The organism is Pseudomonas sp. MF6747, from assembly GCF_963890955.1.
Lineage (GTDB): Bacteria > Pseudomonadota > Gammaproteobacteria > Pseudomonadales > Pseudomonadaceae > Aquipseudomonas.
In genome coordinates this window covers 114,206-226,661 of the sequence record NZ_CAWPSZ010000001.1, presented here as the reverse complement: position 1 = coordinate 226,661, position 112,456 = coordinate 114,206, and the positions used below count along the sequence as shown (strand labels likewise).

Annotated in this window: 109 protein-coding genes and 1 riboswitch (2 of these 110 cut by a window edge); of the genes, 54 read left to right on the top strand and 55 right to left on the bottom strand. The window is 61.4% G+C overall.

The features are described 5' to 3' along the window. The 3 genes from ilvD to AACW30_RS01030 all read right to left on the bottom strand — a co-directional run. On the bottom strand, positions 1-1,693 hold the 5' portion of the coding sequence (gene ilvD, locus AACW30_RS01040) for a dihydroxy-acid dehydratase (protein ID WP_200622249.1). Its footprint begins 149 nt before the window's first position; 1,693 of the gene's 1,842 nt are visible here — the first part of the coding sequence; it begins with the start codon at positions 1,691-1,693; its stop codon lies off the left edge, out of view. Between the two features lie 259 nt (positions 1,694-1,952). Continuing rightward, on the bottom strand, positions 1,953-3,149 hold the full coding sequence (locus AACW30_RS01035; RefSeq protein WP_200622247.1) for an MFS transporter: 1,197 nt from the start codon (positions 3,147-3,149) through the stop codon (positions 1,953-1,955). A 199-nt stretch (positions 3,150-3,348) separates the two neighbouring features. Then, positions 3,349-4,545: a class I SAM-dependent rRNA methyltransferase gene (locus AACW30_RS01030; RefSeq protein ID WP_003213799.1), complete on the bottom strand. Its 1,197-nt coding sequence runs from the start codon at positions 4,543-4,545 to the stop codon at positions 3,349-3,351. A gap of 296 nt (positions 4,546-4,841) precedes the next feature. Between AACW30_RS01030 and AACW30_RS01025 the strand changes: the two genes are divergently transcribed. Beyond that, positions 4,842-5,654 carry an HDOD domain-containing protein gene (locus tag AACW30_RS01025; RefSeq protein ID WP_200622641.1) on the top strand — a complete coding sequence of 271 codons (813 nt, stop codon included), beginning with the start codon at positions 4,842-4,844 and terminating at the stop codon, positions 5,652-5,654. Between the two features lie 21 nt (positions 5,655-5,675). Next, complete coding sequence (gene mutM, locus AACW30_RS01020; RefSeq protein WP_106575702.1) at positions 5,676-6,488, top strand: bifunctional DNA-formamidopyrimidine glycosylase/DNA-(apurinic or apyrimidinic site) lyase; 813 nt, start codon at positions 5,676-5,678, stop codon at positions 6,486-6,488. A 133-nt stretch (positions 6,489-6,621) separates the two neighbouring features. On the opposite strand, the gene AACW30_RS01015 is transcribed toward mutM, so the two are convergent. The 5 genes from AACW30_RS01015 to AACW30_RS00995 form a co-directional block, all read right to left on the bottom strand. Then, on the bottom strand, positions 6,622-6,873 hold the full coding sequence (locus AACW30_RS01015) for a YfhL family 4Fe-4S dicluster ferredoxin (protein WP_003213796.1): 252 nt from the start codon (positions 6,871-6,873) through the stop codon (positions 6,622-6,624). 336 nt (positions 6,874-7,209) lie between these two features. Beyond that, the gene (gene coaD, locus AACW30_RS01010; RefSeq protein ID WP_200622245.1) at positions 7,210-7,689 is read right to left on the bottom strand and encodes a pantetheine-phosphate adenylyltransferase; all 480 of its coding nucleotides are present in this window, start codon (positions 7,687-7,689) and stop codon (positions 7,210-7,212) included. A 114-nt stretch (positions 7,690-7,803) separates the two neighbouring features. Next, positions 7,804-9,399, bottom strand: coding sequence for a GMC family oxidoreductase (locus tag AACW30_RS01005; protein WP_200622243.1), 1,596 nt, complete (start codon positions 9,397-9,399; stop codon positions 7,804-7,806). 151 nt (positions 9,400-9,550) lie between these two features. Beyond that, positions 9,551-10,096 carry a twin-arginine translocation pathway signal protein gene (locus AACW30_RS01000; protein ID WP_200622241.1) on the bottom strand — a complete coding sequence of 182 codons (546 nt, stop codon included), beginning with the start codon at positions 10,094-10,096 and terminating at the stop codon, positions 9,551-9,553. Positions 10,097-10,124: 28 nt separating this feature from the next. Further along, the gene (locus AACW30_RS00995) at positions 10,125-11,552 is read right to left on the bottom strand and encodes a coniferyl aldehyde dehydrogenase (RefSeq protein ID WP_200622239.1); all 1,428 of its coding nucleotides are present in this window, start codon (positions 11,550-11,552) and stop codon (positions 10,125-10,127) included. Positions 11,553-11,698: 146 nt separating this feature from the next. Here AACW30_RS00995 and AACW30_RS00990 point away from each other — a divergent pair, with 146 nt between their 5' ends. Then, the gene (locus AACW30_RS00990; protein ID WP_106575697.1) at positions 11,699-12,370 is read left to right on the top strand and encodes a TetR/AcrR family transcriptional regulator; all 672 of its coding nucleotides are present in this window, start codon (positions 11,699-11,701) and stop codon (positions 12,368-12,370) included. A 33-nt stretch (positions 12,371-12,403) separates the two neighbouring features. Next, the gene (locus tag AACW30_RS00985; protein ID WP_124418670.1) at positions 12,404-13,258 is read left to right on the top strand and encodes a sulfurtransferase; all 855 of its coding nucleotides are present in this window, start codon (positions 12,404-12,406) and stop codon (positions 13,256-13,258) included. A gap of 117 nt (positions 13,259-13,375) precedes the next feature. Here AACW30_RS00985 and AACW30_RS00980 read toward each other — a convergent pair whose 3' ends face one another. From AACW30_RS00980 to AACW30_RS00965, 4 genes are all read right to left on the bottom strand, one after another. Next, positions 13,376-14,371 carry a hydrolase gene (locus AACW30_RS00980; protein ID WP_119737431.1) on the bottom strand — a complete coding sequence of 332 codons (996 nt, stop codon included), beginning with the start codon at positions 14,369-14,371 and terminating at the stop codon, positions 13,376-13,378. Between the two features lie 185 nt (positions 14,372-14,556). Further along, on the bottom strand, positions 14,557-15,174 hold the full coding sequence (gene rsmD, locus AACW30_RS00975; protein WP_200622237.1) for a 16S rRNA (guanine(966)-N(2))-methyltransferase RsmD: 618 nt from the start codon (positions 15,172-15,174) through the stop codon (positions 14,557-14,559). Beyond that, positions 15,174-16,664 (bottom strand): M16 family metallopeptidase, encoded by a 1,491-nt coding sequence (locus AACW30_RS00970; RefSeq protein WP_200622226.1) that lies wholly within the window; start codon positions 16,662-16,664, stop codon positions 15,174-15,176. The genes rsmD and AACW30_RS00970 overlap by 1 nt, the downstream gene beginning before the upstream one ends. Next, on the bottom strand, positions 16,657-18,012 hold the full coding sequence (locus tag AACW30_RS00965) for a M16 family metallopeptidase (RefSeq protein ID WP_200622223.1): 1,356 nt from the start codon (positions 18,010-18,012) through the stop codon (positions 16,657-16,659). Before AACW30_RS00965 ends, AACW30_RS00970 begins: the two co-directional genes overlap by 8 nt. A 338-nt stretch (positions 18,013-18,350) precedes the next feature. Between AACW30_RS00965 and ftsY the strand changes: the two genes are divergently transcribed. From ftsY to rpoH, 4 genes are all read left to right on the top strand, one after another. After that, positions 18,351-19,781, top strand: coding sequence for a signal recognition particle-docking protein FtsY (gene ftsY, locus AACW30_RS00960; protein WP_200622221.1), 1,431 nt, complete (start codon positions 18,351-18,353; stop codon positions 19,779-19,781). After that, entirely contained in the window at positions 19,778-20,449 is a 672-nt protein-coding gene (gene ftsE / locus AACW30_RS00955) for a cell division ATP-binding protein FtsE (protein ID WP_003213784.1), read from the top strand. The genes ftsY and ftsE overlap by 4 nt, the downstream gene beginning before the upstream one ends. Further along, positions 20,446-21,468, top strand: a complete 1,023-nt coding sequence (gene ftsX / locus AACW30_RS00950) for a permease-like cell division protein FtsX (protein ID WP_106575690.1) — start codon at positions 20,446-20,448, stop codon at positions 21,466-21,468. Before ftsE ends, ftsX begins: the two co-directional genes overlap by 4 nt. Before the next feature lie 129 nt (positions 21,469-21,597). Then, positions 21,598-22,452, top strand: a complete 855-nt coding sequence (gene rpoH, locus AACW30_RS00945) for an RNA polymerase sigma factor RpoH (RefSeq protein ID WP_200622219.1) — start codon at positions 21,598-21,600, stop codon at positions 22,450-22,452. Between the two features lie 146 nt (positions 22,453-22,598). Here the strand turns inward: rpoH and mtgA are convergent, their stop codons facing one another. After that, positions 22,599-23,321 carry a monofunctional biosynthetic peptidoglycan transglycosylase gene (mtgA, locus tag AACW30_RS00940; RefSeq protein ID WP_106575689.1) on the bottom strand — a complete coding sequence of 241 codons (723 nt, stop codon included), beginning with the start codon at positions 23,319-23,321 and terminating at the stop codon, positions 22,599-22,601. A 74-nt stretch (positions 23,322-23,395) separates the two neighbouring features. Between mtgA and AACW30_RS00935 the strand changes: the two genes are divergently transcribed. The 4 genes from AACW30_RS00935 to trmB all read left to right on the top strand — a co-directional run bounded on the left by AACW30_RS00935 (position 23,396) and on the right by trmB (position 25,640). Then, positions 23,396-23,773: a DUF423 domain-containing protein gene (locus tag AACW30_RS00935; RefSeq protein ID WP_106575688.1), complete on the top strand. Its 378-nt coding sequence runs from the start codon at positions 23,396-23,398 to the stop codon at positions 23,771-23,773. A gap of 71 nt (positions 23,774-23,844) precedes the next feature. Further along, positions 23,845-24,045, top strand: coding sequence for a sulfur carrier protein ThiS (gene thiS, locus AACW30_RS00930; protein WP_015886354.1), 201 nt, complete (start codon positions 23,845-23,847; stop codon positions 24,043-24,045). Positions 24,046-24,110: 65 nt separating this feature from the next. Then, positions 24,111-24,905, top strand: coding sequence for a thiazole synthase (locus AACW30_RS00925; RefSeq protein ID WP_015886353.1), 795 nt, complete (start codon positions 24,111-24,113; stop codon positions 24,903-24,905). Positions 24,906-24,914: 9 nt separating this feature from the next. Then, positions 24,915-25,640: a tRNA (guanosine(46)-N7)-methyltransferase TrmB gene (gene trmB, locus AACW30_RS00920; protein ID WP_200622218.1), complete on the top strand. Its 726-nt coding sequence runs from the start codon at positions 24,915-24,917 to the stop codon at positions 25,638-25,640. Between the two features lie 144 nt (positions 25,641-25,784). Here trmB and AACW30_RS00915 read toward each other — a convergent pair whose 3' ends face one another. From AACW30_RS00915 to AACW30_RS00875, 9 genes are all read right to left on the bottom strand, one after another. Next, positions 25,785-26,108 carry a DUF3392 domain-containing protein gene (locus AACW30_RS00915; protein ID WP_016972961.1) on the bottom strand — a complete coding sequence of 108 codons (324 nt, stop codon included), beginning with the start codon at positions 26,106-26,108 and terminating at the stop codon, positions 25,785-25,787. Between the two features lie 17 nt (positions 26,109-26,125). Further along, a complete protein-coding gene (hemW, locus tag AACW30_RS00910; RefSeq protein WP_234452426.1) occupies positions 26,126-27,328 on the bottom strand; it encodes a radical SAM family heme chaperone HemW in 1,203 nt (400 codons plus the stop codon). Next, positions 27,325-27,921 carry an RdgB/HAM1 family non-canonical purine NTP pyrophosphatase gene (rdgB, locus tag AACW30_RS00905; RefSeq protein ID WP_119737443.1) on the bottom strand — a complete coding sequence of 199 codons (597 nt, stop codon included), beginning with the start codon at positions 27,919-27,921 and terminating at the stop codon, positions 27,325-27,327. The genes hemW and rdgB overlap by 4 nt, the downstream gene beginning before the upstream one ends. Next, a complete protein-coding gene (locus AACW30_RS00900) occupies positions 27,918-28,352 on the bottom strand; it encodes a DUF4426 domain-containing protein (RefSeq protein WP_106575685.1) in 435 nt (144 codons plus the stop codon). Before AACW30_RS00900 ends, rdgB begins: the two co-directional genes overlap by 4 nt. Before the next feature lie 21 nt (positions 28,353-28,373). Then, positions 28,374-28,994, bottom strand: a complete 621-nt coding sequence (gene metW, locus AACW30_RS00895) for a methionine biosynthesis protein MetW (RefSeq protein ID WP_003213768.1) — start codon at positions 28,992-28,994, stop codon at positions 28,374-28,376. 7 nt (positions 28,995-29,001) lie between these two features. Continuing rightward, positions 29,002-30,141, bottom strand: a complete 1,140-nt coding sequence (gene metX / locus AACW30_RS00890; protein ID WP_179676532.1) for a homoserine O-succinyltransferase MetX — start codon at positions 30,139-30,141, stop codon at positions 29,002-29,004. Between the two features lie 222 nt (positions 30,142-30,363). After that, positions 30,364-30,951, bottom strand: coding sequence for a YggT family protein (locus tag AACW30_RS00885; RefSeq protein WP_106575682.1), 588 nt, complete (start codon positions 30,949-30,951; stop codon positions 30,364-30,366). A gap of 35 nt (positions 30,952-30,986) precedes the next feature. Then, a complete protein-coding gene (proC, locus tag AACW30_RS00880) occupies positions 30,987-31,805 on the bottom strand; it encodes a pyrroline-5-carboxylate reductase (RefSeq protein WP_106575681.1) in 819 nt (272 codons plus the stop codon). 33 nt (positions 31,806-31,838) lie between these two features. Continuing rightward, a complete protein-coding gene (locus AACW30_RS00875; protein WP_119737447.1) occupies positions 31,839-32,525 on the bottom strand; it encodes a YggS family pyridoxal phosphate-dependent enzyme in 687 nt (228 codons plus the stop codon). A 57-nt stretch (positions 32,526-32,582) separates the two neighbouring features. Here AACW30_RS00875 and AACW30_RS00870 point away from each other — a divergent pair, with 57 nt between their 5' ends. Beyond that, positions 32,583-33,617 carry a type IV pilus twitching motility protein PilT gene (locus AACW30_RS00870; RefSeq protein WP_200622216.1) on the top strand — a complete coding sequence of 345 codons (1,035 nt, stop codon included), beginning with the start codon at positions 32,583-32,585 and terminating at the stop codon, positions 33,615-33,617. A 140-nt stretch (positions 33,618-33,757) separates the two neighbouring features. On the opposite strand, the gene AACW30_RS00865 is transcribed toward AACW30_RS00870, so the two are convergent. Continuing rightward, positions 33,758-34,396: a C40 family peptidase gene (locus AACW30_RS00865; RefSeq protein ID WP_106575678.1), complete on the bottom strand. Its 639-nt coding sequence runs from the start codon at positions 34,394-34,396 to the stop codon at positions 33,758-33,760. A gap of 249 nt (positions 34,397-34,645) precedes the next feature. Here AACW30_RS00865 and AACW30_RS00860 point away from each other — a divergent pair, with 249 nt between their 5' ends. After that, complete coding sequence (locus tag AACW30_RS00860; protein WP_119737451.1) at positions 34,646-35,074, top strand: NINE protein; 429 nt, start codon at positions 34,646-34,648, stop codon at positions 35,072-35,074. Between the two features lie 145 nt (positions 35,075-35,219). Here the strand turns inward: AACW30_RS00860 and AACW30_RS00855 are convergent, their stop codons facing one another. From AACW30_RS00855 to gshB, 7 genes are all read right to left on the bottom strand, one after another. Beyond that, positions 35,220-36,491 carry a dihydroorotase gene (locus AACW30_RS00855; protein ID WP_106575676.1) on the bottom strand — a complete coding sequence of 424 codons (1,272 nt, stop codon included), beginning with the start codon at positions 36,489-36,491 and terminating at the stop codon, positions 35,220-35,222. After that, positions 36,488-37,492, bottom strand: coding sequence for an aspartate carbamoyltransferase catalytic subunit (locus tag AACW30_RS00850; RefSeq protein ID WP_200622214.1), 1,005 nt, complete (start codon positions 37,490-37,492; stop codon positions 36,488-36,490). The genes AACW30_RS00855 and AACW30_RS00850 overlap by 4 nt, the downstream gene beginning before the upstream one ends. A 24-nt stretch (positions 37,493-37,516) precedes the next feature. Further along, positions 37,517-38,023: a bifunctional pyr operon transcriptional regulator/uracil phosphoribosyltransferase PyrR gene (gene pyrR, locus AACW30_RS00845; protein WP_119737455.1), complete on the bottom strand. Its 507-nt coding sequence runs from the start codon at positions 38,021-38,023 to the stop codon at positions 37,517-37,519. Positions 38,024-38,095: 72 nt separating this feature from the next. After that, the gene (gene ruvX / locus AACW30_RS00840; protein ID WP_003195067.1) at positions 38,096-38,533 is read right to left on the bottom strand and encodes a Holliday junction resolvase RuvX; all 438 of its coding nucleotides are present in this window, start codon (positions 38,531-38,533) and stop codon (positions 38,096-38,098) included. Then, positions 38,533-39,102 carry a YqgE/AlgH family protein gene (locus AACW30_RS00835; protein WP_106575672.1) on the bottom strand — a complete coding sequence of 190 codons (570 nt, stop codon included), beginning with the start codon at positions 39,100-39,102 and terminating at the stop codon, positions 38,533-38,535. The genes ruvX and AACW30_RS00835 overlap by 1 nt, the downstream gene beginning before the upstream one ends. A 294-nt stretch (positions 39,103-39,396) precedes the next feature. Further along, a complete protein-coding gene (locus AACW30_RS00830) occupies positions 39,397-40,302 on the bottom strand; it encodes an energy transducer TonB (protein ID WP_106575671.1) in 906 nt (301 codons plus the stop codon). A 77-nt stretch (positions 40,303-40,379) separates the two neighbouring features. After that, a complete protein-coding gene (gene gshB / locus AACW30_RS00825) occupies positions 40,380-41,333 on the bottom strand; it encodes a glutathione synthase (protein ID WP_106575670.1) in 954 nt (317 codons plus the stop codon). Positions 41,334-41,572: 239 nt separating this feature from the next. Between gshB and pilG the strand changes: the two genes are divergently transcribed. From pilG to madM, 20 genes are all read left to right on the top strand, one after another. Further along, positions 41,573-41,980, top strand: a complete 408-nt coding sequence (pilG, locus tag AACW30_RS00820) for a twitching motility response regulator PilG (RefSeq protein WP_200622211.1) — start codon at positions 41,573-41,575, stop codon at positions 41,978-41,980. Between the two features lie 46 nt (positions 41,981-42,026). Next, positions 42,027-42,392 carry a twitching motility response regulator PilH gene (gene pilH, locus AACW30_RS00815; RefSeq protein WP_003234583.1) on the top strand — a complete coding sequence of 122 codons (366 nt, stop codon included), beginning with the start codon at positions 42,027-42,029 and terminating at the stop codon, positions 42,390-42,392. Between the two features lie 12 nt (positions 42,393-42,404). Then, positions 42,405-42,929: a chemotaxis protein CheW gene (locus tag AACW30_RS00810; protein WP_119737459.1), complete on the top strand. Its 525-nt coding sequence runs from the start codon at positions 42,405-42,407 to the stop codon at positions 42,927-42,929. Then, entirely contained in the window at positions 42,926-44,977 is a 2,052-nt protein-coding gene (locus tag AACW30_RS00805; RefSeq protein WP_119737461.1) for a methyl-accepting chemotaxis protein, read from the top strand. The genes AACW30_RS00810 and AACW30_RS00805 overlap by 4 nt, the downstream gene beginning before the upstream one ends. A 169-nt stretch (positions 44,978-45,146) precedes the next feature. Beyond that, on the top strand, positions 45,147-50,963 hold the full coding sequence (locus AACW30_RS00800; protein ID WP_200622200.1) for a hybrid sensor histidine kinase/response regulator: 5,817 nt from the start codon (positions 45,147-45,149) through the stop codon (positions 50,961-50,963). Beyond that, complete coding sequence (locus AACW30_RS00795; RefSeq protein WP_053258465.1) at positions 50,956-51,411, top strand: chemotaxis protein CheW; 456 nt, start codon at positions 50,956-50,958, stop codon at positions 51,409-51,411. Before AACW30_RS00800 ends, AACW30_RS00795 begins: the two co-directional genes overlap by 8 nt. A gap of 413 nt (positions 51,412-51,824) precedes the next feature. Further along, positions 51,825-52,208, top strand: coding sequence for a polymorphic toxin type 44 domain-containing protein (locus tag AACW30_RS00790; RefSeq protein ID WP_200622190.1), 384 nt, complete (start codon positions 51,825-51,827; stop codon positions 52,206-52,208). Further along, entirely contained in the window at positions 52,186-52,605 is a 420-nt protein-coding gene (locus tag AACW30_RS00785) for a hypothetical protein (protein ID WP_124418656.1), read from the top strand. The genes AACW30_RS00790 and AACW30_RS00785 overlap by 23 nt, the downstream gene beginning before the upstream one ends. Before the next feature lie 326 nt (positions 52,606-52,931). Beyond that, entirely contained in the window at positions 52,932-53,171 is a 240-nt protein-coding gene (locus tag AACW30_RS00780; RefSeq protein WP_200622188.1) for a DUF6124 family protein, read from the top strand. A 286-nt stretch (positions 53,172-53,457) separates the two neighbouring features. Continuing rightward, positions 53,458-54,087, top strand: coding sequence for a nucleotidyltransferase domain-containing protein (locus AACW30_RS00775; protein WP_200622186.1), 630 nt, complete (start codon positions 53,458-53,460; stop codon positions 54,085-54,087). After that, positions 54,050-54,478, top strand: a complete 429-nt coding sequence (locus tag AACW30_RS00770; protein WP_179676539.1) for a hypothetical protein — start codon at positions 54,050-54,052, stop codon at positions 54,476-54,478. The genes AACW30_RS00775 and AACW30_RS00770 overlap by 38 nt, the downstream gene beginning before the upstream one ends. 266 nt (positions 54,479-54,744) lie before the next feature. Next, positions 54,745-56,415: a malonate decarboxylase subunit alpha gene (gene mdcA / locus AACW30_RS00765; protein ID WP_200622184.1), complete on the top strand. Its 1,671-nt coding sequence runs from the start codon at positions 54,745-54,747 to the stop codon at positions 56,413-56,415. Continuing rightward, positions 56,416-57,249 carry a triphosphoribosyl-dephospho-CoA synthase gene (locus AACW30_RS00760; protein ID WP_200622182.1) on the top strand — a complete coding sequence of 278 codons (834 nt, stop codon included), beginning with the start codon at positions 56,416-56,418 and terminating at the stop codon, positions 57,247-57,249. Then, complete coding sequence (locus AACW30_RS00755) at positions 57,249-57,548, top strand: malonate decarboxylase subunit delta (RefSeq protein WP_056857713.1); 300 nt, start codon at positions 57,249-57,251, stop codon at positions 57,546-57,548. Before AACW30_RS00760 ends, AACW30_RS00755 begins: the two co-directional genes overlap by 1 nt. Further along, positions 57,541-58,383 carry a biotin-independent malonate decarboxylase subunit beta gene (locus AACW30_RS00750; protein WP_106575658.1) on the top strand — a complete coding sequence of 281 codons (843 nt, stop codon included), beginning with the start codon at positions 57,541-57,543 and terminating at the stop codon, positions 58,381-58,383. Before AACW30_RS00755 ends, AACW30_RS00750 begins: the two co-directional genes overlap by 8 nt. Beyond that, positions 58,380-59,150 (top strand): biotin-independent malonate decarboxylase subunit gamma, encoded by a 771-nt coding sequence (gene mdcE, locus AACW30_RS00745; protein WP_200622180.1) that lies wholly within the window; start codon positions 58,380-58,382, stop codon positions 59,148-59,150. The genes AACW30_RS00750 and mdcE overlap by 4 nt, the downstream gene beginning before the upstream one ends. Continuing rightward, entirely contained in the window at positions 59,144-59,740 is a 597-nt protein-coding gene (locus tag AACW30_RS00740) for a malonate decarboxylase holo-ACP synthase (protein WP_200622178.1), read from the top strand. Before mdcE ends, AACW30_RS00740 begins: the two co-directional genes overlap by 7 nt. Then, the gene (mdcH, locus tag AACW30_RS00735; RefSeq protein ID WP_200622176.1) at positions 59,737-60,636 is read left to right on the top strand and encodes a malonate decarboxylase subunit epsilon; all 900 of its coding nucleotides are present in this window, start codon (positions 59,737-59,739) and stop codon (positions 60,634-60,636) included. Before AACW30_RS00740 ends, mdcH begins: the two co-directional genes overlap by 4 nt. Positions 60,637-60,703: 67 nt before the next feature. Next, the gene (gene madL, locus AACW30_RS00730) at positions 60,704-61,108 is read left to right on the top strand and encodes a malonate transporter subunit MadL (protein ID WP_106575654.1); all 405 of its coding nucleotides are present in this window, start codon (positions 60,704-60,706) and stop codon (positions 61,106-61,108) included. 1 nt (position 61,109) lies between these two features. Then, a complete protein-coding gene (gene madM / locus AACW30_RS00725; RefSeq protein WP_119737496.1) occupies positions 61,110-61,874 on the top strand; it encodes a malonate transporter subunit MadM in 765 nt (254 codons plus the stop codon). Between the two features lie 106 nt (positions 61,875-61,980). Here the strand turns inward: madM and AACW30_RS00720 are convergent, their stop codons facing one another. Genes AACW30_RS00720 through AACW30_RS00710 form a run of 3 tightly spaced genes read right to left on the bottom strand, consistent with a single transcriptional unit; the run spans position 61,981 to position 64,047 of the window. Further along, complete coding sequence (locus AACW30_RS00720) at positions 61,981-62,901, bottom strand: LysR family transcriptional regulator (RefSeq protein WP_119737498.1); 921 nt, start codon at positions 62,899-62,901, stop codon at positions 61,981-61,983. A gap of 37 nt (positions 62,902-62,938) precedes the next feature. Continuing rightward, positions 62,939-63,481, bottom strand: a complete 543-nt coding sequence (locus AACW30_RS00715) for a chromate transporter (protein ID WP_106575651.1) — start codon at positions 63,479-63,481, stop codon at positions 62,939-62,941. Then, on the bottom strand, positions 63,481-64,047 hold the full coding sequence (locus AACW30_RS00710) for a chromate transporter (RefSeq protein WP_106575650.1): 567 nt from the start codon (positions 64,045-64,047) through the stop codon (positions 63,481-63,483). The genes AACW30_RS00715 and AACW30_RS00710 overlap by 1 nt, the downstream gene beginning before the upstream one ends. Positions 64,048-64,284: 237 nt before the next feature. Here AACW30_RS00710 and trhA point away from each other — a divergent pair, with 237 nt between their 5' ends. Next, positions 64,285-64,902, top strand: coding sequence for a PAQR family membrane homeostasis protein TrhA (gene trhA / locus AACW30_RS00705; RefSeq protein ID WP_124418644.1), 618 nt, complete (start codon positions 64,285-64,287; stop codon positions 64,900-64,902). Between the two features lie 143 nt (positions 64,903-65,045). On the opposite strand, the gene AACW30_RS00700 is transcribed toward trhA, so the two are convergent. Next, positions 65,046-65,948, bottom strand: coding sequence for a LysR family transcriptional regulator (locus tag AACW30_RS00700; protein ID WP_106575648.1), 903 nt, complete (start codon positions 65,946-65,948; stop codon positions 65,046-65,048). Positions 65,949-66,056: 108 nt separating this feature from the next. On the opposite strand from AACW30_RS00700, the gene AACW30_RS00695 reads away from it, so the two are divergent. Both AACW30_RS00695 and AACW30_RS00690 read left to right on the top strand, forming a co-directional pair. Beyond that, entirely contained in the window at positions 66,057-67,298 is a 1,242-nt protein-coding gene (locus tag AACW30_RS00695; RefSeq protein ID WP_200622174.1) for a D-amino acid dehydrogenase, read from the top strand. Between the two features lie 28 nt (positions 67,299-67,326). Further along, positions 67,327-68,229, top strand: a complete 903-nt coding sequence (locus AACW30_RS00690; protein WP_200622172.1) for a transporter substrate-binding domain-containing protein — start codon at positions 67,327-67,329, stop codon at positions 68,227-68,229. Positions 68,230-68,359: 130 nt separating this feature from the next. Here AACW30_RS00690 and AACW30_RS00685 read toward each other — a convergent pair whose 3' ends face one another. Beyond that, on the bottom strand, positions 68,360-69,079 hold the full coding sequence (locus AACW30_RS00685; RefSeq protein WP_119737511.1) for a 16S rRNA (uracil(1498)-N(3))-methyltransferase: 720 nt from the start codon (positions 69,077-69,079) through the stop codon (positions 68,360-68,362). A 32-nt stretch (positions 69,080-69,111) separates the two neighbouring features. Continuing rightward, positions 69,112-70,518, bottom strand: coding sequence for an adenosylmethionine--8-amino-7-oxononanoate transaminase (locus AACW30_RS00680; protein ID WP_119737513.1), 1,407 nt, complete (start codon positions 70,516-70,518; stop codon positions 69,112-69,114). A gap of 273 nt (positions 70,519-70,791) precedes the next feature. On the opposite strand from AACW30_RS00680, the gene AACW30_RS00675 reads away from it, so the two are divergent. Together AACW30_RS00675 and AACW30_RS00670 are read left to right on the top strand one after the other, a co-directional pair. Then, positions 70,792-71,343, top strand: coding sequence for a cytochrome b (locus tag AACW30_RS00675; protein ID WP_106575643.1), 552 nt, complete (start codon positions 70,792-70,794; stop codon positions 71,341-71,343). A gap of 32 nt (positions 71,344-71,375) precedes the next feature. Further along, complete coding sequence (locus AACW30_RS00670) at positions 71,376-71,972, top strand: YceI family protein (RefSeq protein ID WP_106575642.1); 597 nt, start codon at positions 71,376-71,378, stop codon at positions 71,970-71,972. 68 nt (positions 71,973-72,040) lie between these two features. On the opposite strand, the gene AACW30_RS00665 is transcribed toward AACW30_RS00670, so the two are convergent. The 4 genes from AACW30_RS00665 to ahcY all read right to left on the bottom strand — a co-directional run bounded on the left by AACW30_RS00665 (position 72,041) and on the right by ahcY (position 77,503). Beyond that, the gene (locus AACW30_RS00665) at positions 72,041-73,927 is read right to left on the bottom strand and encodes a DEAD/DEAH box helicase (protein WP_106575641.1); all 1,887 of its coding nucleotides are present in this window, start codon (positions 73,925-73,927) and stop codon (positions 72,041-72,043) included. Positions 73,928-74,148: 221 nt separating this feature from the next. After that, positions 74,149-74,940 (bottom strand): substrate-binding periplasmic protein, encoded by a 792-nt coding sequence (locus tag AACW30_RS00660; protein WP_200622170.1) that lies wholly within the window; start codon positions 74,938-74,940, stop codon positions 74,149-74,151. 130 nt (positions 74,941-75,070) lie between these two features. Then, entirely contained in the window at positions 75,071-75,916 is an 846-nt protein-coding gene (gene metF / locus AACW30_RS00655) for a methylenetetrahydrofolate reductase [NAD(P)H] (RefSeq protein ID WP_200622168.1), read from the bottom strand. 177 nt (positions 75,917-76,093) lie between these two features. Next, the gene (gene ahcY, locus AACW30_RS00650; RefSeq protein ID WP_106575638.1) at positions 76,094-77,503 is read right to left on the bottom strand and encodes an adenosylhomocysteinase; all 1,410 of its coding nucleotides are present in this window, start codon (positions 77,501-77,503) and stop codon (positions 76,094-76,096) included. A gap of 21 nt (positions 77,504-77,524) precedes the next feature. Further along, positions 77,525-77,631, bottom strand: a riboswitch (S-adenosyl-L-homocysteine riboswitch). Positions 77,632-77,829: 198 nt separating this feature from the next. Here ahcY and AACW30_RS00645 point away from each other — a divergent pair. The 3 genes from AACW30_RS00645 (at position 77,830) to AACW30_RS00635 (ending at position 81,124) form a co-directional block, all read left to right on the top strand. Beyond that, complete coding sequence (locus AACW30_RS00645) at positions 77,830-78,234, top strand: acyl-CoA thioesterase (protein ID WP_064454506.1); 405 nt, start codon at positions 77,830-77,832, stop codon at positions 78,232-78,234. Positions 78,235-78,310: 76 nt separating this feature from the next. Further along, the gene (locus tag AACW30_RS00640) at positions 78,311-79,195 is read left to right on the top strand and encodes a formate/nitrite transporter family protein (protein ID WP_200622165.1); all 885 of its coding nucleotides are present in this window, start codon (positions 78,311-78,313) and stop codon (positions 79,193-79,195) included. Between the two features lie 66 nt (positions 79,196-79,261). Beyond that, entirely contained in the window at positions 79,262-81,124 is a 1,863-nt protein-coding gene (locus AACW30_RS00635; RefSeq protein ID WP_200622163.1) for a DUF3857 domain-containing transglutaminase family protein, read from the top strand. A gap of 41 nt (positions 81,125-81,165) precedes the next feature. Here AACW30_RS00635 and AACW30_RS00630 read toward each other — a convergent pair whose 3' ends face one another. Beyond that, the gene (locus AACW30_RS00630; protein WP_106575635.1) at positions 81,166-82,425 is read right to left on the bottom strand and encodes a cation:proton antiporter; all 1,260 of its coding nucleotides are present in this window, start codon (positions 82,423-82,425) and stop codon (positions 81,166-81,168) included. Between the two features lie 195 nt (positions 82,426-82,620). Here AACW30_RS00630 and AACW30_RS00625 point away from each other — a divergent pair, with 195 nt between their 5' ends. Then, positions 82,621-83,007, top strand: a complete 387-nt coding sequence (locus AACW30_RS00625; protein ID WP_106575634.1) for an MAPEG family protein — start codon at positions 82,621-82,623, stop codon at positions 83,005-83,007. A gap of 318 nt (positions 83,008-83,325) precedes the next feature. Here AACW30_RS00625 and mltA read toward each other — a convergent pair whose 3' ends face one another. Next, positions 83,326-84,510 (bottom strand): murein transglycosylase A, encoded by a 1,185-nt coding sequence (gene mltA, locus AACW30_RS00620; RefSeq protein WP_200622162.1) that lies wholly within the window; start codon positions 84,508-84,510, stop codon positions 83,326-83,328. Between the two features lie 127 nt (positions 84,511-84,637). On the opposite strand from mltA, the gene AACW30_RS00615 reads away from it, so the two are divergent. Then, the gene (locus AACW30_RS00615) at positions 84,638-85,087 is read left to right on the top strand and encodes a c-type cytochrome (RefSeq protein ID WP_200622160.1); all 450 of its coding nucleotides are present in this window, start codon (positions 84,638-84,640) and stop codon (positions 85,085-85,087) included. 6 nt (positions 85,088-85,093) lie between these two features. Here AACW30_RS00615 and AACW30_RS00610 read toward each other — a convergent pair whose 3' ends face one another. The 4 genes from AACW30_RS00610 to AACW30_RS00590 all read right to left on the bottom strand — a co-directional run bounded on the left by AACW30_RS00610 (position 85,094) and on the right by AACW30_RS00590 (position 89,861). Next, on the bottom strand, positions 85,094-85,489 hold the full coding sequence (locus tag AACW30_RS00610) for a DUF1090 domain-containing protein (RefSeq protein WP_106575630.1): 396 nt from the start codon (positions 85,487-85,489) through the stop codon (positions 85,094-85,096). Positions 85,490-85,557: 68 nt separating this feature from the next. Continuing rightward, complete coding sequence (gene ligB / locus AACW30_RS00605) at positions 85,558-87,222, bottom strand: NAD-dependent DNA ligase LigB (RefSeq protein ID WP_200622151.1); 1,665 nt, start codon at positions 87,220-87,222, stop codon at positions 85,558-85,560. 433 nt (positions 87,223-87,655) lie between these two features. After that, positions 87,656-88,846, bottom strand: a complete 1,191-nt coding sequence (gene metK, locus AACW30_RS00595; protein WP_200622149.1) for a methionine adenosyltransferase — start codon at positions 88,844-88,846, stop codon at positions 87,656-87,658. 19 nt (positions 88,847-88,865) lie between these two features. Further along, the gene (locus AACW30_RS00590) at positions 88,866-89,861 is read right to left on the bottom strand and encodes an ArsR/SmtB family transcription factor (RefSeq protein WP_200622147.1); all 996 of its coding nucleotides are present in this window, start codon (positions 89,859-89,861) and stop codon (positions 88,866-88,868) included. Between the two features lie 257 nt (positions 89,862-90,118). Here AACW30_RS00590 and tkt point away from each other — a divergent pair, with 257 nt between their 5' ends. The 6 genes from tkt (at position 90,119) to fba (ending at position 96,476) form a co-directional block, all read left to right on the top strand. Next, positions 90,119-92,116: a transketolase gene (gene tkt / locus AACW30_RS00585; protein ID WP_200622137.1), complete on the top strand. Its 1,998-nt coding sequence runs from the start codon at positions 90,119-90,121 to the stop codon at positions 92,114-92,116. Between the two features lie 138 nt (positions 92,117-92,254). Then, positions 92,255-93,310 (top strand): erythrose-4-phosphate dehydrogenase, encoded by a 1,056-nt coding sequence (gene epd, locus AACW30_RS00580; RefSeq protein WP_200622135.1) that lies wholly within the window; start codon positions 92,255-92,257, stop codon positions 93,308-93,310. Between the two features lie 17 nt (positions 93,311-93,327). Beyond that, a complete protein-coding gene (locus AACW30_RS00575) occupies positions 93,328-94,491 on the top strand; it encodes a phosphoglycerate kinase (RefSeq protein ID WP_200622133.1) in 1,164 nt (387 codons plus the stop codon). Positions 94,492-94,520: 29 nt separating this feature from the next. Further along, positions 94,521-94,748 carry a hypothetical protein gene (locus tag AACW30_RS00570; protein ID WP_179676554.1) on the top strand — a complete coding sequence of 76 codons (228 nt, stop codon included), beginning with the start codon at positions 94,521-94,523 and terminating at the stop codon, positions 94,746-94,748. Positions 94,749-94,810: 62 nt separating this feature from the next. Next, complete coding sequence (locus AACW30_RS00565; RefSeq protein WP_119737525.1) at positions 94,811-95,143, top strand: MliC family protein; 333 nt, start codon at positions 94,811-94,813, stop codon at positions 95,141-95,143. Positions 95,144-95,411: 268 nt separating this feature from the next. Beyond that, entirely contained in the window at positions 95,412-96,476 is a 1,065-nt protein-coding gene (gene fba / locus AACW30_RS00560; RefSeq protein ID WP_003177554.1) for a class II fructose-bisphosphate aldolase, read from the top strand. 285 nt (positions 96,477-96,761) lie between these two features. On the opposite strand, the gene AACW30_RS00555 is transcribed toward fba, so the two are convergent. Further along, complete coding sequence (locus AACW30_RS00555) at positions 96,762-97,427, bottom strand: polysaccharide lyase family 7 protein (RefSeq protein WP_106576070.1); 666 nt, start codon at positions 97,425-97,427, stop codon at positions 96,762-96,764. Positions 97,428-97,736: 309 nt separating this feature from the next. Between AACW30_RS00555 and AACW30_RS00550 the strand changes: the two genes are divergently transcribed. The 3 genes from AACW30_RS00550 to AACW30_RS00540 are packed head-to-tail and all read left to right on the top strand — an operon-like array spanning position 97,737 to position 100,701. Next, positions 97,737-99,842 (top strand): putative bifunctional diguanylate cyclase/phosphodiesterase, encoded by a 2,106-nt coding sequence (locus tag AACW30_RS00550; RefSeq protein WP_200622131.1) that lies wholly within the window; start codon positions 97,737-97,739, stop codon positions 99,840-99,842. A gap of 42 nt (positions 99,843-99,884) precedes the next feature. Continuing rightward, complete coding sequence (locus AACW30_RS00545; RefSeq protein ID WP_200622129.1) at positions 99,885-100,385, top strand: M48 metallopeptidase family protein; 501 nt, start codon at positions 99,885-99,887, stop codon at positions 100,383-100,385. A gap of 19 nt (positions 100,386-100,404) precedes the next feature. Then, on the top strand, positions 100,405-100,701 hold the full coding sequence (locus AACW30_RS00540) for a winged helix-turn-helix domain-containing protein (RefSeq protein ID WP_200622127.1): 297 nt from the start codon (positions 100,405-100,407) through the stop codon (positions 100,699-100,701). A gap of 113 nt (positions 100,702-100,814) precedes the next feature. Here AACW30_RS00540 and AACW30_RS00535 read toward each other — a convergent pair whose 3' ends face one another. After that, the gene (locus AACW30_RS00535; RefSeq protein WP_106575619.1) at positions 100,815-101,267 is read right to left on the bottom strand and encodes a GNAT family N-acetyltransferase; all 453 of its coding nucleotides are present in this window, start codon (positions 101,265-101,267) and stop codon (positions 100,815-100,817) included. A 198-nt stretch (positions 101,268-101,465) separates the two neighbouring features. Between AACW30_RS00535 and AACW30_RS00530 the strand changes: the two genes are divergently transcribed. After that, positions 101,466-102,203 carry a substrate-binding periplasmic protein gene (locus tag AACW30_RS00530; RefSeq protein ID WP_200622111.1) on the top strand — a complete coding sequence of 246 codons (738 nt, stop codon included), beginning with the start codon at positions 101,466-101,468 and terminating at the stop codon, positions 102,201-102,203. Positions 102,204-102,314: 111 nt separating this feature from the next. Here the strand turns inward: AACW30_RS00530 and yccS are convergent, their stop codons facing one another. The 7 genes from yccS to AACW30_RS00495 form a co-directional block, all read right to left on the bottom strand. Next, positions 102,315-104,498, bottom strand: coding sequence for a YccS family putative transporter (gene yccS / locus AACW30_RS00525; protein WP_106575617.1), 2,184 nt, complete (start codon positions 104,496-104,498; stop codon positions 102,315-102,317). Positions 104,499-104,712: 214 nt separating this feature from the next. Next, entirely contained in the window at positions 104,713-105,891 is a 1,179-nt protein-coding gene (locus AACW30_RS00520; RefSeq protein ID WP_106575616.1) for an NAD(P)/FAD-dependent oxidoreductase, read from the bottom strand. Between the two features lie 163 nt (positions 105,892-106,054). Then, positions 106,055-107,392, bottom strand: coding sequence for an ATP-dependent RNA helicase DbpA (dbpA, locus tag AACW30_RS00515; protein ID WP_234452441.1), 1,338 nt, complete (start codon positions 107,390-107,392; stop codon positions 106,055-106,057). Positions 107,393-107,590: 198 nt separating this feature from the next. Then, entirely contained in the window at positions 107,591-109,018 is a 1,428-nt protein-coding gene (mdtD, locus tag AACW30_RS00510; protein WP_119737527.1) for a multidrug transporter subunit MdtD, read from the bottom strand. Between the two features lie 36 nt (positions 109,019-109,054). Continuing rightward, the gene (locus AACW30_RS00505) at positions 109,055-109,945 is read right to left on the bottom strand and encodes an alpha/beta fold hydrolase (RefSeq protein ID WP_200622109.1); all 891 of its coding nucleotides are present in this window, start codon (positions 109,943-109,945) and stop codon (positions 109,055-109,057) included. 300 nt (positions 109,946-110,245) lie between these two features. Further along, positions 110,246-111,562, bottom strand: coding sequence for a TldD/PmbA family protein (locus tag AACW30_RS00500; RefSeq protein ID WP_200622107.1), 1,317 nt, complete (start codon positions 111,560-111,562; stop codon positions 110,246-110,248). Then, positions 111,562-112,456 carry the 3' portion of a TldD/PmbA family protein gene (locus tag AACW30_RS00495; protein ID WP_200622105.1) on the bottom strand. 548 nt of this gene lie beyond the right edge of the window, so 895 of the gene's 1,443 nt are visible here — the last part of the coding sequence; the start codon falls outside the window, past its right edge; the stop codon is at positions 111,562-111,564. The genes AACW30_RS00500 and AACW30_RS00495 overlap by 1 nt, the downstream gene beginning before the upstream one ends.

Genomic DNA, 112,456 nt, shown 5'->3' with positions numbered 1-112,456 from the left:
CGGCCAGCTCTTCGTCGCTGATCAACAGGTTGATCGAGCGGTTCGGAATGTCGATCAGCACTTTGTCACCGTCCTGCACCAGGCCAATCGCGCCGCCGGCAGCAGCTTCTGGCGAAGCGTGGCCGATGGACAGACCCGAGGTGCCGCCGGAGAAACGGCCGTCGGTGAGCAACGCACAATCTTTGCCCAGGCCTTTGGATTTCAGGTACGACGTCGGGTAGAGCATCTCTTGCATGCCCGGGCCGCCTTTCGGGCCTTCGTAGCGGATGATCACGATGTCGCCGGCTTTGACTTCGTCGGCGAGGATGCCGCGCACGGCGCTGTCCTGGCTTTCGAAGATCTTGGCGTTGCCTTCGAACACGTGGATGGATTCATCCACACCGGCGGTTTTCACCACGCAGCCATCCAGCGCGATGTTGCCGTACAGCACGGCCAGGCCGCCTTCTTGCGAGTAGGCGTGCTCGACACTGCGGATGCAGCCGTTTTCACGGTCGTCATCGAGGGTGTCCCAGCGGGTGGACTGGCTGAACGCCGTTTGCGTCGGGATGCCGGCCGGGCCTGCCTTGAAGAAGTGATGCACGGCTTCGTCGGTGGTCTGGGTGATGTCCCACTTGGCGATACCTTCGGCCATGCTCGTGCTGTGCACGGTCGGCAGGTCGGTGTGCAACAGGCCGCCACGGGCCAGCGAACCGAGGATCGAGAAGATCCCGCCGGCGCGGTGCACGTCTTCCATATGGTACTTCTGGATGTTCGGCGCGACTTTGCACAGTTGCGGCACGTGGCGGGACAGACGGTCGATGTCGCGCAGGTCGAAATCGATCTCGGCTTCCTGGGCGGCGGCCAGCAAGTGCAGGATGGTGTTGGTGGAACCGCCCATAGCGATGTCCAGGGTCATGGCGTTTTCGAACGCCTTGAAGTTGGCGATGTTGCGCGGCAGCACCGACTCATCGTTGTCGGTGTAGTAACGCTTGCACAGCTCGACGATGGTACGGCCAGCCTGCAGGAACAGCTGCTCGCGGTCGCTGTGGGTGGCCAGCGTGGAACCGTTGCCCGGCAAGGCCAGGCCCAGGGCTTCCACCAGGCAGTTCATCGAGTTGGCGGTGAACATGCCGGAGCACGAACCGCAGGTAGGGCAGGCGCTGCGCTCGTATTCCGCGACTTTCTCGTCAGACGCGCTGGAATCGGCGGCGATGACCATGGCGTCAACCAGGTCGAGGCCGTGGGAGGCGAGTTTGGTCTTGCCGGCTTCCATCGGCCCGCCGGAGACGAAGATCACCGGGATGTTCAGGCGCAGGGAGGCCATCAGCATGCCGGGGGTGATCTTGTCGCAGTTGGAGATGCACACGATGGCGTCGGCGCAGTGGGCGTTGACCATGTATTCCACGGAGTCGGCGATGATCTCGCGGCTCGGCAGCGAATACAGCATGCCGTCATGGCCCATGGCGATGCCGTCATCCACGGCGATGGTGTTGAATTCTTTCGCCACGCCGCCGGCGCGTTCGATCTCGCGGGCGACCAGTTGGCCCAGGTCCTTGAGGTGGACGTGGCCGGGTACGAACTGGGTGAACGAGTTGGCAATCGCGATGATCGGCTTTTTGAAGTCGTCATCTTTCATCCCCGTGGCACGCCACAGTGCGCGCGCGCCGGCCATGTTGCGGCCGTGGGTGGATGTTTTCGAGCGGTAATCAGGCATGAAGCACTCCGGGCGGCTAATCAAGTACTAAAGGGAAGTGAGCCTCTATTGGCGTCTGGAACACTCAGAAAATGGCTGTGTGTCCAAACGTTGCCACTCGCGTCGCGGGATCGCCGCGTGCTTGGGCCTCGAGCTCATAAACCCGCCGGGGGATGACTGGCGATGAATAGGGTCGATTCTACACCGCTGGCGGCCGGAGGGAATGGCCGCCAGCGTGTAGATAGCGCTTACGAGACGTGTGGGTATGCAAGTTTCATGGTCAGCGGCCGACCCGCGCGTTCGTCACCACGCCCCAAACGCTGAACACGATGAAGCTGATGGCGATGGTCATCAGCAGGTTGGCCCCGGCTTGGGCGAGGGCGGCGCTGCTGACGGCAGCGGTGATGAACATGATGCTGTTGCCGGCCGAGGCGGCGGTGCCGGCGCTGCTGGAGAACAGCAACATGGCGGCGGAAATCGCGGCGGGGCGAACCAGAGTTACGGCCAGGGCGCTGATCAGCATCGGGATCAGCAGGGTGATGGTGGTGATAGCCCCAAGACCGACGATCAGCATCAGAAGCACGCCTGCGATAAGCAGCAATCCAAGGCCGATGTTGATTTGCCGGGACAGCGAAATGCGTTTTTGAAGATACGACGCCGCCAAGCCACCGAGCAGATAGGCCACGCCATACACCATGAGTACCAGTGCGTACTGGTATTCGGAGAGTTTCAACGAGTCCATGAAAATCAACGGTGTCACGCTGATCAAGGCGAAGTAGCAGGCGAACACCAACGCGGCGATCCACCAGTAACGCAGGAAGTCGCGATTGGTCGCGACATCTTTCAGCGTGCCGATGATCGACACCGACGTGCGGTGCGGGCTGGCGGACTTGGAGGGCAGTATGCAGAACGCATGGATCAACATGCCCAATGCCATCAGTGCGAATCCATAGAAACTACCTTGCCAGTCGAAGGTGGTTTGCAACCAGGAGCCGATCAGCGGTGACAAAGCGACGAACGAGCCGCTCAGGGTCATGTAGTAGAGGCGCACACGGGCTCTATCCTGTTCTTCGAACAGGTCTTCCACTAACGCGTGGCCCAGTACGAAGAAGCCGCAACCCATGGCCTGGACCGAGCGAAACAGCAGGAAGCTCAGGTAGTCCGTCGATAATGCGCAACCGATCGCACCCAGGATCGACAGCGTGATGCAACCGAGCAAGACTTCCTTGCGGCCCCATTTATCCGACAGCGGGCCGGCGACCAGTTGGGAAATCGAAAAAACCAGCGTGAACAGGCTGATGGATAGCGCGACATCTGCGCTGGGCATGTCGAATCGGGCGGCGAGGGCCGGGAATGAGGGCAGCAGGATATTGATCGGGAAAAAGCTGATCAGCGAAATGCAGGTGATGAGGATGAAGCGCGAGAGATGTTGGCGTTTTACGTCGCCGTGGGGCGGCGAATAAGAGGAATCAGACATTGTTGTTATTTTCCGGAGTAAAACCAGAAACCGATACTAGTCTGCGAAAAATGGAATTCAATCAAAACCGTTGCGGGAAGCTATATGGACTTGTGTGGGAGCCGGGCTTGCCCGCGATGCAAGCACCTCGGTATGTCAGATACCCTGCGGTGATGCTATCGCAGGCAAGCCAGCTCCCACATTTGGTCCGCGATGTTGCTTAGCTATTCGGCAACAACCGGCACGTAATGCTCTTGATATACCGAGTCTCGGCAATCGCCGGGTGCACCGGGTGATCCGGGCCCTGGCCGCCGCGTTCGAGCATCTGGATATTGCGGTCCAGGTGACGGGCGCTGGTCAGCAGGATGTTTTGCAGGTCGTCTTCCGGCAGGTGCATTGAGCACGACGCGCTGACCAGGATGCCGTCCTTGCTGAGCAGGCGCATGGCTTGCTCGTTCAGGCGGCGGTAGGCGCCTTCGCCGTTCTTCATGTCTTTCTTGCGCTTGATGAAGGCAGGCGGGTCGGCCACGATCACGTCGAAACGCTCTTCGCTGGCTTTCAGCTCTTTGAGGGCTTCGAACACGTCGCCTTCGATGCAGGTCATCTTCTCGGCAACGCCGTTCAGTGCCGCGTTGCGCTCAACACCGTCGAGGGCGAAGGCCGAAGCGTCGACGCAGAACACTTCACTGGCGCCGAAGGCTGCAGCTTGCACGCCCCAGCCGCCGATGTAGCTGTACAGGTCCAGCACGCGTTTGCCTTTGGCATACGGGGCCAGGCGGGCGCGGTTCATGCGGTGGTCGTAGAACCAGCCGGTCTTCTGGCCCTGGATTACCGGGGCTTCGAATTTCACGCCGTTCTCTTCCAGCGCGACCCATTCCGGCACCAGGCCGAACACGGTTTCAACGTAGCGGTTGAGGCCTTCGGCGTCGCGCGCGGCGGAGTCGTTCTTGAACAGGATGCCGCTTGGCTTGAGCACTTGGGTCAGGGCGGCGATCACGTCTTCTTTGTGGGCTTCCATGGTCGCCGAAGCGATCTGGACGACCAGAATGTCGCCGAAACGGTCGACCACCAGGCCTGGCAACAAGTCGGAGTCGCCATACACCAGGCGGTAGAACGGCTTGTCGAACAGACGGTCACGCAGCGACAGCGCGACGTTGATGCGGTGCACCAGCAGCGACTTGTCCAATGGCAACTTGATGTCGCGCGACAGCAGGCGTGCGCAGATCAGGTTGTTCGGGCTCATGGCCACGATGCCCAGGGTCTTGCCGCCGGCCGCTTCCAGGATAGCCTGGTCGCCTGCCTGGAAGCCGTGAAGTGGGGTGGCGGCCACGTCGATTTCGTTGCTGTAGACCCACAGGTGGCCGTTGCGCAAACGACGATCGGCGTTGGCTTTGAGACGCAGGCTTGGCAGGGACATGACGTCGCTCCGGAAAAAAGAGCGGGAGTATACCGTGTTGTGCATGAATTCGCGGCGCCGCCGGATATGTGGGAGCGGGCTTGCTCGCGAAAGCAGTGGATCAGCCACTGTATTGGGTGACTGAAACCGGGCTTTCGCGAGCAAGCCCGCTCCCACATTTGATCCGGTTTCAGTTCGGCATTTGGGTGTCGGTCAAGTCTTCATAAGGGTTAGAATCCCCGCCTAGCCCAGAGTGTGTACTTATGTCCCAAGAGCTTTCCGCCGAGCAGATCCAACAGGCCCTGCAAGGCATCAGCGTGCCGCCTCAACCGCAAATCATGGTGGATTTGCAGATGGAGCAGTACATGCCCGACCCGGACCTGGAAGTGATCGCGCGGTTGATCTCCCAGGACCCTGGCCTGTCCGGCGCATTGCTGAAGATCGTCAACTCGCCGTATTACGGCCTGAGCAACAAGATTGCCTCGATCCAGCGCGCGGTGAATCTGCTGGGCAGCCGTTCGATCATCAACTTGATCAACGCGCAGTCGATCAAAGGCGAGATGAGCGACGACACCATTGTCACCCTCAACCGCTTCTGGGACACCGCCCAGGATGTGGCCATGACCTGCCTGACCCTGGCCAAGCGCACCGGCTCGCAGGCGGTGGACGAGGCTTATGCCCTGGGGCTGTTCCACGATTGCGGCGTGCCGTTGATGCTCAAGCGGTTCCCCAATTACATGACGGTGCTGGAGCAGGCCTACGCCAATGCCGGGCCTGATTGCCGCGTGGTCGACACCGAGAACAACGCGTTCAACACCAACCATGCCGTGGTCGGCTACTACACCGCCAAATCCTGGCGTCTGCCGGAGCATGTGACCGACGCGATTGCCAACCACCACAACGCGTTGGCGATTTTCAGCGATGAGTCCTCGCGCACGCCGCAACTTAAAAACCTGCTGGCCATCCTGAAAATGGCTGAGCACATCTGTTCGTCCTATCGCGTACTGGGTAACCAGGCCGTGGACCATGAATGGAATGGCATCGGCCATCTGGTGCTGGATTACATGGGCCTGTCGGACTACGACTTCGAGAGCATGAAGTTGTCGATCCGCGAACTGGGCGCGCACTGACCCTTTTTTCACGAGGTACACATGCCCGAGTTACCAGAAGTCGAAACCACCCGGCGCGGGATTGCGCCGCACCTGGAAGGCCAACGCGTCAGCCGTGTGGTGGTGCGTGAGCGGCGCTTGCGCTGGCCGATCCCGGAAGACCTGGATGTGCGCCTGTCCGGGCAGCGCATCGTGCTGGTGGAGCGGCGGGCCAAGTACCTGTTGATCAATGCCGAAGTGGGCACCTTGATCAGCCACTTGGGCATGTCGGGCAACCTGCGGCTGGTGGAAGCCGGTTCACCCGCGCTCAAGCATGAGCATGTGGACATCGAGCTGGAGTCGGGAATGGCGCTGCGCTACACCGACCCGCGGCGCTTCGGCGCGATGCTCTGGAGCCAGGACCCGCACAACCACGAATTGCTGATTCGCCTGGGGCCGGAGCCGTTGACTGACCTGTTTGACGGCGAGCGGCTGTTCCAGCTGTCCCGCGGCAAGTCGATGGCGGTGAAGCCGTTCATCATGGACAACGCGGTGGTGGTGGGCGTGGGCAATATCTATGCGACCGAAGCGCTGTTTGCCGCCGGGATTGACCCGCGCAGGGCTGCCGGTGGCATTTCTCGCGGGCGTTATTTGAAGCTGGCGATTGAGATCAAGCGTGTGCTGGCCGCCGCCATCGAGCGTGGCGGCACCACATTGCGGGACTTCATCGGCGGTGACGGGCAGCCGGGGTATTTTCAGCAGGAACTGTTCGTCTATGGCCGGGGCGGCGAGGCGTGCAAGGTCTGCGGCAGCGAATTGCGCAATGTGGTGTTGGGGCAGCGGGCGAGTGTGTTTTGCCCTAAGTGCCAGAGCTGAGTGTTGTGTGAGGGCTGATGTCGCCATCGCAGGCAAGCCCGCTCCCACATTCGACCGCATTTTGATGTGAGTACTTGGTCAACGGTGGGAGCGGGCGTGCTCGCAAAGAGGCCCTTGCAGGCACTGAAGAACCTCAGGCCTTACCGGTAATCAACCGATATTTCTCCATCAACTGTTCTTCAGTCTCAGGGTGTGCCTCGTCCAGCGGAATGCAATCCACCGGGCACACTTGCTGGCACTGAGGCTCGTCGTAGTGGCCGACGCATTGGGTGCACAGGTTGGGGTCGATCACGTAGATCTCTTCACCCTGGGAAATCGCAGCGTTCGGGCACTCAGGTTCGCAGACGTCGCAGTTGATGCAATCGTCGGTGATGATCAGGGACATGGAAACTCCTGCCAGGGCTGTCAGCCAGGGCATCTGAAAACGAATGCGCGCAATTGTGCCGCATTGGCGCCCGCAGTGCGAGCTGTGGCGATCGTTGGGCTTGTTGTGGGGAGCGGGCTTGCCCCGGTTTGGGCTGCGAAGCGGCGCTAAAAACAGGCGGCGGTGTTTTGGCTGGAACTACGCGGTGGCTTCATTGGGGCTGCTTCGCAGCCCAACGCGGGGCAAGCCCGCTCGCCACAGCAAGTCCGCTGCCACAATAAGCCTGCTCAGTGCAGGCAAATCAGGTTCAGCATCGACAAGTCAGGCTTGGCACAGGCAAGCCCGCTCATCAGAAAATTACTGCTTGAAGCGCAGTGTCAGCGCATCCGCCACAGCCGGGTGCACGAACTTGGTGATATCTCCGCCCAAAGCGGCGATTTCACGGACCAACGTCGAGGAAATGAACGAATAACGCTCCGACGGCGTGAGGAACAGGCTTTCCACGTCCGGCGCCAGTTGGCGGTTCATGTTGGCCAACTGGAATTCGTACTCGAAGTCGGACACCGCGCGCAGGCCACGCAGGAACACATTGGCGTTCTGCTCCTTAGCGAAGTGTGCCAGCAGCGTCGAAAAACCCACCACTTCCACGTTAGGCAGGTGTTTGGTGACCTCACGCGCCAGTTCCACGCGCTGTTCCAGGGGAAACAGCGGGTTTTTCTTGGGGCTGGCAGCGACCGCGATGATCACATGGTCGAACAGGCGAGAGGCGCGTTCGACCAGATCGCCATGGCCTTTGGTAATCGGGTCGAAGGTACCTGGGTACAACACTCGGTTCATCGCGTCGTCCTGGCGGAGTCCGTTGGGGAACCGGATGGTATCGCAGCCATCCCGGTCGGCCAAGTCAACTTATGCAGAAGAAAGCACTATAGACACCGCGAATAACCTGTTTTTTCACGCTGTTTTCAGACGTTCGGCCAACGCTGTCGCCAGTTGCGCGGTTAATCCATACACCGACAATTGCGGGTTAGCCCCAATGCTGGTGGGGAATAACGAGCCGTCGTGGATCGACAGGTTGCGCAACTGGTGATGGCGACCGAGGCTGTCAACCACTGCGTTTTTCGGGTCTTCGCCCATGGCGCAACCGCCCATCACGTGGGCGCTGCCCAGGGTGGTCCGATGCAGTTCCAGGCTCAGGCCGTCGATCAGGCTGCGTGCCTCGGCCAGGGTGCTGACGTAACGCGCGTCGTGGTGCAACGGCTTGACCGACTTGGCGCCCGCCGCGAACTGGATCTCGGCCATGCTGTGGAAGGCTCGGCGCAGGCCGTCCCAGGCGTAGGGCGATACTGGGTAATCGAGAACCGGCGTACCGTCGCCGCGTAATTCCACCGTGCCGCCAGGGCTGTCGGGATGAAAACCATCACGTAAAAGGGCAAGCATGGCGTGGGTATGCGGCAACTGGCTCATATCCAGCGCGTTGCCGGTGCCGTAACCGCCGAATAGCGTGCTGGCCAACCCGGGGTGCAAGGGCGGTGCCTCCAGCTTGTAGGACATTTTGCCGGTGGTGCCGTCCACCCACTGAAAATGATCGGAATAAATTGACTGCGGCGCGCCGTAGAACGGGTTGATCACCTCGTCGAACTGCGCGGCAGAGAAATTCACCAGGTGCAGAAACGTGCGCTTGCCCACGCGCGAGTGCGGGTCGGGCGCGTCCGAACGCATCAGCAGCGCCGGGCTGTTGATGCCGCCGCCCGACAGCACGTAATGCCTGGCCTTGACCGTTATCTTGCGACCCGTGGGCGCGACGCAGCGCGCGTCCATGGCCACGCATTCCAGGCTGCTGATGGTGTCGCCGCTGTAGTTCAAGCGTTCGGCGCGGGCCAGGTACAGCAGCTCGCCGCCGTTCTCCAGCGTGGACGGGATGGTGGTCACCAGCATCGATTGCTTGGCGTTGACCGGGCAGCCCATGCCGCAATAGCCCAGGTTGAAGCACCCGCGCACGTTGCGCGGGATGACGTGCCAGCTGTAACCGAGCTTTTCGCAGCCTTTGCGGATCACATCGTTATTGGCATTCGGTGGAATCGCCCATGGCGCGATGCCCAGGCGCTGTTCCATTTTTTCGAACCACGGCGCCATCTCGGCGCTGCTGTGGCCTTTCACCGCGTACTCACTGGCCCAGTGGGAAAGCGTGGCGTCGGGCGTGCGAAAACTCGACGTCCAGTTGATCAATGTGGTGCCGCCCACCGCCCGGCCCTGCAGGATGGTGATCGCGCCGTCCTTGGTCATGCGGCCAATGCCTTCCTGGTACAGGCTGGCGTAGGCCTCGTCTTCGAGCAGCTTGAAGTCGCTGCTGGTCTTGAGCGGGCCCTCTTCGATCAGCAGCACCTTGTAGCCCGCGGCGCTGAGGATTTCGGCGGTGGTGCCACCGCCGGCACCACTGCCGATGATCACCACATCGGCTTCCAGCGTCAGGTCGCTGTCGAGTGCGGCGCCATTGTGGGTTTTCCAGCCGCGGGCCAGGCCGTCGCGGAACAGATCGGGTACGGGCATAGGTGTGCACTCTTATTTTTCTGTACGAAGTTGCGACCAGTGTGGGAGCTGGCTTGCCGGCGATAGCGGTTTGCCTGCCGATCAATTCACCGCGGATACACCGCCATCGCCGGCCAGCCAGCTCCCACATTTTCTAATCGGGTTGTCAGGTCTAGATCTTCGGCGGGCCGGGGTAGCCGCAATGGGCCCAGGATTGCGGGCGGAAGTACCACGCCATGATCACCAGCTTGAGCAGTGAGCCCTGGCCCATGCGCAGCAGGTTCAGGTAGCTGTTTTCCCAGCGACGCAGGAAGTTGCGGATCTGTTCACCGCTGGCATTTTCCCAACTGCCCCAGATCCCCGTCAGCGGGCCGCGAGTGATGCCCATGCCCAGCACGTCGAACAGTTGCTGGGTAAGCTTGAACATCTCCGGCGACAGGTGCTGCAGGCTGTAGTCGAGTTTTTTCAGCGTGTCTTCAATCCCGGCGACCACGTCCTGGGCGCTGGCCGCGCCTTCGAGCAGCACCGGGATCACCGCGCGCAAGAACGGCAAGTCGCTGCTGCGCAGCATGGCAAAGCCGCTGGCCGGGGTGCTGCTGGAACACCCGCTGAGGCTGGCGCCCAGCCCGGCAGTGGCCAGGAACGCGCTGGCACACAGGCCAATTTTCAAGACGCCGCGCCGCGACAGCGCAGGTGTTTCAGTCAGGCTAGGGTTCATTGTCATTGTTGTCCCGAGAGTGGCGGAATCAGCGAATAAACAACTTCTGAATCAACTTCTGAATCGACTTGCCATAGGGCGGGTAGATCAATTTCGCCGCGTTGAGGCGCTGCTTCACCAGCACGCCCTTGGCCTTGCTGAACGTAAGGAACCCTTCGTGGCCGTGGTAGTGGCCCATGCCGGAAGGTCCGATACCGCCGAAGGGCATGTCGTCCTGGGCCACATGCAGCAGGGTGTCGTTCAGGCACACGCCGCCGGAGTGGGTTTCATGCAGTACGCGGTTCTGCTCGCCCTTGTTGTAGCCGAAGTAATACAGGGCCAACGGGCGAGGGCGTTGGTTGATGTAGGCAAACGCCTGGTCGATGCCGCGATACGGCACGATCGGCAGCACCGGGCCGAAGATTTCGTCCTGCATCACGGTCATTTCATCGCTGACATTCAGCAACAGGCTGTGGGACATACGCCGTGCCTGGCCTTGGTCGTACAAGGCGATCAGAGTGGCGCCTTTGTCGGTGGCGTCTTTGACGTAGGCATTCAGCCTGGCCTGTTGCCGATCATTGATGATGGCGGTGTAGTCCGGGTTGTCGGTCAGGGTTGGGTAAAACCCGCGAACTGCCTTGCTGTATGCCTCGACGAACCCCTCGACACGGTCTTCGGGCACCAGCACGTAGTCCGGCGCCACGCAGGTTTGCCCGGCATTCAGGCATTTGCCGAAGGCGATGCGCTCGGCGGCGTCCTTGAGCGGCACATCGGCGGAGACTATTGCTGGCGACTTGCCGCCCAGCTCCAGCGTCACCGGCGTCAGGTGTTCAGCCGCCGCGCGCATCACGTGCTTGCCGATGCTGGTGGCGCCGGTGAACAGCAGGTGATCGAAGCGCAATTTGGAAAACGCCATGCCCACTTCGGCTTCGCCCAGCACCACGCACACCAGGTCTTCGGGGAAAATTTTCGCCAGCAGCGCCTTGAGCAGTTCACCCGTAGCGGGCGTGGATTCGCTGAGCTTGAGCATCACTCGGTTACCGGCCGCCAACGCGCCGACCAATGGGCCGATGGCCAAATACAACGGGTAGTTCCACGGCACGATCACGCCGACCACGCCCAGTGGTTGATAGATGACCTTGGCAGATGCCGGTTGGAAGGCGATGCCTACAGCGCGGCGGGAAGGTTTCATCCAGCCTTTGAGGTGTTTGCTGGCGTAGTGAATGCCATGCAGGCTCGGCATCAATTCGGCGAACAGGGTTTCGTCTGCGCTGCGGTGGCTGAAGTCCTGGCTGATCGCGTCGATCAGGGCCTGGCGTTCGTCGCTGAGTACATCGCGCAATGCCTTGAGCCATTGTTGGCGCTGCGCCGCCGGTGGCATCGGGTTGGCGGCATAGGCACGGCGCTGGGCGTCGAACAGGTCCTGGAGCTGATCCAGTGTCTGGGAATCTTGCAGGTAGGCAACGTTGGCAGACATGGCGCAGTTCCCGATTGTTATAGGTCTGCCTGGATTTTTAGAGTCATTGCTCTAAATTGTCAAATGTCATTGCAGCAACATGCGGATTTATCCAGACAAGGATAGGCCGTAAGATGCCCCATCACGTGTTCAGAAGCTGATCCCCTATGGCACCACGAGTAAAGACCAGCGAGCGCATCGTGCAAACCAGCCTGGAGCTTTTTAACCAGCAGGGCGAGCGCAGCGTCAGCACTAATCACATTGCCGCCCACATGGAAATTTCCCCGGGCAACCTGTACTACCACTTCCCCAACAAGCAGGCGATCATCGCCGTGCTGTTTCGCGAATACGAAGTCCTAGTGGACAGTTTCCTGCGCCCGCCCCAGGGCCGCGCCGTCACCGTCGAAGACAAGCGTTTTTACCTGCAGGCCGTGCTGGCTGGCATGTGGCGCTACCGCTTCCTGCACCGCGACCTGGAACACCTGCTGGAAAGCGACCCGGAGCTGGCCACCGGCTACCGGCGCTTTTCCCAGCGTTGCCTGATCCAGGGCGGCGCCATCTATCAAGGGTTTGTCGATGCCGGCATCCTCAATATGGACCCGGTGCAAACCGAGGCGCTGACCCTCAATGCCTGGATCATCCTCACCTCGTGGGTGCGATTTCTGTGCACCACCAATGAAAATTCCGCCCACTTGAGCGCCGAGGCGATCAAGCGTGGGGTGTACCAGGTGCTGGTGCTGGAGGCGGGGTTTGTCACGCCCCAGGCCAAAGAGGCGGTAGACGCCTTGTTCAAAGAGTTTTACGTGCCGTTGAACCAGGCACTGGAAGAAGTGAAGTAGGACCTTTCCCGAATCTGTTCACAGGAGTCCGTCATGCCGCTTGCCCAACTGATCAGCCCCCAGCAACTCGCCGAGCGCCAGAAGGCGGCCGGGCTGGTGATCCTGGATTGCCGCTTCGCCCTGGAAGACCCGGACTACGGGCTTTGCAGCTACGCCGAAGGGCATATCGAAGGTGCGCAATATGCCGACCTGGAGCGCCACCTCAGCGGTGCGGTGACAAAGGGCGTGACCGGGCGTCATCCGTTGCCGGCGGCGGACACCTTGGCCGCGCAACTGCGGGCCTGGGGCATCAATGCCGACACGGACATCGTGCTGTATGACGACGGCCCCGGCGCTTATGCCGCCCGCGCGTGGTGGCTGCTGGCCTGGCTGGGCAAACGCGACGGCGTGTTTATTCTGGACGCAGGCCTCAAGGCCTGGCACTCGGCCGGCTTCCCGCTGAGCCTGGACGCGCCCGTGGTTGAGCCGGGGACGTTTGCCGGCACCCCGGACAATCACCTCGTGCTGGACGCCGAGCACCTGCAAAAACGCTTGGGCGAACCGGGCATGACCTTGATCGATGCCCGCGCCCAAGCGCGTTTTCGCGGCGACGTGGAGCCTATCGACCCGATTGCCGGGCACATTCCCGGCGCCCAATGTGCGGCGTTCAACGAAAACCTGGGCAGTGACGGTCGCTTCCTGCCAGCTGAGCAGCTCAAGCAGCGTTTCGCTGCGCAGTTGAAGGGCCGCTCGCCGGAAGAGTTGGTGGCGTATTGCGGTTCTGGCGTGACGGCGTGTCACAACCTGTTTGCGCTGAGTTTGGCGGGTTACCCGTTGGGCAAGCTGTATGCGGGGTCATGGAGCGAGTGGATTACCGACCCGGCGCGGGAAGTTGCTACCGGCGACTAAATTCCCAGTCTGAAATCCGATCACGTGTGGGAGCTGGCTTGCCTGCGACAGCGGTGTGTCAGTGTTTAATCAGCCAACTGACACGACCTCATCGCCGGCAAGCCAGCGCCCACATTTTTAGCCGTGTTGAGCCAGTAGCCACTGTGGAATGCGACGCTCCAGGTAATAAGTGGGGCGCTTCAGCGACCCATCAACAAACCCCACATGCCCACCTTTGGCCAACAACTCGAACTCGGTGCAAGCCGACAGTTCACTGGCCTCGGGCAAGCTGTGGGCGAACACGAATGGGTCATCGGCCGCCTGGATAATCAGCGTCGGCGTGCGAATATCGCCCAGGTAATAGCGACTCGACGCGCGGCGGTAATAGTCCTCGGCGCTGAGAAAGCCATGCAGCGGCGCGGTCACCCGCCCGTCGAAGTCCCAGAACGTACGCATCTTCTCCAGTGAGCCGAGTGCCTCGAGGGTTTTCAGCCCGTCAGCTTGGCCATCCTGTAAAAAACGACGTTGCTTGACGCGGATATACGCCAGCATCTCGCGCATAAAGTGCTTCTGATACACCCGCGAAAACCCCAGCCCGATGCGATCCGCACACTGGTCCAGGCGAAACGGCACCGACACCGCGGCCGCGCCATGCAGTCCCGAGGCTTCGCCGGTTTCACCCAAGTGCTTGAGCAGCACGTTGCCGCCCAGCGAATAACCCACGGCATACAGTGGCGCCAACGGTCGCTTGGCGCGCAGATGCGCAATCGCTGCTGCCAGGTCTTCGCTGGCGCCCGAGTGGTAACTGCGCGCCAGCAGGTTGGGCTCACCCGAACACCCGCGCCAGTTCAACGCGGCGCTCGCCCAGCCTTGAGCGGCGAGGACTTTTTGCAAGCCGGCCACGTAGGGCGAATTGGACGAGCCGGTCAGCCCATGCAGCACCAGCACCAATGGCGCTTGCGCGTCATGGGGGCCGTGCCAGTCAAGGTCAAGGAAGTCGCCGTCGTCCAGCCACAAGCGTTCGCGTTGGCGTTCGATATGCGTGGTAGGACGCCACAACGGCCCCCACAGCGTTTGCAGGTGCGGGTTGCCGAGGCCGAAAGCGGGTTTGAACAGGTCGACGGAAGGGGTCATGGACATCTCTGTAGCGAGCGGACTTGTTGTGGCGAGCGAGGCTTCATGTGGCGAGCAGGCCTGCCCTGCGTTGGACTGCGCAGCGGCCCTGGCTCAGTCACCGCGGTCGGGCAGAGTGAACGCGGTGACTCTTTTGGGACCGCTTCGCGGCCCAACGCGGGGCAACAAGCCCCGCTTGCCACACATCAGACGCCGCTTTCTACCAGACGATGCCACAACGCGTAATACACCCGGCCGGACTTCTGCTCGCGGTGCAGGCGCCAGGCGCCTGGCAGGCCGAGGGTAGACGGCGCGGTTTCACTTTCAGTGTAGATCCACGCATCTGCCGCCAGCCACTGACGCTCTTCCAGCAGCGCACAGACGGTCGGCAACAGGTTCTGATTGAACGGCGGGTCGAGAAACACCACGTCGTATTCAGTCGCCGCCTTGGTTTCCAGGTAGCGCAGCGCGTCGGCGGTTTGGACCTGGCCGGTGGTGCAGCGCAAAGTGCCCAGGTGCTCCTTGAGGCTGGACACCGCCACATTGCTGGCATCCAGCGCCTGGGCCTGGGCCGCGCCACGGGACAGCGCCTCCAGGAACAGCGCGCCGCTGCCGGCGAACGGGTCCAGCACTTTGGCGCCGCCGATGTACGGCGCAAGCCAGTTGAACAGGGTTTCACGCACGCGATCCGGCGTCGGGCGCAGGCCTACGACGTCGGGGAAGCTCAGCTTGCGGCTGCCCCATTCACCGCCAATGATGCGCAGTTGGCCCACACCGTTATGCACGTTGTGGACGGGTTTTTTCGGGCGAGATGAACTGGCCATTAATGCTCCGGAACCCCGAGCGGCTGCTCGGCAGGTTTATCAGTGGGGGGCGGTAGTGGCTTTTGCGCAATCGTCGGGCCGGCGGTCACGATGACCATCTTGTCGGCGCTCAAGTGTTTATTCATTGCAGCCTTGACCTGCTCTACGGTCAGGGCCTGGGATTGTTTCATGAAATCCTCAAGATAGCTCAGCGGCAGGTTGTAGAAACCCATGGCGCCCAGCTGTCCGACGATATCGGCGTTGCTCGCGGTGGACAGCGGGAAGCTGCCGGCCAGCTCACGCTTGGCGTCGTCCAGTTCCTTTTGCGTCGGGCCGGTCTTGAGGTAGTCGGCCAGCACGTCTTCGACCAGGCGCAGGGTGCCGCCGCTCATTTCGGCGCGGGTCTGCAGGTTGATCATGAACGGGCCGCGTGCCTGCATCGGCGAGAAGCCGGAGTACACGCCGTAGGTCAGGCCGCGTTTTTCACGCACTTCACTCATCAAGCGGGTGCCGAAACCACCGCCGCCCAGGATCTGGTTGCCCAGCGACAAGGCCGCGTAGTCCGGGTCGGCGCGGTCGATGCCCAATTGCGCGAACAGCAGGTGCGTCTGCTTGGACGGGAATTCGATATGGCTCAAGCCGGGTTGCGGTTCGGTCGGTTGGGCGATCTTCGCCAGGGCCGGGCCTTTAGGCAGCGACGCGGAGACCTTGGCCGTCATGGCTTCGGCCTCGGCACGGGTCAGGTCGCCGACCACTGCAATCACCGCATTGCCCGCGGCATATGCCTTGGCGTGGAACGCCTGCAGTTGCGCGAGGTTAATCTTCGCAATGCTGTCGGGCGTACCTTCGCTCGGGTGGGCGTAAGGATGGTCACCGTACAGGCGCTTGAACAGCTCAAGGCTGGCCAGCTTGGCCGGATTCTGCTTCTGGTATTCAAAGCCTGCAAGGATCTGGTTTTTGATCCGCGCCAGGGAATCGGCAGGGAAGGTCGGCTTGCCGATCACGTCGTCGAACAGGGCCAGGGCCGCGTCGCGCTTGTCGCTGTCGCTCAGGCTGCGCAGCGAAACCAGCGCCATGTCGCGGTAAGCACCATTGCCGAAATCGGCGCCCAAGCCTTCAAAACCGCTGGCGATCTGGCTGACATCCTTGCCCGGTACGCCTTCGTTGAGCATTGCATTGGTCAACAGTGCCAGGCCGGGCGTGTCGCCGTCCTGGCTGCTGCCGGCGGCGAACAGGATGCGCATGTCGAACATCGGCAATTCGTGGGCTTCGACGAACAGCACCTTGGCGCCGTCAGCGGTGGTCCAGGTTTGCACGTCGAGCTTGCGGTTGGTCGGCGCCTTGCCGTCCAGTTCCGCCAGCGATTGCAATTTGTTGGCCGATTCAGCTTTATCCAGGGCCTGGCTGGCGACGGATTCGCTTGGGCGCAGGAAGTACACGGCACTGGCGGCGATCAGGGTAACGACGACCAGGCCAGGAAAGATCAGGCGGCTACTTTTACGATCACTCATGAGCGGTCTCCTCAGGCAAAACATGGGCGACGCTCAAACGCTCGCGGGTGAAATAAGTGCGTGCGGCTTTCTGGATATCTTCCGGCGTCACGCTTTGCAGGTCGGCCAGTTCGGTGTCCATCAGTTTCCAGGACAGGCCGACGGTTTCCAGGGAGCCGATAGCTGTGGCCTGGCTGGTGATGGAGTCACGTTGATAGACCACGCCGGCAATCACTTGAGCGCGAATACGCTCCAGTTCTTCGGTGGTCGGCGGCTTGGCTTTCAGCTCATCCAGCAGGCGCCACAGGCCGGCTTCGGCTTGGGCAATGGTCTTTTTCTTCTGCTGGTTCGGCGTGGCCGTCAGGGTGAACAGGCTGTCACCCCGGGTGTAGGCGTCGTAGCTGGTGGAGGCGGCAGATACCAGCTCTTCACCGCGCTCCAGTTGCTCCGAGATACGCGCGCTATAGCCGCCGTCGAGCAGCGCCGAGAGCAGACGCAGGGCTTGTACCGAGCGCTTGTCTTCGGCGGTGGCCAGGCCCGGCACGTTGAAGCCCAGGATCACGCTCGGCAGTTGGGTCTGCACGTGCATCGTCAGCAGGCGTTCGCCGGGTTCGGCGAGTTCCAGCGGGACTTTCGCGGGTGGCACGTCACGCTTGGGGATAGGGCCGAAATAACGCTGGGCAAGGTTCTTGACCTCATCCGGGGTCACATCACCGACCACCACCAGCGTGGCGTTGTTCGGCACATACCAGGATTGATACCAGTGACGCAGCTCTTCGACTTTCATGCGCTCCAGGTCCGCCATCCAGCCGATGGTCGGCGTGTGGTAGCCGCTGGCCGGGTAGGCCATGGCCTTGAAGCGCTCGTAGGCCTTGGACATCGGGTTATCGTCGGTGCGCAGGCGGCGCTCTTCCTTGATCACCTCGATCTCGCGGCTGAACTCATCGGCCGGCAGGCGCAGGCTGGCCATGCGGTCGGCTTCCAGCTCGAACGCGACGCCCAGGCGGTCACGGGCCAGCACTTGGTAGTAGGCGGTGTAGTCGTCGCTGGTGAAAGCATTTTCTTCGGCGCCCAGGTCGCGCAGGATCAGCGAGGCTTCGCCGGGGCCGACCTTGGCGCTGCCCTTGAACATCATGTGTTCCAGGGCGTGGGACAACCCGGTCTGGCCGGGCGTTTCATAGCTCGAACCAACCTTGTACCAAACCTGTGAAACCACTACCGGCGCGCGATGATCTTCGCGCACGACCACTTTGAGGCCGTTATCCAGGGTGAATTCGTGGGTGGGTTGTGGGTCGGCAGCCAAGGCTGAAAGGGGCAGACAAACTGTGCTGAGCAGCAGGCCTGCAGCGCGGCGGGCTAGAGCATTCATTCGTTTTTAAACCTGTTGGGCTGCCCGCTTGGTCTTAGCGTCGGCGGGCGAGGAGGTGCTAGGATACTGATCCGATTTAGGGACGGCCACTGCGGCGGCCATCTTGTCCCGGATCCAGTCGTAGAAATGTTGGAATAGAGGGTGGTTTTCCCCGATGATCTTCCACTTTTCGCCGATTTTGTCGCTTCAGTCCTTTATTGAAACGATTTGTTGAGGCCTTTATTTACGCCTTGCAGAATGTTGCGCATGAACAAGCGAGCGTTAAAGCAGTCTGTTCTGCATCGAATTTATTTACCGAGGCGCCCTGGCGCATCGCTACTTTGAGATAGCCGTCCTCCATGTTTGGTTCCAACGACGACAAGAAGAGCCCAGCTGCGGCTGGCGAGAAAAAAGGCCTGTTCGGATGGCTGCGCAAAAAGCCGCAGGAAACCGTCGTCGAACAGCCACGGGTTCAGCCTGAGCCGATTCCCGAACCTATAGTTGACGCCGAACCGGTTGCTGAAATCCCGGCACCGGTGGTGTTGCCGATGGCCGAGCCGGTGTTGCAGCCGGTGGTTGAGGAGGTGCCGGAACCTGAGCCTGAACACAAGCCGTGGCTTGAGCTACCGGTTGCCGAAGAACCTGTGGCACTGGTCGAGGATGTGCAGGCTGAGCACGTGACGCCGCCGATTCCGCTCGCGGTCGAGCCGGTGGCCGTTGTGGTTGAGTCGTCACCTGTCATCGAAACGCCTGCGCCGGCAGTTGTTGACCCCTCGCCAGCGCCTGTCGTCGTTGCCGCGCCTGCCGTGATCGAGCCGCCCGCTGCCCCGGAGCCGGTCGCCGCTGCCGCTGAAACCAGCAAAATCGGCTTCTTTGCCCGCCTTAAGCAAGGTCTGAGCAAGACCAGCGCCAGCATCGGCGAAGGCATGGCCAGTCTGTTTCTGGGCAAAAAGGTCATCGATGACGAGCTGCTGGAAGACATCGAAACCCGTCTGCTGACCGCCGACGTGGGCGTCGAAGCCACTGCGGTGATCATCCAGAGCCTGACGCAGAAGGTTGCGCGCAAACAACTGACCGACGCCGACGCGCTCTACAAATCGCTGCAGGCTGAACTGGCCGCGATGCTCAAACCCGTGGAAGCGCCGCTGGTGATCACGCCGAACAAGCCGTTCGTGATCCTGGTTGTCGGTGTCAACGGCGCCGGCAAAACCACCACCATTGGCAAGCTGGCCAAGAAGCTGCAGTCGGAAGGCAAGAAAGTCATGCTCGCCGCCGGCGACACCTTCCGCGCCGCAGCCGTGGAGCAGCTGCAGGTGTGGGGTGAGCGCAACAAGATTCCGGTCATCGCCCAGCACACCGGCGCCGACTCCGCGTCCGTCATCTTCGACGCCGTGCAAGCCGCCAAGGCCCGTAACATCGACGTATTGATTGCCGATACCGCCGGTCGTCTGCACACCAAAGACAACTTGATGGAAGAGTTGAAAAAGGTCCGCCGCGTCATCAGCAAGCTCGACGCCGACGCGCCGCACGAAGTGTTGCTGGTGCTTGACGCCGGCACCGGCCAGAACGCCATCAGCCAGGCCAAACAATTCAACCAGACGGTGCAACTCACCGGCCTGGCATTGACTAAGCTCGACGGCACGGCCAAGGGCGGCGTCATCTTCGCCCTGGCCAAACAGTTCGGGTTGCCGATTCGTTACATCGGCGTCGGTGAAGGCATCGACGACCTGCGCACCTTTGAAGCCGAACCCTTTGTACAGGCACTTTTCGCCGAGCGGGAGCGTTCATGATTCGATTCGAACAGGTCGGTAAACGCTACGCCAACGGGCATGTGGGCTTGCATGAGCTGAGCTTTCGAGTGCGTCGTGGCGAATTCTTGTTTGTAACTGGTCATTCGGGCGCGGGCAAAAGTACGCTGCTGCGGCTGCTGCTGGCCATGGAACGCCCGACCACCGGCAAGTTGCTGCTGGCGGGCCAGGATCTGGCCACCATCAGCAACGCACAGATTCCGTTCCTGCGCCGTCAGATTGGCGTGGTGTTCCAGAATCACCAGCTGCTGTTTGATCGCACCGTGTTCAACAACATTGCGCTGCCGTTGCAGATTCTCGGGCTGTCCAAGGCCGAGATCGTCAAGCGGGTGGACTCGGCCCTGGAGCGCGTGGCGCTGTCGGACAAGACCGACCTGTATCCGGGCGATTTGTCCACCGGCCAGCAACAGCGCGTCGGCATCGCCCGCGCGATTGTTCACCGCCCGGCCTTGCTGCTGGCGGACGAACCTACCGGTAACCTCGACCCGCGCCTGGCGGCCGAGATCATGGGCGTATTCGAAGATATCAATCGCCTGGGCACCAGCGTGCTGATCGCCAGTCACGACCTGGCGCTGATTGCGCGCATGCGCCACCGCATGCTGACCCTGCAACGCGGCCGCCTGATTGGTGATGGGGAGGCCGGCGTATGAGTGCAACACGCAGCCCTAAAGTATCCGAGCGTGTGGCGCCTAAAGCCGCCGACCCGCAGCCGCAGAAGAAAAAACGCGACGAGGACGACGGTCCGGACTTCGGCACGCTGCTGCGCGCCTGGATCGAAAGCCATCGCGCCAGCCTGCTCGACAGCCTGCGCCGCCTGGGCAAGCAACCGATTGGCAGCTTTTTCACCTGCCTGGTGATGGCCGTGGCGCTGAGCCTGCCGATGGGTTTGTCGCTGCTGCTCAACAATGTCGAGCGCTTGGGCGGTTCCTGGCAGCGTGCGGCGCAGATTTCGCTGTACCTGAACCTCGACGCGAGCGCCAAAGACGGCGAGAACTTGCGCGATGACATCAAGAACCTGCCGGGTGTGGCGGACGCCGAGTACATCAGTCGCGACCAGGCGCTAGAGGAGTTCCAGCAGCAATCCGGCCTGGGTGAGGCGCTCAAAGAGTTGCCGCAGAACCCGCTGCCGGGCGTGGTGCTGGTAACACCAAATGAAGTCGACAAGCCGGCGCTGGAGGCCCTGCGACAAAAACTCGCAGAGATGCCGAAGGTACAACAGGCGCAACTTGATCTAGTCTGGGTAGAGCGTCTTGCCGCGATTCTCAAGCTGGGCGACCGCTTTGTGTTCGGCCTGACGGTGCTGTTGGTGTCTGCATTACTTTTGGTGATAGGTAATACCATTCGTCTTCATATTGAAAACCGTCGCACCGAGATAGAAGTGATTAAACTGGTTGGCGGCACGGACAGCTATGTGCGTCGTCCTTTTCTGTACATGGGCGCGCTTTATGGCTTTGGTGCCGGGATTTTGTCCTGGGGCGTGCTGGCTTTTGGCCTCGACTGGCTGAACGACGCGGTGGTCGGGCTTGCCGGCCTGTACGGCAGCGATTTTGCCCTGGCCGGCGTGCCGGTTGCCGATGGGTTGTCACTCTTGCTTGGCGCGGTATTGTTGGGGTATATCGGTGCGTGGATTGCGGTCGCTCGTCACTTACGTGAGCTGGCGCCGAAGTAGTTAATGTCAGATTAATGTGGTTTCGTTTGTATTGACCGTATCAGTGGTTTAGGGAACTTATCCTACGGTTCCCGGTCAATTTTCGCAGTGCTGAACTGCACGAGTTATGTAAGTCGGAGGTTTTTTCGTATGACCACTTCTTTGCAACCTGCTCATGCTCTGGTCCCGGGTGCGAACCTGGAGGCCTATGTGCACACGGTCAACAGCATTCCATTGCTGACGCCCGAGCAGGAGCGTGAACTGGCCGAGAGTCTCTACTATGAGCAGGATTTGGGGGCGGCTCGGCAGATGGTGCTCGCCCACCTGCGTTTTGTCGTACATATCGCCCGTAGCTATAGCGGCTACGGTCTGGCCCAGGCTGACCTGATTCAGGAAGGCAACGTCGGCCTGATGAAGGCTGTAAAACGCTTCAACCCTGAAATGGGTGTGCGTCTGGTGTCGTTTGCTGTGCACTGGATCAAGGCGGAGATTCACGAGTTCATCCTGCGCAACTGGCGCATTGTGAAAGTCGCGACCACCAAGGCCCAGCGCAAGCTGTTCTTCAACCTGCGCAGCCAGAAGAAACGCCTGGCGTGGCTGAACAACGAGGAAGTCCACCGTGTGGCCGAAAGCCTCGGTGTAGAGCCGCGTGAAGTGCGCGAGATGGAAAGCCGCCTGACCGGTCATGACATGGCCTTCGACCCGGCCGCCGAAGCGGACGACGACAGCGCCTTCCAGTCGCCGGCCAACTACCTGGAAGACCACCGGTACGACCCGGCGCGTCAACTGGAAGATGCGGACTGGAGCGACAACTCCAACCACAACCTGCACGAAGCGCTGGAAGTGTTGGACGACCGCAGCCGTGACATCCTCTACCAGCGCTGGCTGGCAGAAGAAAAAGCCACGCTGCACGACTTGGCGCAGAAGTACAACGTGTCGGCCGAGCGGATTCGTCAGCTTGAAAAAAGCGCGATGAACAAGCTGAAACTGTCCATCGCCGCCTAAACGCTGGTTTCGAAAACACCACGATCGAATGTGGGAGCGGGCTTGCTCGCGAAAGCGGAGTGTCAGTCATCGCAAATGTTGACTGAACCACCGTATTCGCGAGCAAGCCCGCTCCCACATTTGTTTTTGTGTTGCGTCAGTGGGTATCAGTCGGACCAGGGTGCCTTGCGCGAATTGTTCAGTTCGACCAGATAACCATCGCCCCCCAACTGGCTCATCTGCTGGCGAATCCACGCAGCCCGTCGCGCCACATAGGCGGTTGGATGGCTGGCGCTCCATACCCGTGGGTTCGGCAACACCGCCGCCAGGTAACTGGCCTGCTGACGGGAAAGCCCTTTGGCACTCACGCCAAAGTGATGCCGAGCCGCCGCTTCGGCGCCGAACACACCTTCATCCCATTCGACGCTGTTGAGGTACACCTCAAGAATCCGTTGCTTGGGCCAGAACACCTCGATCAACCCGGTAAACCAGGCCTCCAGGCCTTTGCGCAGGTAACTGCGGCCGGTCCACAGAAACAGGTTTTTCGACACTTGCTGGCTCAGGGTGCTGGCGCCGCGAATCGAACCGCCGCGTTCGTTGTGCAGCAGCGCCGCTTGAATCGCGTCAAAATCAAAGCCCCAATGCTGCGGGAAGCGCTGGTCTTCACCGGCCATCACCGCCACTTTGAGGTCGTCGGAGATCTCGTCCCACGCCACCCACGTGCGTTGCAGGTCAATCGGCTCGCCGTCAACCCAGGATTCGACCTTGCGCTCCACCATCAATGCGGTGAACGGTGGCGGCACGACACGAAACAGCAACACCAGCAGCACACTGCCGATGGCAAACCATTTCACGACTTTGAGAAAACGCTTGAAGAGGAGACGCAGCATAGAGATGGCTTGGCCGAACCCGTTGAGCGGGCCATTATACAGACCCGGCCCTTTGAGTCTGACTGGAGTTCCTCATGCTGCGTAGCTTTCTGATGCTGGCTGCCTTTTTTGGCTTCACCGGCGTTGCCCTCGGCGCTTTTGCTGCTCATGCCCTGAAAAACCGCTTGAGCGCCGAGTACCTGGCGATCTTCCATACCGGCGTGACGTACCAACTGGTGCACGCCCTGGCGCTGTTCGGCGTGGCGCTGCTGGCCGCGCACATTCCTGGCCGGCTGGTCAGCTGGGCGGGCATCTCGTTTACCGTCGGTATCCTGCTGTTTTCCGGCAGCTTGTATGCACTGACCCTGACCGGCATCAGCAAGCTCGGCATCATTACGCCGTTTGGTGGGCTGGCATTCCTGTTGGGCTGGTTCTTTCTCGGCCTCACCGCATGGCGCCTGCAGGTCATCTGACCGAGGGGCTTGGGCCGACAACGCCAATCGGGCTAGAATGCTGGCCCCTAAAAACGATGGCGGCCCGTGGCATGCGCATTCAGTTGAACGGCGAATCCTTTGAACTGCCCGACGGTGAAACCGTTGCGGCCCTGCTGACCCGTCTGGACTTGACCGGGCGTCGCGTCGCAGTGGAGCTCAACCTGGATATCGTCCCGCGTAGCCTGCACGCCGAGACCGCGCTCACCGAAGGTGATCAGGTCGAAGTGGTCCATGCCATCGGCGGCGGCTAGTCGCCCGGCGCGCCAGCGCGCCAATCCGCATTCTGCAGAACCTCACCCCACCTCGAGGATTTCCCATGAGCATCGTTCGTAGCGACAAGCCCTTCGTTCTGGCCGGTCGTACCTACCAGTCCCGTCTGCTGGTCGGCACCGGCAAGTACCGCGACATGGAAGAAACCCGCCTGGCCATCGAAGCCTCGGGCGCCGAGATCGTTACCTTCGCCGTGCGTCGCACCAACCTCGGGCAGATCGAGGGCGAGCCAAACCTGCTCGAAGTGCTGTCGCCGGACCGCTACACCTTCTTGCCGAACACCGCCGGGTGCTACGACGCGATTGAAGCGGTGCGCACTTGCCGCCTGGCCCGCGAGCTGCTCGACGGCCATAACCTGGTGAAGCTGGAAGTGCTGGCCGACCAGAAAACCCTGTTCCCCAACGTGATCGAAACCCTGAAGGCCGCCGAAACGCTGGTCAAGGAAGGCTTCGACGTGATGGTTTACACCAGCGATGACCCGATCATTGCCCGCCAACTGGCAGAAATCGGCTGCATTGCCGTGATGCCGCTGGCCGGTCTGATCGGTTCCGGCCTGGGTATCTGCAACCCGTACAACCTGCAGATCATCCTCGAAGAAGCCAAGATTCCGGTGCTGGTGGACGCGGGCGTAGGCACTGCCTCCGACGCCACCATTGCCATGGAGCTGGGTTGCGATGCGGTGCTGATGAACTCGGCCATCGCTCATGCCCAGCAGCCGATCATGATGGCTGAAGCCATGAACCATGCGATCGTTGCGGGCCGCCTGGCCTACCTCGCCGGCCGTATGCCGAAAAAACTCTATGCCAGCGCCTCTTCGCCGCTGGATGGTCTGATCAAGTAAGAGCTATTGATGACTGAATCAAACGAAACGCCGAACACCGTGGAAGAGGGCGACGAGTCCAAGCACCGCCGCATCAAGAGCTTTGTGATGCGTGCGGGCCGTATGACCGAAGGCCAGCAAAAGGGCCTGGAGCAGGGCACGCCGCTGTTCGTTTTGCCATTGGCCGACGCGCCAGTGGACTACGACCAGGTGTTTGGCCGTTCGGCCCCGCGTTCCCTGGAAATCGGTTTCGGCATGGGTCACTCCTTGCTGGAAATGGCCGCGGCCTCGCCGGAGCAGGACTTCATCGGTGTGGAAGTACACCGTCCGGGTGTCGGCGCGTTGCTCAACGGCGTGCTGACCCAAGGCCTGACTAACCTGCGGGTCTATGACTGCGACGCGATTGAAGTGCTCAACCGCTGCATCGCCGATAACAGCCTCGATCGCCTGATGCTGTTCTTCCCGGACCCGTGGCACAAAGCCCGTCACCACAAGCGTCGCATCGTCCAGGCTTCGTTCGCGGAGCTGGTGCGCAGCAAGCTTAGAGTCGGTGGCATCCTGCACATGGCGACCGACTGGGAACCGTACGCCGAGTACATGCTGGAAGTGATGAACGTCGCCGCTGGCTATCGCAACCTGGCCGAAGACGGCAAATGCGTGCCACGCCCGGCTGAGCGTCCGATCACCAAGTTCGAGCGCCGCGGCGAGCGGTTGGGGCATGGCGTTTGGGATCTGAAGTTCGAGAAGGTCGACTGACAAGCCATTAGCGTGGAATACGGTCAAAAAAGTGGGAGCGGGCTTGCTCGCGAAGGCGCTGAATCAGTCGACCTGTAAGGTGACTGACACACCGTTTTCGCGAGCAAGCCCGCTCCCACATTTGTAGCCCTGTTGGATTGGCAGTCAGCGGCGGTCTGCTACTACGCCAATCAACACCAGCACCACCACCAACACCGGCGCCAGGCTGTAGTTATTGAACTGGCTCAACCCCCGCACAATCCATGGCGTGGCGTAGATCAACGCCGCACCGCTGCCGATCATGCACACCAGCGCCATCAAGGGGACGCGCAATGCGCCCGCGATACTGCCCAGGCGGGCCTCGACCCAGCCTTTGATATCGGCGCCGAACAACACCAGCAAGCATCCGACAAGAGCCAGAGAGATTTCCGACAGGTTACTTCGGCTCCAGCGGGATACGGTGGCGAGCAGGTCGAGTACCAAATCCATTCGAATTCCTTAGAGCGTCAGCTCAAAAACTTCTGCAGCAGGTCATTGAGAAAGAGTTGCCCGCGGTCGGTCGCCGCGAGGCGTGACGGTTCGACCTGCATTAAGCCACTTTGTTCTGCCTCACGGCGGCCCTCGTCAAGGCTCGCCAGATCAAGGCCGGTGCGCTCGGCGTAGAGCGTGGCGTCGACGCCGTCGGTGAGCCGCAACGCATTCATGAGGAACTCGAATGGAAGCTCTTCATTGGTCAGTTCTTTCGCCCCGGCCTGAAAGCTTTTGGCCGGGTTGAGGTAGTCCTTGGGTGCTCGGGTCTTCCAGGTGCGCACGATGCGCCCGTCCGGGTGGCTGAGCTTGCCGTGGGCGCCGGCGCCGATGCCGATAAAGTCGCCAAAGCTCCAGTAATTCAGGTTATGCCTCGCCGGGCGGCCCGGTTGGGCATACGCCGAGACTTCATATTGCACGTAACCGTGTTCAGCCAGCAGCGCCTGGCCGGCTTCCTGAATGTCCCACAGGGTGTCATCTTCCGGCAGCGCGGGCGGCTGGTTCCAGAACACGGTGTTGGGTTCCAGGGTCAGCTGATACCAGGACAGGTGCGTCGGTTTCAGGGCGATGGCCTGGCGCAAGTCGCTCAGGGCGTCGTCCAGGGTTTGATCGGGCAAGCCATGCATCAGGTCCAGGTTGAAGTTATCAAACCCGGCCTGGCGCGCCATGCCGGCGGCGCGCACGGCTTCGTCACCGTTGTGAATACGGCCCAGGGCTTCGAGCTTCTCCTGCTGGAAACTCTGGATGCCGATGGACAGGCGGTTGATGCCCAGCGCGCGGTAGGCCACGAACTTCTCTTGCTCGAAGGTCCCGGGGTTGGCTTCCAGGGTGATTTCGATGTCGCCGGCAAACGGGATGCGTGCTTCCACGCCCTTGAGCAAACGGCCCAGCGCAGCGGCGCTGAACAAGCTTGGCGTGCCGCCACCGAAGAAGATCGAGCTGAGTTCACGGCCATAAACCGCGTGCAGGTCTTGATCAAGGTCAGCCAGCAACGCGTCCACGTACTCTTCTTCCGGCAGCACCTTGCTGGCGGTGTGGGAGTTGAAGTCGCAATACGGGCATTTGCGCACGCACCATGGAATGTGGATATACAGCGCCAAGGGCGGCAGGTGCGGCAGGGCCGCCCGAGGCGTTTGCGCGCCGCCGTGGATCAGCGGCTGCGCGGAGGTGTTCTGGGTCATTTCAGGCTCAGGCGTTGGCGCAGCAAATCCATTGCGCGGGCGCGGTGGCTGATCTGGTTCTTGTCGGCCGGGCTCAGTTCGGCGCTGGAAACATTACGCTCCGGCACCCAGAACAGCGGATCGTAGCCAAACCCGTGCTCGCCACTGGCCGCATGCAGGATGCGCCCGTGCCACAGGCCTTCGCAGAGGATCGGCAGCGGGTCATCGGCGTGGCGCACCAGCGCCAGCACACAGACAAACTGCGCACCGCGCATCGCGTCCGGCACGTCCTTGAGAGCGTCCAGCAACTTGGCGTTGTTGGCCGCGTCGCCCTTGCCGTCGGCATACCGCGCCGAATAAATGCCAGGTGCTCCGCCCAGGAAGTCCACCGCCAGGCCCGAATCATCCGCCAGCGCCGGCAAACCGGAGATACGCGCGGCGTTGCGGGCCTTGAGGATCGCGTTTTCGACAAACGACAGGCCGGTTTCTTCCGGCTCGACCTGGCTGAACTCGCCGATCGAGCGCAGTTGCACGCAATTACCGAGCATCGCCTGGAGCTCTTTGAGTTTGCCGGCGTTATGGCTGGCCAGTACGAGTTGTGTGAGGTTCATCAGTCGGCCGGAAACAGTTCTTGGTTGAATTGGAAACCGTGGGCTTTGCCGCCGGTTTCAACATTGATGGTGAAAATCTTGGTTTCCTGCTGTGGCACCGCGTACTGGGCGACATACAGCGTAGAGCCGTTCTGGATGATTTTCTTGAACGTGAGCATCTCGCTCTTGCCGCCCAGGTCTTTGATCGTGCCGGTGACGGTCGCGTCGATCGGTTCGACGCCCTTGTTCACGAACACATTGATCATGCCCAGCTCTTTGCTGCGTACGATCCCGGCTTCCTGAGCCATTTCCGGCGTCAGGAAACTCGTGGTCAGGGTGTTGTAATGCACCGTGATATCGCCGAATTCTTTCTGGCGATTACCATCGATGGCATCCGCCGCCATGGCGCTGACGCCCAGGCATGCGGTGAGTAGAAATACAGCCAAACGACTCATGTTCGTCCTCCTTGAAAATGGTTAGACGGCAATTTGATGGTCCGTGAGGCCAGGACTGCTGACGCGGTAGATCCCGATTTCGCCCAACAGATTGGGCCATAGCTTACTCGCCCAGCCGTGGCGATGCTGTTGATCGACGGCAAGGCGGTTGATGACTTTGGCCTCACGCTCTCCGCACAAGGCTTCGAAGTCTTCGAAGGTGCAGAAGTGGATGTTCGGGGTGTTGTACCACGTGTACGGCAGGAAGTCCGACACCGGCATCCGGCCCTTGGTGGCCAAGTACCAGCGGCAGCGCCAGTGGCCGAAGTTGGGGAAGGTAATGATGCATTGGCGGCCCACACGCAGCATTTCGTCGAGAATGCGGTCCGGGTAGTGCACGGCTTGCAGGGCCTGGGTCATCACCACGATGTCGAAGCTGTTGCTGGCAAAGTTGCCCAGGCCCTTGTCCAGGTCCTGCTCGATCACGTTGATGCCCTTGGCCACGCATTGGGCAATGTTGTCCGGGTCATTTTCCAGGCCGTAGCCGGTGACTTGCTTGTTGTCGCGCAGCCAGCTCAGCAGTTCGCCATCACCGCAACCGAGGTCGAGCACGCGGCTGCCGGCGGGGATCCAGTCTTGGATGATTTCCAGGTCGGCTCTCATGGCGTTCTCACAGAGTTATGCGGTTCATGTAATTGCTGAAAGCCTGCAGGTAGCGCGGGATCGGAATCAGGAAGGCGTCATGGCCTTGCGGAGCATCGATCTCCAGGTAGCAGACATCTTTCTTGGCGGCCATCAGTGCGTCCACCAGCTCACGGGAGCGGGCCGGCGAGAAGCGCCAGTCGGTGGTGAACGACATCACGCAGAACTTGGCGGTGGCACCCTCAAAAGTTTTCGCCAGGTCGTCGTTGAAATTGGCGGCCGGGTCGAAGTAGTCCAGCGCCTTGGTCATCAGCAGGTAGGTGTTGGCGTCGAAACGCCCGGAAAACTCCTCGCCCTGATAGCGCAGGTAACTTTCGACCTGGAACTCGACGCTGTGGAAGTCGTAGTTGAGCTTCTCGCTCTTGAGGCCACGGCCGAATTTTTCGCCCATGGAGTCATCGGACAGGTAAGTGATGTGCCCGACCATGCGCGCGAGCATCAAGCCACGTTTGGGGATTACGCCCGCTTCCTGGAACGAACCGCCGTGGAACTCGGGGTCGGTGAGGATGGCCTGACGCGCCACTTCGTTGAAAGCAATGTTCTGCGCCGACAGTTTCGGCGCCGAAGCGATTGCCAGGCAATGGCGCACGCGGTCCGGGTAGGAGATGGTCCATTGCAGCGCTTGCATGCCGCCCAGGCTGCCGCCGATCACTGCAGCCCACTGGCCGATGCCCAGCAGGTCAGCCAGACGCGCCTGGCTGTGCACCCAGTCTTCCACGGTCAGCACCGGGAAATCCGCGCCGAACGGTTTGCCGGTTTCCGGGTTGAGGCTGCTCGGGCCGGTGGAGCCGTTGCAGCCGCCGAGATTGTTCAGGCTGACCACAAAGAATTTGTTGGTGTCGATGGGCTTGCCGGGGCCGATGCAGCTGTCCCACCAGCCGGGCTTGCGCTCGTCGGCACTGTGGAAACCGGCGGCGTGATGATGGCCGGACAAGGCATGGCAGATCAGCACGGCGTTGCTCGCCGTGGCGTTCAGTTGGCCATAGGTTTCGTAGATCAGGTCATAGGCCGGCAGCGAACGGCCGCAGGCCAGGGCCAGCGGTTCGCTGAAGTGCGCCACTTGGGGCACGACCAGTCCAACAGAATCGGGGGGGAAGGCAGCTGGCATCGACCCTGCTCTCGTTTAAATGAGGCGTAAGTCTAAAGACCGCTGCACCTAGCGGCAAGCAAAGGCCTGCGCCCGTACAAAGATACAAATGTGGGAGGGGGCTTGTGTGGGAGCTGGCTTGCCTGCGATGCAGTCACCTCGGTGTTTCAGTCACACCGCAGTGATGCAATCGCAGGCAAGCCAGCTTACCCAAAAGCGGCTTGCACAGTGATCCGCCAGGAATCAAATCAGCCCGAACAGCTCCTTGGGCATGAACGCGTAGTAAGCCAGGCGCGGGATCACCCAGCTTTGCAGCAGCTGGATCGCGATAAACGCGAAGATCGGCGAGATATCCAGGCCGCCCAGGTTCGGGATCAACCGACGGAACGGCGCCAGCACCGGTTCGGTGATCTGGGCCACCAGCTCCGCGCCAGGGCTACGGCTGCCGGGTGCGACCCACGAGAGGATCACGCTGATGATCATCGACCAGAAGATGATCTTCAAAAACAGCGAGAAGATACCGATCAGGCCCCATGGCAACAGCAGCGGGGTGAAGGCCTGGTAGCCGTTGAGCATCAGGATCACTACAAACAGCAAAATCTGCAGCAGCAGCGCCAGCACCAGCGATGACATGTCCAGGCCGAACAGGCTTGGGATCACGCGGCGCAGCGGTTTGAGCAGCGGTTGGGTGGCTTTCACCACGAACTGGCAGAGCGGGTTGTAGAAGTTCGCCCGCACCAATTGCAGGATAAAGCGCATCAGCACGATCAGCAGGTACAGGCTGCCCAAGGTCTGGATGATGAAAATGGCAGCGTCATTGATTCCGAGCATGTTTGTTTCCTATCGGGTCCAGTTGCAGGGGACGACTATTTGCCCAGTTGCTCGGCCATCTCGGCCGAACGATGTGCCGCAGCACCCAGGGCTTTTTCCACCAGGGCTTCAAAGCCACCGGCCTGGAACGATTCAATGGCCGCTTGCGTAGTTCCACCCGGCGACGTTACGCGGCGGCGCAGTTCGGCGGCGTCCACGTCGCTGTCGACGGCCATGTTGGCGGCGCCCAGCGCGGTTTGCTCAGCCAGTTGCTCAGCCACTTCGTGTGGCAGGCCCAGTTTCACGCCGGCGGCGGTCATGGCTTCGATCAACAGAAAGAAGTACGCCGGGCCGCTGCCGGACACGGCGGTGACCGCGTCCAGTTGCTGCTCTTGCTCCAGCCACACGGCGATGCCGACGGCGGACAACAGTTCTTGCGCCTGATCGCGTTGCTCAGCCGTCACTTCGGCGGTGGCGTACAGGCCGCTCACGCCCTTGCGCAGCAGCGCCGGGGTGTTGGGCATGCAGCGCACGATTGGCTGTTCACCGAGCCAGGTGTTCATGCTGGCGCAGGTGATGCCGGCAGCGATGGAGACCACCAACTGATGCGGTTGCAGGCTTGGGCGCAGGCTTTCGCACACGGCCTTCATAGCTTGCGGTTTCACCGCCAGTACGATCACGTCAACGCCCTGGATGGCCTCAGCGTTGTCGGCAAAGGTTTCAATGCCGTGCTCGGTGCTGACACGGGCGCGGGTGTCGGCGCCCGGGTCGCTGGCGCGGATCTGGGAGGCTTCGAGGCCTTTGGCCCGCAGGCCGCCGATCAGGCTGGCCGCCATGTTACCGGCGCCGATAAAGGCAATACGCGTGTTGCTCATGACAGGTCCTTATTCAGAGGAAAGTCAGCCATTTCACGGCTGGCCGTAGTCGCGGGCGCCAAACAGGGCGGTACCGATCCGCACCCAGGTGGCGCCTTGGGCGATGGCCGACTCGAGGTCGTGGCTCATGCCCATGGAAAGTGTGTCCAGCGGCAGATTCAGGCTGGCTTGCAGGTCTCTCACCGCTGCGAACGCCGCATCTTGTGCGGCGCGATCTTCAGTCGGCTCGGGGATCGCCATCAAGCCGCGCAGTTTCAGGCGCGGCAAAGCGCTGATCGCATGGGCCAGGGCCGGCAGATCGGCGGGCGTACAGCCGGATTTGCTGGCTTCGCCACTGACGTTGACCTGGATGCAGATGTTCAGCGGCGGCAGGTCGGCCGGGCGTTGTTCGGACAGGCGTTGAGCGATTTTCAAGCGGTCCACGGAATGTACCCAAGCGAAGTTCTCGGCGATCGCACGAGTCTTGTTCGATTGAATGGGGCCAATGAAGTGCCAACTCAAGGGCAGGTCGGTTAATTGCGCCTGTTTGCCCAAGGCTTCCTGCAGGTAGTTCTCGCCAAAATCGTGCATCCCGGCGGCGTAGGCCTCGCGCACGGCTTGCGCGGGTTTGGTCTTGCTCACGGCCAGCAGGTGGATGCTGTTTTCGTCACGTTGCACGGCGTGGGCCGCGGCACGGATCCGCTCGCTAACCAGGCCAATGTTGTCTGCTATCGTCGACATTCAAGATGCACCCGTGGATATGGAGTCCGCGGCATTCTACTGGAAATGGAAAGCTCTATGGATATCACTGAATTGCTGGCGGCCAGCGTGCGCCGTGGCGCCTCCGACCTGCATTTGTCGGCCGGCCTGGCACCGATGCTGCGTGTCGATGGCGAGGTCTGGCCTCTGGAAGGCCCGGTGCTCACGCCCCCGCAAGTTGCGGACTTATTGAGCCCCTTGCTCAACAGCTACCAACAAAAGGATTTCAAAACATCTCTTGAAACCGATTTTGCCTTCGAACTGCCGAGCGTGGCGCGGTTCCGGGTGAACGTATTTCAGCAGGACCGCGGCATGGGGGCGGTGTTTCGCACCATTCCCGCCGAGGTGCAGAGCCTTGAAAGCCTCGGGCTGGGGGCGGTATTCCAGCGGATCGCGCAACTGCCGCGCGGCCTGGTGCTGGTCACCGGGCCGACCGGGTCGGGCAAGTCCACCACGCTGGCGGCGATGATCGACTACCTCAACGGGCATCGACGCCAGCACATCCTCACCCTCGAAGACCCCATCGAATTTATCCACAGGCCGAAAATGGCCTTGATCAACCAGCGCCAGGTGCACCGCGATACCCACAGCTTTTCGGCGGCGCTGCGTTCGGCTCTGCGTGAAGACCCGGATGTGATTCTGGTGGGCGAATTGCGCGACCTTGAGACCATCCGCCTGGCGCTGACCGCCGCTGAGACCGGGCACCTGGTATTTGGCACCCTGCACACCACCTCGGCCGCAAAGAGCGTGGACCGGCTGGTGGACGTGTTCCCGGCAGCGGAAAAGGCCATGGTGCGCTCGATGCTCTCGGAATCGTTGCAGGCGGTGGTGTCGCAAGTGCTGGTCAAGAAAATCGGCGGCGGGCGGGTGGCGGTTCACGAGATCATGCTGGGGACACCGGCTATTCGTAACTTGATCCGTGAAGACAAAGTGGCGCAGATGGTCTCGGCGATCCAGACCGGTGGGGCGCTGGGGATGAAAACGTTGGACATGAGCTTGAAGGCGTTGGTCAGCGAGGGGTTGATCAGCCGGGAAGATGCGCGGGGGCAGGCGAGGGTGCCTGGGGACATCTGAGGTCTTGCGGGCAATGAAAATCAAATGTGGGAGCGGGCTTGCCCGCGAATGCGCAGTGTCAGTCACCAGCTTGGTTGACTGATCTAACGCATTCGCGAGCAAGCCCGCTCCCACATTGGTTACCGCGTATCAGACTGAAATCAGCGCTGCACAACCCGCAGGTTGTTGTTCTGCTCTTTCGGCAGAACCCGTTTGGCAATCACGTAGTTCTTGTCCCAGAACGGCTTTTTCAGTGTGTCGATGCTTACCGACTTGCCACGACGCGGTGCGTGGATGAAGCGGTCGTTGCCCAGGTAGATGGCAACGTGATTGACCTGGCGGCTCTTGAGCTTGAAGAACAACAGGTCGCCCGGTTTCAGGTCTTTACGATCAACCTTCAGCCCGTGACCGGCGGCCATGGCGTTGGAAGTGCGTGGCAAATCCACCGCTTTGACGTCATTAAACGCATATTTCACCAAACCACTGCAGTCGAACCCTTTACTTGGGCTGCTGCCGCCCCAACGATAAGGAGTACCGAGCACATTAACCGCGCGGCTGAGGACGTTGCTGCTTTGTTTGGTGTTGACTGCCATCAGGCCGGCGGTTGCTTTACCGTGGGCCTTGCTCACTTGAGTCGGGCGGTTGACGGTCAGCTTTACCGACTTGGCGGTGCCTGGTGTGCTGTGAACTTTAGGGGTGAAACCGTTAACGTTAGGAAGACGTTGCTCACGATTGGTGGCGTGGGCGGCCAGTGGCATTAATAGGCAGATGGTTAGCCATGTCTTGAAAAATGGTCGCATTAGGCGTGGCTCTTTTTGGTTTGCGCGCAACTTTATAACAGCTTTTTGTGTCGTTCTAAGGCCGTTTGTCGACTGAACCCTGGGGTCAAATTCAGGAAAAACGCGACGAATTGCCGCTATTGTCCTGCAGAGGTCAGGTGGCATAAGGCTTTGCGGGAAGGAAGATACCATTTGCCGTGCGTCGGGCGCCCGTAAAAAAGTCACAAAGAAAATGAAAAAATTTATCTATCGAGGCAAAAGAGGTACTCCATGAACACCTATCGACAGGATGTGATGCAGCAGGACACCCACAGCAAGGTGATCGGTTACCTGCTGTGGATTTTCGGTTTTACCGGGGCGCACCGCTTCTATTACGGCAAGCCGGTGACCGGGACGATCTGGTTTTTCACCTTTGGACTTTTCGGGATCGGCTGGCTGATCGACTTGTTCCTGATCCCCGCCATGGACCGTGAAGCAGACCTGCGTTTTACCGCCGGGCCGATCGAATACAACGTGGCCTGGGTACTGTTGGCGTTCCTGGGCGTGTTCGGGCTGCACCGCATGTATCAGGGCAAATGGATCACCGGCCTGATCTACCTGCTGACCGGCGGTTTGTTCCTGGTGGGCGTGCTGTATGACTTCTGGACGCTGAATACGCAGGTTTCGATCCGCAATGCCGAGCGCAACAACGGCCGATAAGCGCGCATACATTCAATGCGAGCACGGGCAATGTGGGAGCCGGGCTTGCCCGCGATAGCATCACCTCGGTTTGGCTGAAAGACCGAGGTGCCTGCATCGCAGGCAAGCCCGCTCCGACGGTGGCCACTTTAGATTTTGCGATCTATCAGGCCTGGTAGCTGATCCGCCCATCCACCAAGGTGTACCGCACCGTCGCCGGCAGGCTATGGCCGATGAACGGGCAGTTTTCACCCTTGGACAGCCAGTGTTCCCCGGCAACCGTGGAGCTGGTCGGATCAAACAGCACCAGGTCCGCCGCCGAACCCACCGCCACCTTGCCCGCCGGTAGCCGCAAGGCCTCAGCCGGGCCGGCACTCAGGCGCGCCAACAGCGTTGGCAGGTCGAGCAGACCGTCTTGCACCAGGGTCATCGCCAGCGGCAGCAGCAGTTCGACACTGCTGATGCCCGGCTCGGTCGCGCCAAACGGCGCCAGCTTGGCATCACGCTCGTGGGGTTGGTGGTGGCTGGAGATTGCCGACACCACACCCGACTTCACGGCCGCGCGCAAACCGTCACGGTCGGCCAGCGTGCGCAGGGGTGGCTGCACGTGGTAAAGGCTGGAGAAATCGATCAGCGCTTCATCGGTCAAAATCAGCTGGTACAACGCCACGTCCGCCGTCACCGGCAGGCCGCGCGCTTGTGCCTGGGCGATCAGGGCCACGCCGCGCGCGCTGGTCAACTGGCTGAAGTGCGCACGCACGCCACTTTGCTCCACCAGCAGCAGATCACGGGCCAGGGCCACGGTTTCAGCGGTTTCCGGGATGCCCGGCAGGCCGAGGAAACTGGCGACGGCGCCTTCATGGGCCAGGCCGCCTTCGGCCAGGTCGCGGTCCTGGGAGTGGAAGATCACCGTCAGGTCGAAGGTGGCCGCGTATTCCAGGGCGCGGCACAGCGTGCGCGTGCTGCGAAAACTTTCCAGCCCGTTGCCGAATGCCACGCAACCGGCGTCGCGCAGGGCGATCAGCTCGGCGAGTTGTTCGCCTTCCAGGCCTTTGCTCAGCGCGCCAATGGGGAACACTTTGCAATTGCCGGCTTCGCGGGCGCGGTCCAGGATCAGCTCGGTCACCGCCGAGGTGTCCAGGATTGGCTTGGTGTGCGGCGGGCAGCACAGGCTGGTGACGCCACCGGCAGCGGCGGCGCGGGTTTCACTGGCGATGGTGCCCTTGCGGCTGTAACCCGGTTCGCGCAGGGCGACGTTCAGGTCGACCAAACCAGGCGCGGCCACCAGGCCTTTGGCGTCGATCGTCTCGCTGGCGTTGAATCCCGCAGGCGCAGCGCCAATGGCGAGGATCTTGCCGGCTTCCAGGTGAAGATCGGTAACTTGATCCAGGCCGCTGGCCGGATCGATGACTCGGGCGCCGAGAATGCTGAGCTTCACTGGGCGTTCTCCTGCTCGAATTGACGTTGCGCGGTTTGCCCGCTCATGGCCATGGACAACACCGCCATGCGCACGGCGATGCCGTAGGTGACTTGATTGAGGATCACCGATTGGCTGCCGTCGGCCACCGCCGACTCAATCTCAACCCCACGGTTGATCGGCCCTGGGTGCATCACGATGGCATCCGGCTTGGCGCCGGCCAGCCGCGCGGTGGTCAGGCCGAACAGGCGGTAGAACTCACCTTCGCTCGGCAGCAGGCCACCGGCCATGCGCTCGCGTTGCAGGCGCAGCATGATCACCACGTCTACGTCCTTGAGGCCTGGGGTCATGTCGGTGTAGACCTTGACGCCGTACTGCTCGATACCAATCGGCAGCAGGGTTTTCGGCGCGATCACGCGGATGTCCGGGCAACCCAGGGCTTTGAGAGCCAGCATGTTCGAGCGCGCGACCCGCGAGTGCAGGATGTCGCCGACGATGGCCACCGAGAGGTTTTCAAAACCGCCCTTGTGCCGACGGATCGTCAGCATGTCGAGCATGCCTTGGGTTGGGTGCGCGTGACGGCCGTCGCCGCCGTTGATGATTGCCACGTTCGGGCACACATGCTCGGCGATGAAGTGTGCGGCGCCGGAGTCGCCGTGGCGCACCACGAACATGTCGGCGGCCATGGCTTCGAGGTTGCGCAGGGTATCGAGCAGGGTCTCGCCCTTGCTCGCCGACGAGGTCGACACGTTCAGTGTGATCACGTCGGCCGACAGTCGCTGGGCCGCCAGTTCAAAGGTGGTGCGGGTGCGGGTGGAGTTCTCGAAGAACACATTGCAGATGGTCTTGCCGCGCAGCAGCGGGACCTTCTTCACCGCGCGGCCACCGACTTCGAGGAACGAGTCGGCGGTGTCGAGGATTTCAGTCAGCAGTTCGCGGGGCAAACCGTCGAGGGACAAGAAGTGTTGCAACTGGCCCTGAGCATTGAGCTGCAGCGGGCGCTTGGCATCTAGAGGCGTCATCGCGGGGACTCTGTACAAGGCGGTTTAAAGGGCAAGGTCTTGCAGTTCGAGTTCGAGCGGCGTGGGACCGGACAATTTTACCCGCTGGTGGGCCTCCAGGGACAGGGTGGCACCGACCACATCCGGGCTGATCGGCAATTCGCCAGCGTCCAGGTCGAGCAGGCACACCAGCGTCACGCTGGCCGGGCGGCCGTAATCGAACAACTCGTTCATGGCGGCGCGGATGGTGCGGCCGCTCATCAGCACGTCGTCGATCAGCACCAGGTGCTGGCCTTCGATCTCGAACGGCAGGGCCGAAGGGCGCACCTGCGGGTGCAGGCCGTTCTGGCTGAAGTCGTCGCGGTAGAAAGACACGTCCAGCGTGCCCAGCGGCGAATCACTGCCCAGCTCTTTCAGCAACGCTTGGGCCACCCACACACCACCGGTGCGAATGCCGATGAAGCGCGGTTCGCTGATGGCACGGTGTTGCAAGTGCGCCTTGAGGCGAATCGCCATCTGGCTGATCAGGTCGGCGGGATTGGGCAGGCTCATGGTGGCTCCTTCAAGGCCTCGCGCAGGCAAGGTCCGGGCTCAAACGTAAAAAGACGCGGCAAGCCGCGTCAGTCAGGATTCAAATAAAGCGGTGTTTTCATCCAGCCAACCCTGCAACAGCAGGGCGGCCGCGATGGCGTCCACCGGGTTGTCGCGGTAGCTGCCTTTCTGCCCGCCACGGTCACGGCGCTCACCCTTGGCTTCAAAGGTGGTCAGGCGCTCGTCGTGGGTATAGAAGGGCAGGTTGTAGCGGCCATTGAGGCGGCGGGCGAACTTTTCGGCGCGCAGGCACATGTCGCTGGGGGTGCCGTCCATGTTCAAGGGCAGGCCGACCACGACGGCGTCGGGTTTCCACTCCTTGATCAGGGCCTCGACCTGGTTCCAGTCCGGCACGCCGTTCTGGGCCTTCAAGGTGCACAACTCGCGGGCCTGGCCGGTAATCACCTGGCCGACCGCTACGCCGATCTGTTTGGTGCCGTAGTCAAAACCGAGGATCAAGCGCAAGGCCATCAGGCGTGCCCCGCCTGGCTGGTCAGCAGGTTGAGGTTGACCCGCAACTTGGCTGCCGCCGCTTCCAGGCGCAGCTCGCTGGCGGTGTTGAATAGAATGTCGGCGTCAAACGGGCAAGTCAGCCAGGCATTGCTGGCCAGTTCGGCTTCCAGTTGCCCGGCTTCCCAGCCGGCGTAGCCGAGGGTGATCACGCTTTGCTCAGGCCCCACGCCGTCGGCGATGGCGAACAACACGTCCTGGGACGTGGACAACGACACACCTTCGAGGTCGACCGTGGCCTGGAACTTTGGCCCGGTGGGGTGCAGCACAAAACCGCGGTCGGTCTGCACCGGCCCGCCGATGTAGATCGGTACGTTTTGGCAGCGCGCCGGTGGGTCGATCTCGGGGCGCAGTTGCTCAAGAATGTCGGCCAGGTTCAGCTCTTGCGGGCGGTTCACCACCAACCCCATGGCACCATTGGCCGTATGCTCGACGATGTAGGTCAAGGTTTGCGCAAAGTTCGGGTCGGCCATATGCGGCATGGCGATCAGGAATTGGTGCTTGAGGTAGGTCGGGCTGACATTTTTCATGTCCGCTAGTGTGGCGTCGGAGGGGCGAACTGACAAGCTGCGGCGGACGCTAATTGTGGTAAGCGGGCTTGCCGTGGCGGGTGGACTTGTCGTGACGAGCGAGCTGTTGTGGCGAGCGGGCTTGCCTCGCGTTGGGGCGCGAAGCAGCCTTGAAATCTGGCGCTGTGGTCTTTCAGGCAGCGCGCGGTGGCCCTGTTGGGGGCCGCTTCGCAGCCCAGCGCGGGGCAAGCCCGCTCGCCACGACAGCCCCGCTCGCCACACGGGCCTGCAGCCTTTGGCAGGGTGTAGGAACGATCAGTTACTGGAAAGCCGATCACCCCGGGCAAACTTCCAGGTGCGGATGATTTCCAGGCGGTCTATGTCGTTCAAGTCGCCGGTAAACGGCGCGAAAGGCGCGGCCAGGCGCACGATGCGCTGGGCCGCCTGGTCCAGCAACGGTTGGCCGGACGACTCCAGCACCTGCACTTCATATAACGAACCGTCGCGGTTGATCGACACCAGTAAGCGCAAATTGCCATAGATCTGCTGGCGCCGGGCTTCGTCCGGGTAGTTGAGGTTGCCGATGCGTTCGACCTTCTTGCGCCATTCGTCCTTATACCAGGCGCCTTTGTCGCGCATGGTCGAGGCGGCGTTCAGGCGATAGATGCGCGGGCGCTTGGCGTACAACTGTTGTTCGTTGGCCAGTTCGGCTTCGAGGCTGGAGATCTGGTCGGAGAGCTGTGAGCTGTCGAAGGTCGGCGCCGGCTTGACCGGCTCGGGCTGCGGCTCGGTCTTGGTTTTCTCGCGCTGGGTCGGGGCTTTTTGCGGTTTCGGCGCAACAGTGGTCACGGCGGCCTTGGGCGCGGCCTGCTTGACCTCAGGCTTGGGCGTCGGCGGCGGGGTGACTTTATTCACCTTGTTGTCCTGGAACGGCGCCACTTCGGTGGTCTTGGGCACGGCCTTTTTGTCGAGCGTGCCGCTGCCTTGCTGATTGTCCTGGGCGAGAAAGTCAGCCTTTTCGGGCTTTTTTTCGCTCTTGAACGTGGCGAGGGTGATTTCCAGGGTTTTGGTGATCTGCTTGGGCTCGGCAAAGGTGAAACCCAGGCCGAGTAACAAGGCGAGGTGGATCAGCGCTGCCAGAAACAGGGTAAATCCGAGCCGATCAGCCGGGCGCACGCCGCTGTGGGAGAGTTCGGGGGGCAGATCGGGCGGGAGCGTCATGACAAAAAAACCAACATCGCGCGTTTCACAGGTGCCGCATGATAACGCAATGTTGGTGTGTGTCCGGCTGTTCTATGTCACTTGGCTTGCAGCTTGCGCTCGATGGCTGCCATCAACATTTCGCCGATGTTCGTGCCAAATGCGTTGTCGATCTCGCGAATGCAGGTCGGGCTGGTGACGTTGATTTCGGTGAGATTCTCACCAATTACGTCCAGTCCTACGAACAGCAGGCCTTTTTCGCGCAGGGTTGGGCCTACTTGGGAAGCGATCCAACGGTCTTTGTCCGACAGTGGTCGCGCTTCACCGCGACCGCCAGCTGCCAGGTTGCCACGGGTTTCGCCTGCGGCCGGGATGCGCGCCAAGCAATAATCCACCGGCTCGCCGTCGATCATCAGGATGCGTTTGTCGCCGTCCTTGATCGCCGGAATGTAAGCCTGGCCCATGATCTGCTGGGTGCCCAGCGCGGTCAGGGTTTCCAGGATCACCGACAGGTTAGGGTCGCCGGCACGGTGGCGGAAGATCGACGTGCCGCCCATGCCGTCCAGCGGCTTGAGGATCACGTCGCCGTGCTTGGCGGCGAATTCACGCAACACGTCGGCGCGGCGGCTCACTACGGTAGGCGGCGTGCACTGTGGGAACAGGGTGGCGAACAGCTTTTCATTGCAGTCGCGCAGACTTTGCGGTTTGTTGACGATCAGCACGCCAGCCCGCTCGGCCTGTTCCAGCAAGTAAGTGGAGTAGACGAATTCCATGTCGAACGGCGGGTCCTTGCGCATCAGGATCACGTCCAGATCGCTCAAGGGGCTGTCGATTTCATCCGCAAGCTCGAACCACTTTTCAGGGTTGGCAAACACCTGCAGCGGGCGCATGCGTGCGCGGGCCTCGCCGTCGCCCTGGTAAAGGTCCGGCTGCTCCATATAGAACAGCGTCCAGCCGCGGGCCTGGGCGGCCAGGAGCATGGCCAGCGAACTGTCCTTTTTATAGGAAATGCTGGCAATAGGGTCCATGACAATGCCGACGCGAACGCTCATGGGGGATTTCCTCTAGCAAATTAGGGCGCATAAAAGTGGCGTCAGAGTGGCGCTGCGGCTGTTGTGGGTCAAGGAAAAACCACCTGGCCGGTTGCTCGATAGATTGCGCCCGGAGACTGTGCTAAAAAGACTCCCACGGTGCAGCAGCCCTTGAATTCCAAGGCTTGCAGCGCTCATCCTGTGCAACATCAGACAGTACACACCGAAAACCGATTCGCTGTGGCGATGGTAGAGCAGATATGGAACAGCATTCCAACGCCTTGAGAGTGATGGTGATCGACGATTCGAAAACGATCCGCCGCACCGCCGAGACCCTGTTGAAGAACGTGGAGTGCGAAGTCATCACGGCCATCGACGGTTTCGATGCACTGGCCCGGATTGTTGATCATCACCCGCACATTATCTTTGTCGACATCATGATGCCGCGCCTGGATGGCTATCAAACCTGCGCGCTGGTGAAGAACAACCCGGCGTTCAAGTCGATTCCGGTGATCATGTTGTCCTCCAAGGACGGCCTGTTCGACAAGGCCAAGGGGCGCATCGTGGGTGTCGATCAGTTTTTGACCAAGCCTTTCAGCAAGGAAGAACTGCTGAGCGCGATCAAGGCCTACGTGCCCGGCTTCGCCGCAGTAGAACAAGCACACTGACACCGCCTCACAAGGGCCGGCGTCCACCAATGTAGTGGGGAAAACCATGGCACGTGTTCTGATCGTCGACGATTCGCCGACCGAAATGTACAAACTGACCGGCATGCTGGAAAAGCACGGCCACCAGGTCCTCAAAGCCGAAAACGGCGCAGACGGCGTGGCCCTGGCCCGTCAGGAAAAGCCCGACGCCGTGCTGATGGACATCGTGATGCCGGGCCTCAATGGCTTTCAGGCCACCCGCCAGCTGTCCAAGGAGCCGGAAACCAACGGCATCCCGATCATCATCATCACCACCAAGGATCAGGAAACCGACAAGATCTGGGGCGCACGCCAGGGCGCCAAGGATTACCTGACCAAACCCGTGGACGAAGACACTCTGATCGCCACCCTGAACAAGGTGTTGGCCGGCTGACGGCACGCCATCATGACCGAGTCACAAACCGCCTTCGAGCTGCTGCTGGACATCGACCGCCGCTGCCGCCTGCTGGCCGCCGACCTGCCGTCCCAGGAAACCCGCCTGCAACGTTGGAGCGGGATCGGTTTTCGCCTGGGGCCGTATTGGTACGTGGCGCCGATGGGCGAAGTCGCCGAGGTGTTGCATGAACCGCGCTGCACCTTGATGCCCGGCGTCAAGCCCTGGGTCAAAGGCGTGGCCAACCTGCGTGGGCGTTTACTGCCGGTGATGGACCTGGGCGGGTTCCTCGACCTCGGGCTGTCCAGGGCCCGCAAGCAACGGCGGGTGCTGGTGGTGGAATTCAACGACTTGTTTGTCGGGCTGCTGGTGGACGAGGTGGTGGGCATGCAGCATTTCGCACAAGACGCACTGTTGGCGAGCACCGCGCCCACCGCGCCGTTTATCCAGGGCCAGTTCGACAGTGACCAGCTGTGGCAGGTCTTCAGCCCCTTCGCTTTGGCCCAGGCCCCAGGCTTCATGGATGTCGCCGCATGACCACCGCTACCACGCCCAAACCGCAAGCCGCATCGCGCAGCCGTTCGCAGATCATCGTGCTGTTTATCGCGCTGATCGTGTTCATCATGCTGTTGTTCGCCAACTTCGCGTACCTCAATACCCAGTCCACGTACGACAAACAGTACATCGGCCACGCCGGTGAGCTGCGCGTGCTGTCGCAGCGCATCGCCAAGAACGCCACCGAAGCCGCCGCCGGCAAGGCGGCCGCGTTCAAGCTGCTGGGCGATGCACGCAACGACTTCGCCCAGCGCTGGGGCTATCTGAAAAAAGGCGACACCGAGACCGGCCTGCCGGCTGCACCCAACGCGGTACGCGCCGAAATGCGCGCGGTGCAGACCGACTGGGAAGCGCTGCTGAAAAACACCGACGCGATTCTCGCCAGCGAACAGACCGTGTTGTCGTTGCACCAAGTGGCCGCGACCCTTGCCGAAACCGTGCCGCAATTGCAGATGGAATCGGAAAAGGTCGTCGACATTCTGCTGCAACGCGGCGCCCCGGCCAGCCAGGTGGTGTTGGCCCAGCGCCAATCATTACTGGCCGAACGCATCCTCGGCGCAGTCAATACCGTGTTGGCCGGCGACGAAACCTCGGTGCAGGCCGCCGATGCCTTTGGCCGCGACGCCAACCGTTTTGGCCAAGTGCTTAACGGCATGCTCCAGGGCAACGCCGGCCTGCGCATTGCTCAGGTTGAAGACCACGACGCCCGTGCACGGCTGGCGGAAATCGCCGAGCTGTTTGAATTTGTCTCCGGCTCCGTGGATGAAATTCTTGAAACCTCGCCGCAGCTGTTCCAGGTACGCGCCTCGGCGAGCAATATTTTCAACCTGTCGCAAACCCTGCTCGATGAAGCCTCGCACCTGGCCACCGGGTTTGAAAACCTCGCCAGCGGGCGCAGCTTCGACACCATCGGCGGCTACGTATTGGGCTTGCTGGCGCTGACCTCGATCATTCTGATCGGCCTGGTGATGGTGCGCGAGACCAACCGCCAGCTGCATGAAACCGCTGAGAAAAACGAGCGCAACCAGAACGCGATCATGCGCCTGCTCGATGAAATCGAAGACCTGGCCGATGGTGACCTGACGGTGACCGCCTCGGTCACCGAAGACTTCACCGGCACCATCGCCGACTCCATCAATTATTCCGTGGACCAGCTGCGCGATCTGGTGGCGACCATCAACCTCACGGCCGGGCAAGTGGCCGGCGCGGTGCAGGAAACCCAGGCCACCGCCATGCACCTGGCCCAGGCCTCGGAGCATCAGGCCCAGCAAATCGCCGAGGCTTCTACCGCGATCAACCAGATGGCCCAATCCATCGACCAGGTGTCGGCCAACGCCGCCGAGTCTTCGGCGGTGGCGGAGCGCTCGGTGGAAATCGCCAACAAGGGCAATGAGGTGGTGCACAACACCATCCACGGCATGGACAACATTCGCGAGCAGATTCAGGACACCGCCAAGCGCATCAAACGCCTGGGCGAGTCGTCCCAGGAGATTGGCGACATCGTCAGCCTGATCGACGACATTGCCGATCAGACCAACATCCTTGCCCTCAACGCCGCGATTCAGGCGAGCATGGCCGGTGATGCCGGGCGCGGGTTTGCCGTGGTGGCCGACGAAGTTCAGCGGTTGGCCGAGCGCTCGTCCGCCGCCACCCGCCAAATTGAAACCCTGGTGCGGGCGATCCAGACCGACACCAACGAAGCGGTTATTTCCATGGAACAGACCACCACCGAAGTGGTGCGTGGCGCGCGGCTGGCGCAAGACGCCGGGGTGGCGCTGGAAGAGATCGAAGGCGTGTCGAAAACCCTGGCAGCGTTGATCCAGAGTATTTCCAACGCGGCGCAGCAACAGACCTCGTCGGCGGGGCAGATTTCCCTGACGATGAACGTGATCCAGCAGATCACCACGCAGACGTCATCGGGCTCGACCGCCACGGCGGAGAGCATCGGCAACCTGGCAAAAATGGCCAGCCAGTTGCGCCGGTCGGTGTCAGGTTTCACGTTGCCAGCCGCCAAGCAGGTGGACGATTGAAATGCTATCCAACTGTGGGAGCGGGCTTGCTCGCGAATGCGGTGTATCAGTCAGCTGATCTATTAGCTGGCCCACCGCTTTCGCGAGCAAGCCCGCTCCCACATTGGATCTCCTTTTGATTTGAGATCTTGGCAACACACGCAATTCACGAATTCTAAGCGGAGCAGTTATGGTTGATCGGCACGACTACGTGGCCCTCGAATGGGTCAAGGGCGACATTGCCGAAACCCTGAAACAGGCCCGTTCGGCGCTGGACACGTTTGTCGAAACCCGCGACAGCGACGCCATTGCCGAGTGCCTGGCCGGCATCCACCAAGTGCATGGCGCGCTGCAAATGGTCGAGTTCTACGGCGCGGCGCTGCTGGCCGAAGAGATCGAAGCACTGGCCCTGGCCCTGCAGGCCGAGCGCGTCAGCCAGCGCGATGAAAGCATCCGCCTGCTTCAACAGGCCCTCGGCCAACTGCCGCTGTACCTCGACCGCGTGCACAGCGCCCGCCGCGACCTGCCATTGGTGGTGTTGCCGCTGCTCAACGACCTGCGCAGTGCGCGCGGTGAAAGCCTGCTGTCGGAGACCAGCCTGTTCAGCCCGCAACTGTTGTCGATTGCGCCGTTGCCCGACGAGGCCTTGGCCCAGCGCATGCTGCCGGACCTTCACGAGCAACTGCGTCAGTGGCATCAATTGCTGCAACAGGCCCTGGCCGGGCTGTTGCGTGAAGACCACGGCCCCAGCAACCTGGAAGACATGGCGCGGGTGTTCGCGCGCCTCGAAGCGCTGTGCCAGGGCGCGCCATTGCTGCCATTGTGGCAAGTCACCTCGGCGCTGGTCGAAGGCATGCTCACCGGCGTGATCGCCAACAGCCCGGCGCTGCGCAGCCTGCTCATGGCCAGCGACAAGCAACTCAAGCGCCTGCTGGCCCAGGGCATCGGCGGCATCAACCAGCCAGCGCCGGATGAGCTGCTTAAAAGCCTGTTGTTCTACGTGGCCAAGGTCACCCGGCCGACGCCGCGCATGCAAAGCCTCAAGGAACGTTACGGGCTGGATGAAGCCTTGCCCGACAGCGCGGTGGTCGATGCCGAGCGTGCACGTTTGGCTGGACCTGACCGCAATGCCATGGGCTCGGTGCTCGGCGCCTTGTGCGAGGAGCTGGTGCGGGTCAAGGAGCGCCTCGACCTGTTCGTGCGCAGCGACCGCCAACACACCAACGACCTCGATGCCTTGCTGGCGCCACTGCGCCAGATCGCCGACACCTTGGCGGTGCTGGGCTTTGGCCAGCCGCGTAAGGTCATCATCGATCAACTTGCGGTGGTGCTGAGCCTGGTGCAGGGCCAGCGCGAACCCAATGACGCGGTGTTGATGGATGTTGCCGGCGCCTTGCTCTACGTGGAGGCCACGCTGGCGGGCATGGTGGGCACCGTCGAGCCGGAAAGCCGTGAAGAAAGCCGCCTGCCTACCACCGACCTGACCCAGATTCATCAATTGGTGATCCGCGAATCCTGCCAATGCTTGCGTCAGGCCAAAGAGCTGGTGATCGATTGCCTTGAGGCCGATTGGGACCGCCAGCGCCTGGAGTCGCTGCCCGAGCTGCTCAGCCAGGTGCGCGGCGCGTTGGCGATGATTCCGCTGCCACGCGCGGCGAGCTTGATGCGTGGTTGCACCCACTATGTCGATGAACAGTTGATGACCAGCGCTGCGCCGCCGCCCGAAGCGCAGCTGGCGCATTTCGCCGACGTGGTCAGCAGCCTCGAATACTACCTGGAACGCATGCTCCAGGACCCCGACGCCGCCGGCGAACGCGTGCTGGAGCTGGCCACCCAAGGCCTGGCTGCACTCGGCTACCTGCCGGTCGAAAAGCCTTGGCGCCAAGCGCTGGTCGCGCCGGATGGGGCATTGTCGAGCGAGAGCGCGCCGAGCCAGTCCCAGTTCGATGCATTGGCCAGCCCCACGTCGCGCCTGAACCCACCCGCCCAGCACCGCCCCGGCAGCCTGCTGCCGCCGCCGGCCGGTGAGGCCTCCATCGACGATGAGCTGCGCGAAGTCTTCCTCGAAGAAACCGACGAAGTCCTCGACGTGTTGCATCGCTACTTGCCCAACAGCGCGGATAAAACCGCCCAAAGCGAGATGCGGCGTGCCTTCCACACGCTCAAAGGCAGCGGCCGGATGGTCCGCGCCCTGGTACTGGCCGAGCTGGCCTGGGCGGTGGAAAACCTGCTTAACCGCGTGCTCGAACGCAGCGTGGCGCTCGACGCCGAGGTGCAACACGTGCTGGATGAAGCCGTGGCCTTGCTGCCGGAGCTGATCGCCGACTTTGCGGCCGACGACCAACGCCAGCGCGACGAAGTCGACGCCCTGGCGGCCCGTGCCCACGCCTTGGCCAGCGGCACTCAACCGGTCGCAGAGCCCCATGACCCGATGTTGCTGGAGATCTTTCGCAACGAAGCCCAAAGCCACCTGGAAAGCCTCAACCACTTTCTGCAACAGGCCGCCGAGCATGTGCCGCTGCAAGTCAGCGATGAACTGCAACGTGCCCTGCACACCCTCAAGGGCAGCGCCTACATGGCTGGCGTGTTGCCGATGGCTGAACTGGCGCGACCGCTCGATCACCTGACCCGCGAATACAAGGCCCACCGCCTGCCGCTGGACCTGGATGAAGTGGAACTGCTGCTGGAAGCCGAAGGCCTGTTCCAGCGCGGGTTGCGTCAGCTGGACAGTGATCCGCTGGTGCCGATCAAGGGCGCGCCGGATTTGATCAGCCGCACGCAAAGCCTGCTCGACCAACAACTGCAAGCCTTGCTCGACGCGCCCAACACCGGGCTGCGCATCAAGCGCGACCCGCAACTGATCAGCAACTTCCTGGCCCAGGGCATGGACATCCTGCTGGACGCCGAAAGCCTGCTGCGCCGCTGGCAGCAACACCCCGGCGAACGCCAGGAGCTGACCGCGCTGCTGGACGAATTGACCACCCTGGGCGAGGGCGCGCACATCGCCGACCTGCACGCCATCGACGAACTCTGCGAAGCCTTGCTCGACCTCTATGGCGCTGTGGAAGAGAGCAGCCTGGCGGTCAGCGAACGGTTTTTCCATGAGGCCGAACAGGCCCATGAAGCGCTGATCAACATGCTCGACCAACTGGCGGCCGGCCAGGAAATCAACCCGGCGCCGGCGCGGGTAGACGCCCTGCGCGAATTGCTGGATGAAGCCCTCGACCCGTCCGCCACCGGCCTGATCAAAAGCGACGGCGGGCGCGCCCCGAGCATTTCCGAACTGGGCGCCGCCACGGCCCGGTTGGGCCAGGACACGGCGATGGACGACGAGATCGTCGAGATTTTCCTGGAAGAGGCAGTGGACATCCTCGACAGTGCCGGGCAGTCGCTTAAACGCTGGCTGCTGGAGCCGGACAGCGCGGCGCCGTTGTCGTCGTTGCAGCGTGACCTGCACACCCTCAAGGGCGGCGCGCGCATGGCCGAAATCGGCCCGATTGGCGACCTCGCCCATGAGCTGGAATGCCTGTACGAAGGCCTGGTGGACCGCCGCTACAGTTACTCGACCGAACTGTCCCAAGTATTGATGGCCAGCCATGAGCGGCTGGCCTTGCAGCTCGATCAATTGCAAGACCACCAACCCCTGAGCGACTCCAGTGACTTGATCGCTCAGTTGCGCGCGTTGCGCCAGAACAACGCGCCCGCGACTGCGCCCACAGAACCTGAAACCGCAGCGGCTGATCCCGAGTTGCTGGATATCTTCCTCGAAGAAGCCGCCGACATTCTCGACAGTTCAAGCAGCGCATTGCTGCGTTGGCAGGCCGAGCCGAGCAATCGCCAGGAGGTGGAAACCTTGCTGCGCGACTTGCACACCCTCAAGGGCGGCGCGCGCATGGTCGAAATCGGGCCGATTGGCGATTTGGCCCATGAACTGGAGTTTCTCTACGAAGGCTTGTCTGCCGGTTTGCTCGCGCCGTCGCCGGAACTGTTCGCCTTGCTGCAAGGCTGCCATGACCGCCTGGCGCAGATGATCGACGCGGTGGCGGGCGGTTTGCCGGTGGGGTCGGTGGATAAACTCATCGAGCGCATCAGAAGCCTGGTGCACCCCGGTGATGAGCCGCTGGCGCCCGTAGCCTTGCCGGCCGGCAAGGCCGACGCGGCGGTGGACCCCGGCGCCGACATGGTGAAAATTTCCGCCGACTTGCTCGATGATCTGGTCAACCTGGCCGGTGAAACCTCGATCTTCCGTGGCCGTATCGAGCAGCAAGTCAACGACGCGCGTATCGCGCTCAACGAAGTCGAAACCACCATCGAGCGCATGCGTGACCAACTGCGCCGCCTCGACACCGAAACCCAGGGCCGCATTCTCAGTCGTCAGCAGGCCGAGGCCGAGCGCTTGGGTTATGAAGAATTCGACCCGCTGGAAATGGACCGTCATTCGCAACTGCAGCAGTTGTCGCGCGCGCTGTCCGAATCGGCCTCCGACCTGCTGGACCTCAAGGAAACCCTCGACCGCCGCAACGGGGATGCGCACAACCTGTTGCAGCAACAGGCGCGCATCAACACCGAGTTGCAGGAAGGCCTGATGCGTACGCGCATGGTGCCGTTTGAGCGCATGCTGCCGCGCCTCAAGCGCATCGTGCGCCAGGTGGCGGAGGAGTTGGGCAAGGACGTTGAATTTGTGGTCGGCAATGCCGAAGGCGAGATGGACCGCAACGTGCTGGAACGCATGGTGGCGCCGCTGGAGCATATGCTGCGCAATGCCGTCGACCATGGCCTGGAGTCCCGCGAGGCGCGCGTGTTGGCCGGTAAACCCGAGAAGGGCCGGATCAGCCTGGACCTGACCCACGAAGGCGGCGATATCGTCTTCGACATGCGCGATGACGGCGCCGGTGTGCCCCTGGACGCGGTGCGGCGCAAGGCGATCAAGCGCGGCCTGCTCGCGCCTGATCAAGAGATCAGCGACCGCGACGTGTTGCAGTTCATCCTGCAGCCGGGCTTTTCCACTGCCGAAAAAATCACCCAGATTTCCGGGCGCGGCGTGGGCATGGACGTGGTGCACGAAGAGGTGCGCCAGCTCGGTGGCTCGATGTTCATCGACTCGACGCCGGGTGCGGGCGTGCACTTTCGCATTCGCCTGCCGTTTACCGTGTCGGTCAATCGCGCGCTGATGGTGCAATGCGCGGACGACCAATATGCGATCCCGCTCAACACCATCGAAGGCCTGGTGCGCGTGCTGCCCCACGAGCTGGCGGGGCATTATCAGCAAGACCCGCCGCGCTATGAATACGCTGGTCAGCGCTATGAGTTGTTCTACCTCGGCGACCTGCTGCACACCGTCGCCCGGCCGAAACTGCTCGGCCAATACCAGCCAGTGCCGGTGTTGCTGGTGCAATGCAACGAGCGACGCGTGGCGGTGCACGTGGACGCCATGGCCGGTACGCGCGAGATCGTGGTCAAGGGCCTGGGGCCGCAGTTTGCCGGGGTGCAGGGGTTGTCCGGGGCGACGATTCTGGGCGATGGTCGCGTGGTGCTGATTATCGATTTGCTGGCGCACATCCGCGCCCGCCAACCGGCGTTGCCGGCGCAGTCGGTGGACGCGCCACTGGTCCTCAACGACCCGCTGAAAAAGCGCCCGCTGCTGGTGCTGGTGGTGGACGACTCGGTCACCGTGCGCAAAGTCACCAGCCGCCTGCTGGAGCGCAACGGCATGAACGTGCTCACCGCCAAAGACGGCATCGACGCCATCGCGCTGCTCGAAGAACACACCCCGGACCTGATGCTGCTCGACATCGAAATGCCACGCATGGACGGCTTCGAAGTGGCGATTCAGGTGCGCAACGACCCCCGGCTGATGCGCCTGCCGATCATCATGATTACCTCGCGCACCGGCCAGAAGCACCGCGACCGCGCCATGGCCATCGGCGTCAACGACTACCTCGGCAAGCCGTACCAAGAGTCGGTGCTGCTGGAAAGCATCGCCTACTGGAGCAAGTCCCATGCTTGACCATCGCACCAGCCAACTCACCGGCCTGCTGCTGCCCCTGGCCGACCGCCACCTGGTGCTGCCCAACGTCGCCATCGCCGAACTGATCGACTTCCAGCGCGGCGAACCCGCCAGCGATGCACCGCCGTGGTACCTGCGGCAAGTGACATGGCGCGATCGGCAATTGCCGCTGATCAGCTTTGAAGCCGTGTGCGGTGAAGCCAGCGTGACCGGTGAGCGCTCGCGGATTGTGGTACTGAATGCGCTGGGCGGGCGGCCGACGTTGAAGTTTATTGCGATGGTGATTCAGGGGATTCCGCGCTCGTACAAGTTGGATAGTCAGCTGAGTTATGTCGACGTGCCGCTGTGCCCGCTGGAACTGGCGGCGGTGCAGGTGGGCGAGCATGTGGCGAAAGTGCCGGATTTGATGGGGCTTGAAGCGTTGTTGGTCGAGTCCGGCCTCGCCTGAGCGTAATCCTTGTGAAGATCCACTGTGGGAGCTGGCTTGCCTGCCATGGCGGAGTGTCAGTCACTGCATCAACAACTGACCCACCGCTATCGCAGGCAAGCCAGCTCCCACACTGAATTGTGCTCGATCGCGCAAACCGCTCAGTCACCTCTTATGCTTTTTATCGTTTTCGGCGCGAACAGTGGATGTGTTATCAAATTCAATCAAACGTTAGGGTTTTCGTGACAAAAAATTGTCGTTGATGATCGTACCTTATCGCCATTTCGGATCTGCTAATGATGAGGGTTGATCGCTCACATGTCGGAATGGGATGGAGTTGCTGTAGGCGAGTTCTGCATTTGGATTAAGCGGGTTTTCAGGCCTGAGTGGAGTGGCTAGCTTCTGCGCTCCTCACTGCCTGCAAGGATCTGCAAATGGCCGTACCGTTAATGCCGCCCGGTGTTTCAATTTTTGAAAACATTGCGATATCTCGATGCAAACGTACTCATCTCAAACCGGGCTCGGCATTCGCCTATTCCTGGTTTTATTCTCAGGTCAGGGCTGCTGGCCCATGGAACTACAAGAGGCGAGGGCGCGAGTATGAGGCTTTTGGTAACTTCAATTACGGTGCCACAGGCACGGTGTTGGGCATTCCCGAGAATGTATTGCTGCGAGCCGCCGGTGTGGCTCAAACCGCCGCAAAAACCACCCTTCCGGATTTTGGAACATGGTGGGGCGGTGAGCCTTTTGGTGATGACCCACGGGACCAATATTGGATAAGAAAAGGTATTGAATATGCAATTTCGCAAGGCCACTAAGCGCCTCATACCGTTTCTGCGTAATTGCCTGCTTGTGGTCTGCCTGATCTATATCGGTGGCAGTTGGATCCTGTCGTCCGGAACTCCGGATCTGGATGAAGTGGTGTTGAAGCATTCATTGGGCAACGGCACCTCTATATACGGTGCGCGAGACGGCCAGGGCGGTGCGACGGTAGGATTTTCCTACAGGTACTACGTCCATGAGGACTTGGGGAGTGATCAGGAAATACTCACCGCATTAGTGTCTGCACATCCTTTTCTGAAAACCAAAGAGCCCGATGTTCAAGTGAGTGATGAGGGCGGTGCGCTGCACCTGATCATTCAGGGGAAGGTCTATGAGTACCACAGCTATGCGCTGGAGGGCCTTGGAGCGGTCAAGGTGATGATGGCTTTGTGATGGGTCAGTCTTCGGATTTTTCCTGCAAGATTTCGGGCTGTACATGAACTTGTTGTGGGTAGTCATGGCGGCTAGTCTTCGTCCCGTCATCGAAAAAACGGTGACACGGACGTGCAAGTCCGACGAAACTGTTTAGGCGTACAAACGCCCAGCCAACCACGGGCGTTTTTTGTGCTCGCTGCTTTATGGCGGCTGCGCGCAGGAGGTCTTTGGACCTGCTGGGTGTCCTAAACAGGCCCGGTCTTGCACACCTGCGCACGGTCGCCACCCTCATTCGCGTGCAAGCGAACGGTGGCGCTCCTTACTAACTGTTTAGGAGCTTTATCATGGCTAAACCCACCCCTAATCCGCCTCTCTTCACCGTCAACCCACACCAAAACACCGAAGCTCTACTGGTCAACGCCAGCGAAACCTTATCGTCGCTAAACGCCATGACCTGTAATCTTGCCTTCAACCTAGACACCTCCCAGCGCGCAATCATGCTCGGCATTCAGCAAATGGCCGAGTTGAGTCAGTTGCTGGTCGATAGAGCGCTGGAACACGTCAGCCCGACACCGGAAGGTTGAAGCGGTCCCAAAAAGGGATTGATCGGTCAGTGTTTGGGACCGCTATCTAACAGCCACCACCGAACAAATGTGGGAGCGGGCTTGCTCGCGAATGCAGGGTGTCAGTCGGTACATGAGTAACTGACCCACCGCATTCGCGAGCAAGCCCGCTCCCACATTTTGTTCTTCATTCGGCTCGAACCCAGTATTTGCTCATTGATCGTTTCCTATATCTCAACCGCCTAACACTTGATCGTTCCCAAAAAGGGACCTATCGTTCCCTTTTTGGGACTCTTTGGCCGTTGCCATGCAAATCTTGCCGCTCAGTGCTGCACTCTTCACCAACACCCAGCAGAAAGTGCTGGGCCTGCTTTTCGGCAAGCCCGATCAAAGTTTCTTCACCAATGAAATCGCGCGCTGGGCCCAGGTGGGCAAGGGCAGCCTTACCCGCGAGCTGGAGCGGTTGCAGCTGGCGGGCATCTTGAGCATGACGCGCCAAGGCAATCAGACCCACTACCAAGCCAACCCCCAATGCCCGATTTACTCGGAGTTGCTGGCCATCGTGCGCAAGACCCTGAGCCTGGACGAACCCTTGCGCAATGCATTGGCACCGTTCGTGGAGCAGATAACCTGGGCCTTTATCTACGGCTCCATCGCCAGGGGTGAGGCGCACTCATCCAGTGACATAGATCTGATGCTGATCGGCGAAAGCCTCAACTACAGTGAAGTCATGGAGCAGCTCATGCCGCTGGAAGAGCAGCTGGGCCGCACCATCAACCCGACGCTTTACACCCCCGAGGACTGGATCGGCAAATGGAATGCCGGGAACAGTTTTGTGCAGCGGGTCTTGGCACAGGACAAGATTAATCTGATTGGGGCCAACCCCCTGGAATCCATGGATGGACAGCAAAGCCAATCTGGAGAATCTGCAACGTAGTGGTGGCTTGAAGGCTGAGCCGCCGGATCGCAAGGAGTGTGATGGGCTGATGCGCTCAGCACGGGACCGGTTAACGGATGCGGGTAATCCACAGCTATCGTTCGCCAGTCGTTTCGACTTGGCCTACAACGCCGCCCACGCTATCGCGCTCACGGCTTTGCGCCTGCAAGGGTATCGTTCTGACAAACGCTATCTGGTCTTTCAATGTCTGATTCACTCCGCCGACGTGAACAAGGTGCAGGTGAGGTTACTGGCGTTGTGTCATGAACGCCGAAACCTGGCGGAATATGAAGGGTATATGGATGAGGACGAGGCGTTGCTGGGGCAGTTGATGGATGGCGCGACAGTACTGCTGAATGAAGTGGAAAACTTGTTGGCTGACCATTGGTGACAATGATGAGATTTCCCTGAACACCACCGAACAAATGTGGGAGCGGGCTTGCCCGCGAATGCGGTGGGTCAGTGACTTATGTACCGACTGACACCCTGCATTCGCGAGCAAGCCCGCTCCCACATTTTGATTTTCATTTGGTCCTAGCTCAGCGATTGCTGACGATCCATTACTCCAGCCGTAACGATCCGCCTTCGGGCTTGATTGATACCCCCCACGTTCACTCCTAAGGTACAGCCCACGACAGCAAACCCCGTGGAGCGACCATGACAACAACCATCACCCCCGACTCGCGCTGGACGCGGCGGCGCGACGAGAAGCAGCGGCGCCTCGGGCTGGTCAAAAAATACGCAGACGGGGCGGTGTTGCCCAGTGACAGAATCGTCGAGGCGCTGGAAGCGCTGATCCTCCCCGGCGACCGCGTGGTGCTGGAGGGCAATAACCAGAAGCAGGCCGACTTCCTCTCGCGCTCCCTGGCCAAGGCCGACCCGGCCAAGCTCCACGATTTGCACATGATCATGCCCAGCGTCGGGCGTTCCGAGCATCTGGACCTGTTTGAAAAGGGCATCGCGCGCAAGCTGGATTTCTCCTTTGCCGGCACCCAATCCCTGCGCATCAGCCAGTTGCTGGAAGACGGCCTGCTGGAAATTGGCGCGATCCACACCTACATCGAACTCTATGCGCGGCTGGTGGTGGACCTGATCCCCAACGTCGTGCTCTCGGCCGGTTTCATGGCCGACCGCGCCGGTAACATTTACACCGGTGCCAGCACCGAAGACACCCCGGCGTTGATCGAGCCGGCAGCATTCAGCGATGGCATCGTCATCGTGCAGGTCAACCAGTTGGTGGATGACGTCACCGATTTGCCCCGCGTCGACATCCCCGCAAGCTGGGTGGATTTTGTGGTGGTGGCCGACAAGCCGTTCTACATCGAGCCGCTGTTCACCCGCGACCCGCGCCATATCAAGCCGGTGCATGTGCTGATGGCGATGATGGCGATCCGTGGCATTTACGAAAAACACAATGTGCAGTCGCTCAACCACGGTATCGGTTTCAATACGGCCGCCATCGAATTGATCCTGCCGACCTACGGCGAATCCCTCGGCCTCAAAGGCAAAATCTGCCGCAACTGGACCCTCAACCCGCACCCAACCTTGATCCCTGCCATCGAAAGCGGCTGGGTCGAAAGCGTGCATTGCTTCGGTACCGAATTGGGCATGGAAAACTACATCGCCGCACGGCCTGATGTGTTCTTCACCGGCCGCGACGGCTCGATGCGCTCCAACCGCATGTTCTGCCAGCTCGCCGGCCAATACGCCGTGGACCTGTTTATCGGCGCCACCCTGCAAGTGGATGGCGACGGGCATTCTTCCACAGTGACCCGTGGTCGTCTCGCCGGGTTTGGTGGTGCGCCGAACATGGGCCACGACCCACACGGTCGTCGGCATGGCACTCCGGCCTGGCTGGATATGCGCCACGACGACGCGCCGGAAGCCCTGCTCGAACGCGGCAAAAAACTCGTGGTGCAGATGGTCGAAACCTTCCAGGAAGGCGGCAAACCGACCTTTGTCGAGACCCTCGACGCGGTGGAAGTGGCGCGCAAAAGCGGCATGCCGCTGGCGCCGATCATGATCTACGGCGACGACGTCACCCACTTGCTCACCGAAGAAGGCATCGCCTACCTGTACAAGGCGCGTTCGCTGGAAGAGCGCCAGGCGATGATCGCCGCCGTCGCTGGCGTCACCGCCATCGGCCTGCGCCACAACCCCAAGGACACCGCGCGCATGCGCCGCGAAGGCTTGATCGCGTTGCCCGAAGACCTCGGCATCCGCCGTACCGACGCCACCCGCGAGCTGTTGGCCGCCAAGAGCGTGGCCGACTTGGTGGAGTGGTCCGGTGGCCTGTACAACCCGCCCGCCAAATTCAGGAGCTGGTAAATGCGCGCCCTCAAATTGCATGAACTCAGCCTGGCTGATCGCTTGGCAGACATGGCGGTCGACGCATTGATAGATGAGGCGGACTTGTCGCCAAAACCGGCCTTGGTGGACCGCCGCGGCAATGGCGCCCACAGCGATTTGCACCTGGGCCTGATGCACGCTTCGGCGCTGTCGCTGTGGCCGATGTTCAAGGAGATGGCGGAAGCCGCGCTTGAGTTCGGTGAAGTCGGTTTGCCCTTGCGCGAAGCACTCGGGCGCATTGGCCGTGAAGGCGAGCAGGCGATGCTCACCACCACCAATGGCGTGAACACTCATCGCGGCGCGATCTGGGCGCTCGGTTTGCTCACTGCTGCGGCGGCGCTGGAACCACGCAGCGTCACGCTGACGGCGGCCAAGCTGGCCCTGCTCAACGACCGCTACGCCCCACAGCCGATGAGCCACGGCGCCCAGGTTGCGCAACGCTACGGCGCACGCGGTGCCCGTGAAGAAGCACAACTGGGCTTCCCGTCCGTGATGCAGCGCGGCCTGCCGCAACTGCACAAAAGCCGCCGGCAAAACGCTGGCGAACAGAACGCCCGCCTGGACGCCTTGCTCGCCATCATGACCGACCTCGCCGACACCTGCGTGCTCTACCGCGCAGGCACCGAAGGCTTGCACGCCATGCAACGCGGCGCTCAAGCCGTACTGGATGCAGGCGGCAGCGCGACCCTCGCGGGCCGGCGCCAACTGCACGAACTCGACCAACAATTGCTGGCCCTGAATGCCTCCCCCGGCGGCGCCGCCGACCTGTTGGCCGCCTGCCTGTTTATCGACCGCCTCGACGGAGCGTTTTGATGGAAACCTTATCCTTTGAATTCCCCGCCGGGCAGCCGCCCAAAGGCCGTGCGCTGGTGGGTTGCGTCGGCTCCGGCGACCTGGAAGTGCTGCTGGAGCCGGGCACGCCCGGCACGCTGACCATCCAGGTGCAGACCTCGGTGAATGGCGCCGAACAACGCTGGCAGCATCTGTTCGAGCGGATCTTCCAGGAGCACACGCCACCCGCTTTGAAGATTGATATCCACGACTTCGGCGCCACGCCCGGCGTGGTGCGTTTGCGTCTGGAGCAAGGCTTCGAGGAGATCGGCCATGACTGACTTGCTCAGCAAACACAGCTTCGTTGAGTTGGGGGCCCGGCAGCGGGCCAAGGCCTTGCTGGACGCCGGCACGTATCGCGAACTGATCGACCCCTTCCAGCGCGTGATGTCGCCGTGGCTCAGCCGCCAGGGCGTGGTGCCCCAGGCCGATGACGGCGTGGTGATCGCCAAAGGCAGCATCGCCGGAAGGCCGGTGGTGGTGGCCGCTATCGAAGGTAACTTCCAGGGCGGCAGCCTCGGTGAAGTCGGCGGTGCAAAAATGGCCGGTGCGCTGGAATTGGCGGCCGAAGACAACCGCAAGGGCATCCCGACCGGCGCGGTGCTGTTGCTGGAAACCGGCGGCGTGCGCCTGCAGGAAGCCAACCTTGGCCTCGCGGCGATTGCCGATATCCACGCGGCGATTGTCGACCTGCGCCAGTACCAGCCGGTGATCGGCGTAGTGGCCGGCAGTGTTGGCTGCTTTGGCGGCATGTCCATCGCCGCTGGGCTGTGCAGCTATCTGGTGGTGACCCGCGAAGCGCGCCTGGGCCTGAATGGTCCGCAAGTGATCGAGCAGGAAGCCGGGCTGGACGAATACGACTCCCGCGACCGCCCGTTTATCTGGAGCCTCACGGGCGGCGAACAACGCTTCAACAGCGGCTTGGCCGACCGCTACGTGGCGGACGATGTGGCGCAGATTCAGCAGACCGTTACCGAGTTGCTGCAACAAGGCTTGCCCACACAACAACGCAGCCGTCAGGTCGATTTTTACCTGGCGCGTCTGGCCGAGCTGGACGCCACGCCGCAGATCGACGCGGCGACGGTGCGCGACCTGTACCAAGGAGATCGCTCATGAGAGGCCTGCAGTGGTTCAACGCATTGAGTGCCGGCGCCACACCTGTGGATGGTTTGCCGGCCTCGCTGAAAGTCGCCGACGGCGTATTGGGTGAGCAAGCCGTGCGCTTCATCGCCGTGGTCACCGACGCGCACAACCGCTTCGCGCGTGCGCGCAATGGTGAAGTCGGCCTGCTGGAAGGCTGGGGCCTGGCCAAGGCGGTGGACGATGCCATCGCGCGCGGTGACAAGCGCCCGATCATCGCCATCGTCGATGTGCCCAGCCAAGCCTATGGCCGTCGCGAAGAAGCCCTCGGCATTCATCAGGCCCTGGCCGCCGCTGCCGACAGCTACGCCCGCGCGCGGTTGGCCGGCCACCCGGTGATTGCGCTGCTAGTGGGCAAGGCCATGTCCGGCGCGTTCCTCGCCCACGGCTACCAGGCCAACCGCCTGATTGCTCTGCGCGACCCCGGCGTGATGGTGCATGCGATGGGCAAGGCCTCGGCGGCGCGGGTGACCCTGCGCAGTGTCGAAGAGCTGGAAGCCCTGGCCGCCAGCGTGCCGCCGATGGCCTATGACATCGACAGTTATGCCAGCCTTGGTTTGCTCTGGGAGACGCTGTCGGTCAGCCAGATTGAACACCCTACGGCGGACGACGTGGTGCGCGTCAGTGATTGCCTGCTGCACGCCATCAACGATGTCGCGGGCCCCGATTTAAAAGGGCGCCTGGGCGCCACCCACCGCGCCGCCTCCAGCCACGTGCGCCAACTGCTGCGGGAGCAATGGTGAACGCCCACGATTTGCTCTGGGGCATGACCCCGGCGCATCTGCCCGCCGACGCGCCGGCTTGGGTGGTGGAGGCGATCAACGCCGGCCATCCGGTGGTGGTGCGTCGCGCCATCGCCGAGCCGGGCCAGGTGGCCGTCGGCGTGCGCGGGCGTTTGCGTGAGCAGCGGTTTGCGGCGGTGATGCCCATCGCGGCGGTGCAGCGGCGAGTAGTGCCCGAGGCACTGTGCGGTGTGACCTCATCACGGGATTTACCGGCGTTGCGCGCGCTCGATCTACTACGACCCGTGTTAGCGCAGGAGGCGTGGGGCGTCACCGGCAGCGCCGGTTTCGAGTTGGCCAGCGGAATTGCAGCGCTGCATGCGCAGAGCGACCTGGATTTGATCCTGCGCACGCCCCAGCGGCTGGAGCGCGGTGATGCCGAGGACCTGCTCGCGATATTGCACACGGCGCCGTGTGCCGTGGACCTGCAACTGCAAACCCCGTTTGGCGCCGTCGCCTTACGCGAATGGGCGGGTGGCTCGCGCCGAATACTGCTGAAAACCGTCGGCGGCGCGCACTTGGTGGTTGACCCGTGGCAGGCGGTGGCATGAGCAGCCTTCTGGTGTTTCCGGGGCAGGGCGCCCAGCGTACGGGCATGCTCCGCGCGCTGGCGGCCGACGTTCTGGATGAAGCCAGTGATGCCTTGGGTGAAGACGTTCGCCTGCTCGATTCGGCGCAAGCCTTGGCGAGTACGCGCGCTGTTCAACTGTGCCTGCTGATTGTCGGCGTGGCCCATGCCCGTCAGCTGCAACACACGCCGGATTACGTGGCGGGCCTGTCCATCGGCGCCTACCCGGCGGCCGTTATCGCGGGCGCCCTGGGGTTTGCCGACGCGGTAAAACTGGTCAGCCTGCGCGGCGAGCTGATGCAACACGCTTATCCACAAGGCTACGGGATGACCGCACTCATCGGCCCTGAGTTATCCACAGTCGAAAAAATACTGAGCGAAATCCACAGCCCGCAAACGCCGGTGTATTTGGCCAACATCAACGCCGACAACCAAACCGTCATTGCTGGCAGCGATGAAGCGATGAAGCGCGTCGCGGCGCGCATCAAGGGCAACGGCGTCGCCAAGCGCCTGGCCGTCAGCGTGCCGTCCCATTGCGCGCTGCTGGAGGCGCCTGCCCAGGCGCTGGCGCAAGCATTCGTTGCGCTCAAGGCGCCGCGCATTACTTACCTGAGCAGCACCCGCGCGCGGCCGATCCACAACCCCGAGCAGCTGCGCGACGACCTGGCCTTCAACATGTGCCGCATCGTCGATTGGCGCGGCACCGTGCAAAGCGCCTACGAGCGTGGCGTGCGCCTGCAAATCGAGCTGCCGCCGGGCGCGGTGCTCACCGGCCTGTCACGCCGCGTGTTCGAGCAGGGCACGGTGATCGCCTGCGAAGGCGCGCGCCTGGACACCTTGCAGGCCCTGCTGCAAGAGGAGGAACGCCGCCACCGATAAAGCACCACCCAAGGCTTTCGAAGCACAAAAACAACAATTTCGATGAAGCACTTTGAGGACAACAACGATGATTATTTATGGTGTGGCCTTGTTGGCGATCTGCATGTTGGCGGGTGTGATCCTCGGCGACATGCTCGGCGTGTTGCTGGGCGTAAAATCCAATGTGGGCGGCGTTGGGATCGCCATGATCCTGCTGATCTGCGCGCGCTTGTGGATGCAAAAACACGGTGGCATGACCAAAGACTGCGAAATGGGCGTGGGCTTTTGGGGCGCCATGTATATCCCGGTGGTGGTGGCGATGGCCGCGCAACAAAACGTCGTGACCGCGCTGCACGGCGGCCCGGTCGCGGTGCTGGCGGCCATCGGTTCGGTGGTGGTCTGCGGCTGCACCATTGCCCTGATCAGCCGCACGCACAAGGGCGAACCCTTGCCCGCCGAAGAGCCGCTGATCGCTGCTGCGGGAGGTCGCTGATATGTGGCCTCTGATCGAAAAAGGTTTGGAAAATAACAGCCTGGTCACCGCGTTTGCCTTTGTCGGGGTGGTGATGTGGGTTTCCGTGGTGCTGTCCAAGCGCCTGACGTTCGGGCGCATTCATGGCTCGGCGATTGCCATCGTGATCGGGCTGGTGTTGGCCTGGGTCGGCGGCACGCTCACCGGCGGGCAAAAAGGCCTGGCGGACATGGCGCTGTTCTCCGGCATCGGCTTGATGGGCGGCGCGATGCTGCGCGATTTCGCCATTGTTGCCACCGCGTTTGAAGTGCAGGCCACCGAAGCGCGCAAAGCCGGGCTGATCGGTGTGATTGCGTTGCTGCTCGGCACGATCCTGCCGTTTATTGTCGGCGCGAGCATGGCCTGGGCGTTTGGCTATCGCGATGCGATCAGCATGACCACCATCGGCGCGGGCGCCGTGACCTACATCGTTGGCCCTGTGACCGGTGCGGCGATTGGCGCGACCTCGGATGTGATGGCGCTGTCGATTGCCACGGGGCTGATCAAGGCGATTCTGGTGATGGTCGGCACGCCCGTGGCGGCGCGCTGGATGGGCCTGGATAACCCGCGCTCGGCGATGGTGTTTGGTGGGCTGGCCGGCACGGTGAGTGGGGTCACGGCGGGGTTGGCGGCGACGGATCGGCGGTTGGTACCGTACGGGGCGTTGACGGCTACTTTCCATACCGGGCTGGGGTGTTTGCTTGGGCCTTCGTTGTTGTACTTCATCGTGCGCGGGATCGTTGGCTAACCCCGTAATTCAAGTTGATTGGTCTGGCCTCTTCGCGAGCAAGCCCGCTCCCACATTTGGAATGCATTTCAAATGTGGGAGCGGGCTTGCTCGCGAAAGCGGTTTGTCAGGTTGGCACCTGGCGGTTGGCATACATCCGGCACTCTGCCAACAACGCCAGCAAATTCGGATCACGCTCCTTGGCCTTCAAAAACACCACGCCAATGTGCTGCTGCAGCCGGTACCTGGGCTGCAGCGGTATCAGCTTCACACGGTTCTCATACACCGCCGCAATCCGCCCCGGCAGCAGTGCATAACCCACGCCCGAACTGACCATGCTCAGCAAGGTGAAGATGTCATTGACCTGCATCGCCACCTTCGGCTCAAACCCCGCCTGGTTGAACACCCGGTTGCCATCCTGGTGCGTGGCGAAGCCTTGGGTGAGGGTGATGAAGGTCGCGTCGCGCACATCGGCCAGGTCGATTTCCTGCTCGCGATCGAAGGGTGAGTCGGCCGGGGTGGCGAGGAAGATGTCGTCGGTGAACAGCGCGATCTGTTCGCAATCGGGGTCGTTGGCGCGTTCGTCGAGGGAGATCAGGATCGCATCGACTTCCATGTTCTTGAGCTTGTAGAGCAGGTCAAAGTTGGAGCCCAGGATCAGGTCGATATTGAGTTCGCTGCGCCTGATTTTCAGGCCCATGATCAGCTGCGGTACGGTTTTGACCGTCAGCGAATACAGCGAGCCGAGCTTGAAGCGCTCAGCCGAGAACCCCGCGGCTTCGCGGGTCAGGCGCACGCTGTCGACCACGTCGGCTACCAGCTTTTGCGCGCGCTCTTCCAGCACGTAGGCGCTTTCCAGCGGGGTGAGGTTGCGCCCTTCGTGTTTGAACAGCGGGCAGCGCAGCGCGTTTTCCAGCGAGTGGATGGCGCGGTGCACGCTGACGTTGCTGGTTTGCAGCTCGGCGGCGGCGCGGGCCAGGTTGCCGGTGCGCATGAACGCCAGGAAGATCTCGAGCTTCTTGAGGGTGAATTCTTCGTCGATCAGCATGGCCGTGGCTCTTAGTCGAATGCCCTCGATTGTGCCCCTAAAACCAGTTCACTCCCAGCCATGCACTGCCCAGGCCCAACAGCACGCCGCAGATGATCAGCCAGATCGCGTTGAGCCGCGTGTAATACACCACGGCGGCGCTGGCCAGGGTCAGCACCAGGCTGGTCGCGTTGTTTTCCAGGCTGTTCATCAGGATGTAGGTCGAGGCGAGGATCAGGCCGATGGAGATCGGCAGCAGGCTGCGTTTAACCCGTTGCACCCACGGCGTTCGGGTGTGCCGTTCCAGCCAGCCGGCGCCCAGGTAAGCCAGCACCGAACAGGGCACCAGCTTGGCCAATAACGCCACCAGCGCGCCAGGCAAGCCCGCCGCCTGTTGGCCGATAAACACCAGGAACATGCCATTGGGCCCTGGCAACGCCTGGGACAAGGCGAAGAAGGCGACAAATTGCGCGTCGGTGATCCAGTGCATGTCGACCACGGTGTAGCGATGGATATCGCCGATGGCCACCGTGTTGCCGCCAATCGCCATCAACGACCACAGCGCGCATTGGATCATCAGGTGCAGCAGGACGGTCTGCATCAGCCGGCCACCTTGTTCGAACCGATAAAGCTCAAGGCCAGGGAGCTGGGAATGCAGATCAGCAAGACCATCCACAGCGGCAACACAAAGACGGCCATCAATACGAAGGTCAACACGAAGGCGCTGTAGTTGGCGAGCGTGCGCGGCATGGCCTTGAGCAGGCGCAGCGTGGTGCCGAGCATCAAACCCGTGGCAATCGGCATCACCGCGCCGAAGATCTGCTGTACCACGTCGTGACTCCACCACTTGGCATAGGCAAATCCGGCGAGCACGGTGATCAACGAGGGGAACAGGTACAGCCCACAGACGGTCACAACCGCACCGGGCAAGCCATGCAGGCGCCGCCCGTAGATGATGCCGACGTTGGCGATATTCGGGCCGGGGAAGAACTGGCCGGTGGTCAGCAGTTCATTGAAGCTTTGCTCGCTGACCCAGCGGCGCCGGTCGACCATCATCTGCCGCGCCCAGGGCATCACGCCGCCAAAGCCGAACAGGCCGACCATGGCAAAGTTGTAAAACAGCTGCCATAGGCTGGGATGAGGCGGGGCGGGTTCTAGCTCGGGCATGGCAATTACCGATAGGACGCTTTTACGTGGGCGCTGGCTTGCCTGCGATTGCGGCGTAACAGTCGAAAGAGAGGTTGAATGTTAGGCCCTTATCGCAGGCAAGCCAGCGCCCACAGGATGAAGCGAATCATCTATGGACGTGGGTATTTGGGCAAATGAAGAAAGGGTGTTACCTGATATGGGTAGGGTGGCGTCAGAATGCTCAAGGTGGTAACCGTTATGCGAGGTGAGTGACACATGTATCACGGGGAACGATTTAACGCCTGGAGCCATTTGGTCGGGGCGGTTGCAGCTTTTGTTGGCGCAGTGTGGATGTTGGTGGTGGCAAGCCTGGATGGCAGCCCCTGGAAGATTGTCAGCGTGGCGATTTATGGTTTTACGCTGCTGGTGCTGTACAGCGCGTCCACCGTGTACCACAGCGTGCGCGGGCGACGAAAAGAGATCATGCAGAAGGTCGACCACTTTTCGATCTACCTGTTGATCGCGGGCAGCTACACGCCGTTTTGCCTGGTGACGCTGCGCGGGCCGTGGGGCTGGACACTGTTCGGAATCGTGTGGGGGCTGGCGGTGATCGGCATCCTGCAGGAGATCAAGCCGCGCTCCGAGGCGCGCATCCTGTCGATTGTGATTTACGCGGTGATGGGCTGGATCGTGCTGGTGGCGGTCAAACCGCTGATTGCCGCGTTGGGCACGGCGGGGTTTGTATGGCTGGCCTCGGGCGGGGTGTTGTACACCGTCGGGATTATCTTTTTTGCCCTGGAAGATCGCCTGCGCCACTCCCATGGCATCTGGCATTTATTCGTGATCGGCGGCAGCCTGCTGCATTTTGTGGCGATCATGCATTACGTGCTCTAACAGGCGGCGCGGGCAAAAACTGTGGGAGCGGGCTTGTGTGGGAGCGGGCTTGCTCGCGAATGCGGTGTATCAGTCGCTGGATGCGTTGAATGACACACCGCTTTCGCGAGCAAGCCCGCTCCCACACTGGTTGGGTGGTGTTATCACAAGCGTTCTAGCCGTTCACGGGCGCGCTTGCCGAAAATCTGCAGCAGGCTGGCCAGCATATGCGGCGGCGGCTCATCGGCGCGGGTCAGCGCGTACAGGGTGATCGGCAGCGGCGGGGTGAGCGTGCGGATGCAGGTGGTGGCCGTCGATGCGCCGAGGGCGGTGAAGGGATCGATCACGGTCAGGCCGGCGCCGGACTCCACCATGGCCCGGGCCAGGGAATAAGTCTGGACAGAAATGGTCACTCGTGGCGGCGGGTCGACGTTTTCCAGGTAGCTGTCGAGCTTTGCCGCCAAGGGGTCGGCACTGGACAGGCCAATCAACGGCGCCCCCGCCAGGTCAGCCAGTGGCAACGGTTTGCTCATCTCGGCCTCAGGCCAGTAACCCTTGGAAGCCAACGCCACCAGCACCCCATTGGCCAACACTTGCGTGGTTAAACCCGGATGGCCGGAGAAGTTGAGCGTCAGCGCCAGGTCGATCTCACGCATCAACAGCTTCTGCACCAGCTCACGGCTGTGGTCGCTGGACAGCTCGCAGGCGATGTCCGGGTAGGCGCGCTTCCACTCCAGAATCGAAGGCGGCAGCAGTGACAATGCCAGGGCAGGGATGGCGCCTATCCTCACACTTTGCCCAGGTTCGCGGCGCAAGCTCTTGGCCAGCCGCCGCACACCTTGCAGGCTCTCGGTGACTTTCTCGACTTCGCGTTCCAGCGCCAGGGCTTCCGGGGTGGGCTGCAGTTTGCCGCGCACGCGCAGAAACAGCGGAAAGCCCAGTTGCAGCTCGGCGTGCTGCAACACCTTGGTCACCGCCGGTTGCGAGACGTGCAGCAACTGCGCGGCGGCGCTGACGGAGCCGGTCTGGCGGATGGCCTGGAAGATTTCGATATGACGCAAGCGCATGGCACGTCCATAACCTTTGTTTATAGGTGAGCCATCTTTATTCATTGTCGGTGGCCTGTCACCTGCCGCTAGGCTTGAGGCCTGTCAATTCAATTGCGGGTGAGGGGAATGGCCAAGCGGGTTTGCATCATCGGCGGCGGTGTCATCGGTCTGGCGAGTGCATACGCCCTGGTGCGCGCAGGCCATGAGGTCACGGTGATCGACGCGCGCGACAGCCTGGGCAGCGAAACCAGTTTTGCCAACGGCGGGCAACTGTCTTACCGCTATGTCGCGCCGCTGGCCGACGCCGGCGTGCCCCTGCAAGCGCTGGGCTGGCTGCTGCGTGGGGACTCGCCGTTGACCCTGCGTCCGCGTCTCGATCCCCGGCAATGGCGCTGGATGGCGTCCTTCCTGGGCGCCTGCCGGGGTTCGGTGAACAAGCGTAATGCCGCTCACCTGCTGCGCCTGGCGTCTTTGAGCCAGGCCACCTTGCAGCAATGGCGCGAGGATGATCGCCTGGACGGCTTCGACTGGCGGCGCAACGGCAAGCTGGTGACCTTTCGCAGTGCCGGCACCTTTGAGCTTGCGCGCAGCAAGGTCACCGATTTTCTGCAACAGCAGGTGCTGTCGGCCGCCGAGTGCGCGTGCCTGGAGCCGGCGCTGGTGGGGGATGGTTTTGTCGGCGGTATTTACACGCCAAATGAAGAGGTCGCAGATTGTCATGCCTTCTGCCAACGACTGGCCGCGCGGCTTGAGGCTTCCGGGCGCTGCTCGTTTTTGCTTGGCCGCAAGGTCACGGGACTACGTCACGGCGACGGTGCGGTGCAGGCCATCGATCTAGGCGATGAAATGATGCCGGTGGACCAGCTTGTAATCGCCGCCGGGCATCGCAGCGCCGAGTTAGCGTTGCCTGGCGTGGCCCTTGCGCTGTATCCGCTCAAAGGCTACAGCCTGAGCGTGCCGATTGACGCGCAGCACCAGGCGCCGAATGTGAGCATCACCGATTACGACCGCAAGATCGTCTACGCGCGGATCGGTGAGCAGCTGCGAGTCGCCGCGATGGTGGATATTGTCGGTTTCGACGCCCGCCTTGAGCCCAAGCGCCTGGCGCTGATCAAACGCCAGGCGCTGGAGACCTTTCCCCATGGCGGCGATTACGCCCAGGCGGTCGAATGGGCCGGCATGCGCCCGGCCACGCCGACCGGTGTGCCGCTGATTGGCGCGAGTGCTTATCGCAATCTGTGGCTGAACCTGGGCCACGGTGCGCTCGGCTTCACCTTGGCCTGTGGCAGCGGGCAACTGCTGGCCGAGCTGATCGGCCAGCAGGCGCCTTCCATTGATATGCAGGGCCTGGCGCCCCGCGCGGCTTGATTCGTCACACCACCAACGGAGAATAACAATGAAAAAAATCCTGTTGACCGGCTGCACCCTGGGGCTTTTGTTGGGCGCTCAGGCTCAGGCGACTGAAGCACCTCTGGACGGCACGTTGGGCAAGATCGCCAGCGCCAAGTCCATCACGCTGGGTTATCGCGATGCGTCTGTGCCGTTTTCCTACGTAGGTGACAACAGCGGCCAACCCATGGGCTATTCAGTAGAGTTGGCGAGCAAGATCGTCGAGCGCATCCAGCAGAAAATCGGCGTGGCTAACCTTGGCGTAAAGTACACCCTGGTGACGTCCCAGACCCGCATCCCGCTGGTGCAGAACGGCACTGTGGACCTGGAATGCGGCTCCACCGGGGTGACCGCCGAGCGCCAGAAACAGGTGGCGTTTTCGTACGGGTTTATCTACGTGAAGGGCCAGTTGCTGAGCGCCAGGGACAGCGGCATCAACGGGTTTGACGACCTCAAGGGCAAGAACGTGGTGACCACCGCCGGCACCACCAATGAGCGGTACCTCAAGCGCTACAACGCCGAACACAACAGCAACATGTCGGTGATCAGTGCCAAGGACCACGGCGAAGCCTTCAAGATGCTCGAGACCGGCCGCGCGGCGGCGTTTTACATGGACGATGCGCTGCTCTACGGCGAGCGCGCCAAGGCCCGCGACCCGCACCGCTGGGTGGTGGTGGGCAAGGAGCAGTCGCGGGAGATCTACAGCTGCATGGTGCGCAAGGACGACCCGCAGCTTCTGGCGGTGGTCAACGAAACGCTGGCTGACCTTTACCGCTCCGGGGAAATCAACGGGATTTACCAGCGCTGGTTTGAACAGCCGATCCCGCCCAAGGGCTTGAACCTGGAATTCCCGATGACGGCTGAGTTGAAGGCGATTATCGCCAAGCCGGTCAGTGACCCGGTGGACTGACAACCCAATCCAAAATGTGGCAGCGGGTTTGCTCGCGAAGGCAGTGTGTCAGTTGATAAACAGGCTGACTGATCCACCGCATTGGCGAGCAAGCGCGCTCCCACATTGGGTTAGGGTTTGCACAGCGGGGTTAGAAGTCGCCCCACAGTTGCTGGGCGACGGCCAGCGCCACCACTGGCGCCGTCTCAGTGCGCAGCACGCGCGGGCCGAGGCGGGCGGCGTGGAAGCCGGCGCTTTGGGCGGTGTCGACTTCGTTATCGGTCAAGCCACCTTCAGGCCCGATCAAAAACGCCAGGCTGGCAGGCTTGGCATGGCTGATCATCGGCGCGGCCACCGGGTGCAGCACCAGCTTCAACTGCGCCTCGGCCTGCTTCAACCAGTCTGCGAGCAGCAGCGGCGGATGAATCACCGGCACCGTCGAACGCCCGCATTGCTCGCACGCGCTGATCGCCACCTGGCGCCAGTGCAGCAGGCGCTTGTCGGCGCGCTCGTCCTTGAGGCGCACTTCGCAGCGGTCGCTGAAGATCGGCGTGATTTCATTCACGCCCAGCTCGGTGGCTTTCTGAATCGCCCAGTCCATACGCTCGCCCCGGGACAGGCCCTGGCCGAGGTGGATGTGCAGCGGCGATTCGCTCTGGCCTGCGAAACTTTGCGTGAGCTGCACGCTGACGCGTTTTTTACCGACCTCCAGCAACGTGCCCAAAAACTCCTGGCCGGAGCCGTCGAACAGTTGCACGGCATCGCCTTCGCCCATGCGCAATACACGGCTGATGTAGTGGGCCTGGGCTTCGGGCAGTTCGTGCTCGCCAAGGCTCAGCGGGGTGTCGGTGAAAAAGCGGGACAGTCTCATTTCTGTTCTCTGGAAAATTTAAGTAGGTGCTATCAGCCCGGATCACGGAAGCCTGGGTGGAAGTCTTTCGGCACCGCAACGCTGACTTTATCGTTGGTGGCGATATCGATGCCTTCACTGGCCACTTCAGCCAAAAAGTCGATCTGCTCCGGTGTGATCACATACGGCGGCAGGAAATACACCACGCTGCCCAACGGCCGCAACAGCGCGCCGCGCTCCAGGGCATGTTCGAAGACTTTCAGGCCACGGCGTTCCTGCCACGGGTAGGCGGTCTTGGTGGCTTTGTCCTGGACCATCTCGATGGCCAGCACCATGCCGGTCTGGCGCACTTCCGAGACGTGCGGGTGGTCCGCCAGGTGCGCGGTGGCGGTGGCCATGCGCTGGGCCAGCGCCTTGTTGTTTTCGATGACGTTGTCTTCTTCGAAAATATCCAGGGTCGCCAGGGCCGCCGCGCACGCCAGCGGGTTGCCGGTGTAGCTGTGGGAGTGCAGGAAGGCGCGCAGGGTCGGGTAGTCGTCGTAGAAGGCGTCGTAGACATCGTCGGTGGTGACCACGGCGGCCAACGGCAGGTAGCCGCCGGTGAGGGCCTTGGACAGGCACAGGAAGTCCGGACGGATGCCGGCCTGTTCACAGGCGAACATCGTGCCGGTACGGCCGAAGCCCACAGCGATTTCATCGTGGATCAGGTGCACGCCGTAGCGGTCGCAGGCCTCGCGCAGCAGCTTGAGGTACACCGGATGGTACATGCGCATGCCGCCGGCGCCCTGGATCAGCGGTTCGACGATCACGGCGGCGACGGTGTCGTGGTTTTCGGCAAGGGTCTGTTCCATGGCCAGGAACATGTTCCGGGAATGTTCTTCCCAGCTCATGCCGTCGGGGCGCAGGTAGCAGTCCGGGCTCGGCACCTTGATGGTGTCCAGCAGCAAGGCCTTGTAGGTTTCGGTAAACAGCGGCACATCGCCTACCGACATCGCGGCGATGGTTTCGCCGTGGTAGCTGTTGGTCAGGGTCACGAAGCGCTTTTTGTTCGGCAGGCCGCGGTTGAGCCAATAGTGAAAGCTCATCTTCAACGCGACTTCGATGCACGACGAACCGTTATCGGCGTAGAAGCAGCGGGTCAGGCCTTCGGGCGTCATTTTGACCAGGCGTTCGGACAGCTCGATCACCGGCTGGTGGCTGAAACCGGCGAGGATCACGTGTTCCAGTTGGTCGACCTGATCCTTGATGCGCTGGTTGATGCGCGGGTTGGCGTGGCCGAATACGTTGACCCACCAGGAACTGACCGCATCGAGGTAGCGCTTGCCTTCGAAGTCTTCCAGCCACACGCCTTCACCGCGCTTGATCGGGATCAGCGGCAGTTGCTGGTGATCTTTCATTTGGGTGCAGGGATGCCACAGCACCGCGAGGTCGCGTTGCATCCACTGGTTATTCAAGCCCATCGGTTATCTCCTCGAAGCGGTCCTGCGGCCGGCGCAGGCGTAACAATCGCGCAAGCCTATGCAATGCCAGGCGGTGCCACAACCCATTACGGATGAATTGGCAGTAAACGCGGGACGGTCTGTCACGTTTCTCAGGAATAGTCCTTAATCCATTGTTAACGTACTGTGCATAACCTCTTGATCGTATTTCTCGATATTTCAAAGCGAAATTTTCCGCTTTAATTCGATAGGTAAATCGCTAGTCTTGGGCACAGTTCTTACGGGATTTGGGACATGCAGCTACGTAATTCACCGGCCCGCTATGGTTGGGTCAGCATGGTTTTGCACTGGGGCGTGGCCCTGGTGGTGTTTGGTTTGTTCGCGCTGGGCCTGTGGATGGTCGGTCTCGACTACTACAGCGCCTGGCGCAAAGACGCGCCCGACCTGCACAAGAGCATCGGCATCACGCTGTTCGCCATCATGCTCGTGCGCATCGTCTGGCGTTTGGTCAGCCCGCCACCACCGCCGCTGGCCAGCTACAGTCGTTTGACCCGTTTGGGCGCTGCGTTTGGCCATGCGTTCCTGTATCTCGGGCTGTTTGCCGTGATGATTGCCGGTTACCTGATTTCCACCGCAGACGGTGTCGGTATCCCGGTGTTTGGCCTGTTTGAGATTCCTGCCGTGGTTTCCGGACTACCGGACCAGGCAGACACCGCCGGTGTGGTGCACTTGTACCTTGCCTGGGTGTTGGTGGTCTTTGCCGGTTTGCACGGCGTGGCTGCATTGAAACACCACTTTATCGATCGTGATGCGACCCTCCTGCGAATGCTGGGGCGCAAAGCCTGATGTTCAACCTCGACTCACAAGGAATAGAAAGCATGTTGAAAAAGACACTCGCCGCTCTGGCAATCGGTTCTGCCCTGCTGTCCGCCGGTTCAGCGATGGCCGCTGACTACGTGATCGACAAAGAAGGCCAGCACGCCTTCGTCGACTTCAAGATCAGCCACTTGGGCTACAGCTACATCACCGGTACCTTCAAGGACCTGGACGGCAAGTTCAGCTTCGACGCTGCCAAGCCTGAAGACGCCAAGATCGAAGTGAACGTGCGCACCGCCAGTGTGTTCACCAACCACGCCGAACGTGACAAGCACATCGCCAGCAAAGACTTCCTGGACGTTGCCAAGTTTGCCGACGCCAAGTTCGTGTCCACCAAGGTCACGCCAACCGGCAAGAATGCTGATGGCAAAGTCACTGCTGACGTAGCAGGCGACCTGACCCTGCTGGGCGTGACCAAGCCAGTAGTGGTCAAGGCCACGTTCCTGGGTGAAGGCAAGGATCCATGGGGCGGCTACCGTGCCGGCTTCGAAGGCACCACCACCATCAATCGCCAGGACTTCGGCAAGCAGATGGACCTGGGTCCAGCGTCCAACTCGGTTGAGTTGTACGTGACGTTTGAAGGTGTGAAAGCGAAGTAATTTTCGCCTCACACACAAAAATGCCCCGCATCTTTGGATGCGGGGCATTTTTTATGGCGCGTTGAAAATCAGCGGTTGCGGGTCAGCAACGCCGGTTTTTCACCACGAGGACGGCCTGGCAGTTGATCCAACTGCTCGGGTGTCGGGAAGCGGTCAGCCTTCGACTCCTTGTGGATGATCTTCGGCGCCGGGCCACCGCGCGGGTTCTGCACGGCAGGTTCGGACGAGCGTGGCTGGTCGTCACGGGCCGGGCGGCGGTTGTTGCTGCGCGAGTCTTCGCGACGGGCTTGACCGTCACGCGGTGCGCCATTGCGTGGGCCGCTGCGTTTGGCAGGTGGCGTGCCGGTGGTGCCGCCGCTGCTGTTGCGCGGACCATTCTGACGGCCGCCCTGCGGCTGGCCGCCACGTGGAGCGGCTGCGCCTGCACCCTGTGCCGGTGCACCTGGACGACGGCCACGGCCCTGGGCCGGTTTGGCCTGAGGCACGTAGTCGACGCGGTTACCGAAGTTGTCCACGTCGTCGTCGAGGAACTCGTCCGGGGCGCGGTCGGCGGCGGCGCGTGGCGGCTGGCTTGGCTGGCGCTGTTCGCGGGCCGGGGTGCCTTCGCGCGGCTTTTGCTCACGGGCTGGGCGTTCGCCACGGCCGTTGGTGGGCGCTTTGTCCTTGCCGCCTTTGTCCTTGCCTTTGTCGCGACGGCCACCGCCACCACCGCCGCCGTTCGGGCCATCGCCCTTCGGACCGCGTGGGTTGCGTGGGTTACGCACATCCGGACGCTCGCGCACTTCAGGCTTTTCAGCCTCTACGGCGCTGGCATCGAAGCCCATCAGGTCGCCGTCGGCGATTTTCTGCTTGGTCATGCGCTCGATGCTTTTCAGCAGTTTTTCTTCGTCCGGGGCGACCAGCGAAATGGCCTCGCCCGAACGCCCGGCACGGCCAGTACGGCCGATACGGTGCACATAGTCTTCGTCGACGTTTGGCAGCTCGAAGTTGACCACGTGTGGCAGTTGGTCGATATCCAGGCCGCGCGCGGCGATGTCGGTGGCGACCAGGATGCGCACTTCACCGGCCTTGAAATCGGCCAGGGCTTTGGTGCGCGCGTTCTGGCTCTTGTTGCCGTGGATGGCGACGGCGGTGAGGCCGTGCTTGTCCAGGTACTCGGCCAGGCGGTTGGCGCCGTGCTTGGTGCGGGTAAACACCAGCACTTGTTCCCAGGCGCCGGCGGTGATCAGGTGGGCCAGCAGCGCACGCTTGTGGCTGGCAGCCAGGCGGAATACGCGTTGCTCGATGCGCTCGACCGTGGTGTTCGGCGGCGTGACTTCGATGCGTTCCGGGTTGTGCAGCAGCTTGCCGGCCAGGGCAGTGATGTCCTGAGAGAACGTTGCCGAGAACAGCAGGTTCTGACGTTTGGCCGGCAGGCGTGCGAGAACCTTTTTCACGTCATGGACAAAGCCCATGTCGAGCATGCGGTCGGCTTCGTCCAGCACGAGGATTTCCACGTGGGACAAGTCAACGCTGCCTTGGCCGCACAGGTCGAGCAAACGACCCGGGCAGGCGACCAGCACGTCAACACCGCGGGACATGGCCTGAACCTGTGGGTTCATGCCGACGCCGCCGAAGATGCAGGCGCTGACGAACTTCAAGTCGCGGGCATACAGCTTGAAGCTGTCGTGCACTTGGGCGGCGAGTTCGCGGGTAGGGGTCAGGACCAGTACGCGCGGTTGGCGCGGGCCGTGACGCTGGGATTTGTCCGGGTGACCGTTGGGGAACAAGCGCTCCAGAATCGGGAGGGCGAAACCACCGGTTTTACCAGTACCTGTCTGAGCCGCAACCATCAGGTCGCGACCTTGCAACACGGCGGGAATGGCCCGCTGTTGCACCGGAGTAGGCTCGGTATAGCCCGCTGCCTCGATGGCGCGGACTAAAGCCTCGGAGAGACCGAGGGAAGCAAAGGACATGAGTAATCCTGTTTTAGTTAGGGCTTGGCCCAAAGGGATAATCTTGCCGGGCGTGAATGGCGCTTAGGGGAGCGCAACCCCGTCCGGTCCTGCTGCGTCTGGCGGGCACTCCACCGGCTCGCGCGGGCTGAAAGCTGCGCAGTAGCTGGGTTAGGTGCCTTTTTCAAGACCTCAGCGGCCGGGCGTGAGCCTGGCGGAAAGGCCGGAGTATAACAGAGCAATCACGGCGCGCCGCTTTCCTGCTGCTCAACGGTGTGTTCAGAGGCCGTGATGGCCTGGATTCCGCCGTATTTTGCGCTCAAGGCGGCGTAGGCCGGCTCTTGTTTGAAGCGCTTGAGCTCGGCGGCGAAGCGCTGCACCAGCAAGTCCATGCCGGCGCCACGGCGCACGGCAAGAAACTGCGGCTGGCGGCTGACCACCACGGGCGCCTGGCTGACCTTACCCTCCAGGCCCATGGCCTTGATCACATGCTGGCCCACTCGGCGGTCCGTAATGACCAGATCGATGCGCCCCAGCGACAGCTTGCCGAAGTTGGCCTCATGGCTGGGCGCCGGCTCGCGGTTGAACAAGGTCGACTCGCTGAAATCTTCGCCATAGAGGTAGCCAGGGGATGTACCGACGGTGAGCCCGCGCAAATCATCGAGGGTTTCGGCCGGATGAGGGCGGTCGTTGGCGTAGAACAGCACGAATTCGACATCCGACAGCGGCTCGCTGGGGTAAAGCAGCAGGGCGTCGCGCTCATGGCTGTGAAAGATGTCCAGTGCGCCATCGGCGTGGCCCTGGTCGAGCATCGCCAGGCAGCGCTTCCAGGGCAGGAATTGCCATTGCACGTCCACGCCCAGGCGTTGGAATACGGTCACCGTGGTTTCGTAATCCAGCCCGCGCATGCTGCCTTTGTCGTCGTAGACGTAGGGGGCCCAGGGCTCGGTGACAATGCGCAGTTTCTCACCGTAAGCGGTGAGGCTCAGGCAAGTAAAAAACACAGCAGTCAACAACTTGAGAATGACAGGCATGCCCTGAGGTTACGACGCTCTTGCGCTAAAGAGAAGCTCTGGCGCAAGCATTCGCGGGCACGTTGATGTGGCGCATTTAAAACAAAAAGGCCCTCGTATTGACGAGGGCCTTTGAGTCACGGAGCAAGCCTCAGCGTGGCAGCTTGAGGTTGTTCCAGATGGCCAGGCTCGGTTCGGCCTGGTTCAGGGTGTAGAAGTGCAACCCTGGCGCGCCGCCTTGCAGCAGTTGTTCGCACATCTGGGTGATGACCTGCTCGCCAAACGCCTGGATGCTCTTGACGTCGTCGCCGTAGGCTTCCAGTTGCTTGCGCACCCAGCGCGGGATTTCAGCGCCGCAAGCGTCGGAGAAGCGCGCCAGCTTGCTGTAGTTGGTGATCGGCATGATGCCCGGCACGATCGGGATGTTCACGCCCATGGCCCGTACACGCTCGACGAAGTAGAAATAGCTGTCGGCGTTGAAAAAGTACTGGGTGATCGCACTGTCGGCGCCGGCGTTGGCCTTGCGCACGAAATTCTGCAGGTCGTCTTCGAAATTGCGTGCCTGGGGATGCATCTCCGGGTACGCCGCCACTTCGATATGGAAGTGATCGCCGCTTTCTTCACGGATGAAATTCACCAGGTCATTGGCGTAGCGCAGCTCACCGCTGGCCATGCCCATGCCGGACGGCAAATCGCCACGCAGGGCGACGATGCGCTTGATGCCGGCTTGCTTGTACTGGGTCAGCAGGCCGCGCAGGTCGGCTTTGCTGTCGCCCACGCACGACAAGTGCGGAGCGGCGGGAACTTTGACTTCGCTTTCCAGCTGCAACACGGTGTTGATCGTGCGATCACGGGTCGAACCGCCGGCGCCGTAGGTGCAGGAGAAGAAGTCGGGGTTGTAACTGGCCAACTGCTTGGCGGTCGCCATCAGTTTTTCATGCCCAGCATCGGTCTTGGTCGGGAAGAACTCGAAGCTGTAGCGACGGTCTTGGGACATGGTAATACCCTTGAAAACTCATAAAACCGGGAGATGTACGCCGTCAATGTGGGAGGGGGCTTGCCCCGATGACGATGTATCAGTCGACATAGTTGTTAACTGACATTCCGCTATCGGGGGCAAGCCCCCTCCTACATTAGAAGCCCGCTCCCACAAGGGGAGCAGGCAGCAGGCATATCAGTAGCGGTAAGCGTGCGGCTTGAACGGGCCTTCAACCGTCACGCCGATGTAGTCGGCCTGGGTCTTGGTCAGTTGAGTCACTACGCCGCCAAAGCCGCGGACCATTTCCAGGGCCACTTCTTCGTCGAGTTTCTTGGGCAGCACTTCCACGGTCAGGCGCTCGGCTTTCTGGGCTGGCGACAGGTCGGCGTACTTCTGGCCGAACAGGAAGATCTGCGCCAGAACCTGGTTGGCGAACGAGCCGTCCATGATGCGGCTTGGGTGGCCAGTAGCATTGCCCAGGTTAACCAGACGGCCTTCAGCCAGCAGGATCAGGTAGTCGTCGTTCTGTGGGTCAAAATCGCCAGCGCCGGTGCGGTGAACCTTGTGCACCTGCGGCTTCACTTCTTCCCATGCCCAGTTTTTGCGCATGAAAGCGGTGTCGATTTCGTTGTCGAAGTGACCGATGTTGCACACCACAGCGCGCTTTTTCAGGGCTTTGAGCATGTTCGCGTCGCAAACATTCACGTTACCGGTGGTGGTCACGATCAGGTCGATCTTGCCCAGCAGGGCCTTGTCGACGCTCGCTTCGGTGCCGTCGTTCTGGCCGTTGATGAACGGCGAAACCACTTCGAAGCCGTCCATGCAGGCTTGCATGGCGCAAATCGGGTCAACTTCGGAGACTTTAACGATCATGCCTTCCTGACGCAGGGACTGGGACGAACCCTTGCCCACGTCGCCGTAGCCGATCACCAGGGCTTGTTTGCCCGACAGCAGGTGGTCGGTGCCGCGCTTGATGGCATCGTTCAGGCTGTGACGGCAGCCGTACTTGTTGTCGTTCTTGCTCTTGGTCACCGAGTCGTTGACGTTGATGGCCGGGATTTTCAGCTCGCCCTTGGCCAGCATGTCCAGCAGGCGGTGCACGCCGGTGGTGGTTTCTTCGGTCACGCCGTGGACGCGGTCGAGGATCTGCGGGTACTTCTTGTGCAGCAGCTCAGTCAGGTCGCCGCCGTCGTCGAGGATCATGTTGGCGTCCCATGGCTTGCCATCTTTGAGGATGGTTTGCTCCAGGCACCACTCGTACTCTTCTTCGGTCTCGCCCTTCCAGGCATAGACCGCGATGCCGGCAGCAGCGATAGCAGCAGCGGCCTGATCTTGAGTCGAGAAAATGTTGCAGGACGACCAACGCACTTCGGCGCCCAGCGCGACCAGGGTCTCGATCAGCACGGCTGTCTGGATGGTCATGTGGATGCAGCCGAGAATCTTCGCGCCCTTGAGCGGTTGCTCGGCGGCGTATTTGCGACGCAGGCCCATCAGGGCAGGCATTTCGGATTCGGCGATAAAGGTTTCGCGACGGCCCCAGGCAGCGAGGGACATGTCGGCGACTTTGTAGTCGGTGAAATCTGCAGGCGTGATTACAGCGCTCATGAAGAGCCTCCATTCGTAGTGTGCGAATGGGCGCCGTTGTGCGTTTAGTATCAAACCCGATAAACCAGGCCTGACAACGCCCCATCCGAGCCTGACAGGTCGAGCCTGCTGCAGCGCCCCTCGGACAGGTGGCGGGAGAACGGTATCAATCAGAGATGACCGTTTTGAAGCGGTGGCGATTATAGCTGTGTGCGCCAGACTTCCCAAGCCTTTCTGTCGGGCATATGAAGATCGCTCATGGGCTTGATAGGCAATGGCTCATAGAGCTTGGGCCTGGGCTCTGCCATGATGTTGCCCATCATTTCGCAATACGCTTTGGAGTGACCATGAACTTCCACACCCGCAAATGGGTAAAACCCGAAGACCTCAACCCCAACGGCACCCTGTTCGGCGGCAGCCTGCTGCGCTGGATCGACGAAGAAGCGGCCATTTACGCGATTGTGCAATTGGGCAACCAGCGCGTGGTGACCAAATACATCTCCGAAATCAACTTCGTCAGCGCCTCGCGCCAGGGCGACATCATCGAGCTGGGCATCACCGCCACCGAGTTCGGCCGCACCTCCATCACCCTGACCTGCGAAGTGCGCAACAAGATCACGCGCAAAAGCATCCTGACCGTAGAAAAAATGGTCTTCGTCAACCTCGGCGAAGACGGCTTGCCGGCGCCACACGGTCGCACTGAGATCAAGTACGTGAAGGACCAGTTCCAGGAAGACGGCATCAAGGACTAATCCTGCCGCTGGCCAGTGAACGCTATTGATAGGTCAAAGGTCGTACCTGAACAACGCCCCCCGTTCAGGTATCACCATGGCTACGCAAACAGACGGCAAGACCCCTAACCTGTCGCAGGAAGAACAGCACGACGTCGACAAGAACCAGCCGCCTCGCGCGGCGGTTCTGCATGAAATCATCCGCACCCAGGGCGATCAAGAACTGGAACGCACCGTGGCCGCATTGTGGTGGTCGGCGCTGGCCGCCGGCCTGACCATGGGCCTGTCGTTGATGGGCATGGGCCTGCTCAATTCGCGGCTACCGGACGGCGAAGGGTTCAAAGTGATCGCCAGTTTCGGGTACTGCGCAGGTTTCCTGGCGGTGATCCTCGCCCGTCAGCAGTTGTTTACCGAAAACACCCTGACGGCCGTGCTGCCGGTAATGAGCAAGCCAACCCTGGCCAACGCCGGACGCTTGCTGCGCCTGTGGACAGTGGTGCTGGTGGGCAACCTGTGCGGCACCTTGCTGGTGGCGTATGTGATGCTGCATTTGCCGATCTTCGACACCAAGACCGACATGGCCTTCCTCGAAATCGGTCGCAAAGTCATGGAAAACGACCCCGGCCAGATGTTCGCGAAGGGCATTATTTCCGGCTGGATGATCGCCACCATGGTATGGATGATCCCGTCCATGGAAAGCGCGAAAATGTTCATCATCATCCTGATTACCTACCTGATGGCGCTGGGTGACTTCACCCATATCGTCGTCGGGTCGGCGGAAGTCTCGTACCTGGTGTTTGCGGGCGAACTGCCGTGGAAGGATTTCTGGCTGGTGTTCGCCGGGCCGACGCTGGCGGGCAACATCATCGGCGGCAGTTTCATCTTTGCGCTGATCAGCCACGCACAGATTCGCAGCGAAAACAGTTTACCGGGCGAGACCGCAGACCCGCGCCACCCCCAGCAGGTCAACAAAGAGCGGTAAGCCGATTCGTCATAAATGAATGGCAAAGTCGCTGCGCGGCTTTCCATTCATGAAAGAAGGATCTTTATGCGGGCTTCCCCTTTTTTACGGGTGCGCAATGGGTGCGCGCTGATCGTGGCGCTGGGCGTGTTCGGCATGGCGCAGGCCAGGGACGATGCGGCGGATCGCTCGGTGACCATCGAAAAGAATACTCAACACTACGTGATCAACGCCGACGGCAGTTATGTGCTGCAGGCCGATAAGGTCACGTTGATCAACGAAGAGCGAGCCATCAGGTTCAGTGCCCAGCAGGCGGTCAGTTACAACCGCTCGCTGGACAGCCTGGAGATTGTCGAAGCCTTCACGCTCAAGCCCGACGGGCGCAAAGTGAGGGTCACCGCGCCGCAGATCAGGGAGCAACAGGAGCAGGCGTCGGCGAATGCCCCGATGTTTCAGGACTCACGGGTCAAAGTGGTGATTTTTCCTGAGGTGGCGGTAGGGGATCGTTTGAGCCTGCGCTACACACGAACGCGCAAGCCGGCATTGTTCCCTGGCGAGTTCACCGACTTCGCCACGCCGAGCCTGAGCCAGACCCAGGATTACAGCCTGACCTATGACCTGCCGGCCGACAAACCCTTGTATGCCGAGGCTCGGGGTTTCAAGGCGGCCCCTGCGCAGGCCACGGCCGGGCGCAAGGTCTACCGTTGGGACTATGTGCCGGTTGACAAACTCCGACCTGAGCAGAGTGCTGTGGCCTACACCGACTATGGCCAAATCCTCGCCGTTTCGACCTTTGCAAACTACCAAGACCTGGCCAAAGCGTACCAGGCACGGGCCCAGGTCGAGGTGACGCCGCAAATCACTGAGTTGGCGCACACGCTCACGGCCGACGAGCCAACGCCTCGGGCCAAAGCCCTGGCGCTCAGTGACTGGGTGCGCAAGAACATCCGTTATGTGGCGGTGTACATCGATGCCGGCGGCGTGGTGCCACACTCGGCGCAGTCCGTGCTGGATAACCGTTACGGCGACTGCAAGGACCATGTAGCCTTGCTCGAAGCCATGCTCAAGGCCGTGGCCATCGACAGCTCGCCGGCGCTGATCAACCTGGGCAATGCCTACACCTTACCCACGGTGGCCGCGTTACGTGTGATCAACCATGTGATCACCTATGTGCCCAGCCTTGACCTGTACCTGGACTCTACCGCCCGTTTCATCGCCGCCGGTTACCTGCCGCTGCAGGACCTGGATAAGCCAGTGTTGTTGACGCGCACCGGCGAGATGGCGCGTACCCCGGCCACTCAAGCTGGCAAGTTGTCCAGTGAGTTGGTGTTCAAGATCGATGACACGGGCGCGGCGGATTTTACCCAAACGTCTCTGGCCGAAGGTTGGCGCACGGAAGCGATGCGTTTTGGTATCAGGTCGCTGCCGCCGACGGAGCGTGAGCAGATCATTCAGAAAACGCTACGCAGCCATGGCCTGACGGGCAGCGGTGCGCTGCAAACAGATGCACTCGACGGGGATGGGTCCGGCTTCAACACCACGTTGGCCGGGCGCACGGAAAACCTCGTGAACTTGCCGGGGCCGATCGGCGTGCCGGCCCTCAGTCGGCTGGGCAGCAATATTGCTCAGGACGTGCAGGCCCTGTCGGTGGAAAAGGAGCGGCTGCAGAACTTCAGCTGTTTCGCCAACCAGAGTATTGAAAAGGCCCGCTTCGAGTTTCCCGAAGGGGTGAATATTCTGGCGGTGCCCAAGACCGTTTCGCTTAAGGGCGCGGATGTTACCTACGACGCCCGTTATGAGCGCAGCGGCAACACCGTACTGGTTTCCCGCACCCTGGCGTTCAGTCATCCCGAAGCGGTGTGCAGCCCAGCGTGGTTCAAGGCGATGCAGCCGATGATCGAGGCGATGTTCAATGACCTGAAAAGCCAGATCATCGTGCAGACCCTCTGACCGTAAGGCGGGCGGCGAAGTCAGCTCGCCGCCCGTGTCCATCAGTGGGTCTCGGCCTGCGGAGCCGGTTCATCCTTGGTCACGTGTTTGACCAGCTTGCCGATGCTCAAACCCTGCAGCAGGATCGACGACAGCACCACGATGTAGGTGATGCTCAGCAACAAGTCGCGCTCCGGCCCCAACGGCAAGGCCAGTGCCAATGCTACCGACACCCCGCCACGCAGGCCGCCCCAGGTAAGGATACGGATAGTGCCGCGCGGTACGGTGCGCCAGCGGCGCAGCAACAGGATCGCCGGGGCCACGGTCAGCAGGCGCGAAAGCAGGATCGCCACCGCCAGCAAACTGGCCGCCAATACGTGCAGCCAGTTGAACGGCAACAGCAACAGCTCCATGCCGATCAACGCGAACAGCAGGGCGTTGAGCATGTCATCGAGCAACTCCCAGAAACCGTCCAGGTAGCGTCGGGTCATGTCGTTCATCGCCAGCTTGCGGCCCAGGTTGCCGATGATCAGGCCGGCAACCACCATCGCAATCGGTGCCGAGACGTGCAGTTCGGTGGCAAGCGCCGAGCCGCCGATCACCAGCGCCAAGGTCAGCATGACCTCAATCTGGTGCTGCTCGATGCTTTTGATCATCAAGTACACCAGGTAGCCGATCAGCCCGCCGAACACCACGCCGCCAATCGCTTCATGGGCGAACAGCATGGCCGTGGCGCCGACGGTTGGCGTTTCACCCAACTGCGCGATGCCCAACAGCACGGTAAACACCACGACCGCGGTGCCGTCATTGAACAGCGATTCGCCGACGATGGTGGTTTTCAGCGGTTTCGATGCGTTGGCCGTTCGCAGCACGCCCAGCACCGCAATCGGGTCGGTGGGCGAGATCAGCGCGCCGAACAGCAGGCAGTAGAGGAAACTCACGTGCCAGCCAAACAGGGCAAAAATGTAAAACGCCAGGCTGCCGATGACCACGGTGGCAATCAACACGCCGAAGGTTGCCAACAGGCCGATGGGCCAGCGATAACTGCGCAAGTCATTCAGGTTGACGTGCAAGGCGCCGGCGAACAGCAGGAACGAAAGCATCCAGTTCATCAACAGATCGCCAAAGTCGATCTGGCCGATCAATTGCTGAATACGCTCCTCCAGGCCTGGGTAGCCGATGAAGCTCAGGCCTTGCAGGATCAGTGAGAACAGCAGGGCGGTGACCATCACGCCGATGGTGGGCGGCAGGCCGATAAAACGGAAGTTCACATACGTGAGCAGGGTGGTGAGGCAAATGAAGGCGGCGACAAGTTCAAGCATCCGGGGTCCTTGGAAGGTGGAGTGTGCGTTGGTTAATGGGTGGATGGACCGCAGCACTGGCGGGATGTTGCAGGCCATGGGGCAAAAGGCCGGTAGAACCTTTGGCGGTGGCGCGGTTCATAGCGGTTAAGTGCGGTGTGGCATTTTTAGTGCTAAAACTCTAACCGCTGGCTAAAACTACAAAAGGAATCAGTGATGACGGTGGCTTTCTGGTGTGTGTTGATCGCAATTTTCCTGCCTTATCTGTGCACGGGTGTGGCCAAGTTCAGCGGCGGCAAGTTCGGGCCTCGGCAGAACCATGACCCTCGGGCTTTCCTGGACACCCTCGATGGGTTCGCCAAGCGCGCTCACAGTGCACAACTCAACAGCTTTGAAGTGACGCCGGCGTTTGCGGCGGCAGTGATCATTGCGCACTTGGCCGGCACGGCGTCACTGGTGACCATCAATGTGCTGGCGGTGCTGTTTATCACCAGTCGGCTGCTGTACATCATTTGCTACCTGGCGGACTGGGCGATGCTGCGTTCGCTGGTCTGGGCATTGGGCATGGCATTGATTGCGAGTTTCTTTTTTGTCTCGATCTAAGGCCTGATGCGATTTCTCGTGTGAGCTGGCTTGTTGTGCCGAGCCCGTTTGTTATGCCGAGCGGAATGGGTGTGCGAGCGGGCTTGTGGTGGCGAGCGGGCTTGCCCCGCGTTGGGGCGCGAAGCGGCCCCACTAAAAGCGCCGAGTTCTTTCAGAAAGAACGCGGTGTGTATTTTTTTAGGGCCGCTTCGCAGCCCAACGCGGGGCAAGCCCGCTCGCCACATCAATCCCGCTCGCCACATTAGGTCTGCTAGTCACACCAGCCCGCTCGCCACACACGCGTGCTCAGCACCATGAATCGCGCCTATCAGTAAGCACTCAGGTACCGGCAGGTGCATCCGGCACGTGTGGCAGCGCTGCGCCTTTGGGCCACAACATCCAGATCTGGCCCTGCTGCTTCATATTCCCCGCCAACTCGCCCGCTGCATCACCGGTGCCCCAGAACAAGTCTGCGCGCACTTCGCCGGTGATTGCACCGCCGGTGTCCTGTGCGGCCACGGGTCGGGCAATGGGCGAGCCGTCAGGTTTGGTGGTCGACAGCCATAACAGGCTGCCCAGCGGAATCACCTTGCGATCCACCGCCACGCTGTAGCCCGCCGTCAGCGGCACATTCAGTGAGCCGCGCGGGCCTTCATTGCTGTCCGGGCGAGCGCTGAAAAACACGTAGCTGGGGTTGCTCGCCAGCAGTTGTGGAATACGTTGCGGGTTAGCCTTGGCCCAGGCGCTGATGGCGCCCATGGTCACGTCTTCTTTTTTCAGCTCGCCTTGCTCCACCAGCCAACGGCCGATCGGGCGGTACGGGTAACCGTTCTGGTCGCCATACCCCACACGCAGTTGGCGCCCGCCGGCGAGTTGAATGCGGCCCGAGCCCTGAATCTGCAAGAACTGCAGGTCCATCGGGTTGGTCAGCCAGGCAATCGGCTTGGCGGTGGAGCCCTGGCCGTTGATGGTGCTGGCGTCGTCATATGGCTTGAGCACACGCCCTTCGAGGCGGCCGCGCAGGCGCTTGCCCTTGAGTTCCGGGTAGATGCTTTCCAGGTTGACGATGATCAGGTCATCCGGAACCCCGTACACCGGCACATGGGCAATGGCGGTTTCGGTCAGGCTGCCGGGGTAGACCGGTTCGTAGTAGCCGGTGATCAGGCCGTTCGGCGTGTTGTCGGCCGAGCGCAGGCCGAATACGTCCAGGCGCTCCTTGAGAAAGCTGCGCACCGCCGGAGCGTTGCCCGGCACGCTGGTCGCTGCTGCGCAGGTCGCACCCCAGATCGGGTCGGCCTTCAGGCGTTGGCAGGCGCTGCGCCAGGATTCAAACCCGGCCAGCAGGTCGCTATCGGTAACAGCCGGCAAGGCTTCCCACGGTGCACTCACATACGTGGCGACGGCATGGGGTTTAACGGTTTCATCTTTGCCGGCGTCTTTGTTGCCATCGCAGCCGGCCAGCAGTGCAATGATCGGCAGAGCCCACGCCAGGCGGCGGCTCCAGGGTTTCAAGGTGACATTCATACAAACACTTCCTGAAGCGATTGCCCGCGCCGCAGCGCGTTTGGGCAACCCCTATTATTAATAGGGCTATTGGTCTTTACGGGCGGGGCGAGGATACTGGCCGCCGTTCCCGTGACCTGAAGCCATCATGACTTTTAAAAGACTGACCGTTGTATTGCTGGCCTGCCTGACGTTATCCGCTTGTGGCGGTGTTGATCCGAATTCACCCCTGGGTCAGCGCAAGGCAATCTTCAAGCAAATGCTCAAGACCGGCGAAGACCTGGGCGGCATGTTGCGTGGGCGCATCCCTTTCGATGGCGCGAAGTTCGCCGAAGGCGCGGTCAAGCTTGACGCGTTGTCCCACGAACCGTGGAAGCATTTCCCGAGCGTGCGCGAAGAAGATCACACCAGCGCCAAGGACAGCGTGTGGCAACAGCAGGCACGGTTCCAGGCGTTGGCCCGAAACCTTGAAGCGGCCACCGGTGAACTGGTGATCGCCAGCCAGGTGCAGCCTTACAAAGCCAGCAACCTGGGGCCTGCGGTGCAGAAAGTCGAAGATGCCTGCACGGCTTGCCATAAACAGTTTCGGGATCACTGACCGGGTTTACTGGTCGAGTTCTTCAACAGCGTCCTGCAGCTCTTTGCGTGACTGCGCCAACTTGTCCTTACGCTTGTTGATCTTGTCTGCGTCACCCTTTTTCATCGCCTTGTCGAGGTCGGCCTGACGGCGGCTGACTTCGTGCTTGGCGTCGAGCACCTTGTTTTCGCGTTCTTTCCTCAGGGATGCGTCGGTGCAGTTGGCGGTGACTTCGCTCAGGGCTTTTTCCAGGCCAGCCTGTTGTTGGCTGTTGCCGTGTGCCTTGGCTTGTTCGATCTGAGCGCTGATGGCTTGGCGCTTGGCGGCGCAGCCGGTGAGTTCCGGCACCTCTTCAGCGGCCAGCAGGGGTGTCGCCATGAAGCTTGCAACCGTTAACAAGGCAAAAGGGGCAAGAAATTTCATAAAGGCTCCAGGGTGCAATCAAATGGCAGGATGAATTCTGCCGTTGGTTAAAAAGTGGTCGGGCCAGGTTAGAACCCATCTATCCCCGCCTCGCGGAGTGTCTGAGCCAACGCCTGTACTTGCGGGTCGCGAAAAAAGGCGCTCAATTGCGCTGCGCGGCCCGGGCCGATGCCATCGGTGGCCAGCCAGGCCTGGGTGTCTCTGGCGGCCAGGGTCTGCCAGCCGCCGTCCAGGTCGTTACGTGCCGAGGGCGGTACACCCAAGGCTTTGAGCCATTGTGCAAAGGGACGTTGCCGAGCGTTTTGAATGCTATCGAGCACCCGCGCGCGGCTGCGTTCGCCGAAGCCGTCAATGTTAGCAAGCTCTGCCGCATCCAGGGTCAACCAATCGAGAATGCCGGCGATTAGACCGGCCTGGATCAATATGTTCCAGGTTTCGCGGCCAATATGCGGCATGGCCAGGCCTTGGTTGCCGCTCAGCCAGGTCAGGCGAGCCAGCAATTGCTCCTCGCAACCAGGGTCCAGTTGCCAACAGCTCAAGGCGTGAAAATTACGCGCATCGGGCACTCGTACTTCCACCCTGTTCTCGTTGCGCAGGATCACGTGTTCCAAGCGGGGGATAACATGGCCGGCAAGGCTGATGGACACCTGATCGCCGGGGCGAATATCCAGCACCTGCCAGCGTTTCAGGGAGCCGACGCTCACGCGGTGGATGTGCCGGTCATCCAGCCGTACCGGCTCCAGCTCAAGAATGGGCGTAATACGCCCGGTGCGGCCGATGTTGAACCGCACGTTACGCACCAGCGCGAGCGCCTTGGCGGCCGGGTATTTCCAGGCGACCGCCCAGTAGGGAGCGCTGGCTTGCCAGCGTTTGCCGGGCGCATGCACAGCCTGGTGCAATACCACGCCATCGCTGGCAAATGGCAGGGGATGGTTGTACCAGTAACTGCGCCAGTGTGAGGCTTCAGCGATGTTTTGAATGCGCTGGCTGTAGAGATGGCTATCGGTGAAGCCCCAGCGTGAGAGGGTGGTCAGGCGCTCGTTGAAGTCGGTCGGGCCGTCAGGCCAGGCCCAGACAAAAAGCCCGATCCCCGCGGCATCGGTGTCGCTCAACTGAAGGCGGTTCATCAACCCGGCCATCTTGCTGCGAGCATTCAGCCCGCCCTGTGTCGCCTGCACATGAGCGTCGAGGCGCCAATAGAGTTCGCCTTGCAGCACCAGGTCGATGGGCTCCGGCAGTTGCTGGACAATCCCGGGGATCCGGCGTGCGGCAGTCGACCAATCCTGGCCGAGGCGTCCGTCACCCCGGCTGATAAGCCGGCTCAATCGGCCCTGGCGATAGACCAGCGTCACCGCGACCCCATCGACCTTGGGTTGAATCCATACGTCTTGCCGCGTCCTGAGCCATTCGTCGACAGCCTGCTCATCCAGTAACTTTTCAAGGCCGGTATGCGCGACCGGGTGAGGCCGTGTGCCCCGCGAACTCGCGAGTGGCTTGTCAGCCGTCAGGCCGTTTTTGGGGAAACACGTTCGCCAGTGGTCCAGGCGGTGGCGCGCCTGATCGTAGAGTTCATCGCTCACCGGGGATTGGCCGAGCCGGTGGTAGCTGTCATCCCACAGCGTGATCTGTCTGGCCAGCGCGCCGACCTGTGATCGGGCGTCCTCGGGACAGTCTTCTGCCCACACCAGAAAGGGCAAGGCACTGAGTAACAGAGCAATCAATAAACGCATCATGAGCATCCTTGCTCGGAAGGGGCGCCCAGCCTAAGTGATCCAGGCGGCCACAAAAAAGCCCCGACAGCGCGGGGCTTTTTACCGGGTGTTTCGAATTACTTGAACAGGCCGCCCAACCCTTTCACCGCGTCGTTCTTATTCATCTTGGCTTCCTGTGTTTGCTGCCTGGCGTCGACTTTGGCTTAAGACTCGGCCAGATTGTTACAACCTTTGTTGACCTGCTCTCGTGCGGCTTCAAAGCCTTAACGCTTAGTACGTCGTTCTTGGCCTGCGCCACGTCAATTTTGCTTTGCCGGTCTTTGGCGTGCGGCTGGCAGTCGCCGGGTTTGTCGCCCAGTCGGGTACTCAGGGCGCCAAACGTGTGATGCCTGTCGCGCAGGCAATAAAAAGCCCCGCCGGGCGAACCCGGCGGGGCTTTTGTGGTAGCGCGTGCTTACAGGCCGGCGGCCGTGCGCAGGTCGTTGGCGCGGTCGGTTTTCTCCCAGGTGAACGTGGTGAAGGTGTCGTCGCCGACAGTCTTCTGCACAGGGGTACGGCCGAAGTGGCCGTAGGCTGCGGTTTCCTGGTACATCGGGTGCAGCAGGTCAAGCATGGTGGTGATCGCGTATGGACGCAGGTCGAAGATCTCGCGCACCAGCTTGACGATTTTGTCGTCGCTGATCTTGCCGGTGCCGAAGGTATTCAGCGAGATCGACGTAGGCTGGGCTACACCGATAGCGTAGGAAACCTGGATCTCGCAACGCTCGGCCAGGCCGGCAGCGACGATGTTCTTGGCCACATAACGACCGGCGTAGGCCGCCGAACGGTCAACCTTGGACGGGTCTTTGCCCGAGAACGCGCCGCCGCCGTGACGGGCCATGCCGCCGTAGCTGTCGACGATGATCTTGCGGCCGGTCAGGCCGCAGTCGCCCACCGGGCCACCGATGATGAACTGGCCAGTCGGGTTGATGTGGAACTGGGTGTCCTTGGTCAGCAGTTCGGCCGGCAGCACGTGCTTGACGATCAGCTCCATCACGCCTTCGCGCAGGTCGGCGTAGGACACGTCCGGGTTGTGCTGGGTCGACAGTACAACGGCGTCGATACCCACGACTTTGCCGCCTTCGTAACGGCAGGTCACCTGGGACTTGGCATCCGGACGCAGCCACGGCAGCAGGCCGTTTTTGCGGGCCTCGGCCTGACGTTGCACCAGCTGGTGCGAGAAGGTGATCGGCGCCGGCATCAGCACCTCGGTTTCGTTGCTGGCGTAGCCGAACATCAGGCCCTGGTCGCCAGCGCCCTGATCTTCAGGCTTGGCGCGGTCCACGCCCTGGTTGATGTCGGGCGACTGCTTGCCGATGATGTTCATCACGCCGCAGGTCGCGCCGTCGAAGCCGACGTCGGAACTGTTGTAGCCAATCTTGGTGATAACGTCGCGCACGATCTGTTCCAGATCGACCCACGCGGTGGTGGTGACTTCACCGGCGATGATCGCCACGCCCGTTTTCACCAGAGTCTCGCACGCCACACGGGCGAACTTGTCTTCAGCAATGATGGCGTCCAGCACCGCATCAGAAATCTGGTCGGCGATTTTGTCCGGATGCCCTTCAGACACGGACTCGGAGGTGAAAAGGGAGTATTCGCTCATCTCGATGTTTTCCTGATATTTACCGATGGTGAGTGTCGCCAGCCGGCCGCTGAAAATGGCGGACCTGAATCTGGAAACCATTACGTAAACCTACATAGAGGCTTTCCCCGGGAACGAGTCCCGCAGCGGTGGCCCAACGGGCCAGATCGTCCTGTTCAAAACCCAACCAGAGATCACCGCAGGCCTCCTTGGCCCAATTCTGGTTGTGGCTGCATAAATCTGTGACCAGCAGGCTACCGCCGGGTTGCAGCAAATTTGCCATCTGCTTGAGGGCGTCGGCGGGGGCGGCGAAATGGTGCAAGACCATGTTCAACACCACGCAATCGGCCCGCAGGTTTGTGTCGTTCAACGCGTCCGCCAGCTGCAGGCTGACATTGCCCAGCGCCTCGCGCTCGCACAACTGGCGCGCCAGTTCGAGCATCGCCGGGCTGTTGTCCAGGGCCGTCACCTGCTTGAAGCGGCGCGCCAGCTCCGGCAGGAAACCGCCATCGCCAGGGCCGACTTCCAGCGCCGTGGCCGAATAACTGAAGCCCAGTTTGTCCAACAGCGCCAGTACGCTTTCGCGGTATTGCGGCAAGCCGGCAATCAGGTCTTGTTGGGCGCGAAACTTCTCGGCGACCCGTGAGAAAAAATCCTGGCTGGCGGCAGCGCGTTGTCCGTGAACTTGGCTGATGCGCGACTGCACGTCGCCGGGCAAGCTCAAGCTGTCCACCTCTTCCAGCAGCGCGGCGTGCAGTTTGCCGCCGAGCAGCTCGGTGTGGGGCAGGGCGCGGCGGTAAAAAATCGCATTGCCCTCGCGGCGGGTGGCCACCAGGTCAGCCTGGGCCAGGACCTTCAAATGGTGGCTCATGCCGGATTGGCCAATAGCGAAGATCTGCGCCAGTTCCAGTACGCCGAAAGAGTCGTTGGCCAGTGCGCGCAATACGTTCAGGCGTAACGGATCACCAGCGGCCTTGCACAAGGCTGCCAGTTCATCGCCGTCGTCAGGACGCAGGGAGGGCACGGGTAGGTTCATAAGGCCAGCAGTCTAGTGACGGGCGGATATCCCCGCAAGGCCAATATCAAAAAGTTTTGATATTGGTCGATAATCGGTAGTTATAAGCAGCCGCTATAACCTTTAGACGAAGCGGTCAGGCTTTTCTGCAAGCGATTAGCGCGCAAACCGCAGGAAAAACACCTCAAGTGACTATCTGTGATTGCCCGCAGGCGGTGGCTGAGGGAAAATGCCGATCCTTTTTTCCGTTTCTTTTAAGCAACCCCAGGAGATCAGCGATGCCCAGCCGTCGTGAGCGTGCCAACGCCATTCGTGCCCTCAGCATGGATGCCGTGCAAAAAGCCAACAGCGGCCATCCCGGTGCCCCGATGGGCATGGCGGATATCGCCGAGGTACTTTGGCGTGACTACCTGAAACACAATCCGAGCAACCCGTCGTTCGCCGACCGTGACCGCTTCGTGCTGTCCAACGGCCATGGCTCGATGCTGATCTATTCGCTGCTGCACCTGACCGGCTACGACGTCACCATCGATGACCTCAAGAGCTTCCGCCAGCTGCACAGCCGCACCCCGGGTCACCCGGAATTCGGCTACACCCCAGGCGTTGAGACCACCACCGGTCCGCTGGGCCAGGGCCTGGCCAATGCTGTTGGCTTCGCACTCGCTGAAAAAGTCCTGGGCGCGCAGTTCAACCGCCCTGGTCACAACATCGTCGACCACCACACCTATGTGTTCCTGGGTGATGGCTGCATGATGGAAGGCATTTCCCACGAAGTGGCTTCCCTAGCCGGTACCCTGGGCCTGGGCAAGCTGATTGCCTTCTACGATGACAACGGCATCTCCATCGACGGCGAAGTCGAAGGCTGGTTCACCGATGACACCCCGAAGCGTTTCGAAGCCTACAACTGGCAAGTGATCCGTAACGTCGACGGCCACGATCCGGAAGAGATCAAGACCGCCATCGACACCGCCCGCAAGAGCGAGCAGCCGACCCTGATCTGCTGCAAGACCACCATTGGTTTCGGCTCGCCGAACAAGCAAGGTAAAGAAGACTGCCACGGCGCCCCACTGGGTGACGCGGAAATCGCCTTGACCCGTGAAGCGCTGAAGTGGAACCACGGCCCGTTCGAAATCCCGGCTGACATCTATGCCGAGTGGAACGCCAAGGAAAAAGGCCTGGCGACCGAAGCCGAGTGGGACCAGCGTTTTGCGGCCTACTCCGCCGAATTCCCTGAGTTGGCCAACGAACTGGTACGCCGCCTGGCCGGTGACCTGCCTGCCGACTTCTCGGAAAAAGCCTCGGCCTACATCGCCGAAGTGGCGGCCAAGGGCGAGACCATCGCCAGCCGTAAAGCCAGCCAGAACACCCTGAACGCCTTTGGCCCGTTGCTGCCTGAGATCCTCGGCGGTTCGGCTGACCTGGCCGGTTCCAACCTGACCCTGTGGAAAGGTTGCAAAGGTGTCTCGGCCGAAGACGCCAGCGGCAACTACATGTACTACGGCGTGCGCGAGTTCGGCATGAGCGCCATCATGAACGGCGTGTCCCTGCACGGCGGCCTGCTGCCTTACGGCGCAACCTTCCTGATGTTCATGGAATACGCGCGCAACGCCGTACGTATGGCCGCGCTGATGAAAAAGCGTGTGATCCATGTGTACACCCACGACTCCATCGGTTTGGGCGAAGACGGCCCGACGCACCAGCCGGTCGAGCAACTGACCAGCCTGCGTACCACACCGAACCTGGATTGCTGGCGCCCAGCCGACGCGGTCGAATCTGCCGTGGCCTGGAAACACGCCATTGAGCGTAAGGACGGCCCTTCGGCGCTGATTTTCTCGCGTCAGAACCTGCAGCACCAAGTGCGTACCGACGCGCAGATCGCTGCGATCAGCCGTGGTGGCTACGTGCTCAAGGACTGCGTTGGCGAGCCGGAGCTGATCCTGATCTCCACCGGTTCCGAAGTCGGCCTGACCGTTCAGGCCTACGACAAGCTGACGGCCCAGGGCCGCAACGTGCGCGTTGTGTCCATGCCGTGCACCAGCCTGTTCGAAGCCCAGGACGCCGACTACAAGCAATCGGTTCTGCCGTTGCAGGTCAGCGCGCGTATTGCCATCGAAGCGGCTCACGCCGACTACTGGTACAAGTACGTGGGCCTGGAAGGCCGCGTGATCGGCATGACCACCTACGGTGAGTCGGCGCCAGCGCCAGCGTTGTTCGAAGAGTTCGGTTTCACCCTGGAAAACATCCTGGGTCAGGCTGAAGAGCTGCTGGAAGACTAAGTCAGTCTGCGTTGTCTGCACTGGCGCTATCGCGGGCAAGCCCGCTCCCACATTTGGATCGCGGTCTAATGTGGGAGCGGGCTTGCCCGCGATAGCGTCAGAGCATTCAACACCGAACTAACATTGATCGAGAACCCCATGCCCCAACCGCGTCCCTACAAAGTTGCACTCAACGGCTACGGCCGCATTGGTCGTTGCGTCTTGCGTGCTCTGTTTGAGCGAGGGGCGGCGGCCGGGTTTGAAATTGTCGCGATCAACGATTTGGCCGACATGGCCAGCATCGAATACCTGACACGCTTTGACTCCACCCATGGCCGGTTTCCCGGCGAAGTGCGCGTTGAAGGCGACTGTCTGCATATCAATGGCGACTGCGTGAAAGTCCTGCGCAGTGCCACCCCCGAGGGCATCGACTGGGCGGCGCTGGGCGTCGACCTGGTGTTGGAATGCTCCGGTGCTTACCACACCCGTGCCGATGGCCAGCGTTTTCTCGACGCCGGCGCACCGCGTGTGCTGTTTTCCCAGCCGATGGCCAGCGAGGCGGATGTCGACGCCACCATCGTCTACGGCATCAACCAGGATTGCCTGACCGGCAATGAGCTGCTGGTGTCCAACGCCTCCTGCACCACCAACTGCAGCGTGCCGCTGTTGCGCCTGCTGGATCAGGCGATTGGCCTGGATTATGTGTCGATCACCACGATTCACTCGGCGATGAACGACCAGCCGGTCATCGACGCCTATCACCACGAAGACCTGCGCCGCACGCGTTCGGCCTTCCAGTCAGTGATTCCGGTGTCTACCGGCCTGGCGCGAGGTATCGAAAGATTGTTACCGGAACTTGCCGGGCGAATTCAAGCCAAAGCCGTACGGGTGCCAACGGTGAACGTGTCTTGCCTGGACATCACCATGCAGACTGTCAGCGACACTGACGCGACGGAGGTCAACCGGATTCTGCGCGACGCCGCCACCAGCGGCCCGCTCAAGGGTTTGCTGGCCTACACCGAGTTGCCGCATGCCAGTTGCGATTTCAACCATGACCCGCATTCGGCGATTGTCGATGCCAGCCAGACCCGCGTTTCCGGCCCCAGGCTGGTGAACATCCTGGCTTGGTTCGACAACGAATGGGGGTTTGCCAACCGAATGCTGGATGTTGCCGAACATTATCTGCACATCGCCTCCATACAACCTCAACAGTAATTCAGGAACTGCGACCCATGACCGTGTTGAAGATGACCGACCTCGATCTGCAAGGTAAGCGCGTACTGATTCGCGAAGACCTCAACGTCCCAGTCAAGGACGGTGTTGTCACCAGCGATGCGCGAATCCTGGCCTCGCTGCCGACCATCAAGCTGGCCCTGGAAAAAGGCGCGGCCGTGATGGTCTGCTCCCACCTGGGTCGTCCGACCGAAGGTGAGTTCTCCGCCGAAAACAGCCTCAAGCCGGTGGCCGACTACCTGAGCGAGGCCCTGGGCCGCGACGTGCCGCTGGTGGCTGACTACCTGGGCGGCGTTGACGTCAAGCCAGGCGACATCGTGCTGTTCGAAAACGTGCGCTTCAACAAAGGCGAGAAAAAGAACAGCGACGAACTGGCCCAGCAATACGCGGCCCTGTGCGACGTGTTCGTGATGGACGCCTTCGGCACTGCGCACCGCGCCGAGGGTTCGACCCATGGCGTGGCCAAGTTCGCCAAAGTCGCCGCCGCCGGCCCGCTGCTGGCCGCAGAACTGGATGCACTGGGCAAGGCCCTGGGCGCTCCGGCGCAGCCAATGGCGGCCATCGTGGCCGGTTCCAAAGTCTCCACCAAGCTCGACGTGCTCAACAGCCTGAGCCAGATCTGCAACCAGTTGATCGTCGGCGGCGGCATTGCCAACACCTTCCTGGCCGCAGCCGGCCACCCGGTGGGCAAGTCCCTGTACGAGCCGGACCTGCTCGACACCGCGCGCGCCATCGCGGCCAAAGTCAGCGTGCCGCTGCCGGTGGACGTAGTCGTGGCCAAGGAATTCGCTGAAAGCGCCGAAGCCACCGTCAAGCTCATCGCTGACGTGGCCGCCGACGACATGATCCTGGACATCGGCCCGCAAACCGCAGCCAACTTCGCTGAACTGCTGAAGTCGTCCAAGACCATTTTGTGGAACGGCCCGGTCGGCGTGTTCGAGTTCGACCAGTTCGGCAACGGCACCAAAGTACTGGCCCACGCCATTGCTGAAAGCTCGGCATTCTCCATCGCCGGCGGTGGCGATACCTTGGCGGCCATCGATAAATATGGCGTTGCTGACCAGATCTCCTACATTTCTACCGGTGGCGGCGCGTTCCTCGAATTCGTCGAAGGCAAAGTGCTGCCGGCCGTTGAAGTGCTGGAAACTCGAGCCAAAGGCTAAGGCTCGTGATCCGGAAAAGGAGTATTCCCATGATCAAGTCGTTGGCACTGGTGATCGCAGCGGGCCTGTTGGCCGGCTGCGGCGGCACGCCAAGCACGAAGCCTGCCGCTGCAGAGCCTGCGCCTACGCAGAAAAAGAGCTGCTACCAGGCTGACTGGCAAGCCGAAACCATGCCGGTGATCAACAAGCGCATCGGCAACGAGCGGCTTGAGCAATACGATGCCGCGCCCAACGGTCAGGAACAGGGTTGCCCTTGACGGGTCTGATCAACTAACCGACAGCTTTGGCGGCCTTTTGGGTCGCCGTTCGAGGATTGGCAATGAAAGGCGTTTTCGCCCTGGCAGCCCTGGCCTTGTTGGCCGGCTGCAGCAGCATGAACATGTTCAACAAGGCAGAGCCGGCCGACAAGTGGACCACCTGGACGTGCGACAGCAAGGCCGAGGTCAACTGGCGCTTTGCCAACCAGGCGCGTTCCGAGGTGGATGTACGCCTCGGCGGTTCCGACCAGGTTTATCGTCTTAAACAGGACGTTGCTGCCTCGGGCGTGCTGTACAGCAACGACCAGTTGGCGTTTCACCAAAAGGGTGAGGAAGGCCTGATTTACTGGGTCGCCACCGATGATTTGATTGGGCGAGGCTGCAAGGCCCAGTAGTGAGCCCAATGAAAATCAAATGTGAGAGTGGGCTTGCCCGCGATGACGGTGGGTCAGTTACCGAAGATGTCGACAGACAAATCGCCATCGCAGGCAAGCCAGCTCTCACATTGATCGGGTTTCAAATTGGAACTTGTGTCAGGTCCGTCACTGCAATAACGATTCAGCAGGCCAAGCCTTAACCCCTTGATCTGCAATAACTTGAATAGCAGCCGCCGCTACGGCAGGCTTGCACGATTAACGACCCACGATCGGGAGAGACAACACAATGGCACTTATCAGCATGCGTCAAATGCTGGACCACGCAGCCGAGTTCGGCTACGGCGTCCCAGCCTTTAACGTCAACAACCTTGAGCAGATGCGCGCCATCATGGAAGCCGCTGACAAGACCGACTCCCCAGTGATCGTTCAGGCTTCGGCCGGTGCCCGCAAATACGCCGGTGCCCCTTTCCTGCGTCACCTGATCCTGGCCGCCATCGAAGAATTCCCACACATCCCGGTGTGCATGCACCAGGACCACGGCACCAGCCCTGACGTGTGCCAGCGCTCCATCCAACTGGGCTTCAGCTCGGTGATGATGGACGGCTCCCTCGGCGAAGACGGCAAGACCCCAACCGACTACGAGTACAACGTACGCGTGACCCAACAAACCGTGGCCATGGCTCACGCCTGCGGCGTTTCGGTTGAAGGCGAGCTGGGCTGCCTGGGTTCGTTGGAAACCGGCATGGCCGGCGAAGAAGACGGCATCGGCGCTGAAGGCGTGCTGGACCACAGCCAGATGCTGACCGACCCGGAAGAAGCCGCTGACTTCGTGAAGAAGACCCAAGTGGATGCCCTGGCCATCGCCATCGGCACCAGCCACGGCGCTTACAAGTTCACCAAGCCACCTACCGGCGACGTGCTGGCGATCGACCGCATCAAGGAAATCCACAAACGCATCCCTAACACCCACCTGGTGATGCACGGTTCTTCCTCGGTACCGCAAGAGTGGCTGGCGATCATCAACCAGTACGGTGGCGACATCAAAGAAACCTACGGCGTGCCGGTTGAAGAAATCGTCGAAGGCATCAAGTACGGCGTGCGCAAGGTCAACATCGACACCGACCTGCGTCTGGCGTCCACCGGTGCGATGCGTCGCCTGATGGCCACCAACCCGAGCGAATTTGACCCACGTAAATTCTTCGGTGCCACTGTGACCGCGATGCGTGACGTGTGTATCGCTCGTTACGAAGCGTTCGGTACGGCCGGTAATGCTTCGAAGATCAAGCCGATCTCCCTGGAAGCGATGTACCAGCGTTACCTGAAAGGTGAGTTGAACGCCAAGGTGAACTGAGCCTCAGGCGTTTAAACAAAAAGCCCGCAGCGATGCGGGCTTTTTTGTGGCCGGGATTTGACCCTTGTGCGTTGCGCCGAGCTGATTCGCCGCAGGGTTGCCCTGCCAATGCAGATTGCCTGTGGGTGCCGGGCTTGCCCGCGACGCGGCGTGTCAGTGACCGAATGGGTTGGCTGACAGTCTGCCCTGGCGGGCAAGCCCGGCTCCCACAGGGATCAGCGGCGTGTTTAAACGCGAATAATCCGTGGAGTCGTAGGGCCAGGCCTGCTTGAAATCAGGCGACACTCATTCGTGATCAATATCCAGCTTCGCAAACGTCACCCGCGCGCCTTCCTTGCTGTTGCCACTGTTGTCCTGCACATAGGCGCCCGCCTTGAAATACAGCGGTTTGGCGCCCCACGCGGCACCAATGCGCTCATTCCACTGGCCGTCAGCGGCCTCGACGGTCAGCAGCCCGGCTTTATTGAGGTTGATCACGTAGGTGAAACTCTTCTCCAGCGGCACATTGGAGGCCACGATAATCACGCGGCCTTCATCCTCGTCCGGGCGCATGCGCACTTTGGCGACAATGTTGCCGGTCTGGGTTTTTTCCTTGAATTGATATTCGAGCTTGATCAGGGGTTTCTGGCTGTCATAGGCGTGGATCTGACCGATGACTACTTTGCCGCTCGAGGGCACTTGGTTGACGGCCAGGGTGGCGCGCAGAAAGTTGTCGGCGTCGGGGTAAGTCCAGTTACGCAGACGCCCGTCGGCATAGGTTTCGCGCAATTCGCTGCGCGGGTAGACGGCGTTTTCTGTGCGCGTGCCGGTCACGGGTGTCCAGAATTGCACGTCGCTGCCTTCGGCCTGGAAATATTGGTCCTTGAAGCCGCTAAGCAGTTTCGGAGTGTCGATGGTCGTGGGCGGCGAGCCGACCGGAATGCTCAGGTTCCAGGTGGAAAGGTCGATCATGGTGTTGGCCTTTTTACAGAAGTGAGGCTTTGGCCCGGGGGCCATTCACGTTCTTTATAGGCGGTGATCGTCCGGTTGTTAAACAATTGCTGGCAATTTATTGGCGTCAGAGGAGTGCCAAAAAGCCATGTTTCCCATGGGGCGTGGGCTGTAGCGCTTGACCGTTAGTCGGCTTCCTGAGCTTTGGCGCAATGATGGCACCCGCGTCACTTCTGCTTTTTTAGAACCGGGGCTAGAGTGAGGCCTCAGTGTTTGTCCGGTTTTTATATCAGAAGTGACCGGTACAGCCCTTCAAGGAAGAGACGTAGCATGGATTGCGCTCCACACCCCGGCGATGGTAGTTCGGTTCTTCTGGTGGTTGATGACTACCCGGAAAACCTCATCAGCATGCGTGCGCTTTTGCAGCGTGAAGATTGGCACGTGATGACCGCGGCTTCCGGGCTGGAGGCGTTGGAGTTACTGCTCGCGCACGAAGTCGACCTGGTCTTGCTGGATGTGCGCATGCCCGGCATGGATGGGTTTGAGGTTGCGCGCCTGATGCGTGGCAGCCAACGCACGCGCATGACGCCAATTATCTTCCTGACCGCCCATGCCCAGTCGCCTGCCTCTGTATTGGAAGGCTATGCCAGCGGCGCCATTGATTACCTGTTCAAACCCTTCGACCCCCACATTCTCAAGCCAAAGGTGCAGGCGTTGCTGGAACACCAGCGCAACCGCCGTGCCTTGCAGCGCCTGAGCCATGACCTGGAGTCCGCGCGTGCCTTTAATGCCTCGGTGCTCGACAACGCCGCCGAGGGCATCCTGGTGGTGGGCGAGGGCAGTGTGATCCAGTATGCCAACCCGGCCATTTCGCGGCTGCTGAATGCGACGATGGCCGAGTTGCAGGGCGAAAGCTTTTTGAGCTTCCTGCAAAAGCCCCATGTGCCGGCCTGGCTGGGGTTCGCGATGTACGAGGCGTATCGCAAAGGTGAGACATGGCGCCAGCACGACGCCATTTTGCGCACCAGTCGCGGCCAGCAGGTGCCGGTGGCATTGTCCTGCGCGCCGTTACCCGCCGAGCAGAAGGCCATGGTCGTGACGGTGCTGGACATGTCCGAGGTGCGCCATCTGCACCAGCAGTTGGAGTTCCAGGCGGTGACCGACCCGTTGACCGGCCTGCTGAACCGGCGCGGCTTCCACCAGGCAGTGGAAAACACGTTGCTGCGCAGCGAGCGAACCGAGCAATCGCTGGTGCTGCTCTACCTGGACCTCGACGGCTTCAAGCGGGTCAACGATTCGTTGGGCCACGACGCGGGAGACCGGGTGCTGCGCTGGGTTTCCGAGCAAATGCAGGCGTGTCTGCGTTCCTACGACATTCTTGGGCGCATGGGCGGGGATGAGTTCACCGCATTGGTGGAGCTGGAATTCCCGGAACAGGCGGCGAAGATTTCGGAAAAACTGATCGAACGCGTGTCGGTGTGTCAGCAGGTCGACGGTTTGGATGTGATGCTTGGCGTCAGCATTGGCATTGCGACCTTCCCGGACTGCGGCTCGGACCTCAATGGCCTGCTGCGCGCGGCCGACATCGCCATGTATGAAGCCAAGCGTGCGGGGCGTCAGCAATATCGCTATTACGATCAGGAAATGAACGGCCGCGCCCGCTCGCGTCTGATGCTTGAAGACAGCGTGCGTAACGCGATTCAAAACAAGGATTTCACCTTGGTGTACCAGCCCCAGGTCTCGCTGGAGGACGGGCGCTTGCGTGGCGTCGAGGCGTTGTTGCGCTGGCAGCACCCGAGCGTCGGCGATGTGCCGCCGGGCTTGTTTTTGCCGTTGCTTGAAGAGGCGCGGCTGATCAGCCAGTTGAGCGCCTGGATTTACCAGCAGGTCGCCGCCCAACGTCAGGCCTGGCAAACCAGCTTCGATGAAGAACTGGTGCTGAGCGTGAGCCTGAGCAGCAGTCAGTTCAACATGCCCAACCTGGCCGGCCAACTGCAGCAGGTCCTTGAACGACATGGGTTGCAGGCGCGGCAGCTGGAGGTGGAAATCAGTGAAGACAGCCTGATGAGCAACCTTGATGAAACCAACAAGCAGCTCAAGTTGTTGCGGCGGATCGGCGTGCGTATCGCCCTGGATGACTTCGGGTTGGGCCAGTGTTCGCTGGCCCATCTGCGTGACCTGGAGTTCGATACGTTGAAGCTGGACCCGCAATTGGTGGCGCGTCTGCCGGGTTCGGTGCGGGACGCCGCGATGGCGCGCAGCATCATCCAGTTGTGCGGGCATTTTGATGTGTTAGTGATCGCCGAAGGCGTGGAAACACTCGAACAGGCGCAATGGCTGAAGGCCAATGGTTGCTCGTTCGTCCAAGGGCCATGGGCGGCCCAGCCCTTGATTGCTGAGGAAGTGGCCGATTGGTCTCACCCCCGTCTGCTTTGAATTCGCTACACTGGCGCCCATTCGAACCCTGTTGCAGACCCCATGACCGCGCTGAAATACCTCCAGGCTTACCCCGCAGCGCTCCAGGAGCAAGTGCGCCAGATGATCGCCAAGGATCAGTTGGGCGCCTACCTGGAGCAACGCTACCCCGAGCGCCATGCGGTGCAAAGTGACAAGGCGTTGTACAGCTATGCCCTGGCCTTGAAGCAGGAACACCTGCGTAACGCGCCGGCCATCGACAAAGTGCTGTTCGACAACCGCCTGGACCTGACCCACCGCGCCCTGGGCCTGCACAGCACGATTTCACGGGTGCAGGGCGGCAATCTCAAATCCAAGAAAGAGATCCGCATCGCGGCGTTGTTCAAAGAGGCGGCGCCGGAATTTCTGCGCATGATCGTTGTGCACGAACTGGCGCACTTCAAGGAATCGGACCACAACAAGGCGTTCTACAAACTCTGCGAATACATGATGCCCGGCTACCATCAGGTGGAATTCGACCTGCGGGTGTACCTCACGTATCGCGACTTGCAGGGCAAGCCCTAACCTCACCAGGCGACCAAGCATGGACGTGAGCAAGACCAAAAGCAGTTTCTATCGCCGCCTGTACGTGGCGTACCTGATCGACAGCGGGCTGGCCAGCAGCGTCCCGGCGTTGACCGACGCCACCGGCATGCCGCGGCGCACGGCGCAGGACACGATTGCGGCATTGGCCGACCTGGATATCCTGTGTGAGTTCGAGCAGCAAGACGGCGCGCGCAATCATGCCGGGCGCTACCGGATTCGCAGCTGGGGGGCGATCGACCGCAAGTGGATCGAGGCGAATCTGGGGGCGATCAAGCAGGTGTTGGGTTATCCCTGAATGTAGCGATTATTGCGCTGACGCCTTCGCGAGCAGCCCGCTCCCACATTCGACCGCGTTTCAAAGGGTGAACACGGTTAAATGTGGGCGCTGGCTTGCCTGCGATGGCGCCCTTACTGACGCCGCATGCCAATGTGCGGAATATCGTCCTCCAGGTATTCCTCACCCTCCGCCACAAACCCGTACCGCCCGTAATACCCCTGCAAATGCGCCTGGGCTGACAGAAAAATCGGCGTTTCAGGCCAGATGTCGTCAATCCGCTTGAGGGCTTCTTCCATCATTTGATGGCCCAGCCCGGTGCCGCGTGCCACTGGCGCGACGATCACTCGGCCGATCACCACATCACCGCCCTGGGATTCCGGGTCCAGCAGGCGCAGGTAGGCCACCAGCTCGTCGTCTTTCCAGGCCATCAGGTGGTGGGTATCACCCGAAAGGTCCTGCCCGTCGAGGTCCGGATACACGCACTGCTGTTCAACAACAAAGACCTCGCTGCGCAAGCGCAGAAGGGCGTACAGCTGGTCCTTGCCCAAGTCTTCCTGGTGTTTGCAGACCCAATTAACCGTCATGGTGTGTTCTCTTGTTAATGGCTGTTGCCGATAGTAAGCGTGACGGTCACGACTGTCTAAATTCAGCATTTTTGTGAATGGCGTCAATTTGCCATTATTCAGTGCGAGCGCGGCCCGGTTCTTTGTGTAATCTGCAATGCAGGTTCATTGATGAGCTACTGTTATCAGGCCACTGCCTGCCCGCCAAGGACTTTAAGCATGCCGCGATTTTCTCGTGCCGTTGCTTTGATAGGAGTGTTGTTGCTGGCCACGCCAGCGGTCGCACAACGTCTGCGTTTGGTAGCGGATGCCTGGCCACCGTTTACCGATTCGACATTGATCAACGGTGGGCTGGCCACCGACATTGTCAGCACGGCCCTGGCGCGCGCCGGCTACGCCAGTGATTTTGAGCAGGTACCTTGGGCGCGGGCGTTGATGGGCGTGGGTGATGGCCGCTATGACGTGTTGGTCAATGCCTGGTACGACGAGGCGCGCACGCAACTGGGGCAGTTTTCCGCTGAATACCTGCTCAACCGCGTGCGGTTTATCAAGCGCCGGGACGACCCCATCGACTATCAGATCCTGGAACAGCTGCACGGTGAGCCCATCGCTGTGGTGCGCGGGTATGCCTATTCGGCGGCGTTCGACCAGGATGCGCAGTTGCAGAAAGTGCCGGTGCATAACTTCGCCATGGCCGTGCGCATGCTCGCGGCGCAACGCGTGAGGCTGACGCTGGAAGACGAGTATGTCGCCCGCTATTACCTGGCACGCGAGTCGCCGCGTGTGCGCAATGCGGTGGAGTTTTTACCCCAGCCGTTGAGTGAAAACAGCCTGCATATTCTGGTCAGCCTGAAGAACCCCGAGCATGCGCAGATCATTGCCGGTTTCGACCGCGAGATTGCCAAGATGAAGGTCGATGGCAGTTATGCGCGGTTGATGAAGGCGCATGGGATGTAGTTTGTAGTGCTCTTGCGGGCCTCTTCGCGAGCAAGCCCGCTCCCACATTTAACCGTGTACACCCTTTGTAATGCGGTCGAGTGTGGCAGCGGGCTTGCTCGCTAAGGCGGCCTAAGCCGCGCGGGTGTCCTTGATCAGGTGCGCCGCCAGCGTGCGCAACGGCCCCAGCTGCCGGCAGATCAACGCCAGTTGCGTCTGCACCAACCGCTGCCCCTCATCGATCTCATCCGGCATCTGCTCCAGGTCCGCCGCCAGGGCTTCTTCGGCGTCGCTTTGAATCGCGATCGGCTGCTTGTTGGCCAGCCCCGTGGCGATCTCGTCGATACTCGCTGCCAGGCTGTTGCCGGCGCCGTCGATCAAGTGCTCACGCACTTCAGCCGGCAGCTGGGTTTCCCGGTGTGCGCCCAGCCCCGACAGGTAGCTGAGCAAGGTGTGCGACAGCACCAAAAAGCGGAAGCCTACGTCAGCCTCTTTGCGAAAGTGCCCAGGCTCCATCAGCATGTTTGCCAGCGTGGTGGACAACGCCGCATCCGCGTTGTGCGCGTTGCGCCGGGCCAGGCGGTAGGCCAGGTCGTCGCTCTTGCCGGCGGCGTATTGCTGCATGATCTGGCGCAGGTAGATGCTGTTGCAGGTCAGGGTGTTGGCCAGCACCTTGTTCAGGCGCCGGCCTTGCCAGTCCGGCAGGAACAGGAACACCGCCAGGCCCGCGATCAGGCTGCCAATCAGCGTATCGAACAGCCGTGGCAGGAACAGCCCGTAGCCATCACCCACCTGGTTGAAGCAGAACAACACCATCAAGGTGATCGCCGCCGTGGCCAGGGTGTAGCGGGTGGTGCGGTTGATAAAGAACACCAGGCCGGCGGCGATGGCGAACAGCGATTGCACCAGCGGGCTTGGGAACAGGTCGAACAGGGCCCAGGCCACGGTCAGGCCGATGGCCGTGCCGATGATCCGTTGGCCGAGTTTGCGCCGGGTGGCGCCGTAGTTGGGCTGGCACACGAACAGGGTGGTAAGGATGATCCAATAACCCTGAGAGGCGTGAATCGCATGCAGGGTGCCGTAGCCAATGGTCAGCGCCAGGGCCAGGCGCAAGGCATGGCGGAACAGCAGCGAGGTCGGCGTCAGTTGCGTGCGCAGGCGCGTCCACATTTCCTTGAGGTTGCGTGGCGCACGGTCCAGCAGGTTGCTGTCGGTGGCGTCCGCGAGGGCGTCGGGGTTGCTGGCGTCGCCGAGCAGGCGGTCAAGCGTCGACAGGTTGGCTGCCAGGGCGCGCAACGAGCGCAGCAGGCCGCGCCAGGCAGGGTTGCTCTGGATGCGCAGGTGTTCCAGCGAGGCATTCAGGTCGCCCAGCGCTTCGGCAAAGCTGTCGTCATAAATGAATGGCTGGCGCAGCTGGATCGACTCGCCCAGGGTTTCGCAGGCTTTGCCTTGCTGGCGCAACAGGCGCTGACAGCGGAACAGCACGTCGCTGTGGAAAAAGGCGTCGGCCAGGGCGTTGTAAGGGTAGTGCGAGGAGCTGGCGCGTTCGTGGATGTCCTGGGCGAGGAAGTACAGCTTCAAGTAGCGGCTGACCTTCGAACCGGGCCGACCATTGCCCACGCGGTGCAGGATGATTTCCTTCGCCGCATTCAGCGCTGCTACAACGCGCCCGTTTTGCTGGGCGAGTTCCAGGCGGCGCGCCTCTACATCCAGCTGGCGGATCGGTTCGAACAAGGATGATTTGAGTTTGAGGTAGCGCCCCAATTCCCGAAACAACCGCGCCAGGCTTTGCTGCACCGGCTGGTTGGAAAACAGTGCCTGCCACAGCACCGAGAGCACGCCATACCAGGCGGCGCCGGCCACCAGCAGCAGCGGTTCGTGCCAGAAATCAGAGACGGCGCCCCCGCGCTGGTCCACACCAATCATGGTGTACACCGACAGAATCAGCGTCGCCGAAGCAATCGCGCCATAGCGTTCGCCCAGCGCACCCAGCATGGTCAGGCAGAAACTGGCCAGGGCCAGGGCTATCGCGAAAATCCACGGGTAAGGGAACAGCAGCTCCACCGACAGCGCGGCGATGCTGAAACACACCAGCGTCACCGCCAGAGCGTTGAGGCGGCCTTGCCAACTGTCATCGGTCTCGGCCAGGGCGCTGGCGATAATCCCCAGGAACAGCGGGATCAGCAGCGTCATTTCGTCCTGATACCAGCACAGCGCCATGCTGCCGGTGAGGGCGATGAACACCCGTACGCTGTAACTGAATTTATCCAGCGCCCACAGGCGCCGCATGGACTGCTTGAACGAGGTCGATGACATGAAGGCTGGAGTCTTCCGGGACGATGCCGCTAAATTGAGCTATCAAGGACGTCACGGCAAGCGTGGCGATCACATCAATTGCGCAAAATAACTTCCAGGCGCCCCAAATCTAATGTGGGAGCTGGCTTGCCTGCGATAGCGATGGTAAATCCAACGCCGCTATCGCAGGCAAGCCAGCTCCCACAGGGTTTTGCATTTCAAGGTTTAAGCGGCGTCAGGCGTATTGCGCGGCGGCGTAGCCCGACGCCCAGGCCCACTGGAAGTTGAACCCGCCCAGGTGACCGGTCACATCCAGCACTTCGCCGATGAAGTAGAGCCCAGGGCTTTTCAGCGATTCCATGGTCTTGGACGACACTTCCCGCGTGTCAACTCCACCCAGCGTTACTTCGGCCGTGCGATAGCCTTCAGTGCCCGCCGGCACCAGTTGCCAGCTCGACAGCTTTTGCGCGATGTCAGCGATTTCGGCGTGGGTGTACTGCTTCATCGGTTTGGACGCAAACCAGGTGTCGGCCAGCAGGTTGGCCATCTTCTTGGTAAAGATCTCACCCAGCAGGGTTTTCAACTCGCTGTTGGGGCGCTCGACCTGTTGCTGTTGCAGCCAGGCGTGGGCGTCGTGGTCGGGCAGCAGGTTGATTTCGACCGTGTCGCCGGTTTCCCAGTACGAGGAAATCTGCAAGATCGCCGGTCCGCTCAGGCCGCGGTGCGTAAACAGGATGTTCTCGCGAAAGCTCTGGTCGTTGCAGCTGACCAGGCAGTCCACCGAGGTGCCGGACAGCTCGCCGCACAAGTCCTTGAGCTGGTCGGTGATGGTAAACGGCACCAACCCTGCGCGGGTCGGCAGCAGTTCATGGCCGAACTGCTTGGCTACCTGATAACCGAACCCGGTCGCGCCCAGGGTCGGAATCGACAGGCCGCCCGTGGCGATTACCAGGGATTCGCAGCGCAACTCACCCAGGGTGGTTTGCAACTGATAACCGGCCTCCAGCTTGGCAATTTCCTGAACCGACGTGTCCAGGTGCATGCTCACGCCGGCTTGTATGCATTCATCGAGCAGCATGCCGAGGATGTCGCTGGACTTGTTATCGCAGAACAACTGGCCAAGCTTCTTCTCGTGGTACGGCACGCCATGCTTGGCCACCAGCCCGATAAAGTCCCACTGGGTGTAGCGGGCCAGCGCAGACTTGCAGAAGTGCGCGTTGTGCGAGAGGAAGTTGGCCGGCTCGGTGTACATGTTGGTGAAATTGCAGCGGCCACCGCCGGACATCAGGATCTTTTTGCCGGCCTTGTTCGCGTGGTCGATCAACATCACCTTGCGCCCACGCCCGGCGGCGGTCAGCGCGCACATCAAGCCTGCGGCGCCGGCGCCAATGATCACAACTTCGGTCGAGCGCACAGCAATGTCCTCACAAAAAAATTGATCTGAAATGCAATCAAATGTGGGAGCTGGCTTGCTTGCGATGCACCCACTCGGTCGATCTGTCAGACCGAGTCGCCTGCATCGCGGGCAAGCCCGGCTCCCACATTGATTCGGTTCCTACAACAGGAACGCGGTGTTTTTACAGGATGCGCACGCGCAACGAACGGCCTTTGATTTTGCCGTCGTTCAAACGCTGCAGCGCCTGCTTGGCGATCCCGCGCTCCACGGCCACAAAGGCCTGGAAGTCAAAGATCGCGATTTTGCCGACCTGGGCACCCGGAATCCCGGCTTCACCGGTCAATGCGCCGAGAATGTCACCTGGGCGAACCTTGTCTTTACGGCCAGCGGCGATGCACAGGGTGCTCATCTGCGGCAGCAACGGGCCGCCGCTTTGTGGCTTGAGGTTGTCCAGCTGGTCCCAGTTCAGCGGCGACTTCTGCAGCTGCTCGATGGCCTGGGCGCGGTGCGCTTCGGACGGCGCCACCAGGCTGATGGCGATGCCGGTTTCGCCGGCGCGGCCGGTACGGCCTACGCGGTGAATGTGGATTTCCGAGTCGCGGGCCAGTTCGACGTTGATCACCATGTCCAGCGAGTCAATGTCCAGGCCCCGCGCGGCCACGTCGGTGGCGACCAGCACCGAGGTGCTGCGGTTGGCGAACATCGCCAGTACCTGGTCACGGTCGCGCTGTTCCAGGTCGCCATGCAGGCCGACGGCGGAAATGCCTTTGGACGTCAGGTGATCGACGGTTTCCTGCACTTGCTGCTTGGTAAAGCAGAACGCCACGCACGAGGCCGGGCGGAAATGCGCCAGCACCTTGGTCACGGCGTCCATGCGCTCTTCCGGCGAGATCTCGTAGAAGCGCTGTTCGATCTGGTCGTCGGAGTGGAACGCTTCGGCCTTCACTTGCTGCGGCGCGCGCATGAACTTGGACGCCAGCTGCTTGATGCTCACCGGGTAGGTGGCCGAGAACAGCAGGGTCTGGCGGCGCGCCGGGGTCTTGCTGATGATGTCTTCGATGGCGTCGTAGAAGCCCATGTCGAGCATGCGGTCAGCTTCGTCGAGGATCAGTGTGTTCAAACCGTCCAGCACCAGCGAACCCTTGCGCAGGTGCTGCTGGATGCGGCCCGGTGTGCCGACGATGACGTGGGCGCCGTGTTCCAGCGAGGCAATCTGCGGGCCGAGGGACACGCCGCCGCACAGGGTCAGCACCTTGATGTTGTCTTCGGCGCGCGCCAGGCGACGGATTTCCTTGGCGACCTGGTCGGCCAGCTCACGCGTCGGGCACATCACCAGCGCCTGGCAGCCGAAGTAGCGCGGGTTGATCGGGTTCAACAGGCCGATGCCGAAGGCGGCGGTTTTACCGCTGCCGGTCTTGGCCTGGGCAATCAGGTCCAGCCCCTTGAGGATCACCGGCAAGCTTTGCGCCTGGATCTGCGTCATCTCGACATAACCCAGCGAGTCGAGGTTAGCCAGCATGGCGGCGGAGAGCGGCAAAGTATTAAAAGCGGTGGCGATGGTAGTCACGGGACTGGCTCTGCAAAACAAAATGTCGCGCAGTGTAGCAGCCCGCCGGGGTTTTTCTCGCAAGTTCTAGACGAGGGGAGGCGGGCAGCGGCATGTTACGCGCTGCAAGCCGCCGGCTTGAGGCTTACAGTTTGACGCTTGCGGCTGCTGCTAATGCTCAATGTCGTGCTCACGGCTGACCACGCGTTTGCCGTCTTTTGGCGACAATTGCAGGAAGATCGCCGCCGCCAGCATCGCCATGATGCCCACGGTGACGAAGGTCAATTGGAACGCGCCGAGCACGGTGTCGACTCCATCGTTGCCTACTTCAGCGGTGAAACCACCCAGCAGCGCACCGGCGCACGCCACCCCAAGGCTCAGGGACAACTGCGCCACCACCGAGAGCAAACTGTTGCCGCTGCTGGCCTGGGCGTCGTCGAGGTCGATCAGGGTGACGGTGTTCATTGCGGTGAACTGCAAGGAGTTGATCGCACCCAGCACCGCCAGCATTACCAGTAGAAGCGGATAGGGCGTCTGCTCGCTGACCAGGCCCATGCTCGCCAGCATGATGCCCAGCGCCAGGGTGTTGCCGGTCAGCACCACGCGGTAGCCCAGGCGCTCGATCAGCGGCCGGGCGATGGACTTGGCAAACATCGCCGCCGCCGCCAGGGGCAGCATGCTCATCCCGGCTTCGGACGGCGAGTAACCGAGCGCCACCTGCAACAGCAGCGGCACCAGGAACGGCAATGCGCCGCTGCCCAGGCGGGCGAACAGGTTGCCGAGAATGCCCACAGCAAAGGTGCGCGTCTTGAATAGCACCGGCGAGAACAGCGGGTTGTCGATATGCCCGGCGCGCAGCCAATACGCCGCCAGGCACGCCAGCCCGCCGAACAGCAGCAACATCACGCGCAAATGCGGCAAGTGCAATTCGCCCAGGCCCTCCATGGCGATGGTGATCAGCACCATCGCCGCGCCAAACAGCACGAACCCCACGCTGTCGAAACGCGTGCGCTCGCTGCCGCGCAAGTCGGGGATGAGTTTCCACACGGCGTAGCATCCGATCATGCCCACCGGCAGGTTGATCAGGAAGATCCAGTGCCAGGTCAGGTATTGCACCATCCAGCCGCCCATGGTCGGGCCGAGCAATGGGCCGAGCAGGCCGGGAATGGTAATGAAGCCCATGATCCGCACCAGTTCGGAGCGCGGATAAGCGCGTAAGACGACCAGTCGCCCCACCGGCAGCATCAGCGCGCCGCCCAAGCCCTGGATGACCCGCGCGCCCACCAGCATGGTCAAGCTGCTGGACAGGGCACACAGCAGCGAGCCAATGCTGAACAGCATGATCGCGCCAAAGAAGATTTTTTTGGTGCCGAAGCGGTCGGCGACCCAACCCGAGGCCGGGATCAGCAAGGCGACGGTGAGCATGTAAGCAATCACCACGCCTTGCATGCGCAGCGGGTTTTCCGCGAGGTCCCGGGCCATGGCCGGCAGTGCGGTGTTGAGAATCGTCCCATCCAGCGACTGCATGAAGAAGGCAATCGCCACCACCCAGGGGAGCCAGCGGGCGGTCTTGGCGTCGAGAGGGGCGCGATTGGGCATGAGCTACCTTTTTGTTAGCAGGCTATGTGTCGGCGATTATGCGCCATCCGTCGCTCCTTTTCCCACTGGCGGTTCGTCTAAATCTGACAATGTCGCGTGCTCTCTGACGAGGTAATCCAGCAGCGCACGGTGCACCGCCAGCGCAGCCTCGCGGGATTCAAGGTCGAGCAAGTGGCCGGTGTGTTCGGCGACGGCGAACGTGCTGCGGCCCACATATTGTTTGAACAGCCGGGCCTCCGTTGCCGGGGTGTACTCATCCAGCGCGCCGTTGATGAAATGCACCGGTGTTTCGATCTGCGTGAGCGCCGGCAAGTAGTTGCCATCGCCCAGCCCCAGCACCTGGTGGATATGAAAGCGCGCCTGGCGGTACTCGGTGGTGGCCATGTTCGACAGGTGCCGATGGTTATTGCGCTTGAGCCTGGGTGACAGGTATTTGCCGACCGTCTCGTTGAGCAGGTGACCGACGGCGGACTTGTCATCCGCTTCGATCAACACGCGCACGCGCTCCACATAGTCAAGCATGGCCTGGTTGAGGTTGGGCGCCAGGGCCATCACCACCGAGCTTTCGATAGAGGGCGGGTTGTGCGCCAGGGTCAGCAGCGTGGAGATGCCGCCCCAGGAGGCCGACACCAGGTGGCTGACCTGGAAACGTTCCACCAGGGCACGCAGGATTTGGACTTCGTCGTCCTTGGTGACCAGGTCAAGGTTACTGTTGTGCTCGCGCGAAAGGCCGGAGAACGGCAGATCGAACAGCAGCACATTGAAGTGTTCCGCCAGGCATTTGCTGGTGCGGGCGAAGGAGCGGGTGGTGGACAGTGCCCCATTGACCATCAGGACGGTTTTCTTTTCCGAATCGTTACCGAGCTGCTCAACGTGAACGTTGTAGTGTTTGAACAGCCCTTCTATGACAAAACTTCCATGGTCCATGTCAACGCTCCAGCTTGCCCAATCCAGGCAAGGTCATGCATCACGTGCGCACACGTGGGGTTAGTGGCGGGGTGCCACTAACCGTTATAACGAGGTTTTTTACGGGCGACAACCGGCCGTGTTCGCGGGCGGCGAAGAAGGGAAATGACAGTAGGAGGGGGTGGAGCAGTGATGTATGAAATCAGCGAAACCCCCTGTGGGAGCGGGCTTGCTCGCGAATACGGAGTGTCAGTTAACAGATAGGTCGACTGATACACCGTATTCGCGAGCAAGCCCGCTCCCACAGGGGGGTGCTGGTGTTTACAGGGTGAGAGTCAGGCGTTTGACCAACGCGCCTGGCAACAAGTTGGACGCGGTATTGCGCTGGCTATACGTACTGGCCGACAACAGCAACTCCCGCTCAGCCGTCAGCGCTTCCAGCTGTGAACCGAGCAACTGATAGACGCTGTCATCAAAACGCATGGTGCTGACCGGCGCCTTGATCTCGCCGTCTTCCACCCAGAAGGTGGCAAAGCGCGTCATGCCGGTCAGGCGGGCGGCCGGCAGGTCGGAGTAGTTCAAGTACCACAGGTTGCTGATGTACAGCCCGGTGCCCAGTTGCTTGAGAATATCGGCCTGGGCGAGGCTGCCCGCGGCCATCTGCAAGGCGCTGGGCGACTCGTCGCTGCTGGCGCCGTTGGTGCTCAGGCCGTATTCGGCGGCGCTGCGCGAGTTGATCAACTGGCCCTCGGCTTTGCCCGCGTTGATCAGCGTGACGTCCCCGCGCGGGTAGCCTTCGGTGGAGAACGCCTGGCTCAGCGAGCCGCTGATCTGCTCATCGACTTTTACCAATGGGCTCAACGACTGCTCACCGGCATACAGCTTTTGCAACGAGCTGGCTTTGCTGGCGATGGCCTGAGCGGAAAACCCGCCCCAGGTGATGATGCTGATGATTTCTTCCAGCGCCGCAGGGGCCAGGTAGGCGCGGTACTGCCCAGGGGCGAGCTGGTGCAGCGGGCGCCCAAGAAACGCCAGTTGCTCGCGCGCCTGCTGGAAGCGTGCGGCGAATTCGGCGCTGTTCCAAGTGTGCCCGGCGTAGCTGGCTTTGACCGCTTCGCCATTGGCGTGGAACAGGCTGAAATCGAAGTTGAAACTGTTGGCCTGGTGCCAGCCGAACGCGCCGTCGGAACTGGCGAACCCACGGCTGATCGGGCCAGCAGCGTAAAAGCCGACCAGGTCCACACCTTCTGCGGCCTGGCTGATGTCTTCCAACACCTGGGCCAGTTCCGGCAGCGGCCGTAACTGCTCGTTATGGCTTTGCCAGGCGTTGTGGTTCAGCAGCAGGTACGGGTCCTGTGGCAGTAAAGGCAAGGTTTCGCGCAGTTGTTGTAGGCCATGGGCGAGGCGCTGGCGGTCCAGTTCCGGCTCACCGGCCAGGGTAATGCCGAGGTCGGCGTGGCGGCCGTCGTTGATCAACTTGAGGTTGAGGCTGGCCTGTTGCACCTGGCCGGCCTGGCGCACCTGGGCGTGGTTGAAGCGTACGAACTCGGATGATTCGTCTGCGTAGCCGAGGTGAAACTGTTCCTTGTCGGTGATGGCCTGCTTGAGCCAGTTCACCAGTGCCTTGAAGTTGTTCATCAGGCATCTCCCCCAAATACGTCGACATCACTGAACACACACGCCGGTGACGCGTGACCCACGCGAATCACTTGGTTGGGCTCGCCTTTGCCGCAATTCGGCGTGCCCAGCACCTTGAAGGTGCTGGCGTCGCCGACGGCGCTGAGCTTGCGCCAGAACTGCGCGGAAATCGCACGGTAGTTGGGGTTCTTCACCACGCCTTTAAGCTCGCCGTTTTCGATCAGATGGCCCCACTCGCAGCCGAACTGGAATTTATTGCGCGCATCATCAATGGACCATGAGCGGTTGGTGCTCATCAGAATGCCATGCTCGATGCCGCTAACGAGTTCGGCCTGGGTTTTGTCGCCGGCCTCGATGTTCAAGTTGGCCATGCGGTCGATCGGCGCGCGGTTCCAGCTGCACGCGCGGCTGTTAGCGACCCCGCCGAGCCCCGAGCGAAATTGCGACAGCGCGCCGCCCAATGGTTTGAGCAGCAGACCGTCGCGGATCAGGAACTGCTTGGTGGCGCGGGTGCCGTCGTCGTCATGGCTGTAGCTGGCGAGCTGCTCGGGGATGTCCGGGTCGAACGTGACGTTGAGCAAGGGCGAGCCGTATTGCAGGTGGCCGAAGTCACTGACCTTCACGAAACTGGTGCCGGCGTAGTTACGCTCGTCGCCGAGGATGCGGTCCAGTTCCAGCGGGTGACCGATGGACTCGTGGATCTGCAGGATCATCTGGTCGGGCATCAGCAGCAGATCACGCGGGCCGTTTGGTGTATTGGGCGCGAGCAGCAGTTGCAGGGCTTCGTCGGCCACTTGGCGGGCGGCGCCGGCCAGGCCGAAGCGGCGAATCACGTTCGCACTGCCTTGCTGGCCGAAGTTGGTGCCGCCCAGGGTGCGGGTCTGGCTGTCGTTG

Coding starts and splice junctions, on each gene's coding strand:
- AACW30_RS01035 (WP_200622247.1), bottom strand. CDS start 3,149: ATGTCTGATTCCTCTTATTCGCCGCCCCACGGCGACGTAAAACGCCAA.
- AACW30_RS01030 (WP_003213799.1), bottom strand. CDS start 4,545: ATGTCCCTGCCAAGCCTGCGTCTCAAAGCCAACGCCGATCGTCGTTTG.
- mutM (WP_106575702.1), top strand. CDS start 5,676: ATGCCCGAGTTACCAGAAGTCGAAACCACCCGGCGCGGGATTGCGCCG.
- AACW30_RS01015 (WP_003213796.1), bottom strand. CDS start 6,873: ATGTCCCTGATCATCACCGACGATTGCATCAACTGCGACGTCTGCGAA.
- coaD (WP_200622245.1), bottom strand. CDS start 7,689: ATGAACCGAGTGTTGTACCCAGGTACCTTCGACCCGATTACCAAAGGC.
- AACW30_RS01005 (WP_200622243.1), bottom strand. CDS start 9,399: ATGCCCGTACCCGATCTGTTCCGCGACGGCCTGGCCCGCGGCTGGAAA.
- AACW30_RS01000 (WP_200622241.1), bottom strand. CDS start 10,096: ATGAACCCTAGCCTGACTGAAACACCTGCGCTGTCGCGGCGCGGCGTC.
- AACW30_RS00995 (WP_200622239.1), bottom strand. CDS start 11,552: ATGTCTGCCAACGTTGCCTACCTGCAAGATTCCCAGACACTGGATCAG.
- AACW30_RS00990 (WP_106575697.1), top strand. CDS start 11,699: ATGGCACCACGAGTAAAGACCAGCGAGCGCATCGTGCAAACCAGCCTG.
- AACW30_RS00985 (WP_124418670.1), top strand. CDS start 12,404: ATGCCGCTTGCCCAACTGATCAGCCCCCAGCAACTCGCCGAGCGCCAG.
- AACW30_RS00980 (WP_119737431.1), bottom strand. CDS start 14,371: ATGACCCCTTCCGTCGACCTGTTCAAACCCGCTTTCGGCCTCGGCAAC.
- rsmD (WP_200622237.1), bottom strand. CDS start 15,174: ATGGCCAGTTCATCTCGCCCGAAAAAACCCGTCCACAACGTGCATAAC.
- AACW30_RS00970 (WP_200622226.1), bottom strand. CDS start 16,664: ATGAGTGATCGTAAAAGTAGCCGCCTGATCTTTCCTGGCCTGGTCGTC.
- AACW30_RS00965 (WP_200622223.1), bottom strand. CDS start 18,012: ATGAATGCTCTAGCCCGCCGCGCTGCAGGCCTGCTGCTCAGCACAGTT.
- ftsY (WP_200622221.1), top strand. CDS start 18,351: ATGTTTGGTTCCAACGACGACAAGAAGAGCCCAGCTGCGGCTGGCGAG.
- ftsE (WP_003213784.1), top strand. CDS start 19,778: ATGATTCGATTCGAACAGGTCGGTAAACGCTACGCCAACGGGCATGTG.
- ftsX (WP_106575690.1), top strand. CDS start 20,446: ATGAGTGCAACACGCAGCCCTAAAGTATCCGAGCGTGTGGCGCCTAAA.
- rpoH (WP_200622219.1), top strand. CDS start 21,598: ATGACCACTTCTTTGCAACCTGCTCATGCTCTGGTCCCGGGTGCGAAC.
- mtgA (WP_106575689.1), bottom strand. CDS start 23,321: ATGCTGCGTCTCCTCTTCAAGCGTTTTCTCAAAGTCGTGAAATGGTTT.
- AACW30_RS00935 (WP_106575688.1), top strand. CDS start 23,396: ATGCTGCGTAGCTTTCTGATGCTGGCTGCCTTTTTTGGCTTCACCGGC.
- thiS (WP_015886354.1), top strand. CDS start 23,845: ATGCGCATTCAGTTGAACGGCGAATCCTTTGAACTGCCCGACGGTGAA.
- AACW30_RS00925 (WP_015886353.1), top strand. CDS start 24,111: ATGAGCATCGTTCGTAGCGACAAGCCCTTCGTTCTGGCCGGTCGTACC.
- trmB (WP_200622218.1), top strand. CDS start 24,915: ATGACTGAATCAAACGAAACGCCGAACACCGTGGAAGAGGGCGACGAG.
- AACW30_RS00915 (WP_016972961.1), bottom strand. CDS start 26,108: ATGGATTTGGTACTCGACCTGCTCGCCACCGTATCCCGCTGGAGCCGA.
- hemW (WP_234452426.1), bottom strand. CDS start 27,328: ATGACCCAGAACACCTCCGCGCAGCCGCTGATCCACGGCGGCGCGCAA.
- AACW30_RS00900 (WP_106575685.1), bottom strand. CDS start 28,352: ATGAGTCGTTTGGCTGTATTTCTACTCACCGCATGCCTGGGCGTCAGC.
- metW (WP_003213768.1), bottom strand. CDS start 28,994: ATGAGAGCCGACCTGGAAATCATCCAAGACTGGATCCCCGCCGGCAGC.
- metX (WP_179676532.1), bottom strand. CDS start 30,141: ATGCCAGCTGCCTTCCCCCCCGATTCTGTTGGACTGGTCGTGCCCCAA.
- AACW30_RS00885 (WP_106575682.1), bottom strand. CDS start 30,951: ATGCTCGGAATCAATGACGCTGCCATTTTCATCATCCAGACCTTGGGC.
- proC (WP_106575681.1), bottom strand. CDS start 31,805: ATGAGCAACACGCGTATTGCCTTTATCGGCGCCGGTAACATGGCGGCC.
- AACW30_RS00875 (WP_119737447.1), bottom strand. CDS start 32,525: ATGTCGACGATAGCAGACAACATTGGCCTGGTTAGCGAGCGGATCCGT.
- AACW30_RS00870 (WP_200622216.1), top strand. CDS start 32,583: ATGGATATCACTGAATTGCTGGCGGCCAGCGTGCGCCGTGGCGCCTCC.
- AACW30_RS00865 (WP_106575678.1), bottom strand. CDS start 34,396: ATGCGACCATTTTTCAAGACATGGCTAACCATCTGCCTATTAATGCCA.
- AACW30_RS00860 (WP_119737451.1), top strand. CDS start 34,646: ATGAACACCTATCGACAGGATGTGATGCAGCAGGACACCCACAGCAAG.
- AACW30_RS00850 (WP_200622214.1), bottom strand. CDS start 37,492: ATGACGCCTCTAGATGCCAAGCGCCCGCTGCAGCTCAATGCTCAGGGC.
- pyrR (WP_119737455.1), bottom strand. CDS start 38,023: ATGAGCCTGCCCAATCCCGCCGACCTGATCAGCCAGATGGCGATTCGC.
- ruvX (WP_003195067.1), bottom strand. CDS start 38,533: ATGGCCTTGCGCTTGATCCTCGGTTTTGACTACGGCACCAAACAGATC.
- AACW30_RS00835 (WP_106575672.1), bottom strand. CDS start 39,102: ATGAAAAATGTCAGCCCGACCTACCTCAAGCACCAATTCCTGATCGCC.
- AACW30_RS00830 (WP_106575671.1), bottom strand. CDS start 40,302: ATGACGCTCCCGCCCGATCTGCCCCCCGAACTCTCCCACAGCGGCGTG.
- gshB (WP_106575670.1), bottom strand. CDS start 41,333: ATGAGCGTTCGCGTCGGCATTGTCATGGACCCTATTGCCAGCATTTCC.
- pilG (WP_200622211.1), top strand. CDS start 41,573: ATGGAACAGCATTCCAACGCCTTGAGAGTGATGGTGATCGACGATTCG.
- pilH (WP_003234583.1), top strand. CDS start 42,027: ATGGCACGTGTTCTGATCGTCGACGATTCGCCGACCGAAATGTACAAA.
- AACW30_RS00810 (WP_119737459.1), top strand. CDS start 42,405: ATGACCGAGTCACAAACCGCCTTCGAGCTGCTGCTGGACATCGACCGC.
- AACW30_RS00805 (WP_119737461.1), top strand. CDS start 42,926: ATGACCACCGCTACCACGCCCAAACCGCAAGCCGCATCGCGCAGCCGT.
- AACW30_RS00800 (WP_200622200.1), top strand. CDS start 45,147: ATGGTTGATCGGCACGACTACGTGGCCCTCGAATGGGTCAAGGGCGAC.
- AACW30_RS00795 (WP_053258465.1), top strand. CDS start 50,956: ATGCTTGACCATCGCACCAGCCAACTCACCGGCCTGCTGCTGCCCCTG.
- AACW30_RS00790 (WP_200622190.1), top strand. CDS start 51,825: ATGGCCGTACCGTTAATGCCGCCCGGTGTTTCAATTTTTGAAAACATT.
- AACW30_RS00785 (WP_124418656.1), top strand. CDS start 52,186: ATGCAATTTCGCAAGGCCACTAAGCGCCTCATACCGTTTCTGCGTAAT.
- AACW30_RS00780 (WP_200622188.1), top strand. CDS start 52,932: ATGGCTAAACCCACCCCTAATCCGCCTCTCTTCACCGTCAACCCACAC.
- AACW30_RS00775 (WP_200622186.1), top strand. CDS start 53,458: ATGCAAATCTTGCCGCTCAGTGCTGCACTCTTCACCAACACCCAGCAG.
- AACW30_RS00770 (WP_179676539.1), top strand. CDS start 54,050: ATGGACAGCAAAGCCAATCTGGAGAATCTGCAACGTAGTGGTGGCTTG.
- mdcA (WP_200622184.1), top strand. CDS start 54,745: ATGACAACAACCATCACCCCCGACTCGCGCTGGACGCGGCGGCGCGAC.
- AACW30_RS00760 (WP_200622182.1), top strand. CDS start 56,416: ATGCGCGCCCTCAAATTGCATGAACTCAGCCTGGCTGATCGCTTGGCA.
- AACW30_RS00755 (WP_056857713.1), top strand. CDS start 57,249: ATGGAAACCTTATCCTTTGAATTCCCCGCCGGGCAGCCGCCCAAAGGC.
- AACW30_RS00750 (WP_106575658.1), top strand. CDS start 57,541: ATGACTGACTTGCTCAGCAAACACAGCTTCGTTGAGTTGGGGGCCCGG.
- mdcE (WP_200622180.1), top strand. CDS start 58,380: ATGAGAGGCCTGCAGTGGTTCAACGCATTGAGTGCCGGCGCCACACCT.
- AACW30_RS00740 (WP_200622178.1), top strand. CDS start 59,144: ATGGTGAACGCCCACGATTTGCTCTGGGGCATGACCCCGGCGCATCTG.
- mdcH (WP_200622176.1), top strand. CDS start 59,737: ATGAGCAGCCTTCTGGTGTTTCCGGGGCAGGGCGCCCAGCGTACGGGC.
- madL (WP_106575654.1), top strand. CDS start 60,704: ATGATTATTTATGGTGTGGCCTTGTTGGCGATCTGCATGTTGGCGGGT.
- madM (WP_119737496.1), top strand. CDS start 61,110: ATGTGGCCTCTGATCGAAAAAGGTTTGGAAAATAACAGCCTGGTCACC.
- AACW30_RS00720 (WP_119737498.1), bottom strand. CDS start 62,901: ATGCTGATCGACGAAGAATTCACCCTCAAGAAGCTCGAGATCTTCCTG.
- AACW30_RS00715 (WP_106575651.1), bottom strand. CDS start 63,481: ATGCAGACCGTCCTGCTGCACCTGATGATCCAATGCGCGCTGTGGTCG.
- AACW30_RS00710 (WP_106575650.1), bottom strand. CDS start 64,047: ATGCCCGAGCTAGAACCCGCCCCGCCTCATCCCAGCCTATGGCAGCTG.
- trhA (WP_124418644.1), top strand. CDS start 64,285: ATGTATCACGGGGAACGATTTAACGCCTGGAGCCATTTGGTCGGGGCG.
- AACW30_RS00700 (WP_106575648.1), bottom strand. CDS start 65,948: ATGCGCTTGCGTCATATCGAAATCTTCCAGGCCATCCGCCAGACCGGC.
- AACW30_RS00695 (WP_200622174.1), top strand. CDS start 66,057: ATGGCCAAGCGGGTTTGCATCATCGGCGGCGGTGTCATCGGTCTGGCG.
- AACW30_RS00690 (WP_200622172.1), top strand. CDS start 67,327: ATGAAAAAAATCCTGTTGACCGGCTGCACCCTGGGGCTTTTGTTGGGC.
- AACW30_RS00685 (WP_119737511.1), bottom strand. CDS start 69,079: ATGAGACTGTCCCGCTTTTTCACCGACACCCCGCTGAGCCTTGGCGAG.
- AACW30_RS00680 (WP_119737513.1), bottom strand. CDS start 70,518: ATGGGCTTGAATAACCAGTGGATGCAACGCGACCTCGCGGTGCTGTGG.
- AACW30_RS00675 (WP_106575643.1), top strand. CDS start 70,792: ATGCAGCTACGTAATTCACCGGCCCGCTATGGTTGGGTCAGCATGGTT.
- AACW30_RS00670 (WP_106575642.1), top strand. CDS start 71,376: ATGTTGAAAAAGACACTCGCCGCTCTGGCAATCGGTTCTGCCCTGCTG.
- AACW30_RS00665 (WP_106575641.1), bottom strand. CDS start 73,927: ATGTCCTTTGCTTCCCTCGGTCTCTCCGAGGCTTTAGTCCGCGCCATC.
- AACW30_RS00660 (WP_200622170.1), bottom strand. CDS start 74,940: ATGCCTGTCATTCTCAAGTTGTTGACTGCTGTGTTTTTTACTTGCCTG.
- metF (WP_200622168.1), bottom strand. CDS start 75,916: ATGTCCCAAGACCGTCGCTACAGCTTCGAGTTCTTCCCGACCAAGACC.
- ahcY (WP_106575638.1), bottom strand. CDS start 77,503: ATGAGCGCTGTAATCACGCCTGCAGATTTCACCGACTACAAAGTCGCC.
- AACW30_RS00645 (WP_064454506.1), top strand. CDS start 77,830: ATGAACTTCCACACCCGCAAATGGGTAAAACCCGAAGACCTCAACCCC.
- AACW30_RS00640 (WP_200622165.1), top strand. CDS start 78,311: ATGGCTACGCAAACAGACGGCAAGACCCCTAACCTGTCGCAGGAAGAA.
- AACW30_RS00635 (WP_200622163.1), top strand. CDS start 79,262: ATGCGGGCTTCCCCTTTTTTACGGGTGCGCAATGGGTGCGCGCTGATC.
- AACW30_RS00630 (WP_106575635.1), bottom strand. CDS start 82,425: ATGCTTGAACTTGTCGCCGCCTTCATTTGCCTCACCACCCTGCTCACG.
- AACW30_RS00625 (WP_106575634.1), top strand. CDS start 82,621: ATGACGGTGGCTTTCTGGTGTGTGTTGATCGCAATTTTCCTGCCTTAT.
- mltA (WP_200622162.1), bottom strand. CDS start 84,510: ATGAATGTCACCTTGAAACCCTGGAGCCGCCGCCTGGCGTGGGCTCTG.
- AACW30_RS00615 (WP_200622160.1), top strand. CDS start 84,638: ATGACTTTTAAAAGACTGACCGTTGTATTGCTGGCCTGCCTGACGTTA.
- AACW30_RS00610 (WP_106575630.1), bottom strand. CDS start 85,489: ATGAAATTTCTTGCCCCTTTTGCCTTGTTAACGGTTGCAAGCTTCATG.
- ligB (WP_200622151.1), bottom strand. CDS start 87,222: ATGATGCGTTTATTGATTGCTCTGTTACTCAGTGCCTTGCCCTTTCTG.
- metK (WP_200622149.1), bottom strand. CDS start 88,846: ATGAGCGAATACTCCCTTTTCACCTCCGAGTCCGTGTCTGAAGGGCAT.
- AACW30_RS00590 (WP_200622147.1), bottom strand. CDS start 89,861: ATGAACCTACCCGTGCCCTCCCTGCGTCCTGACGACGGCGATGAACTG.
- tkt (WP_200622137.1), top strand. CDS start 90,119: ATGCCCAGCCGTCGTGAGCGTGCCAACGCCATTCGTGCCCTCAGCATG.
- epd (WP_200622135.1), top strand. CDS start 92,255: ATGCCCCAACCGCGTCCCTACAAAGTTGCACTCAACGGCTACGGCCGC.
- AACW30_RS00575 (WP_200622133.1), top strand. CDS start 93,328: ATGACCGTGTTGAAGATGACCGACCTCGATCTGCAAGGTAAGCGCGTA.
- AACW30_RS00570 (WP_179676554.1), top strand. CDS start 94,521: ATGATCAAGTCGTTGGCACTGGTGATCGCAGCGGGCCTGTTGGCCGGC.
- AACW30_RS00565 (WP_119737525.1), top strand. CDS start 94,811: ATGAAAGGCGTTTTCGCCCTGGCAGCCCTGGCCTTGTTGGCCGGCTGC.
- fba (WP_003177554.1), top strand. CDS start 95,412: ATGGCACTTATCAGCATGCGTCAAATGCTGGACCACGCAGCCGAGTTC.
- AACW30_RS00555 (WP_106576070.1), bottom strand. CDS start 97,427: ATGATCGACCTTTCCACCTGGAACCTGAGCATTCCGGTCGGCTCGCCG.
- AACW30_RS00550 (WP_200622131.1), top strand. CDS start 97,737: ATGGATTGCGCTCCACACCCCGGCGATGGTAGTTCGGTTCTTCTGGTG.
- AACW30_RS00545 (WP_200622129.1), top strand. CDS start 99,885: ATGACCGCGCTGAAATACCTCCAGGCTTACCCCGCAGCGCTCCAGGAG.
- AACW30_RS00540 (WP_200622127.1), top strand. CDS start 100,405: ATGGACGTGAGCAAGACCAAAAGCAGTTTCTATCGCCGCCTGTACGTG.
- AACW30_RS00535 (WP_106575619.1), bottom strand. CDS start 101,267: ATGACGGTTAATTGGGTCTGCAAACACCAGGAAGACTTGGGCAAGGAC.
- AACW30_RS00530 (WP_200622111.1), top strand. CDS start 101,466: ATGCCGCGATTTTCTCGTGCCGTTGCTTTGATAGGAGTGTTGTTGCTG.
- yccS (WP_106575617.1), bottom strand. CDS start 104,498: ATGTCATCGACCTCGTTCAAGCAGTCCATGCGGCGCCTGTGGGCGCTG.
- dbpA (WP_234452441.1), bottom strand. CDS start 107,392: ATGCTGGCTAACCTCGACTCGCTGGGTTATGTCGAGATGACGCAGATC.
- mdtD (WP_119737527.1), bottom strand. CDS start 109,018: ATGCCCAATCGCGCCCCTCTCGACGCCAAGACCGCCCGCTGGCTCCCC.
- AACW30_RS00505 (WP_200622109.1), bottom strand. CDS start 109,945: ATGGACCATGGAAGTTTTGTCATAGAAGGGCTGTTCAAACACTACAAC.
- AACW30_RS00500 (WP_200622107.1), bottom strand. CDS start 111,562: ATGAACAACTTCAAGGCACTGGTGAACTGGCTCAAGCAGGCCATCACC.